We start from the raw sequence: 107,727 nt of genomic DNA, 5'->3' as shown, positions 1-107,727 counted from the left end.
AGCGAAATCGGAAGAGCCTTCTAGTGATAGCACGACTGTTAGCAAAACGGGATGGAAAGTCCGGCCATAGCAGGTGATAGCCCTGTATGCGAAAACAGACGTGTGGTACTAAGTTAGAGAAAAGTAGGGCGGGACACGAGAAATCCTGTCTGAATATGGGGGGACCATCCTCCAAGGCTAAATACTCGTAATCGACCGATAGTGAACCAGTACCGTGAGGGAAAGGCGAAAAGAACCCCGGGAGGGGAGTGAAATAGATCCTGAAACCGCATGCTTACAAAAAGTAGGAGCCCGCAAGGGTGACTGCGTACCTTTTGTATAATGGGTCAGCGACTTACATTCAGTGGCAAGGTTAACCGAATAGGGAAGCCGTAGAGAAATCGAGTCCGAATAGGGCGAATCAGTCGCTGGGTGTAGACCCGAAACCAAGTGATCTATCCATGGCCAGGATGAAGGTGCCGTAACAGGTACTGGAGGTCCGAACCCACTAGTGTTGCAAAACTAGGGGATGAGCTGTGGATAGGGGTGAAAGGCTAAACAAACTTGGAAATAGCTGGTTCTCTCCGAAAACTATTTAGGTAGTGCCTCAAGTATTACCTGCGGGGGTAGAGCACTGTTTAGGCTAGGGGGTCATGGCGACTTACCAAACCTATGCAAACTCCGAATACCGCAGAGTACAGCTTGGGAGACAGAGCACCGGGTGCTAACGTCCGGACTCAAGAGGGAAACAACCCAGACCGCCAGCTAAGGTCCCTAAAATTGGCTAAGTGGGAAACGAAGTGGGAAGGCTAAAACAGTCAGGATGTTGGCTTAGAAGCAGCCATCATTTAAAGAAAGCGTAATAGCTCACTGATCGAGTCGTCCTGCGCGGAAGATGTAACGGGGCTAAGCCAGTTACCGAAGCTGCGGATTTGCAATTTATTGCAAGTGGTAGGAGAGCGTTCTGTAGGCCTGTGAAGGTGTCTGGTAACGGATGCTGGAGGTATCAGAAGTGCGAATGCTGACATGAGTAGCGTTAAAGGGGGTGAAAAGCCCCCTCGCCGTAAGCGCAAGGTTTTCTACGCAACGTTCATCGGCGTAGAGTGAGTCGGCCCCTAAGGCGAGGCAGAGATGCGTAGCTGATGGGAAACAGGTCAATATTCCTGTACCGATCAATAGTGCGATGTGGGGACGGAGAAGGTTAGCTCAGCCAACTGTTGGATATGTTGGTTCAAGCCTGTAGTCGTGCCTGGTAGGCAAATCCGCCGGGCTTAGATGAGGGGTGATAACGAGTCTGCTTGCAGACGAAGTGAGTGATACCCTGCTTCCAGGAAAAGCCACTAAGCTTCAGCTATTGACGACCGTACCGCAAACCGACACTGGTGCGCGAGATGAGTATTCTAAGGCGCTTGAGAGAACTCAGGAGAAGGAACTCGGCAAATTGATACCGTAACTTCGGGAGAAGGTATGCCCCAAGTAGGTGAACTCGTACAGAGGGAGCCCAACGGGGTTGCAAAAAATCGGTGGCTGCGACTGTTTAATAAAAACACAGCACTCTGCAAACACGAAAGTGGACGTATAGGGTGTGACGCCTGCCCGGTGCTGGAAGATTAAATGATGGGGTGCAAGCTCTTGATTGAAGTCCCAGTAAACGGCGGCCGTAACTATAACGGTCCTAAGGTAGCGAAATTCCTTGTCGGGTAAGTTCCGACCTGCACGAATGGCGTAACGATGGCCACACTGTCTCCTCCTGAGACTCAGCGAAGTTGAAATGTTTGTGATGATGCAATCTCCCCGCGGAAAGACGGAAAGACCCCATGAACCTTTACTGTAGCTTTGTATTGGACTTTGAACAGATCTGTGTAGGATAGGTGGGAGGCTTTGAAGTGAGGACGCTAGTTCTCATGGAGCCAACGTTGAAATACCACCCTGGTGTGTTTGAGGTTCTAACCTAGGTCCATTATCTGGATCGGGGACAGTGCATGGTAGGCAGTTTGACTGGGGCGGTCTCCTCCCAAAGCGTAACGGAGGAGTTCGAAGGTACGCTAGTTACGGTCGGACATCGTGACGATAGTGCAATGGCATAAGCGTGCTTAACTGCGAGACTGACAAGTCGAGCAGATGCGAAAGCAGGACATAGTGATCCGGTGGTTCTGTATGGAAGGGCCATCGCTCAACGGATAAAAGGTACTCTGGGGATAACAGGCTGATACCGCCCAAGAGTTCATATCGACGGCGGTGTTTGGCACCTCGATGTCGGCTCATCTCATCCTGGGGCTGTAGCCGGTCCCAAGGGTATGGCTGTTCGCCATTTAAAGAGGTACGTGAGCTGGGTTTAAAACGTCGTGAGACAGTTTGGTCCCTATCTTCCGTGGGCGCTGCAGATTTGAGGAAGCCTGCTCCTAGTACGAGAGGACCGGAGTGGACACACCTCTGGTGTATCGGTTGTCACGCCAGTGGCATTGCCGAGTAGCTAAGTGTGGAAGAGATAACCGCTGAAAGCATCTAAGCGGGAAACTCGTTTCAAGATGAGATCTGCCGGGGCCTTGAGCCTCCTAAAGAGTCGTTCAAGACCAGGACGTTGATAGGTCAGGTGTGGAAGCGCAGTAATGCGTTAAGCTAACTGATACTAATTGCTCGTGCGGCTTGACCCTATAACTTTGATAGCCAACACGCTCACAGCGTGAAGCTCAAAGTCTGTTATGCCAAGTTAGACGCAGTCAAAACACAAACATCTGATTCCAGACTCTATGAATTCGCCAGGCAGTTCACAAAAACTGCCCAGCACCAAGTTATGCCTGATGACCATAGCAAGTTGGTCCCACTCCTTCCCATCCCGAACAGGACAGTGAAACGACTTTGCGCCGATGATAGTGCGGGTTCCCGTGTGAAAGTAGGTCATCGTCAGGCTCTTACAGCCCAGAAAACCCCAGTCAGTTATGACTGGGGTTTTTTGCTTTGAGAAGACATCGAAATGCGCCAGGGGCTGTAGGCTGGTCAACGTTTGTGGTACCCAGTTCGCAGGGTTTGCACCGGACTTACCGGGCCGCCAGACGCACGAAGCCCCTCATCTACGCAGTCCGCACAGCTCCAGATCTAACTGTCGGAATGGGCCCACTCGCTTCAATCGATACGGCATGAGCTGATCGGTAGAACCTCGCGAGAAGCAAAGTGCATCCATTCCGCGCGCCCCCATATCCACCGCCTCTCTCAGCGGCGCTATATCGTATGCGTCAGATAGGCAGCCGTCGGCCTTGTTCGAACACCAGCAGTTCACCTTTGCCGAACGCCGTCCACGTTTCGTTGGTCGTGAGGGGGCTGGTCACGATCACTGCCACCTGATCGTTCACGCCAGTCTCTTTCGAAAAATCCAGCTGGAGGTCTTCGTCACTCAGCTGCGCAGCGCCGAAGGGATGGCGGCGCTCTATGTAGTGCAGATGGGTGGAGGCGTGTGCCCACAACGCCTGTCCATTGGAAAGCAGGAAATTGAATGTGCCGTGGGGCGCTATGCGGGCAGCGAGTTCCTTGAGCGTTAGCGTCAGCTCTGGAACAGAAGGCACGCTGGCGTGCGATTTGGCCAACTCTTGCATGATCCAGCAAAACGCGTGCTCGCTGTCGGTATCGCCCACGGGGCGGAAATGCGAATGCAGGCGAGGGCGGAAGTCTTTCAGATCTCCGTTGTGGGCAAAGACCCAGTAGCGGCCCCACAGCTCACGCACGAACGGATGGCAGTTCTGCAGGCTCACCATGCCTTGGGTGGCCTTGCGGATGTGGGCGATAACGTTCCGGCTCTTAATGGGGTAACGGCGAATGAGTTCGGCCACCGGTGAGTCCACGGCCGCCAGATGGTCCACGAAGTGCCGAAGCCCCTTGTCCTCAAAAAACGCGATGCCCCAGCCGTCGGTATGGTGGTCGGTCTTCCCGCCGCGTTGCGCAAAGCCCGTAAAGCTGAAGGTCACATCGGTGGGCACATTGCAATTCATGCCGAGGAGTTGGCACATGGCGAAGGTTCCGTTTCTTTGATTTCTTGAAAGGCTTGGGTGCTCAATGCGCGCATCCGCCTTCAAGCATCAGGACAAGATATGCCTGCTGTCAATCTGGCCGCGCCTCGCGCAGCTGCCAGGCGGCCACCAGCGCCAGCCCGCACAGAAAAGTCAGCATCAAAAAGGTTTCACCGAATGCTGCGATGCGCGCCGGGTTGCTGGCTCCGGCCGTCAACGACGCGCCATGTGCGCCGAGTCGCCATTCGAGCACGATGCCGCACAGGCTGACCCCGGCTGCGCCGCCCAGCATGCGCAAGAAGCCAATGGCGCTGGAGCCCTGAGAAATGAGCGACTTGTCCAGCGGGCGCATGGAGCCCAGATTCAGCGAGGGCAGAATGAAGCCGAGTCCGATGCGTCCCAGGATCGCAAAAGCGACGAGCATCCACAGCGACGAGCCAAGGCCCACAAATACCATCAGCCCGAACGACAGGGCCAGCAAACCGAGCCCGGTGCTGACCAACAAATGGGTGGGCTGCCGGTCCGCCAATCGACCCACCATGGCGATGGTGGCGGCCAGGACGAACCCTGCCGGCAGCATGAGGGTGCCCACGTGCGATGCTGACAGCTCCAGCCCCAGTTGCATGAACACCGGTAACAGGTAGGTAGAGCCGAACAAGGCGGTGCCGTAGATGAATGCCACCACACTGCCCATGGCGAACTGCCGGTACTGGAAGAGGCGCAGGTCCATGAGCGGCTTGCGCCCGGTGCGCAGCAGCCTGCGTTGCCAGGCAATGAAACAGGCGACAGCCACCACCGCACCCACCAGCAAGCCCACCGCCTCGACGTGAGAGCCGCCATGCAGCGACACCAGGCCGTTCAGCAGGCACAGCGTTCCCACCGTGCCCAGCAGAAGGCCTCGCCAGTCCAGCGCCTGGCCTTGCCGATTGGCCTCAACCCCTCCAGGGGCGGTGACCGGTACAAACTTGTACGCCAGCCAGATGGAGGCCAGGCAGAGTGGCACCACCATGAAAAAAATGGAGCGCCAGCCAAACCAATCCACCAGCAAACCGCCCATGCTCGGACCGATGGCCGGCGCCAGCACGACGCCCATGCCAAAGATGCCGCTGGCGCGCCCCTGCTCGTGGGGCTGGAAGGCATACAGGATGATGACGGCCGGGATGGGCTGCACCACACCCGCTGCCAGCCCCTCGGCGACGCGTGCCGCCAGCACCAGGCCAAAGTCGCGCGCCAGGCCGCCCCCCACACCGCCAACGAGCAGCAGCAACATCGCGCCCACATAGGTCGCGCGGTAACCGTACCGCGACAACAGCCAGGGGGTGGTGAGCATGGACACGGTGGTGGCCACCATGAACCCGGAGGTGACCCACTGGGCGCGCTCCTGGCCCAGTGCAAAGTAGTGGCTCATGTCCGGTATCGCCACGTTGACGATGGTGGAGGACATGATGGAGGCCATGGTGCCGACCATCACGGACAGCAACAACAGCCACCGGTAGCGCTCGCCATAACGCTCGCGCAATACCGCCAGAGACCCCGAGGCGGTGCTCATGAAGCGATCCAGCAGAGAGGCGATGCCACGGGGTCAGTGACGGAGGGAGGCTGTACCACTCAGGATGTGCGCTCCAGCCAGAGCTTGCCGCCCGTGGCCCAGTTCTCGCGCTTCACGTCCGTAATCAAGATGTCCACCGACTCGGGCGAGCCGCCCAGGATCTCGACGGATACGCGGGTGATCTCTTCCACCAGCTTCTTCTTTTGCTCGACCGTGCGGCCTTCCATCATTTCGATGTGGTACGTGGGCATGTCTTGTTCCTTCGCGCGCTGTGAAGACAGCGAAAAGCCCAAATCATATCGGCGAAGGCGGGTGACCTGCGGCGGAGGGTTGCTGTGCGTCTGGCGCCGGCGCGCCGCAAGCCGCGCAGATACAGACCTTGCCGCGTGCCTCCTGCGGCAAAGCGGCCAAGGCCGCAGGGTCGATGGTCTGCGTCATGCACCAGCAGCTTTCTGCTGGGCGACCCGCTGCGATAGCGCACTGATTGGCCTGCCCGCACAGCGGGCAGGCAGACGGAACGGGGTGGGTAGGTGGTGCTGCAGGCATAGGAGTGAGCGCGTGGGCGTCGGTGCCAGTGTACGGCGCAGCTTGCCCCAAACGCGGTCGCCGCTTCTCACACAACTGGACAAGGTGAGTCGGAGTACTGCCTGAAACAAAAATAGCTGCTAGCGCACATATTTATTGTGCTAGCAGCTATCAAAAGTGGAGCGGGCAGCGCCGTAAATATGGCACTGCCTGCAGTCGGGAATCAGGCCGCTTGTGCTGCCTTCAGCTTCAGGCGCCAGGCGTGCAGCAGTGGCTCGGTGTAGCCGCTGGGCTGCTCCATGCCCTTGAAGACCAAGTCACACGCTGCCTTGTAGGCCATGCTGGTGGCAAAGTGTCCGGCCATGGGCTGATACAGCGGGTCACCCGCGTTCTGCTGGTCCACCACGGCGGCCATGCGCTCGAAGGTCTCGCGCACCTGGGCTTCTGTCACCACGCCATGGTGCAGCCAGTTGGCCATGTGCTGGCTGCTGATGCGCAGCGTGGCGCGGTCTTCCATCAGGCCCACGTTGTGGATGTCAGGCACCTTGGAGCAGCCCACGCCCTGGTCCACCCAGCGCACCACGTAACCCAGAATGCCCTGGGCGTTGTTGTCCAGCTCCTGCTGCTTCTCGGCGTCGCTCCAGTTCGGGGCGGCGGCCACGGGCACGGTCAGCAGGCCGGTCAGCAGGTTGTCGCGCTCGGCGTTCACATCGGTTTTTTCCAGCTCGATCTGGATGTCGCTCACCTTCACCTGGTGGTAGTGCAGCGCGTGCAGCGTGGCACCCGTGGGGCTGGGCACCCAGGCGGTGTTGGCACCGGCCTTGGGGTGGGCGATCTTCTGCTTGAGCATCTCGGCCATCAGGTCGGGCATGGCCCACATGCCCTTGCCGATCTGCGCCTTGCCGCGCAGGCCGCACGACAGGCCCACGAGCACGTTGTTCTTCTCGTACGACTGGATCCAGGCGCTGGTCTTCATGTCGCCCTTGCGCACCATAGGACCAGCGTGCATGGCGGTGTGCATTTCGTCGCCGGTGCGGTCCAGAAAGCCGGTGTTGATGAACGCCACGCGGCTCGATGCAGCGGCAATGCAGGCCTTGAGGTTGACAGACGTGCGACGCTCTTCGTCCATGATGCCCAGCTTGACGGTGCTGTCGGGCAGGCCCAGCAGCTTCTCGACGCGGCCGAACAGCTCGGCGGCAAAGCCCACTTCGGCGGGGCCGTGCATCTTGGGCTTGACGATGTAGACGCTGCCCTTGCGGGAGTTGCGGATGCCGTTGGCGCCATGGCCTTGCAGGTCGTGCAATGCGATAGCCGTTGTGACGACTGCATCCATGATGCCTTCGGGGATCTCGCGCTGCGCACCTTGCGCATCGGTCCACAGGATGGCCGGATTCGTCATCAGGTGGCCCACATTGCGCAGGAACATCAGCGAGCGGCCATGCAGGCGCACTTCTCCGCCTTGGGGGGCCGTGTAAACACGGTCAGGGTTCAGGCCGCGCGTGAAGGTCTTGCCGCCCTTGGCGACCTGCTCGGTCAGCGTGGCCTGGATGATGCCCAGCCAGTTGCTGTAGCCCAGCACCTTGTCTTCGGCGTCCACGGCGGCCACGGAGTCTTCCAGGTCCAGGATGGTGGACAGGGCCGCTTCCAGCACCAGGTCGCTCACGCCCGCGGCATCGGACTGGCCGATGGGCGTGCTGCGATCGATCTGGATGTCCAGATGCAGGCCGTTGTGCTGCAGCAGCACCGACGACGGTGCGGCGGCATTGCCCTGGTAACCCTTGAATTGCGACGCGTCCTTGAGGCCCGTGGTGCTGCCGTTGGCGAGCGACACGACCAACTGGCCGCCTTCTACACGATAGCCGGTGGAGTCCTTGTGCGAGCCCGAGGCCAGGGGCGCCGTGTCATCCAGCACCTGGCGTGCAAACGCGATCACCTTGGCGCCGCGCACGGGGTTGTAGCCCTTGCCCTTTTCGGCGCCGTCAGTCTCGGGGATGGCATCCGTGCCATACAGCGCGTCATACAGGCTCCCCCAACGCGCGTTGGCGGCGTTGAGTGCATAGCGGGCATTCAGGATGGGCACCACCAGCTGGGGGCCAGCCTGCGTGGCCAGCTCGTCGTCCACGTTGGCGGTGGTGGCCTTCACGTCGGCAGGCTGGGGCACCAGGTAGCCGATCTTTTCCAGAAAGCCGCGGTAAGCCACCATGTCCTTGATGGGGCCGGGGTTGGCCTTGTGCCAGGTGTCCAGCTCGGTCTGCAGGCGGTCGCGCTCGGCCAGCAGGGCAATGTTGCGCGGGGCCATGTCCGACACGATGGCGTCAAAGCCCTTCCAGAAGGCGGTGGCGTCCACCCCCGTGCCGGGCAGCACCTTGTCTTCGACAAAGCGGTACAGGGAGGTGGCCACTTGCAGGCCGTGGACTTGGGTGCGTTCGGTCATGGGGTGCCTCAAGAAGAGTGGTGGAAACGGGGATCAATGAAAAACGGTGCCCGCAACGGCAGGCCATGGACAGACTGTATTGCAAATGTTTGCCCACATAAATACGCTGAAAATCTCTAAACCAGTGACTTTTACGCAAAACTGGTGACAGTCCGTAGTCACCCTGAATGGTGCTTTCGCCCGTTACCCACTACGCTGCGCGCACAACAAACCCACCGTGAGACAAACCCATGCAGGCACCCCTGGACGCCAGCGCGCTCAACGCGGCCCACAAGAACAAGATCGTGAGCGCCGCCGATGCCGTGCAGCTCATCCACGACGGCGACACCGTGGCCACGGGCGGCTTCGTGGGCATCGGCTTTGCCGAGAGCATTGCGGTGGCGCTGGCCCAGCGCTGGGAAACGACCCAAACCCCGCGCGACCTCACGCTGGTCTACGCCGCAGGCCAGGGCGACGGCAAGCAGCGGGGCCTCAACCACCTGGGCCACGCCGGCCTGCTCAAGCGCGTGATCGGCGGGCACTGGAGCCTGGTGCCCAGCATCCAGAAGCTGGCGGTGGACAACCAGATCGAGGCCTGGAACCTGCCCCAGGGCGTGATCACGCATTTGTTCCGCGACATCGCTGCAGGCAAGCCCGGCACGCTCACGAGCGTGGGCCTGGACACCTTTGTGGACCCGCGCCACGGAGGCGGCAAGCTCAATGCGCGCACCACCGAAGACCTGGTGCGCATCCTGCCCATCGACGGGCAGGACTACCTGTTCTACAAGGCCTTTCCGATCCAAGTGGGCATCATCCGCGCGACCACGGCCGACGCCGACGGCAACCTCACCATGGAGCGCGAGGCGCTCACGCTCGAAGCGCTGGCGATTGCCATGGCCGCGCGCAATTCGGGCGGCGTGGTCATCGCCCAGGTCGAGCGCATCGCCGAGCGCGGCACGCTCAACCCCCGGCAGGTGAAGGTGCCCGGCGTGCTGGTGGACGCCGTGGTGCTGGCCACCGAGCCCGCGCACCACCACCAGACCTTTGCCGAGCCCTACAGCGCCGCGTTTGCGGGCGAGCTGCGCGTGCCCATGGACACGCTGGAGGCGATGCCGCTGACCGAGCGCAAGATCATCGCCCGCCGCGCAGCGCTGGAGCTGCGGCCGCACCAGGTGGTCAACCTGGGCATCGGCATGCCCGAGGGTGTGGCCAATGTGGCGGCTGAAGAGCGCATCATCGACCTCGTCACGCTCACGGCCGAGCCAGGCGTGATCGGCGGCATCCCCGCCGGCGGGCTGAACTTTGGCGCTGCCGTGAACCCGCAGGCCATCATCGACCAGCCCAACCAGTTCGACTTCTACGACGGCGGGGGCCTCGACATCGCCATCCTGGGCCTGGCGCAGGCCGACCAGCACGGCAACCTCAACGTGAGCAAGTTCGGGCCGCGCCTGGCGGGTGCGGGCGGCTTCATCAACATCAGCCAGAACGCCAAGACCGTGGTGTTTGTTGGCACCTTCACGGCAGGCGCGCTGCAGGTGGAGGCGGTGGACGGCCACCTGCACATCCTGCACGAAGGCGGCGCGCGCAAGCTGGTGCGCGAAGTCGAGCACCGCACCTTCAGCGGCGCCGAAGCCCTGCGGCGCGGCCAGCGCGTGTTGTATGTGACCGAGCGCTGCGTGTTCCGCCTAGTGCCCTCGGGCGAGGTAGATGGCGGCGGTGCGCTGGAACTCATCGAGTTGGCGCCCGGCATCGACCTGCAGCGCGATGTGCTGGCCCACATGGCATTCACGCCGCGCATCAGCCCCGGCCTGCAGACCATGGACCTGCGCCTGTTCGAGCCCGGCCCGCTGGGCCTGCGCGAGCAGCTGCTCAACCGCCCGCTGGTGCAGCGCTTTGAGCTGGACGCCGCGCGCCAGCTGCTGCACATCGACTTCTCGGGGCTGCAGATCAACACCGCCAGCACCATCGACGCCATCGAGCAGGAGGTGCGCCGCCTGCTCGCCCCGCTCGCCGCACAGGGCGAGCGCGTGGGCGTGATCGTGAACTACGACCACTTCACCATCGCCCCCGACCTGGCCGACGCCTACACCGCCATGGTGCAGGGCCTCACGCGCGATCTCTACACCGAGGTCAAGCGCTATGGCACCGTGGGGTTCCTCAAGTCGCGCCTGGTGTGAAGTGGGGGTGATGCCAGTTCACTATCATTTATGTAGCTGCTAAAGCATATTCCACTAGCGCATGCGGCCTGTTTGGCTCTAAAACCGATCACAGACCGTGCCCAAGTCCGTCACCAGGCCCTTCTCCGCTTTATCCCCATAATCAGCGCCCATGGACAAACTCAAGGCCTTCGAATCGTTTGTGTCGGTGGCAACACGCGGCAGCCTCACCGCTGCGGCCAAGGCCGAGGGCGTAGCGCCGGCCATCATGGGGCGGAGGCTCGATGCGCTGGAAGAACACCTGGGCGTGAAGTTGCTGGTGCGCACCACGCGCCGCATCAGCCTCACGCACGAGGGCAGTGCGTTTCTGGAAGACTGCCAGCGCCTGTTGTCCGACGTGGCCAACGCCGAGGCCAGCGTGTCCGAAGGGGGCGTCAAGGCCACGGGCCATTTGCGCATCACCGCACCGGCCGGCTTTGGCCGCCGCCATGTGGCACCGCTGGTGCCACGTTTTCGCACCGCCCACCCGGACGTGACCATCTCGCTCAACCTCAGCGACCGCGTGGTGGACCTGGCGGGCGAGGGCTATGACTGCGCCGTGCGCGTGGGCGACCTGCCCGACTCGTCGCTGGTGAGCGTGCGCATTGCCGACAACCGCCGCCTGTGCGTGGCCACACCCGCCTACCTGCAGCGCCACGGCACGCCGCGCCACCCCAGCGAGCTGGTGCAGCACGACTGCCTCACGCTGTCGAGCGAGGCATCGCAAACACGGGGCTGGGCGTTCCGCATGCCGGTCGAAGGCGGTGGCACCGAGGTCATCCACCTCAAGCCCGGCGGCCCGCTCGATTGCTCGGACGGGCAGGTGCTGCACGACTGGTGCCTGGCGGGCTACGGCATTGCCTGGCGCAGCACCTGGGAGGTGGAGGCCGAGATCGCCGCCGGGCGCCTAGTGGAGGTGCTGCACGATTTTGCGGCGCCGCCCAACGGCATCTATGTGGTGTTTCCGCAGCGCAAGCACATGCCGCTGCGGGTGCGGCTGTGGATCGAACACCTCAAGCACCAGTACGCACAGCCCGCGTTCTGGAAAGGCCCGCAGGCCGGCGGTTGATAGCCCCCGTGGCAGACTGCACAACACTCCATGTCCACCGCGCCCACACTCCTCGTTGCTGACGACCACCCGCTGTTCCGTGCGGCTGTGCTGCACGTGCTGCGCGAGCGGCTGCCGCAGTTCCGTACGCTGGAGGCGGCCAGCGCCGCCACGCTGGGCCAGGCGTTGCAGGACCACCCCGAGGTCGAGCTGGTGCTGCTGGACCTGAGCATGCCCGGCACGCGCGGCTTCTCGGCCCTGCTGCATGTGCGCGGCGAATACCCCGAGCTGCCCGTGGTCATCATCTCTTCCAACGACCACCCCCGCGTCATCCGCCGCGCGCAGCAGTTTGGTGCTGCGGGCTTCATCCCCAAGTCCGCGCCCGCCGACGCCATGGGCGACGCCATCCAGGCCGTGCTGGATGGCGGCAGCTGGTTCCCGCCCATGGCGGCCGAGCGCTCCGAGGCCGACGCTGAACTGGCCGCGCGGCTGGCACAGCTCACGCCCCAGCAGTTCCGCGTGCTGCTCTGCCTGGCCGATGGTTTGCTCAACAAGCAGATCGCGGCCACGCTGGGTCTGGCCGAGAACACCGTCAAGGTGCATGTCACCGCCATCCTGAAAAAGCTGGAGTGCTACAGCCGCACGCAGGCGGCTGTGCTGGTCAAAAGCCTGGAGGCGGAGGGAGTGGAGCCGGATTGAAGGGGCGGTTTTGAGAAAAATAGGCGCTTGCGCTTGTTAGATATGCGCAAGTAGCTATGAAAAGAGGAGTGAGGGAATGGATTACCCAGCGCTGCAAGCCCGGCTGCGCAGTTTTGCTGCAGCTCGGGACTGGCAGTCTCGCCACACACCTAAGAACCTGGCCATGGCGCTGACGGTGGAGTCGGCGGGGCTGCTGGAGATGTTCCAGTGGACAACGTTGAGCGAATCGCGCGGCGTGGTGCGCGACCCTGCCCACAAAGAGCGCGTGGCCCATGGGATTGCCGACGTGCTGCTGTGTCTGCTGCAAATGGCAGACCAGGCGGGGGTAGACCTTCCAGAGGCCGTGGAGCAAACGTTGCGTGCGAAGGCGCTTGAACACCCACCCAAGCACCCGGAGCTGGAACCTCGGATGCCCAACGCCGCCGTGGCTGTCATGCCGGCACCTACAGCCCCCAGGGTGCACCTGCTCGTTGATTGGGAAAACGTGCAGCCTAAGGGCGATGAACTCAAAGCATTGGTGCCAGAGGGCACAGATGTGTGGCTGTTCCATGGCCCGCATCAGGCGGTGGACGCTTCGGGGCATCAGCAGGTTTATGGAGCAGAGCAGGTGACGCAGATCCCGAGAACGGGCTCGGGCAGGAACGCGCTGGATTTCCAGCTGGCTTACTACGTCGGGTATATCTCAGCCCGTCAGCCGGAGGGCACGTTTGTGGTCGTCTCAAACGACCAGGGGTATGAACCCATGTTGGAGCATGCGAGGGAACTGGGGTTTCATGCGCAGCGGTGTGGGTTCCGCAGAATGCCGACACCGCCCGCCGCACCCCCAGCGCTGAAGTCCGCGCCCTTGCTGCAGCCAAAGCCCCCGTCGGCGGCGAGCCCTGCGGTGGAGGTGACGGTCAGGACCACCTCAAAAGCAGCAGCACAGCCTTCGCTTGCAAAAGTTGCCCCAACCCGCACCCAGGCCACGCGGGCAGACATGCAGCAACTGCTGGCCCAGCTGGATGGGCTGGCGTCACCCCAGCGCCCCGCGCAGAAGGATGCGCTGTTGGTGCTGCTCCAAAGTTGGTTGGGCGAGCCCAGCGCACGGTCGCCGCGCACATCCCACGCATTGGCACAGTTGCAAGCGCGAAAGCGGGTGGTGGTCAAGGGCGATGCTGTGTCCTATCCGCCCGTGGTGGCGGCCCAGCCCGTGGCGAAAAATTCCGCCGCTAAGACGGCTCCTTCAAAGACAGGGACTGCAAAGAAAGCCTCCGCTTCCAAAGCGCCCGCACAACTGCCGGTGCCGAAGAAATCCGCCGTCTCAGCCCCATCCAAGCCATCCGTCCCCGCCGTTGGCAAGACCGCAGCAAAGACTGCGCAACCCCCCACCGCAGCCCAGGTGGCGCGGGCAGTGCTGGCCAGTCTTCAGAAGATGACCGCGAACAAGCCTCGGCAACGAACTGGTTTGCTCAAGCACATTCAGACCCAGGCCGCGCGGTCAGAAGACCCGGCGGCCATGGCGCAGCGTGTGCTGAGCCTGCTGGAGGCGCGCAAGGACGTGGTCACTGCATCGGATGGCAAAGGAATTACCTACTTGGCAGTGAAATAGGTGCTTGGCGCTTGCCCATCAAGCGCCTCAAGCTATCAAAAATGCAGCTTTAAGGCGTGCCTTGCTGCAACCTCAGCAGCGTCTGGCTCACCAGCGCCCGCAGTGCAGGCGCGCGCACCGGCTTGGCCAGAAAGCCCCAGCCGCGTTCGGCGGCCTGGCGGCGCAGGGTGGCATCGCGCTCGGCGGTGACCAGGATCACGGCGGGTGTCTGGCCCCAGCGCTGGCACAGCTGCGCGAACACTTCGGGGCCGTGGAGGCCGGCGCCCAGGTGCACGTCCAGCAGCACCAGCTGCGGCGCCTGGCCGGGCTGGGCGGCGGCCAGGGCCTCGGGCGCGCCAGCGGCCAGTGGCACCGTGCAGCCCCAGCGCTGCAGCAGAGCCTGCGTGGCGGCGCAGGTAGGGCCGTCGTCATCAATCACCCAGGCGCTGCTGCCTTGCAGGGGGGCGTCGTCGGCGGGTTGCTGCGTGGTGGCGGGGGGCGCAGCCTGCTGCGCGGCGGCGGGGTTGCCCAGCGGCACACACACCCAGAACACGCTGCCGCGCCCCAGTTGCGAGCGCAGGCCGATCTCGTGCCCCAGCAAGCGGCCCAGGCGTTCGACGATGGCCAGGCCCAGGCCTGCGCCCCGGTCGTCAGCGCGGCCTTCGTCCAGGCGGCGGAATTCTTCAAAGATCTCGCGCTGCAATGCCTCGGGGATGCCAGGGCCCTGGTCGTGCACCTCGATGCGCAGGTGGTCGCCCACCCTGCGGCAGCCCACCACGATGCGCCCGCGCCGGCTGTAGCGGATGGCGTTGGAGACAAAGTTCTGCAGGATGCGGCGCAGCAGGTTGTCGTCGGTGCGGACCACGGCGCGCGTGGGCACGCAGCGCAGTTGCAGGCCCTGGCTTTCAGCCAGCACGCCAAAGTTGTGGCCCAGCACCTGTAGCAGGGGCCCCAGGGCCACGTCGTGGATGTGCACATCGAACTGGCCCGACTCCATGCGCGAGATGTCGAGCAGGCTGTTGAGGATGGCGTCCTGCGCGGCCAGGGCGCCGTCGATGCTGTCCACGGCGTGCCGTTCGGCGTCGCCTGGCAGATGGCTGCGCAGCAGCGAGGTGAACATGCGTGCGGCGTTCAGGGGCTGCAGCAGGTCGTGCACGGCGGCGGCCACAAAGCGGGTTTTGGAGCGGTTGGCCTGCTCGGCCTCGCGCCGCGCGGCGTCCAGGTCGCGGGTGCGGTCGGCCACGCGCTGCTCCAGTGCGTCGGCCAGCGATCGCAGCTCGCGTGCGGCGTTCTTGTAGCTGGTGATGTCGGCGTAGCTGGTCACAAAACCGCCCTCGGGCAACGGGTTGCCCCGGATCTCCAGCACCGTGCCGTCGCCCTTGGCGCTTTCGTGCAGGTGGGGCTGGCCGCTGCGCAGGTGCGCCAGGCGCCGCGCGATGGCTTCTTCCACCGGGCCCGGCCCCAGCAGCCCCCGGCGGGCGTTGTGGCGCAGCAGGTCTTCGATGGGCCGGCCCACCTGCATCAGGTCGCCGGGGTAGCGAAACAGCTGCACGTAGCGCGAGTTCCAGGCCACCAGGTGCAGCCCGGCGTCGATGATGACCACGCCCTGGGGCAGGTGCTCCAGGCTGCGCGAGAGGCCCGTGTCGGTCTGTTGCGCGGCCTGCTGCGCCGCCTGCACGATGCCGTCCTGCGCGGTGCGCAACTCCTGCGCGTGCTGTTGCAGCACGGTCTCCAGCTCCTGGCGGCTGCGTTGGCGCAGGCGGGCCAGGCGCTGGCGCTGCCGCACAAACAGCACCAGCAGCGACAGGGCCAGCCAGCCGCCGCCCCCGGCTGCGGCCGCCCAGCGGCTGTCGGCAATGCTGCTGTGGGTGGTGTGCACCAGGTGCAGTTGCCAGGGCGTGCCGGGCAGGGGCTGGGTCAGCCACAGCATGCGGCCGGGCGGGGCGGGCATGTCGGCGGACGGTTGCACACGCACCAGCCGCCCGCCGTTGTCCAGGCGGTCGTCCACGCGGACGTCGAGCGGGCGCAGCGGCTGGTCGGAGTACTGCCGGGTGGCGTTCAGCTCGCGGCGCTCTTCGTCGTCCAGCGGCTCCAGCAGGCGGTAGCGCCATGCGTCCTGGCTGGCGAGAAAGACCACACCATGCGCGTCCGACGCCAGCACGATGTCGGGTGTCTGCAGCCATTCGCGCTCCAGCTCCTGCAGCGCAATCTTGATGGCCACCAGCCCCAGGATGTGGCCGCTGTCGTCACGGATGGCCTGCGACAGGAAGTAGCCCGGCTCGCCCGTGGTCACGCCAATGCCGTAGAAGCTGCCGCGCCCCTGGGCCAGCGCCTGCTGCACGTAGGGGCGAAAGCTGTAGTCCACGCCCACGTTGCTGGTGGCCGTGCGCCAGTTGCTGGCGGCCACGGCCAGGCCGTCGCGGTCGAGCAGGGTGAGGGTGGAGGACTGGCTGGCGCCGTTGGCCTGCTCCAGCTTGCGGTTGAGCTGCGCTACCTCGTCGGTGCTCAGGGTGCGGCGCAGGGCGTCCTGCAACTGCGCGTCCAGGGCCAGCACCTCGGGCAGGGTGCGGTAGCGGTCGATGCGCTGGGCCAGCGTCTGCCCGTACAGGGCCAGCTGGCGCTGCACGCTCTCGCTTTCGTCCAGCAAGGACCGGTGCCAGGCCCACTGGCCGGCCGCGAACATGCTGGCCACCGTGCCTGCTAGCAGGATGAGCAGCGTCCAGAACGGGCGAAGGCGGGGCGTGGGCATGAAAAAACGGAGTTCTGAAACCAGTCTGGTGCAGGTGGGGAGTGTGCCGCACCGGTTCCAGGGGGCTCCAAGGTCTAGGTAGTTACCCTTATGGTGCGCCGATGTTCTCCTCTGGGGCGTTGGGCGACTAATACCAATAGGTTATCGGCTGAAACAGAGTGCAGCGGTACAAACGGCACCCTTGACGCGCGCCGGAGGCACCCCGGTGGTGCAGACCCGTGACCCCAGGAGACCCGTTCCATGCACAACCATTCCGCTCCCGCAGCTTCGACCTTGAAGCTGCCTTTCTATCGGCAACTGTACTTCCAGGTGGTGTTCGCCATCGTCCTGGGCGTTCTGCTGGGCCATTTCGAGCCGTCCTACGGCGAGGCGCTCAAGCCGCTGGGTGACGCGTTCATCAAGCTGGTCAAGATGATCATCGCTCCGGTGATCTTCCTGACCATCGTGACCGGCATCGCTGGCATGTCGCAGCTCTCCACCGTGGGCCGCGTGTTCGGCAAGGCCATGGCGTACTTCCTGTTCTTCTCCACGCTGGCCCTGGTGGTGGGCCTGGTGGTGGCCAACGTGGTGCAGCCCGGCGCGGGCATGAACATCAATGTGGCCGACCTGGACCAGACGGCTGTGAAGGGCTACGTGGCCAAGTCGCACGAGATGACGCTCACGGGCTTTGCGATGGACATCATCCCCAAGACGCTGGTGAGCCCGTTTGTGGGCGACAACATCCTGCAGGTGCTGCTGGTGGCCGTGCTGTTCGGCATTGGCCTGGCCATGGTGGGTGAGGCAGGCCGTCCGGTGCTGAACTTTCTGGACGCGCTGACGACGCCAGTGTTCAAGGTGGTGGGCATCGTGATGAAGGCCGCGCCCCTGGGTGCGTTTGGTGCCATGGCGTTCACCATTGGCAAGTTTGGCCTGGGCTCACTGGTCAATCTGGCCTGGCTGGTGGGTTCGTTCTACATCACCTCGCTGCTGTTTGTGGTGGTGATCCTGGGCTTTGTGGCGCGCCTGTGTGGCTTCTCGGTGTTCAAGCTGATCCGCTACCTCAAGGCTGAGCTGATGCTGGTGCTGGGCACGTCTTCGTCTGAATCGGCCCTGCCGTCGCTGATGGAAAAGATGGAAAAGGCCGGTTGCAGCAAGTCGGTGGTGGGCCTCGTGGTGCCCACGGGCTACTCGTTCAACCTGGACGGCACCAACATCTACATGACGCTGGCCGCGCTGTTCATCGCCCAGGCCACCAACACCGAGCTGACGCTGGGCCACCAGGTGGCGCTGTTGCTGGTGGCGATGCTGTCGTCCAAGGGCGCAGCGGGCGTGACGGGCGCGGGCTTCATCACCCTGGCCGCCACCCTGGCCGTGGTGCCCGAAGTGCCCGTGGCCGGCATGGCGCTGATTCTGGGCGTGGACCGCTTCATGAGCGAATGCCGATCGCTGACGAACTTCATCGGCAACGCCGTGGCCACGGTGGTTGTCTCCCGCTGGGAAAACGCGCTGGACCAGGAACGCCTGGACGCGGCGATGAATGGCCATCCGCTGCCGCTCGCGGTGTCTGCGGCAGCGGCGCCCGTGGTGCCGGCGGATGTGCCTGTGGCCACGGTGGCGCGCACTGTGGCTTGATGGTTGGCACTTGCTGAATCTGCGCTCCCAGCGGCGCGGGCTTTCGGGCCCGCGCCGTTTTTCTTCGAGCGCGTTGAGCCCACGCCATCGCGCACAATGGTGGCCCTGCCGGACGGCACTGTGAGCGCTTGGCGCGGCGCAGTGGCCTCGGGCGCTACAAGGAATCCTCACCATGACCCTCGAAGCCTTCCTGGCCGCTTTTCACCTTCTGGCCATCCTGACCTTTGTGGTTTTTCTGTCCAGCCAGGCGGCGCTGTGCCGTATCGAGTGGCTCAACGCCGCCGTGGTCGAGCGCCTGGCCCGGCTGGATGTGATCTACGGTGTGGCCGGTGCGGTCATGATTGGGAGCGGCATAGCCCGGTTGATCTGGGGCGTGAAGGGCGCTTCTTGGTACCTGTCGCAGCCCCTTTTTCACATCAAGATCACCCTGGTGCTGGCCATGGTCCTGCTGTCGTTTGTGCCCTCGGCCGCGTTCCGCCGCTGGCGCCAGAACCTGCGCAGCACCGGTGCGCTGCCGCCCGCCGCAGAAGTCGCGCGGGTCCGCCGCCTGGTGATGATCCAGTCGCATGTGCTGCCTGTGGTGGCTGTGATTGCGGTGTTCTGGGCGCGCGGCTGGTAAGCGCAAATACCCCCCAATAAAAAAAGCCCGCCCGGCTTGATGCCGGCGGGCTTTTCTTTGTCTGAGCCGGTGGCGCTGCACCGGGTATGAACTTACTTCACTTTTTCAGGCACTCGCTCATGAAGGCCTTGCGCTCGTCGCCCTTGAGGGTCTTGGTCTTGGCGTCGGCGTTGCAGGTTTTCATCTTGTCCTGCTGGGTGGCGGGCTTGTTGCTCAGGCAGGTCTTCATGAAGGCTTTGCGCTCGTCGCCCTTCATGTCTCCAGCGTCCTTATTGCAGGTCGCCATCTTCGATTGCTGTTTGGTAGGGGCCTTGGCGTCTTCGGCGGCGTGGGCACCAAAGCCCAGTGTCAGCGCCAGGCCGAGTGCAGTCAGGGAAAGAAGCTTTTTCATGGAATCTCCTGGTGTGAATGCGTTATGGGGGGTCCCGATGGCATTGCACCATAGAACATGGCGTGCGACAACGGGAACAAGTCATGACAACCGAGCGCGGGGCCTGGTGGCCGCGGCTGCATGAAAGGCTTTCAGTGCCGTGTGGATCTGCCGGGGGTCGTGCGCCAGGCCACCCAGGGCAAAAACCACATCCCCCCGTTGCTGCCAGCGTTTGAGTGCCTTGACGATCACACCCAGTGCGGAGTCTCTGTGGCCGGGGCGCAACTTGACCAGGATCACGCCTTCGTAGTCGTCCAGGTGCACACGTTCCATGGCCTCCCAGGTCACGGTGTGCGGGTCGTCCTGGCGCAGATCGGTGATGCCGGTGGCGTCAATGACCACCGCCGGGTCTTGCTCCCGGTAGGCCTCCAGGGCGGACCGGCCCAGGGTTCCGCCCACACAGAAGGAGACGAATGCGGCACACAGGCAGAGGGCCGTGAGCAGCCGGTCGTTCGATACAGACGCCCAATACAGCGAGAAGGCCAGGCATACCGCCATCAGCAGCACAAAAGGCACCTGAAACACCAGGGCCCAGCGGCGCCGATAGAGCAGGATGGGCTGGGGTTGCACGCGCAATCTCCGGTTGAAAGGGCATTGCGGCCTATTGTGCCTTTGGCTGCGGGATGCCTCCTGGCGGCGCGTCTGGCGCCCTGCTGCTGGCAGACCCGTAAAATCCACCGATGCTCACAGCCAAAAATGAATTGCTCGCTGCGCTCGCAGCCGAGCTGGAAAAACTGTCCCCCGGCGCTGGTGCCAAGGCGGCCTTTGAATCTCCCAAGGTGGCGGCCCATGGCGACTTCGCCTGCACCGCGGCCATGCAACTGGCCAAGCCCCTCAAGCTCAACCCGCGCGCACTGGGGGAACAGCTCAAGACCGCCCTCGAAGGCACGCCCGCCTTTCAGCGCTGGGTGTCCGCCATTGAAATCGCGGGCCCGGGCTTTCTGAACATCCGCCTCCAACCCGCCGCCAAGCAGGAAGTGGTGCGTGAGGTGCTGGCTGCAGGCGAGCGCTTTGGTTACCAAGCCAGCAACGGCCAGCAGGTGCTGGTCGAGTTCGTGTCGGCCAACCCCACGGGCCCGCTGCACGTGGGCCACGGTCGCCAGGCCGCGCTGGGCGATGCGATTTGCAACCTGTTCAGCACCCAGGGCTGGAAGGTGCACCGCGAGTTCTATTACAACGACGCAGGCGTACAGATCGACACGCTGACCAAGAGCACGCAGCTGCGCGCCAAGGGCTTCAAGCCCGGCGACGACTGCTGGCCCACCGACAGCGAGAACCCGCTGGCCAAGAACTTCTACAACGGCGACTACATCGCCGACATCGCCGAGGCCTTCAAGGCCAAGGCCACCGTGAAGGCTGACGACCGCGAGTTCACGGCCAACGGCGATGTGGAGGACTACGACAACATCCGCCAGTTTGCCGTGGCCTACCTGCGCAACGAGCAGGACAAGGACCTGCAGGCCTTCAACCTCCAGTTCGACGAGTACTACCTCGAATCCAGCCTGTACACCAGCGGCCGCGTCGAGGCCACGGTGAACAAGCTCATCGCCAACGGCAAGACCTACGAACAGGACGGCGCGCTGTGGCTCAAGAGCACCGACTACGGTGACGACAAGGACCGCGTCATGCGCAAGCAGGACGGCACCTACACCTACTTTGTGCCCGACGTGGCGTACCACATTGCCAAGTGGGAGCGCGGCTTCACCAAGGTTGTCAACATCCAGGGCACGGACCACCACGGCACCATCGCCCGCGTGCGCGCGGGCTTGCAGGCGGCCGATGTGGGCATCCCCAAGGGTTACCCCGACTATGTGCTGCACACCATGGTGCGCGTGGTCAAGGGCGGCGAAGAGGTCAAGATCAGCAAGCGCGCGGGCAGCTATGTCACGCTGCGCGATCTGATCGAGTGGACCAGCAAGGATGCGGTGCGCTTCTTCCTGCTGTCTCGCAAGCCCGACACCGAGTACACCTTCGACGTGGACCTGGCCGTGGCACAGAACAACGACAACCCCGTGTACTACGTGCAGTACGCGCATGCCCGCATCCAGTCGGTGCTGCGTACGTGGCAAGAGGCGGGCGGTGGTGATGTGGCTTCGCTCAAGGATGTGGACCTGTCCGCCCTCGAAGGCCCGCAGGCCCAGGCGCTGATGCTGCAACTGGCCAAGTACCCCGAGATGCTCACCGCCGCCGCCGACGGTGAGGCGCCACACGATGTGACCTTCTACCTGCGCGACCTGGCCGCCAGCTACCACAGCTATTACGATGCCGAGCGCATCCTCGTGGACGACGAGGCCGTGAAGAAGGCGCGCCTGGCGCTGGTCGCTGCCACCGCCCAGGTATTGCACAATGGCCTGGCCGTGCTGGGCGTGTCGGCCCCAGCCAGAATGTAAGCAGTTACTACCAATATGAAAAAGCAACAGACTGGCGGGACCATTGTCGGCTTCATCGTCGGGGTCATCGTGGGCCTGGGCGCGGCGCTGGCCGTGGCCGTGTACGTGACCAAGGTGCCGGTGCCCTTCCTGAACAAGGGCAATGGCCGCGGTGCCGACCTGGACGCAGCGGAGTCCCAGAAAAACAAGAACTGGGACCCGAACTCGCCGCTGTATGGCAAGAACCCGGCCCGCCCTGCGGCGCCAGCGGTGGCGGCAGCCGCGTCAGCCCCTGCATCGGCTCCCGCCCCTGAGGTGCGCGCCGCAGCCTCTTCGGCCAAGCCTGCCGCGAGCAAGCCAGACGCTAAAGCCGAGGCCAAGGCCGAGAGCAAGCCGGGCGCTGACCCGCTGGGCGATCTGGCCGTGGCCAAGGCCGCGGCCAAGGGCAGTGTGGACCCGTTTGACTACTTTGTGCAGGCGGGCGCCTTCCGCACGCAGGCCGACGCAGACGCCCAGCGCGCCAAGCTGGCCATGCTGGGCTGGGAGGCCCGCGTGAGCGAGCGTGAGCAAAATGGCCGGGCGGTGTTCCGGGTGCGCATCGGTCCCTTCACCAAGCGTGGCGATGCCGAAGTGCTCAAAGAGAAACTCGATGGCGCCGGGCTGGAATCGGCGCTGGTGCGTGTGCAGCGCTGATCGGCCTGTGGCTGTGAACAGGGGCCTGCGCATACAGCGCCACCACCAGGGCTGAACTTTTTGTAAAGGGATGTCTCACATCCCGCATACCTGAACCAGGAGAGTCTTTGTCATGAAACGCCGTGAGTTTTCTTTGTCCGCCGCCTCGGCGGTTGCCGCTTCTGCCCTGACGCTGCCAGTGGCCAACCCCGCGATGGCGCAAGCCCGCCAGTTCAAGGAGGGCAAGGACTTCAAGCGGCTGGACAAGCCCGTCGCCCCCGATGCGCCGGCCGGCAAGGTCGATGTGATCGAGTTCTTCTGGTACAGCTGCCCCCACTGCAACGCCTTCGAGCCCACGCTGGACGCCTGGGTCAAGGCTGCGCCCAAGGATCTCTCCATCCGCCGCGTGCCCGTGGCGTTCAACGCCAGCTTCGTGCCCCAGCAAAAGCTGTTCTATACGCTTGAAGGCATGGGCAAGCTCGAAGCCCTGCATGCCAAGGTCTTCCGCGCCATCCACGTGGAAAAGGCCAAGCTCGCCAAGGACGACGAAATCCTGGCCTGGGTGACCCAGCAGGGCGTGGACGTGGCCAAGTTCAAGGAGGTCTACGGCTCCTTCAGCGTGGCCAACCAGGTGCGTCGCGCCTCGCAGCTGCAGGATTCGTACGGTGTTGAGGGCGTGCCTTCCATGGGTGTGGCAGGCAAGTACTACACCGACGGCACAATGGCCGGCAGCATGCAGACCGTGTTGCAGGTGGTCGAATACCTGGCGGCCACGGCACGCAAAGCCTGACGATCTGCCGACCCTGTCGGCAAGTTGTCCCAAAGGCCCGCTGACGCGGGCTTTTTTTTCGGGGTGGGTACCATCGGGTGGCTACAATCATTGCAAGATTCGTGCCCTATGACCCACCGCCTACTCCCCCTCCTTGTGCTCGCAGCCCTGACCGGCCTTGCGGGCATGGCACATGCCGAAAAGGCAGACCGTGCCAAGCCCATGAACATCGAGGCCGACGCCCTGCGGCACGATGAACTCAAGCAGACCAGCGTGTTCTCGGGCCGCGTGGTGATGACCAAGGGCACCATCGTGCTGCGCGGCGCGCGGCTGGATGTGCGCCAGGACGCCGACGGCTACCAGTACGGCGTGGTCACGGCCGAGGCGGGCAAACGGGCGTTCTTCCGCCAAAAGCGCGACACCGTGGCGGGGGCGCCTGATGAGTTCATCGAAGGCGAAAGCGAAGTCATCGAATACGACGGCAAGGCCGACAACGTGCGCTTCATCACCCGCGCCGAACTCCGCCGGTACCGTGGGTCGGTATTGAACGACGAGATCACCGGCGCTGTGATCGTCTACAACAACCTCACCGACGTGTTCACCGTCGATGGCCAGAAGGCACCAGCCTCTTCGGCTGCGGCGGGCGACACACCAGCGCCCGGTGGTCGTGTGCGCGCCGTGCTGGCGCCCAAAGACCCTCCGTCCGGCGCGGCAGCCCCGGCCCCAGCGCCTGACGCGCCCGCACCGGCGCTGCGCCCCAGCAACAGCCTTGGCGGCGGCGCCAAGTGAGCGGGCCTGCTGTGAGTACCGGTCGTGACTCCCAGGCGGGTAGCCGCCTGGAGGTACAGCATCTGGCCAAATCCTATGGCAGCCGCAAGGTCGTCAAGGATGTGTCGCTGGTGGTGCAAAAAGGTGAGGTTGTCGGGTTGCTCGGCCCCAACGGCGCGGGCAAGACCACATCCTTTTACATGATCGTGGGCCTGGTGCGCAGCGATGCCGGCGATATTCGCATCGACGGCCACTCGGTCGCCCACATGCCCATCCACCGCCGCTCGCGGCTGGGTCTGTCGTACCTGCCGCAAGAAGCCTCGATCTTCCGCAAGCTCACCGTCGAAGAAAACGTGCGTGCGGTGCTGGAACTGCAGCGCGCCGATGACGGCCAGCCGCTGTCGCGCGACGCCATCGAAGAGCGCCTGACGGCACTGCTGCAAGAGCTGCGTGTGGACCACCTGCGTGCCTCGCCCGCGCTGGCGCTGTCCGGTGGCGAGCGCCGCCGCGTCGAGATCGCCCGCGCCCTGGCCACCCAGCCGCGTTTCATCCTGCTGGACGAGCCTTTTGCCGGCATCGACCCGATTGCAGTGATCGAGATCCAGCGCATCATCGGCTTCCTCAAGGCACGCGGTATCGGTGTGCTCATCACCGACCACAACGTGCGCGAGACGCTGGGCATCTGCGACCACGCCTTCATCATCAGCGACGGCCGCGTGCTGGCGCAGGGCACGCCCTCCGAGATCGTGGACAACGCAGAAGTGCGACGGGTGTACCTGGGCGAACACTTCCGCATGTGATGAAGCCTGGACTGTCGCTGCGCGTCTCGCAGCACCTTGCATTGACCCCCCAGCTCCAGCAGTCCATCCGGCTGCTGCAGTTGTCCACGCTCGAACTCTCGCAGGAAGTCGAGCAGATGCTCGACGAAAACCCGTTCCTCGAACGCAATGCCGACGAAGCACCGCGCGAGGAGTTTGGCCTGGAAGCCGCCGACACGCCCGCGCAGGCCGACGACTACAGTGCCGATGATGCTATGTTTTCAGGAGCTGTCAGCGCAAGCAGTACTAGCTCTGAGAGCCAGAACGAGGCTGAAATCCCCAGTGCAGGTGCCGACGAGCCCGACTGGAGCGGCGACGGCACCGTCGAGATGGCGCCCAACGACGCCGAGTGGGGTGGCGACGCCCCGGCGCGCACCCGCAACGATGCGGAAGGCGACGAGGCCGACGCCACCGAGCTGGCCCGTTCGCACGAATCGCTCACCGCCTTTTTGCACCGCCAGGCACTGTCGCTGCGGCTGTCTGAAGTGGACACGGCCGCGCTGCGTTTTCTCATCGAATCGCTGAACGACGACGGCTACCTGGAAGAGTCGCTTGAAGAGCTGGCCATCAGCCTGGCCGGGCCCGACGACCTGGAGCAGATCGAAGAACTGGTGCACCGCTTCACCGTGGCCCAACGTCTGCTGCAGAGCCTGGAGCCCGTGGGCGTGGGCGCGCGCAACCTGGCCGAATGCCTGACGCTGCAGCTCACCGCGCTGGCGGCCGACGAAGACAGCGACGCCGACCCCGAGACCGTGCAGACCGCGCTGCGCATCTGTCAGCAGCCGCTGGAGATGCTGGCCCGCCGCGACATCCGCCGCCTGACGCAGCTGTGCAGCGAAGGTGGCGTGGCCGGAGAAGAACGCACCCGGTCTGCCATGGCACTCATCGCCCGCCTGGAGCCTCGTCCCGGCCGCCGTTTTGCCGACGTAGAGCGCAACATCATCATCCCCGACGTCATCGTGCGCAAAGCCGGTCGCGCCAACGGGCGGGACGGCCAGCACAACTTCATCGTGCAGCTCAACCCCGACGTGATGCCGCGCCTGCGCGTGCACGACATCTACGCCGGCGCGCTACGAGGCCACAAGGGCGGCGAAGGCCACCAGGGCATGCAGCAGCGCCTGCAGGAGGCGCGCTGGTTCATCAAGAACATCCAGCAGCGCTTTGACACCATCCTGCGCGTCTCGCGCGCCATCGTCGAGCGGCAGAAGAACTTCTTCACCCACGGCGAGCTGGCCATGCGCCCCCTGGTGCTGCGCGACATCGCCGACGAACTGGGTCTGCACGAGTCCACCATCAGCCGCGTGACCACGGCCAAGTACATGGCCACGCCGATCGGTACCTACGAGCTGAAGTACTTCTTTGGCTCTGGCCTGGGCACCGAGACCGGTGGCAATGCGTCCAGCACGGCCGTGCGCGCACTGATCAAGCAGTTCGTGTCCGCCGAAAACCCGGCCAAGCCGCTGTCCGACAGCCAGATCGCCGAGATGCTCAAGGAGCAGGGCATCGAGTGCGCACGCCGCACCGTTGCCAAGTACCGCGAGGCGCTCAAGATCGCGCCAGCGAATCTGCGCAAGGCGTTGTAGTCACTCCGGCAGATGGCGCGCTGCGCGCCTGCGCTGCCGCAGCCTTTTTTGTTGTTTCCGTATTAGCCACCGCAGCCCACCATGGCCCGCATCGTCTTCGACCTCCCACCGCACTTCGGATTCACCACCGAAATGCAGATCTACATCAGCCACGTGAACCAGGGCGGGCACCTGGACAACGCGCAGTTGCTCAGCCTGGTGTCCGAAGCGCGGGTGCGCTTCTTTCAGTCACTCGGCTACCCCGAGGCCGATGTGGGCGGTCTGTCCATCGTGGTCGGCGACATCGTGGCGCAGTACAAGTCCGAAGGTTTCCACGGCGAAACCATGCGGGTGGAGATGGCGCCTGCGGACTTCAATCGCTACGGTTTTGACTTGGTTTTTTGCATGACCGAGAAGGCCACGGGCCGTGAGGTGGCGCGCGGCAAGATCGGCATCGTCTTCATCGGCAAGGCCAGCCGCAAGGTTGCTCCCATCCCAGACTCCATCCGTCAGCTGCTGCTGGCCCGCGCAGGCACGCCGGATTCCCATGCATTGTCCGAGCGCGTATCCTCCCCATCGACATGAACCAACTCCAACTTTTTCTCCCTTGCGCCGCGGGCGTCGAGGGCTTTCTGGCCGACGAGGTGCACGGCATCACCGGCCTCACGGGGCAAGACCTGCTGGTGGGCCGGGGTGGCGTGCTGCTGCGCGCCTCGTGGCGCCAGGCCATGCAGCTCAACCTGCACAGCCGCCTTGCCCAGCGAGTGCTGGTGCAATTGGCCCACCGCCCATACCGGTCTGAAAACGACCTCTACAACATGGCCAGCGACGTGGCCTGGGAGATCTGGTTCACCACGCGCCAGACCTTCAAGGTCGAGGTGACGGCCCAGCACAGCCCGCTGCAGAGCCTGAACTTCGCGGGCCTCAAGGTCAAGGACGCGGTGGCCGACCGCTTCCGCCACAAGAGCGGCGTACGCCCCGATGTGAACACCCAGTGGCCCGATGTGCGCATCCACCTGCACCTGACCACCGACGAGGCCACGATCTACATCGACACCTCGGGCGAGCCGCTGTTCAAGCGCGGCTGGCGCGAGGACAAGGGCGACGCGCCGCTCAAGGAGACCTTGGCCGCCGCCATGATTGCCGCCAGCGGCTGGGACCCGCACGGCGACAACCCCCAGCCCCTGTATGACCCCTGCTGCGGCAGCGGCACCATCGTGGTCGAGGCTGCGCAGATCGCCTGCCGCATCCCGGCGGGCATGCTGCGTCGCTTTGCGTTTGAAAAGCTGCTGCCATTCCAGGCGCACGTTTGGTCTGCTATCAAAAACGAAGCTGAAGGCGCAATATGTACTAGCGCTGTGCCCCTGTTTGGCAGTGATGTGGCCTTCCGCATGGTCGATTTTGCGCAGCGCAACGCCGAGCGCGCAGGCGTGGCCCAGGCCGTGCAGTTGCGCGGCGGCGACGCCCTGCAGCGCATGCCACCCTGCGAGCAACCCGGTGTGATGCTGCTCAACCCACCCTACGGCGAGCGCATTGCCGCCGCAGGCAGCGCGGGCCGCAACGCCAGCGAGCGCGCGGCCGACCGCGCCCAGGGCATGGCCGTGGGCCGCGAAGAGGCGCAGACCGAAGACGGCGGTGAGTTTTTCAGTCAGCTGGCCACTCACTGGAAGAAGAACTACAGCGGCTGGACGGCCTGGATGCTCACGCCCGACCTGAAACTGCCCGGCAAGATGCGCCTGAAGGAATCGCGCCGCGTGCCCATGTGGAACGGGCCCATTGAATGCCGCATGTTCCGCTTCGACATGATCAAGGGTGCTGTGCGCGACCGGGCCACCAAGCCTGCCCCCGACGGCAGCCCACGCCATGAAGGTTGAACTGCCCCTGCCCGCCAGGGCCCCGGCGGGCGAGCCGGCGCGCCCTGTGGTGGTGGATACCAACGTGGCGCTGGACCTGCTGATCTTCCGCGACCCGCGCACCGTGCCATTGCGCACGCTGCTGGTCCAAGGCCGTCTGTTGTGGATCGCTACGCAGGTCATGCGCGACGAGCTGGAGCGCGTGCTGGCCTATCCGCACATCGCAGAGCGCATGGACTACTACCGCGTGGGTGCCGCACAGGTGCTGGCAGCTTTTGATGCGCAGGCACGTCTGGTAGGCATCGCACCCAAGGTGGCCTACGTATGCAAGGACGCGGACGACCAGAAGTTCATCGACCTGGCGGCGGCGCACCGGGCAATTTTGTTGAGCAAGGACAAGGCGGTGATCTGCATGCGCAAGCGGTTGGCGAACCTGGGGGCGGATGTGGCGACGGAAGTCGTACTGGGTGTTGATGTGGTATGCGCATAAAATATGCGCATATGCTCTGCTGGAGACACCGCCATGCTTCGCTTTGACAACGCCCCCAAGAAGTCCACCAACCTGTCGCTCAACAGCAAGGTGCTGGAAGCCGCACGCGATATGGGCATGAACATTTCCCAAACCGTGGACGAACTGCTCGCTGCCGAAGTCCAGCGCCGGTACTGGGAGCGCTGGAACGCCACCAACCAAGAGGCCATTGCAGCCTACAACGCGCGCATCGAGAGCGAAGGTCTGCCGCTGGCCCAGTACAGGAGCTTCTGAGCGATGGCGCGGTTTGACGTTTATCGGCACCCCGACGCCAAACAGCGTGTCACCACGCCCTTTCTGCTGGATGTGCAAAACGAGTACATCAGCGGTTTGCAGACACGCGTGGTGCTCCCCTTGCGTCGCGCCGAGCGTGTGGCGATACCGCTTCGTGACCTCAATCCCGCGCTGGAGGTGGAAGGTGTTGCGGTCATCCTGGACGCGGCGGCCATCGGTGCCGTGCCCTTGTCCATGCTGAAGAGCCCCGTCGGTAATCTCCGCGCTCAGGCCGATCTGATCATCAGCGCTCTGGACGCACTGTTCGGCGCCTATTGACGCTCAGCCGTTCAATCACGCCAGCAAGTCATACGCCGCCCGCACCCGCTGCAAATCCCGCCCCAGTTTGCGGTTGGTGGGCAGATTCCGCATCCACCCCATCCGCCGGACACTGGTGGCCAGCACCGCCTGCATCTCCACGCTCCCCTGCGCCACCCACGCCGCCCAGCGCTTGCGCCCCTCGGCCAGCGTACCGCTGGCATGCAGGTAAATCGCGGTGGAATGCGCGTAACACAGCGCATCGCGCACATGGCACACCGCCAGCGGCAGCACGGCGGCGGGGTCGTCCTCAAAGTCGATGCAGGCCACCTCGCCATCGGGGCAGCGCACCAGGTTGCGCGCAAAGGCCTGGCTCAGGCAGGTGCCCTGGCGATGCACCTGGGTCAAGGTGTCCAGCCCTTGTTGCCACAGCGCCAGCACAGCGGCCGTGTCACCCGCCTGCACGGCGTGGTCGATCTCGTTGCCCAGCGAATGGGTTTCCTCACCCACGTTGCCCAGGTGGCGCATGGCAAAACCATTCGGCAACGCGGCCAGCACCACGGGCACGCGGATGCCACGCGCTGCCAGGTCGCGCAGGCGCTGCACTTCGGTGGCAATGGCCGTGGGGCCGCCGGGGTTGGGCACGGGGCGCAGGGCGTCCAGCCGCAGCAGGGCTGCCAGCAAGGCCATGGCGCGGTAGCGGCCTGTGCCATGGGGGGCTCCCGCGCGCTTGATCCAGATCTGTTCATCGCCCAGCACATGGGCCATCACGTTGTGCGGCTGGGTGGCGAGTTGTTGCTGCAAAAAGGCGGCGTAGTCCGGGGTGGTGGTGTGGGTGGGGGCGGATGCGTCCATCGTCAGATTCATACAGCAGCGTCCCCTGCCACCGCCGCTGCGGTGCCCACGGCTGCAGCATGCACCAGCTCGACATGGTGGGGGATGGAGGGTTCCAGTGTCGGCTCGCTGGCCTGAAAGCTGTGCGCGCTGGCCAGCGGCCAGTACAGGCGGAACACGTTGTGCTGCGCGTCGAGCGGGCCCAGCAGCGCACCGGGCAACATGCGGGTGATGAGGTTGGACAGCAGGCGCACCTCCGTGTCGCTGATGCGGCGCACGATGTGGTGGGCGGTGATGTCCTTGGGGTGGCGCAGCCCGGCAGCCTGCACCAGCTCCTGCAACGCGTGCAAGGTGCTGCGGTGGAACTGCGCTACGCGCGTGGCCTTGTCGGGCACCACCAGGGCCTGTTGGCGCAGCGGATCTTGCGTGGTCACCCCAGTGGGGCAGTGGCCGGTGTGGCAGCTTTGCGCCTGGATGCAGCCCAGCGCCATCATGAAGCCGCGCCCCGCGTTGCACCAGTCGGCGCCCAGCGCCATCATGCGCGCGATGTCGAAAGCGCTGATGACCTTGCCCGCGCAGCCAATGCGCACACGGTCGCGCAGGTTCACGCCCACCAGCGTGTTGTGCACCAGCAGCAGGCCCTCCTGCAACGGCGCGCCCACGTGGTCGCTGAACTCCACGGGCGCCGCCCCCGTGCCGCCCTCGGCGCCATCGACCACGATGAAGTCGGGCGTGATGCCCGTGACCAGCATGGCCTTGACGATGGCAAACCACTCCCAAGGGTGGCCCAGGCAGAACTTGAAGCCCGTGGGCTTGCCGCCCGAAAGCGCGCGCAGTTTGGCGATGAACTGCATCATCTCGACCGGCGTGCGGAAGGCGCTGTGGCTGGCGGGCGAAATGCAGGCCTCGCCCTCCTTCACCCCGCGTGCGGCGGCGATCTCGGCCGTCACCTTGGCGCCGGGCAGCACGCCGCCGTGGCCGGGCTTGGCGCCCTGGCTGAGTTTGAGCTCGATCATCTTGACCTGCGGGTCGGTGGCATTGGCCGCAAAACGCTCTTCGCTGAAGGTGCCATCGGGGTTGCGGCAGCCAAAGTAGCCCGAGCCGATCTCCCAGATCAGGTCACCGCCATGCACGCGATGGTGCTGGCTGATGCTGCCCTCGCCCGTGTCGTGCGCAAAGCCACCTTTTTTGGCGCCCTGGTTGAGCGCCAGGATGGCGTTGGCCGACAGCGCACCAAAGCTCATGGCCGAGATGTTGAACACGCTCGCGTGGTAGGGCTGGGTGCAGGGCGATACGGACGGCGACGGCGCATCGGGGCTGCCACCGATCCACACGCGGAAGTCGTGCGACGGCAGCTGAGTGGGCGCGAGCGAGTGGTTCACCCATTCGTAGCCCTGCGCGCCCACGTCCAGGTGGGTGCCAAAGGGGCGGTTGTCCGGGTCGCCCTTGGCGCGCTGGTACACCAGCGAGCGCTGCGCGCGCGAAAACGGCGCGGCCTCGCTGTCGCTTTCGATGAAATACTGGCGCACCTCGGGCCGCACGTATTCGAGCATGAAGCGGATATGGCCAATGACCGGATAGTTGCGCAGGATCGCGTGGCGCGACTGCTGCAAGTCGTACACGCCCAGGGCCACCAGCGCCGCAAACACCAGCACCACGGGCAGCCCCACGCCAAAGGCCACCAGCGCAAACAGGGACAGCAGCAGCCCGAACACGCACAGCGCAAAGGCCGTATAGCGCACCGGGTAGAGGGAGTTGAGCTGGTGGATCATGGGGCGTCCTGGTTGGGGTCGGTGGCGCGAGCGGAGGGCGCAGGGGCTACACTGGCCGCCTTTTTGTGGGGTTGCCGGATGGCGCTCGGCGCTTTTTTCTGCCCCGCCACCACCCCTGGCCGCCGTGGCCCGCGCCACGGCACAAGGCCTGCGCATCATAAAAGTAAAACATTGTTTTGCCGCCCCCGCTTTCTCCCTTGACGACCGGAGTCCTCCCATGACCGAACCCACATCGCCCACCCCCGCCACTGACGATCTCGACCCCACCACCGCCCCGGCCGCTGCGCTCGGCCCGGATGAGCTGGAGGAGATGGACAACATCCTCGACGACCTGCGCGCGCGCGGCGAGGAAATCCCGCAGTGGGAGTTCTGCGATGGCTTCATGACCGCGCTGATCTGCAGCCGCCGCCCCATCGGCCCGGCCGAATACCTGCCCATGCTGCTGGGCGACGGCGCCGAGCTGGATGTGGCCGAAGGCGACCCGCTGCCGCAGTTGCCCGCGTTTGCCGATGCCGCCCAGCAAGCCCGCTTTATGGACCTGTGGATGCGCCGCTGGAACGAGATCGTGGCCCAGCTCGACACCGATGTGAAGACGCTGGACGACGACCGCACCTTCCAGCCCGAAGCCATGGACATGCGCGGCGCCGTGGCCAGCCTGACCGACGAGCAGCGTGCCGAGATGGGCGACGACCAGGAGATCCCGTCCTTCGGCCAGGTCTGGGCGCTGGGCTTCATGTTTGCGGTGGAGAACTGGCCCGAAGACTGGGCCGCCCCGCGCGACAAGGAAGCTGCCAAGTGGCTGGACGATGCGCTGGAGCGCATCGTCGCCCTGACCGAAGACGACACCGGCAAGCCCGAGGTCTGCATGTACGACGAAGACGGCCCGCCCAGCACCAGCCAGGCGCGCGTGGAAGCCTTCGGCGAAGCCATCTGGGCCGTGTACGACCTGCGCCAGCTGTGGAAGAGCATGGGCCCGCGCGTGGAGACCGTGCGCAAGGCGCCCGAGCCGGGGCGCAATGACCCTTGCCACTGCGGCAGCGGCAAGAAGTACAAGAAATGCCACGGGGCTTGAGGCCTCTTTGACCTCTTTGGGTACACAAACCTGATGCAGTTCATGCAGGCCGTGATGGATCACTTTGAATGGGGTCAGTACGTATTGCTCTCAGTGGTCCTGGGCATTCTTGCTTTGACAGAGCACTTCTGGCCTCGCCGTGTGACTGGCGAAAGCCACCAAGGCCGGAGAAGGGTCAACCTGCTGCTGTATGGGCTGGGTGGTCTGTTGATGTGGTGGGTGGCCGAGCCTGTGCAGACCGCTGCGGTGCGACTTGGGGCGTCCTTGGGGTGGACCGGGTTGGCCGGGGGGGCATTGCCCGATGTTCCCAAGATCGTCATCGGCGTGTTGCTGGTGGATGCAATCCAGTATGTGCTGCATCGTGCTTCGCACGCCATTCCACTTCTGTGGCGAATGCACCAAGTGCATCACGCGGATGCCGCATTCGATGTGACGACCAGTGTGCGCCACCATCCTCTGGAAGTTGTGGCACTTGCGGCTCTGACGCTGATGCTGTGCGCGGCACTGGGCATGCCTCTTGTGTCCTTGTTGTCCTATGCGGTGCTTCAACTGGTGCACACCGCGTTTTGCCATGCCAATGTTGCGATCCCATTACGCTGGGATCGGAGGCTGCGTTGGGTGATGGTGACCCCTGATATGCACCGTGTGCACCATTCCGACCGCATGGATGAAGGCAACAGCAACTTCGGAATGGTGTTCCCCTGGTGGGACCGCCTGATGGGAACATATTGCGCGCAACCAGCGTTGGGCCATCAGGGCATGCATTTGGGGCTGGCCAACGACAACAACAATGATGCCCGGCCTGACGGGTTCTGGCGGGCCCTGATCCAACCTTTTGGCAAGCTGCCCTGAGGCCTCCCCTTCAAGACCGGGGGCACGCGGTCATTTTTTGCAAGACATTTGCAAAACCCTGAAGTACAAACGCCACTCGCTCGATTGAGCGTTCAGAAAATTGCATTTTTTAAGGGTGATATGTCGAAAGTTCGTTGGGTGGGCGCGCTGTTGGTTGGCGCAGGCGCTTTGGCGGCAACAGGTGCGCAAGCAGGCGTTGTTTTTACTTTTAGCAAGGCGTTTGGAGCGCCCAGCGTCTCGGTCGGAAGTTCCACCTCGCTGGCGTTCACCATCAATCGGCTGGGGCCAGCTGCGAACAACATCACGTTCACAGACAATTTGCCGGCGGGCCTAGTGGTGTCCGCTCCCAACGGTTTGGTGGGCGACTGCGGGGTCGGCAGCGTGGTGACCGCCGCACCGGGTTCCTCCTCGGTGGCCTTGGCCGGCGGGGTGTTGGCCGGTGGGGCCAGTTGCACGTTTTCTGTTCAGGTCACCGCAACAGCGCCGGGTGTAAAAAACAACGTTACTACGGGCCTGAATTCCAGTTCTGGCAGCGCCCCTGCCGCCAATGCCACACTCAACGTGCTCGCCGCCAGCGCAACCTCGGTTCCGACGCTGAGCGAATGGGGACTTATGGCGCTGTTACTGGCTATGGCGGCATCGGCATTCAATGCTGTACGTCGCAAGAAAATCGGAAGCTAAAGCGCAGTCGTTTGCACAAGGGGCTTATTTCGTGTCCTGCGGGCTTCTGCGCGGGTCAGAGAGACCCTACTTCCTACGCCAGGAACTTCTTCAAATTCCCCGCTGCCGTACTCCGCACCTTGCGCTTGAGCGAAGGCGACCAGCCCAGCAGCAGGCCTGGCGCGCCCAGCGCCTGCCGGGCCCAGCGCCAGAAGTTGAAGCGGTCACGGTGCGTGGCAATCAGCCCGTCGGGCGTGAAGGTGAAGGTGCCGTCGATGATGTTGTGCACTTTGCGCCCGGTGGCGCTGAAGAGGTAGTGCGCCTCCCAGTGCGCCTTACCGCCCTGCGCATCGGCGTCGATGCCGCTGAACTCCAGCTTCCAGTGCTCGGCGGCGCCGGGCTTTTTCGTCGCAGTGCACAGCATGCGCCACATGCCTGCCACCTGCTCACGGCCTTTCAGGGAAAAGGCTTCGTCGTCAAACGTGGCGTCAGGCGCATAGCAGGCGGCCATGGTGGCGTGGTCCAGTTGCGCAAACGCGGTGTAGAAGCGTTGCAGGGTCTGGGCGTTGGGGTGCATGGGTTCTCCTCCTCAAGGGCGTCCATGCTACACCGGGGTGGTGGGGCAGCAGCTGCAATCGGTGTCACATCGGCATCGCACTCCACACCACCCGCTCCGGCTGCGTGCGAGGTGACGACAATGGCTGCCGTAACCATCTGCCGTAACGCCCTTCACATATGAATCCCCAATATGTAGTTGATGTCTATCTGGAAGAGTCCGATCAGTCCTGGCTGATCTGGCGGCGGTGCGACGAGACGATGCTCCCGCTGAAGGGCGGCACCGATATGAAAACCTTGGGCCGCCATGTGCTGGAGGCTTTGAAAGTGAAGCATCCCCAGCAGCTGGGCTGGCAAGGACTGAGTGGGGATTCGGTGCCGTCTGCTTTGTGCTCTAACGATCGCGCAATTGTCTTGAGGCAGGATGGGCATGTCGTGGTGATGGCACCGTTTGGGCCCGATGGCCGCGATCCCGAGTCTGTGATTTTGGGTGATCAGCCTGGTCATGAGGATCTAGGGAATGCCGTGGCGAAGCAGGCAAAGCTCCACCGTGTCTTTTGATGGCGCTGCGCCGGTATGCCGGGCATGCCCTCGCACACTCGGTCTCAGCGCGATGCTGGATGCTCAGGGCGCATAAAACTGCGCAGCGCATCGGCCGTTTCACCAGGCAACTGCTCCGGGATGAAATGCCCTGCTGGCACCGCCTGCCCACTCACCACGCCCGCGCACTGCGCTCGCCACAGCGCCATCGGGTCAAACAGCCGGTGCACCACACCGTGTTCGCCCCAGATCACCAGGGTGTCGCAGGCAATCTTGTCACCGCGTGCGCGGCCTGCGCGGTCGTGGTCCAGGTCGATGCCCGCGCTGGCGCGGTAGTCCTCGCAGGCGGTGTGGATGGCTTCGGGTGTGCAAAAGCAGCGTTCGTAATCGGCCAGGGCCTGGGGCTCGATGTGGGCCTGGCCCGCGCTGCCCCAGCCGCCCAGCTTGGCGTGCAGGTAGGCGCGGGCGTTGCCGCCGATCATGGTCTCGGGCAGCGGTGCGGGCTGGATCAGGTGGAACCAGTGGTAATAGGCGCGCGCAAACTCCATGTCGGTGCGCGCGTACATGTCGAGCGTGGGGGCGATGTCGATCACGCACAGCTTCTTCACGCGCGCGGCGTGGTCCAGCGCCAGGCGGTGGGCCACACGGCCGCCCCGGTCGTGGCCGCACAGGTAGAACGTGTCGTGGCCCAGCGTGGTCATCACCTCGGCCATGTCCTGAGCCAGGGCGCGTTTGCTGTAGTTGCTGTGGTCGGGCAGGCCGGGCGCGTGGGATGAGTCGCCATAACCGCGCAAGTCCGGCAGCACCAGACAGTAGTCGCGTGCCAATTGCTGCGCCACGCGGCGCCACAGCGCATGGGTTTGCGGAAAGCCGTGCAACAGCAGCAGCGGGGGCGCGCCCACGGTGCCGCCGGTGCGCACAAAGATCTCCGCGCCCGAGGTGGTGATGCGCCGAGTGGCGAAGCCGTCAAACCAGGAGGGTTTCGTTGTCATGGCCATATGGTGTGGCAAGGGGCGGGTGAAGCCCTGTCTTGTGGACGACAGCGGCCGCCCATGCCGGGGCCGGGATCTTGCCAGCGAGGTCAGGCAGGCAGCAGGCTCAGCAGCCGCTTCAGGGCGTATCGCAGCGTGGCCGTGCGCACGGCGGCGCGGTCCCCTGCAAAGTGCTGCATTTCGCTGTGGGTTTCGCCGCCCACGCACCAGGCAAACCACACGGTGCCCACCGGCTTGGCCTCGGTGCCGCCTGTGGGGCCCGCGACGCCCGTCACGGCCAAGCTGACCTGCGCGCGCGAGTGGGCAAGGGCGCCGTCGGCCATGGCACGCGCTACGGGCTCGCTCACTGCACCGTGCTGCTCGATCAGGCCGGGGGGCACGCCCAGCATCTCGGCCTTGGCCTCGTTGGAATAGGTCACAAAGCCGCGCTCAAACCACTGGCTGGAGCCCGACAGGTCGGTGCAGGCGGCGGCGATCATGCCGCCAGTGCAGCTCTCGGCAGTGGCCAGTAGGCGGCGGCGGGCCAGCAAACGCAGCGATATTTGCGTCAAATTGGCCTCAAGCGCTTGTAGTTCTTGCGCTAGTAGCTCACTTTTTGATAGTGATGTGGGTGCCATCAGAACCTCCACAGTGCAATGACCAGCAAGGTACAGAAGGCTGCCACAAAGTCGTCCCACAAGATACCCCAGCCCCCGCGCCAGCCAAAGCCTTTGAACAGGCTGTCGGCCCAGCCCACCGGGCCGGGTTTGGCGGCGTCAAAAAAGCGGAACAGCCCAAACGCCACCACCTGCCCCCACAGCCCCATGGGCATGGCCAGCCACAGCACTAGCCAGAAGGCCACCACCTCGTCCCACACGATGCTGCCGGGGTCGGCCACGCGCATGTGGCGTGCCGTGGTGGTGCAGGCCCACCAGCCCACCACGGTGCTGATCGCGATCAGCAGGCCCATTTGCCGCGGGTTCAGCCACTGCTGCAGCACCAGGTATGCCAGCCAGGCCCACAGCGTGCCCACGGTGCCCGGTGCCTTGGGGGCCAGGCCCGCGCCAAAGCCCAGCGCCATGAAGTGGGCCGGGTGGGACAGCATGAAGCGCACGCTGGGGCGCAGGGGGGCAAGGCTGGGCTGGGGCTCGGAAACGGTCATGGCTCGGAAGAAAAAGGGTCAGGCGCTGGCGGCGCTGGCGGCATTGGCGGCACTGCCGTCTGCCCCGGCGGGCAGGCGCACCAGCAGCACGGGCACAGGGGCGGTGCGCGCGATCTGCTCGGCATCGCTGCCTATCAGCACGCGGGCGAGGCCACGGCGCCCGTGGGTGCCCAGCACGATCAGGTCGGCGCCCCAGGCCTGGGCGTGTTCCACCACCAGGTCAGCCACCCGGGCGTCCAGGTTTTCGATCAGCACGGTGTCCACCGGCACGCCGCTTTGCGCCACGCGCTCCTGGGCGCGGCGCAGCAAGGCCTCGCCCGCCTGGCGCAGGCGGGGCAGCACCTCCTGGCTGTACACATCGGGCCGCTCAAAACCGCTGATGTGGGCCAAAGGGTCCATCACGTTCAGCAGGCGAATGCGTCCGCCCGTGGCCTTGGCCAGGCCCGTGGCTTCGTTCACGGCGTGGTCGGCGGTGGGGCTGCCGTCAACGGCAACGAGGAGGTGTTGGTAACTCATGGTGGCGGGCTCCTGGGGGCTCGGTGGCGCCTTGGCGGGCGCTGCGACGGATTGTGACCGACCCGCTGTTGCGCGGGGCGTTCAGAGGGCCAGTCACCGTGTCTCCAAGGTCACTGGCGTTCGATCAGCTCCACGTCCTTGGGGTAACGGATGGTGTGCTCGGCACTGAACTGTGCCGTGGCCCCTGCGGCCACGGGCTGCTGCCAGGCCACAGTGCCGGGCGTGCGGTTCCAGGCCGTGTCTGCTGGTTGGGGCTGGTAGCGCGATTCGACCTCGATCTTCTCGTTGCGCGACACTGGTGCGGCATGCAGCACCTGCAGCGTGATGGCCGTCTTGTGGCGGTTCTCCACGCTGTAAGCCCGGCGCGTCTTGCGCTCCACGCGCGAGCCGGTGAAGCCGCTGCTGCCCGTCAGATCCTGCGCGGGCTCGGCCCGCACGGTGACCAGTTCATCGCGGCCAAACGACAGGCTGGTGCTGCCGGCCGGGGCACCCGCACTGGGCGTGCCAAAGTCGATGCGGCCGTTGCCCACAAAGGCGCCGTCGCGGTACAGGCCCGCTGCACCCGCAGGCCACACGCCGGGCGGCTGCGCAATCTGCGCGACCAAATAGGCTGCTTCTTCCACGGAGGGTGCCGTGCGGGTGATCAGCGTGGCGGGGGCGCTGTGGCTGCCGAGCGCCAGCGTCACGCGCTGGCCGCTGGAAGGCACGGTGATGCGCTGGGGCACGGCGAACTCGGTGGCAAACCCCTTGTCGAGGGCGCTGACGTCAAACGTGGGCATGGCCTCTTCGGCGGCATTGCGGGACCGGGACAGTGACGCAACGGTTGGTGCGGGCGCTGGTGCCATCGCCATGGCGGGTGCGGGCGAACCCTGGGGCGGGGGCGCCACGTTCAGCCACCAGGGGCGCGGCAGTTGTCCTTGTGTGGCGCGCCCGGGCTGGCCCGTCGACAAAGTCAGCTGCACGTTGCCCCAGTCTTCACCACTGTTCTGCGCCACCAAGGCCTGGCGCTCGATCAGCACCGTGGATTTGTTGGCATCGAGCGTCGCCCGGTAGCTGGGCTGCCAGCCGGGGCCGCGCACCTGGTAGGACAGGCGCAGCTCAGCCTCGCGCTCGGTAGCCAGGTTGATGGTGACTGACACCACCCGCGCACGCTGGCTGGCCACGCGGTCGCGCTCTGCCACGAGCGGCTTGAGGGCCAGCTCCAGTGCCTCCTGCTTGCGCTGGAGCTGGTGCGCGCGCGCAAAGCTGTCCTGCCCGGATTTGCGCAGGACCTCGGCGGTGGCGGTGATCTGTGCGGGCGTCGGTGTGGCAGCACGGGGGGCGGAAGTGGCAGGCGCTGCCGACTCCGGGCCCGCGCCGGTTTGCGCCACGCTGCGCAGATAGCCGTCCACCAGCTGCAGGGCCGAGGCCTCGGCCTTCACCCCCGCGATCTGGTCCTCCAGCTCGCGGATGCGGCCGTCCAGCGGACTGGCGCAGCCTGCCGCCACATCACGGTCCTCGGTGAGCACATTGAACTCGCCCACGCGCACGGCGGGGTCGGCGTTGATCTGCAGGCTTTGCACATCCAGCGACGCGGGCAGGCAGGCCAGCGTGAGGCTGCGCGCGCCAGCGGCCACCTTGGCCACGCGCTCTACCGTGGCGCTGCCGGGGTAGACGGTGACACGGGCGATGCGGGAGGTGTCTTGGGCGGCTGCAGACAGCGGGGCCAGGACGGCCAGGCCCAGTACCAGCAGTGCGGGGCGCGCTGGAAGGTGAAGGAAGGGGAATGGGGGGCTCACGGGGCGCATGGGGCTCCTTGGGCGCAATGGACAAAGGGACTGGGATGCTAGCAGCCAGGCAGCGAGTTGCCCGTGGTCTACAGCACCAAGGGCACCTCTGCCGCCAGAAAGTCATACACCGCCCGAATCTTGCGGCTGGTGCGGATCTCGCGGTGCACCGTGAGCCAGATGGGCAGATCGGGCAGGGGCAGCATGGGCAGCACGGCCACCACGTTCGGGTCGGTGCGGGCCAGATAGTTGCCCACAAAGCCAATGCCCAGCCCCGCCCGCACAGCCTCCCAGTAGGCCATGAGGTCGTCGGTGCGGAACGCGAAGTGCCCGCGCTCCACCGGGTAGCCCATCGCGGCAAAGCCTTGCTGGATGTCTTCGTGCCGGTCGTTGCCCACCAGCTCGTGCTGCAGCAGGTCGGGCGGTTGGCGGGGTGTGCCCTTGCGGCGCAGGTAGTCGCGGTGGGCGTAGGCACCCAGCGTCACCGCGCCGATGCGCTTGGCCACCAGGCTGGCCTGGTCGGGGCGCACCATGCGCAGCGCAATGTCGGCCTCGCGGCGCAGTAGGTTGGTGACCTGGTTGCTGGCCACTAGCTCCACCTGCACCTCGGGCAGCGCCTGGCGCATGCGCGCCAGCACGGGCGGCAGCAGCACGCAGGCCACGGGCTGGCTGGCGGTGATGCGCACGGTGCCGCTCACGCCTTCCTCCGCGCCCGACACGCTGCGTGCCAGCTGGTGGGCGCCCATCTCCATGGCGCGGGCCGATTCGGCCAGCCGCAGCGCCGTGGCCGTCGGCAGCAGGCCGCGCCCGGTGCGCTCAAACAGCACCACGCCCAGCTGCGATTCCAGCGCGGCAATGTGGCGGCCGATGGTGGGCTGGCTGGCGTTGAGCGCACGGGCGGCGCCCAGCAGGCTGCCCTGGTCGAGTGCGGCCAGGAAGGACTGCACGAGGCTCCAGTCAAAGGTCTGGTTCATGGCAATAGCGTGCCCGCAATGGGGCGGCAGGAGGGTGGTTGGAGGTATTCATATTTGCATTGTTGTTATGAATACTTAGCCAATTGTGTAACGGTGCCGGCGTTTTCACAATCGCTCCATCCCTTGTGAATGGAGCCCTCAGATGATCACCCACACCCGTTTTCCACACTCCACGGACAATCCCTCCACCGTGTTGATCCTGGGCGCCCGGGGGCGGCTGGGACTGGCGGCCACCCGCGCCTTTGCGCAGGCTGGCTGGCAGGTGCTGGCCCAGGTGCGCCCCAGTGCGCAGAGCGCTGCATTGCCCGCCATTCCTGGCGTGTGGTGGATGCCGGTGGCAGTGGAAGACACTGCCGCGCTGGCGGCCCAGGCACAGGGCGCGCAGGTGGTGGTGCATGCGCTCAACCCTGCCTACACCCACAAGGCCTGGCGCGAGCAGGCCCCCGCGCTGATGGAAGCAGCCATTGCCGTCACCCGGCAGCTGCGCGCCACGCTTATGCTGCCGGGCAATGTCTACAACTTTGGCGAAGCCATGCCGCCCGTCCTGCGCGAAGACACGCCCCAGGCCGCCACGGGCTTCAAGGGCCGCATGCGGGTGCAACTGGAGCAGCGCCTGCAGGCCGCCACGCAAGGGGGCGACATGCGCGCCGTGGTGCTGCGCGCCGGAGACTTCTTTGGCAGTGGCACCGGCAGCTGGCTGGACCAGGCCATTGCCAAAGACTTGCCCCAGGGCCGCATCACCTGGCCGGGCCCGCTCGACCTGGCCACGCCCTGGGCCTATCTGCCCGACCTGGCCCGCACCTTCGTGCGCGTGGCGCAAGAGCGTGGCCGGCTGGCCGCTTTCGAGTGCCTGCATTTCGCTGGGCACCACGTTACCGCGCAGCAGTGGCTGCACAGCTTCACGGCCATTGCAGCAGAGCAGGGCTGGTTGCCCGATGCGGGCGCGCTGCGGGTGGGCCAGTTACCGTGGCCGCTGCTGCGCGTGATGGGGCTGGTGGCCCCCACGTTCGCTGCGCTGGCGGACATGCGCTATCTGTGGCGCACGCCCCACCGTCTGGACAACACCCGCCTGCGCGCGCTCATCGGCGACGAGCCCCACACCCCCTTCGATCAGGCCGTGCGCCAGGCGCTGGTCGATTTGGGGCTGGTGTCCACCCGTTCAATCCGCGCCGCGCTGGCCTGACCGCATCACCTTTTGAACCACCGGAGCATTCTCATGAACCGTCGCAACTTCATCCGTTTGGCAGGGGGCGGCACCATCGCCGCCGCTACTGCGGGCACGCTGGTCGCCTGTGGTGCCGTGGGCTCGCACTATCCCGCCGAGGCGGTGGAGGCCTGGAAAGGCCCGGTGGGCGAGACCGACCTGCGCCGACGTGCCGTGGCCTATGCCATCACCGCACCCAATTCGCACAACCTGCAGCCCTGGCTGGTGGACTTGCGCGAGAGCGGTGTCATCACCCTGCGCACCGACCCTGCGCGGGTGCTGCCACAGACGGATCCGTGGGGGCGCCAGATCCTGATCGGCCATGGCGCCTTTCTGGAGCTGCTGGTGATGGCGCTGGCTCAGCAAGGCGTGGCCAGCGAGGTGTTGCTGTGGCCGCAGGGCGAGATGCCTGCGGCCCTGAAGGACTGGGACGACCGCCCCGTGGCGCGCATCACCCTCAAGCCTGGTGGCCAGCCCGACCCGCTGTTTGCGCAGGTGCTGCTGCGCCGCACGCCCAAGACGGATTTCGATACCACCCGGGCCATCGCGCCCGGGGTGCTGGCCCAGTTGCTGGGCAGCACCCCGGCTGAAGCCCCGCTGCGCGTGGGCGGCACCGTCAGCGCCGACCAGTTGCCCGCGCTGCGCACGCTGTGCTGGGAATCTGCCCGGGTAGAGCTGCTCACGCCGCGCACCATGATGGAAAGCATCCAGCTCACCCGCGTGGGGCCAGGCGAAATCCTGCAGCACCGCGACGGCATCTCGATCAACTCGCCCTTTGTGCGCGCCGTGGACGCTCTGGGCATGTTCGACCGCACCCAGCCCCCGGCCGAAGGCAGCGCCGCCTACAAAAGCGCCATGGGGCGTTTTGAGGGCCATAGCCGCACGGCCATGGGTTTTGTGTGGATCACCGGCCCCAACACCCGCAGCGACCAGATCCGTACCGGGCGCCTGTATGTGCGCCAGCAGTTGCAGGCCACGGCGCTGGGTGTGGGCATGCACCCCATGAGCCAGGCGGTGCAGGAGTTTGCCGAAATGGCCCCGCACTTCGAGCGCGTGCACCAGCTGTTGCTGGGGCGGCCCGCGCCGCGCACGCCCCAGGAGCCCACGGTGCAGATGTTCTGCCGCATGGGCTACCCGCAGGGCGAGGTGCCTGCCGCGCCGCGCAGGCCGCTCGCGCGTTTTGTGCGGACTTGATTGCGGGGATGCCGGCCCCGCGCAGCGGGCTGATGCAGATCAACCTCCGGCCACAAGCTGCAGCGCTTTGCCGCTGCTTCACACACCGTTCAGGTGACGTTCATCGCAGGTTTCTATATTTGCTGCATTGCAACAAGTGTTTGGGGCTGGTGATGTGGAAGAAGATCTTGGGGGTCTCCCTGGTGCTGGCATGTACGGCGTGGCTGCTGGCACTGTGGGTGCCCCAGCCTGCGCCGCCCGCGTGGGGCGATGTCTGGTGGTGGCGCAACCAGCTGATCCTGCTCAGCGGGGTATCGGCCTGGGCACTCATGTCGCTGATCATGGTGCTGGCCGTGCGGCCCGCGTGGCTGGAAAAGCCGCTGGACGGCCTGGACAAGAGCTACCGCCTGCACAAGTGGGCGGGCATCGGCGCGATCGTGCTGGCGTTGCTGCACTACGGGCTGCAGCTGTCGCGCAGCCTGCTGGCCGCCTGGGTGGGTCGCCCGGTGCGCGCGCCGCGCGCGGACTGGTGGCTCAACACCTTCCGCCACCTGGCCGAGGAGATGGGGGAATGGGCCGTGTGGTTCCTCGCGGCCATGCTGGTCATCACGCTGTGGCAGCGGTTCCCGTACCACGTGTGGCGCTACCTGCACAAGCTGCTGGCCGTGGTGTACCTGGTGCTGGCCTTTCATGCCGTGGTGCTCACGCCGCCCGCCTGGTGGCAACAGCCTGCAGGCGTTCTGGTGGGCCTGTGCACGCTGGTGGGGGCGCTGTGCGCCGTGCGCTCGCTGGCCGGGGCCATCGGGCGCCGCCGCCGCCATGCAGCCCGTGTGGTGGGCGTGTCGTCCCAAGGGGGTGGGGTGCTGGAAGTGACCTGCCAGGTCAGCCCCGCCAGTGGCTGGACGCATGCGGCCGGTCAGTTTGCGTTTGTCACCTTTGGCCGTGCCGAGGGGGCGCACCCTTTCACCCTGCTCAACGCCGACCAGGGCGATGGCGTGCTGCGCTTTGCGATCAAGGCGCTGGGCGACCACACGAGCCAGTTGCCCCTGCATGTCCGTCCCGGGCAGCAGGTGGGCATCGAGGGGCCGTACGGCTGCTTTGACTTTCGCAGCGACAGCGCCACCGAGCAGGTGTGGGTCGCCGCAGGCATTGGCGCCACGCCGTTCATGGCCTGGCTGGAGTCGATGCAGTCCACGCCCGCGCTGGCGCCCCGGGTGCACCTGCACTACTGTGTGCGCCATGCGGGCGAGGCAGTGTTTGCCGAGCGCATGGCTGCACTGTGTGCCCGCTTGCCCAGCGTGACGCTGGAGACTCACTACAGCAACGACACCGGGCCCGTGACACCCGCAGCGTTGCTCGCGGGCACCAGCCCGGCGGCGAGTGTGTGGTTCTGTGGGCCACAGGGTTTTGCCGAGGCGGTGCGCCGGGGCATGGAGCAGCTGGGGCGCTCGCCTGCGCGCTTTCACCAGGAGCTGTTCCAGATGCGCTGAGGCGGTTTCTCCGCGCCGCAGCGCTACGTGGTGCCGGTGCGGTCCGTGGGTGCCAGGTACTCCCGCACCAGGGCCCGCGCGCGGTGCAGGCGGCTTTTGGCCGCCTCGCGCGTCACACCCAGCCGCTGCGCCATCTCCTCGATGGTCAGCTCCTCGAAGTCGCGCATCAGCAGGGCCTCGCGGTACAGGGGTGGCAGCGAGTCGATGGCCAGGGCAAGGTCATGGCGCAGTTCGTGGTCGGGGCGGTGCGACCAGGCGAGGTTGTCTTCCACCTGTGCCAGCGGCTCGCCCTTGAGCCAGGCCAGCATGGGCTGCATGCACAGCCGCTGCACGATGCGCACCACCCACCCACCGAACGCCGCCACCTCGCGCAGCGCGCCCACGCGGCGGTACACGATGATGAGCGCCTCCTGCACCACGTCGTCCGTCGCCGTGGTGGCGGCGCAGTGGCGCAGCGCATAGCGGCGGATGTCGGGACGGGTGAGGCGCAGCAGCTGCTCCATGGCCGCCGCGTCACCGCTGCGTGCGGCGGGCAGAAGCTGGGCGAGTGTGGGTGCGGTCATGGTTTTAGTCCTCCACAGCGCATTGCGCCAACCGCAGCCTGTGAAACCGGCGCGACCCCTGCGCGGGCAGCCGCGCAAGGGCCGCCCCGCCGCGCTGGCTGCGTCCCCCTGCCCACGCGCAGCGTGAGAGCGGGGGTGAAGGCGCGAAGCGACTCAGGGGGGTGTTGTTTCATGTCACTCGACAGGCTTGCGGCCCACCATGGCACAGGCGGGGCAGTAGCCAAACGCGCCGCTCAGGATGCTGCCAACGCCCGAGGCGGCCAATGCCAGGCCCAGGGGCGATGCGGACATCCACCACAGGCCTGCAGCGATGAGGGCGACGCCCCCTGCAACGCGCAGCAGGCTTTCGGGGCGGGTGATGTTTTTGCGGTACAGCATGGTGAAAAACTCCTTGGTGGGGAAATGAAGGCGCCGGCACAGGGCACCTTCCCTACCAAGAGCGGCTGGTTGCGCAAAAGGATTCATGGGTTGCAAAAAATTTTTGCCCGCCACCGCCCGTCACCGAAAATGGTCGAACGAGGCGTAACGGTTCTCCACCGCCTGCCCCTGCGCGTCCACCAGCCTCAGGCCTGGCTCAGCCAGCACGGTGCCGATGCGGGTGACGGGTGTGCCGCTTGCCTGCGCCGAGGCGGCCACCGCGTCACGTCGCGCGCGCGGGGCGGTGAAGGCCAGCTCGTAGTCGTCACCGCCCGCCAAAGTGCATTGGTGGACCAGTTCAGGGTCCAATGGGCTGGTTGCGCTAGTCGAATATGCCTTTGCTGCTATCAAATGTATAGTTTTTGAGGTGTCGATACAGGCCCCTGCCCCCGAGGCTTGGAGGATGTGCGACAGGTCGCCCAGCAGCCCGTCGCTCACATCCATGGCGCTGGTGGCCACGCCGCGCAGGGCGAGGCCCAGGGCCACGCGCGGGGTGGGGCGCTCCAGCCGCTGGCGGGCGCGGGCCAGCTCCTCGGCGGGCAGGGCGATGTGGCCGAGCAGCGCCTCCAGCGCCAGCCGGGCGTCGCCCAGCGTGCCACTCACATAGATGTCGTCACCGGGCTGTGCGCGGCTGCGCAGCAGGGCCTGGCCGGTGGGTACCTCGCCAAACACGGTGATGCAGATGTTGAGCGGGCCCTGCGTGGTGTCGCCGCCCACCAGCTCGCAGCCGTGGGCATCGGCCAGCGCCAGCAGCCCGCGCGAGAAGCCCGCCAGCCAGGCCTCATCGACCCGGGGCAGCGACAGGGCCAGCGTGAACGCGAGCGGCTTGGCACCACACGCCGCCAGGTCTGACAGATTCACGGCCAGCGCCTTGTGGCCCAGGGCTTCGGGGTCGACGTCGGGAAAGAAGTGGCGGCCCTCCACCAGCATGTCGCTGGAGACGGCCAGTTGCATGCCGGGTGCGGGCACGAGCAACGCGCAGTCGTCGCCCACGCCCAGGGCGGCTTTGCGCACGGGGCGGGTGAAGTAGCGGGCGATCAGGTCGAACTCACCCATGGCGTCGCTCGGTGGTCCCAGAAAAAAGGGTCAAAAAGGTCAAAGGCATCAGGTGCTGCTTTCTGTCTGAGAAAACCAGGCCGCCCAGTGGTCGATGCAGGCCTGGATCTTGGGCAACCGGTGCCTGCGCGTGAGGGTGATGGCGTGGATGGTGCTGGGCTGCAGGTCCACGCAGTGGGCCAGCACGGGTGCCAGCAGGCCTTGGCGCACGAGGGGATCTGCCACCACCGTGGCCAGGCGCGCAATGCCCAGGCCCTGCAGCGCCAGGCGCGCGGTAATGGCCGTGCTGCCCGAGCGCCAGTGGCCCTCGGCCACCATCACGCGGGGTGCGCCATCGATCTGGAAAGGCCAGTGGTTCAGAAACGCCACCGCACTGTTGGTGATGAGCCGGTGCTGGCGCAGATCGTCGATGTGCTGTGGCACGCCGTGCGCCTGCAGGTAGCCGGGTGTGGCGTACAGCGCGCGGGCCAGCGTGCCCAGGGGGCGCGCCACCACGGTGTCGGTCAGCGGCGGGCCGGTGCGGATGGCAATGTCGATCCCATCGCGTGCCATGTCGGCCATGCGGTCGTCCACCACCAGTTCCACGCGCAGTTGCGGGTGCTTTTGCTGCAGGCTGTCAAAGCTGGGGATCAGCAGGTGCTCGGCCACCACCGAACTGGACGCCACGCGCACCCAGCCGCTGGGCTGGCCGCTTTGTTGGGCGAACTCACCTTCCAGCTCGTCGAGCGTACCGTTGATGCGGCGGCAGTAGTCCAGAAAGGTCTGCCCTTCTGCCGTGAGCGTGAGGCCATGGGTGGTGCGGTGCAGCAGCCGTGCGCCACAGGCTTTCTCGATGCGCGCCAGGGTGCGCGAGACCTGGCTCACCGGTGCATCGCGCTCGCGCGCCACGGCCGACAGCGAGCCCAGGTCGGCCACGCGGGCGAACAGGTGCATGTCTTCAAAGCGGATGTCGCGCATCGGCCGATGGTAACGGTGGGGCTGTGCGCTGGGTGCAAAACGGTCTTGCGCGGGATGCGCTTTCGGCCTTGCGTGGTGCTGCCTACAGTGGCCTCACCCCGAAAGGAATGCCATGGACCCCCACCTACACCCCGACGAGTACCAGCGCCTGCGCGATGCGGCCCAGCGCCATGCCATGCAGTTGCGCCGGGAGGCGATTCGCGAAGCCCATGCCTGGGTGGCGCGGGGGCTTGTGCGCAGGACCCGCCGGGTTTTCCTCTTCCTGCGGACCCGGTCCGCACCCACAACCCCATTGACCCCGAAGGCCCCAACACCATGCCAACCCTTGTTCTGAAACTGACCCCGCTGCAAAACCCTGAGCGTTACCAGGCGCTGGCCAGCGCCCTCACCGACCTCACGGTCCAGCGGTTGGGCAAACGCCGCGAGGTGACTGCTGTGGTCATCGACGACCTGCCCCCTGCCCGCTGGCGTATCGGTGGTGCACCGGTGGCGCAACCCACGGCCTTGCTGGAGATCAGCATCACCGAGGGCACGAACTCCGAGGAGGAAAAGGCCGCCTTCATCGCTGCCGCGTTTGCCGAGCTGCAGCGCCAGCTGGCGGGGGATGGCGCCCTGGCCGCTGCGAGCTACGTGGTGGTGCGGGAGCTGCCCGCCAGCGACTGGGGCTATGGCGGGCGTACGCAGCAGGCGCGCAGATTGGCGCTCGCTGCTTGAGGTGGCCAGCGCCTGGCGTGCGGGTCAGGCCGCCACGCCGCGAAAGCGCTGCGCTGCCTGGCGGCTTACCTCGGCCAGCAGCTGCTCTTCGCTCTGGCGCTGGCGCAGCCAGCGGGCATCGTTCTGCCCCGCCTCGACTTCGGTGCGCAGCATGTGCATGGCGCTTGATGCGCCCTGTACGGCCGCGTGGCCTGCGATCTTGTCCATGGTGCGCAGGATGTGCTCGCGCAGCGGCATGTGGTCGCCCGTGGCCGGGTCCACATACACCGCGTCCATGCCAAACCTGCAGGCCTGGAAGCGGTTGTAGGTGTACACGAGGTAGTCGTCCTCTTCAGGCATGAAGGGCTGGTCGGCCAGGAACCACGCGCCCAGCGACTGCACGTAGCCTGCGAGGGCCGCAGCGCGCTCGATGGTGAGCGGCGTGTCGAACACGCGGATCTCGATGGTGCCGAACTCGGGCTTGGGGCGGATGTCCCAATAGAAGTCCTTCATGCTCTTGACCACGCCCGTGCGGGTCATCTTGTTGAAGTAGGTCGTGAAGTCGTCCCAGGTCAGCGCCATCGGGGCGCGGCCCGACAAGGGGAACGCGAACACCGAGTTGAGCCGGGCCGAGTCAAAGGCCGTGTCCTGCCCTTGCACGTAGGGGCTGGACGCCGACAGCGCAATGAAGTGCGGGATGTAGCGCGACATGCGGTGCAGCATCAGCAGCGCCGCATCCGCATCCGGGCAGCCAATGTGCACGTGCTGTCCGAAGATGGTGAACTGCTTGGACAGGTAGCCGTACAGCTCGGACAGCTCGCGAAAGCGCGGCTTGTCGTAGATGCGTCGCTCGTGCCACTGCTGGAACGGGTGCGTGCCGCCACCCACCACGGCAATGTTGAGCTTGTCGGCGCTTTTGACCAGCGCATCGCGGATGGGCGTGAGCTGGCCCAGCACCTCGCTGGCCGAGTGGCAGATGCCGGTGGAGATTTCGATCATGCTGTTCGTCATCTCGGGCACTACGCTACCGGGCAGCGGGGTTTTCTTCATGAGGCGCAGCATGTCCTCGGCGTAGGGCGCCAGGTCGTAGTCGTTGGTGTTGACCAGCTGCAGCTCCAGCTCGACGCCCAGCGTCAGCGGCTCGGAATGGGTGAAGGCTTCAAGACTCACGGGGGGACTCTCCGTTGTTGTTGTTGCTGCGGGTCAGGGGTGCCCAGGGTTTGGAGCTTTCGCCCGCACGGTAAATGGCCACGGTGGCAATGACGGCACCAAATACCTCCATCAGCAAGATGGCGGGCAGCGCCACACCCGCGATCACATGGCCGGTGGAAGGCGACGCGAGCACAAACTGCGAGGCGATCAGCAGGGCGATGGAGGACATGGGGGTCATCGCGCAGCCCACCCACAGCGCCTGCTTCCAGCTGGCGCCGCTGCCCACATTGCCCAGCGCCACGCCGGTGGCCTTGGCCAGCAGGCGCACGGCAATCAGGGCCAGCACCACGCCGGCCACGGGCGCGCTCCAGTCGGCCTGCGCTGCCACGGTGGAAACCAGCACGAACATCAGCATGGTGAGCAGGGACGATGCATTGCCCAGTTGCCGCGGCCAGGCCCAGGGGCGCGGATTGAGTTGCTTGAGCAGCATGCCCCCCAGCAGCGCGGCCAGTGGTGCCGAGCCCCCCATGTGAGCGGCCACTGCCGTGCCTGCAGCCACCAGGGCCAGGAACAGCATGGAGGTGTTTTCGCTGGTGGGGCTCATGAAGCGTAACGCCATGCGCAGCACCAGGGCCAGCACGGCGGCCACCACGATCGATACGCCCAGCACCACCACCACGGGCGAAACGGCCTCCAGCACGGTGAGGCTCTGGCGGTTGATGAGTTCTGCCTTGGCGCTGCCCAGGGTCAGGGCATACAGCGTGGAGAGTGTGGTGAGCACAATGGCGCGTTCGGTCACCGGGCCGGCGGCACGGGTGTCGGCCACCACACGGGTCAGCACTGCAGGAGATGCCGCCAGCGCCACCAGGGCCAGCGGGCCAGCCGCCTGGGGCGGCAGCTGCAGCCACACCAGCACCCAGTACACCGCGAAATAGGTCAGCACCGATTCGGCAATGCTCTGCACCAGCACCATGGGGTTGTGGCGGAACCAGCGCAGCGGGATACGGCCGCCACATTCGAACAGCACAATGGCCACGCCCAGCTCCAGCAGGAACAGGCCAATGCCCTGCAGCGGCCAGACTGCACCGCTGAAGCCTGCCAGGCCGGCTGCCGTGCCCACCAGCGAATAGCCCACCACCTTGGGCAGGCCGGTGTGGCGTTGGGTGAGATAGCCTGCCATGGCGGCTACCGCCAGCAGCAGTGACCATTGCACCGTGGGCAGCCCGGCCGAGGGGCGCAGCCACTGCGCCCAAAAGCTCAGGATTTCATTCATGTCATCGGACCTCTGCGTCAGACGGGCGCTGCCCGTTGGAGTGGAGGCCCCGGCGCACAGGCCCTCCGCGGATGGGACGGGGTGCGCTGGGGCGTTGGGCCCTTGAATTTACAGGCGGAAACACTCCGCCCTTGTAGGACAGAGGCGGCGGTTTCGCCTCAGCCCTGTGCCGTTGTCGCCAGCGGCCCCCGCCGCTCGGGCACAAAAAAGCTCAACGGCGCGGTGCGCAGGCGGGCGCGGATGGCGGCATAGATGCGCGAGCGGTCCACGCCGCTCACGTTCTGTGCACGCAGCGCCAGACTGAAGGCCAGATAAAAGCTCACCGACACATTCAGTGCGCCCAGGAACGGGAGCGAGGCTACCGCCCACCAGAACGCGGGCAACTGCAGCACCTGCAGACCCAGCGTGGCGCCAGCGGCCGCCACCTGCCCGGTGGAGAGGGTGACGTGCCGTACATCCAGCCCCAAGCCGAAAAACGCAGCGAAAGCAGGCACCAGGCCCAGCATGAAACCCAGCGAGATGTTGGCTGCAAAACCCGACAGGTTCTCGCGCAGGAAGCGCGCCCAGCGCGCGGCGCGCTCGGCACCTAATAGCCCGGTGATGCGCGGGTTGTAGTGCAAGGCCGAGTCCATGCGGTGCAGCACAAACCAGTTCTCTGTCCAGCCCGCGATGATGCTGGAGGCAAACAGCAGCACCCCGGTAAAGGCGGCAAAGAACAGCGACGGCCCCAGCAGGTGCAGGGACTCGAACACATGCTCGGCCTGCTTCTCGCTGATGGCCGGGTGGCCCGTGGCCAGTGCAATCAGTGCAGCCAGCGCCAGCACGGCCGGGAACACCACCAGCACATTGCCCAGCACAGCAGCCACCTGCGAGCGCACCAGGTGCGTGATCTCGTCCACGAACGACTCGATCGCATCGCCGGTGCCCAGCTCCTTGAGCTTGGCCGCCATGGCGGGCGCGGTCATGGCAGGTTGTTTGGTGGCCACCGTGAAGTGCAGCAACTGGATCAGCACAAAGCTCACGGCATAGTTGATGCCCGCCATGAAGCCGCCCCAGAAGGCCGAGAGCGCGAGCGCATACAGGCCAAACTTGATCAGTGTGGTGAAGGCCATCAGCGCACCGCCCCCTGCCGCCTTGCGCAGCATGGAGCGGTATTCGGTACTGGTGCGGGTGATGTAGTGCTCGCCCGTTTCGGCGCTGCGCTCGGCCACCTTGGCCGCCAGCAGCGAGGAGTTGGAGGCTAGCAGCGCGCGCAGGCTGCGCCGCTCCTGTCCCACCATCACCAGCTGTGCCATGAGTTGCGCCGCAGTGACTGCGGGCTGCGCGGACAGCAGGCAGTCGAGCAGCACGCGCACGCGCAAGATGCGCTCGCGCAGCTGCCGCAGCCGGAACACCAGCCCCACCGAAATGCCGTTGTCCTCGAAATGCGTATAGACGGTGGCAGCCGCCGCGCGGCAGGCCTCCAGGCGTTCGCGCAGGCGCTGGGCGGATGCGTCCAGCCGGTCGGGGGTGCGCAGTGCGTGCAGCACCTCGACCCGCAGGCTTTCCACGTCGCGGATGAGGGCGTGGAAGGGTTGTGCCTCCCGTGCAGATTCGCTCATGCGCAGCCGCAGTTCGGGTGCAAAGCCGGTCGAGAGGATTTGCCCTGCACAGTAGGTGATGGCGTCCAGCAAGGCGCGGTGCCAGCGTGTCGCGCCGCCTGCGCGCTCATCGGCGTTGTCCTGGGCCAGCAACATCACCAGGCGGTTCAGGGTGGCTTCATCCAGCGCGGCCAGCCATTGCGCGTCGAACGCACTGGGCAAGGCCAGCATGAACAGTTCGGACGCATCGATGGTCTCTGGGCTGCCCGGCAGCAGCTTGGTGCGCAGGCGTTCGGCCATCTCGCTGACCAGGGCGGTGCGGGGTGCAAAGCCAAAGTCCGCCAGCAAGGTGGTGATGTCTACCTGGTCCACCAGCGTCGCCCACCAGGCCTGCAGCCGCTGCTGAATATCGGGCCGCGCCGCGACTGCATCGATGAAAAGCTGCACTCGGCCCACCGCGGCAGGCACCGAATCACGCTTGCCGCGCACCCAGTCCAGCAGGTGGATGAGCCAGAGGTGGCGATCGGCCAGGTCGGCGGCAGGGTCCAGCGCCGCCAGCAGGTGGGCCAGGTCTTTGGGCTCGGCGCTATTTTTCATGGGTGGCCTGCTCCCACAGGAAAAGCCGCCCATCCGATGGATAGCGGTCCCATGGAGGGGTGGGCATGGGGGCTGTGGGAATGGTTCTTCAATGCAGCACCCGGCCGCTCAGGGGCTCACCCGACGGGCCGTGGCTGATCGCCTCCAGCACGAACAAGGGCACCGGGGTGTTGAAAGGCTCGCCATCTTCGGCCACGCAATGGAAGGTGCCGTGCATGGTGCCACTGGAGGTGCGCAGTCGACAGCCGCTGGTGTACTGGAACGACTCACCCGGCTTGAGCAGCGGCTGCTGTCCCACCACGCCCAGGCCCTTGACCTCTTCGGTGTGGCCGCGCGCGTCGCTGATGATCCAGTGTCGCGAGATCAGCTGGGCGGGCGCGTCCCCTGCGTTGGTGATGGTGATGGTGTAGGCGAAGCTGAACACCCCGGTGTCCGGCGCAGACTGCTCGGGCAGGTATTCGGGCAGCACTTCCACGTCAAACTGGTACTTTGGCATGGGCCGCATGGTAACCGTGCCGCCCCGTGTGTGGGCAACTCCCACGTGCCAAAACCCCAGTGGTTCTGCGCTTTGCGACAATCGGGGGATGAGCCGCACATTCCAAATCGCCCCCTCTATCCTTTCCGCCGACTTTGCCCGCCTGGGCGAGGAAGTGCGCAATGTCATTGCCGCTGGCGCCGACTGGATTCACTTTGACGTGATGGACAACCATTACGTGCCCAACCTGACGTTTGGCCCCATGGTCTGCCAGGCCTTGAAGCCCCACGCCAAAACGCCTGCGGGCGTGGCCGTGCCGATTGACGTGCACCTGATGATCCAGCCCGTGGATGCCTTGGCCGCTGCCTTTGCCGACGCGGGTGCTGACTACATCAGCTTCCACCCCGATGCCTCGGGCCATGTGCACCGCAGCATCCAGGCCATCCGGTCCAAAGGCGTCAAGCCTGGCCTGGTGTTCAATCCTGCCGAACCTCTGGACGTGCTGGACTGGGTGATCGACGACATCGACCTCATTCTCATCATGAGCGTGAACCCCGGCTTTGGCGGCCAGAGCTTTATCGACTCCGCGCTGCGCAAGATCGAAGCTGTGCGCAAGCGCATTGATGCTTCTGGCAAGGACATTCGTCTGGAAGTCGATGGCGGCATCAAGACCGACAACATCCGCCGCGTGGCTGACGCGGGCGCTGACACCTTTGTCGCAGGCAGCGCCATCTTTGGCAAGCCGGACTACCGGGGCGTGATCGACGCGATGCGTGTGGCTTTGGGCTGATCGCCTGGGTCACTGCGAAGATTGGGTGCGGATGCCTTTGTGACAGACCGCACCTAATGGGAGGTCAGGTTACTGTTGCGCAGGCACGGTGATGGTGGTCGTGGTCGATTCGCGCAGCACGCCGCCGCCTGAGACGGAGCCACTCGCCGGGCTGCTTTGCACGCGGCGCATGCAATCCGCCTGGTCAGCAGCCGTCTGGAACGCTGCACAACGCTGGGTGGCGTTGTCGGTGGCGGCGGCTCCAGGGGTGCTGAGATCGCCCTTGCGGGAAGCGTCCAGTGCGTTGTTGGCCTCGCGCAGGCAGGTGGCCAGGCTGTCCTGGGTGTTGTTGGTCATGCACTTTTCCCGCTCCTGCTCGTAGCGTGCCCGCGCGTCCTGCGGCGGCGTTTGAGCGGATGCGCCCGCACAGGCCAGCAGCACGGCCGCAGTGAATACAGAGGTGGCAAAGCGAAGGCGTTTCATGGAGGGCTCCTGAGGCAATGGCAGACGAAAGTCTGCACCTATGCCTGCAGGGTAGGCGCCGGGGCCATTTGCCCCTGTCGGACAGAGCCGCCCTTGCCCGTGCGCGCGCTTCGCTTCTTGGGCTGGGTCAGCCCAGGCGCTGAAAGGTCAGGATGAAGGCCACGCCATCAGACGTGTTGCGCGCATTGATGGTGCCGCCCATCTTGGCCATGTAGGTTTTGGCCACAAACAGCCCCTGGCCCCGGTGTTCGCCTTCGCCCAGCGGGGTGGGGCTGTCCGGGTCTGATACGCCCAGCTCAAAAATCCGCTCCAGCAGGTCTTCGGCAATGGTCGAGCCCTGGTTTTGCAGCGTGGCGCTGGCCGTGGATTCCGACGCGGTGAGCGTCAGCCTGATGGGGCTGCCCGTAGGGCGGTAGCGGTCGGCATTGCGCAGGATGTGGGTCACCACGTCTTCGAGCGCAAACTCGTCGGCCCGCACGATGACCGGGCCAGGGTGGCCTGGGCCCAGGTCGTACACCACATCCAGAATGCCCGCAAAGTGCGCGTTGTCGGCCACGTTGCGCAAGAAGGCATCCAGGTCCAGTCGGCCCTCGGGCACATCGGCGGCCTGCAGTGCCTCGGCGGGCGATGCTGTGCCATAGAGCACATGGATGGCCTGCTGCATGCGCTGCACATAGCGGTGGCCGGGGTCTTGTGGGCCGTTCAGCGCCATCAGCGACTGCAGGGGCGACATGATCTCGTGCCCCACGGCGTGCCACATGTCGCGTTCTTGCTGGGCGCGCAGTTGCTCCCGCTGCAGGTCGTCCTTCACGCGCTGCAGCAGGTCGGCCAGGCCCCCGGCCAGAATGCCCAGCTCGTCTGAGCCGCGCAGGTCCGACACATCCAGGTCGCCCAGCCGGGGGCCGGTGTGGCCAGGCTGCACGTTGTACGACACGGCGGCGGCGCGGCGGGTCAGGGCGGTCACGCGGCGGATCAGGCCCATCTCGACCACCAGCCAGGCCAGCGCAATGGCGCCCAGCATGGCGCCCAGGTACCACGACAGGCGCGTGGCCACAGCGGCCAGGCCTTGCTCCACGCCGCGCAGGTGGCCGGTGAAGTTGACCACGTAGTTGCCGGTGGGCGTGTCCAGAATGTCCAGGGCCGTGGGGGCGGCGGGCGTGGCTGCTGCCGGGCCCACGCCTGCGGCCTCCAGTGGCAGCCAGCGGATCAGGCGCAGCAGCCAGGGGGCTGAGGGATCGGCCTGCACTTCGACGCCCTTGAGGGTGATGGCGCTGGCCTCGTCACTGCCCAGCTTGCGGATTTGCACACGCTCGCCCGGCAGCAAGCTGCGCGAGAGGTCGCCCAGCGATGCGGCCAGCTGCGCGCCGGGCGCGTCGCTGTCGAACAGGGGTTTGGTGTCCTCGCCCGGCGCCAGCATCTCCACCCGCGCCCGCATCTGTCCCAAGTCTTCCGGCGGCCAGACCAAGCGCTCGTCCTTGCGGAACAGGGCCTCGCGGAATAGCTCGACGGGCAGGCGGATGGAGTAGTGGGTGCGGCGCAGGCAGTCGGTGGTGGTGGTCTCGCCAGCGGGCGAGCTGGCCGATGGGGGCGGCAGGTCGCGGCACTGGCCGTTTTGCCACAGCCAGCCGCGAAAGTCGCGCACCGGCCGCGCGCGGGCGTCGAGCTGCGGCGTGCCGTTGTCCACAAACCCCGTCAGGCGCCCGCGCACGGCCGCGCTGCCCTGTGAGGGCATGGCCTCGTACGGCGCAATCCAGCGGTAGGTGGTGCCCCGCATGTCGAGGCTGATGCGCGCGCGGTGCGCCTCGGCGGGCACCAAGGCGCCGCGCTCGCGGGGTATCAGCTCGCCTGCATAGAAGCTGCCCACCAGGTAAATGAAGCCGCCTGCATAGGGGTTGTTGCCAATCGCCGCGCACACCGAGGCGCCATCGGGGTACTGCACCGAGCAGCCCGCCATCTCCACGGCCTGTTGCGATTTTTGGGGGTCGTCAAAGTCGATGGCGGCGTAGGGCAGCAGCAGCGGCGCCAGCGGCGTCACGCCCTGGCCGAGGTGGCTGGCGTTGAGCAGCGCCAACTGGCCCGAGGGGTGGCGCAGCCGTGCCATGACCTCGGCCTGGCTGCGCACAAAACCGTGCTGGTAGGCCTGCCAGGCGCGTTCTTTTTCGTCCTTGAGCACCACCACGCTCAGCGCCACCGTGGCCAGGGCCAGCAGCATGAACACCCCGCGCACCAGAATGCGCAGGCGGAACGCGGGCAGGCCCAGGCGGGGCATTTCTAGGCGCGATATTTCAAGTGCGGGGTGCAGTAGGCGTTTCACTCCATTCCTCTCGCGTGAAAGTACCGTGCAGGGCGGTCAAAACTGGCATGGCCCAGGCCAGGGCCGCCGCGCAAGGGCCGCCCCGCCGCGCTGGCGGCGTCCCCCTGCCCGCATTGCGCAGCAATGCGAGAGCGGGGGGAAGGCCCGCAGGGCCTCAGGGGGGTGTTCACTTTACCGTCCAGCGGAAGCCGCGCATGGGCACGTTCTCAATGCCTTCAAATCCGGGGTCCACTTCGCGCAGCGCCTCGCGGATGGTGCTCACGTGCTTGCGCACGTTGTCGCGGTTGCGGCCGCTTTTCACCACCTCGAACAGTTCGTCATACGACACTACCTCGCCACTGCGCTGGTGCAGCGTGGCCAGGATGCGCTGGGCCGTGAGTGGCAGGTTGATGCGCTCGCCGCGCCAGGTGGGGGTGCGCTGCCACAGCGGGTCCAGCACCAGCGCATCGCCCACCGGGGCGGGGGCTGCACTGGCCGGGGTCTGTGCCTGCGTGGTGCGCAGGATGTCGAGAAAGGTCTCGATGAAATCGGCCTCTTCGAACGTGGTTTTCTGCAGGTAGTCCCACGCGTCCAGCGCTTTCATGATGCTGCGGTAGATGGCCGCAGGCATGGCCGACACCACCAGCACCGGCGTGCCCTGGCGCAGCTTGTTGATGGCGTTGATGAGGGCCACGCCCGCATGGCGCTCGCGGCCTAACTCGATGTCGAGCACCACGGCGTCGTAGTGCTCGCGGGCCAGCGCAGCTTCGGCCTCGTCGCGGGTGAACCACTGATCGATGACGATGCCGCTCTTGGCGCTGCGTATCCACCCGGCCAACTGGTTGCTGGTGGGCAGGTCGTCTTCGATCACGGCAATGCGGGTCATGGGCAGGGCGGGCAGTGGAGGGGTGGGCGGATTATCCCGGCGCCCCGTTCCGGGCGGTGTGAGTTTTTCTTCCGGGGCCGGAAGGTTCGTGCGGGCGGTGTGAGCGCATTGGGGGCTGCGCTGCGTTGTTGCTTCCGGGGTGGATCCGAACAATCGGTCCTCAATGAGCCAGCCATGACGGCGACTCAGACACCGACAACAACACCGAACCAACCTGAGAGAGAAACGCCATGAAAGCCACCTGGAACCGCATCGTGCAGACCCTGAAGGGCCGTCGTTCTAGCTCCTTGCCTGAAGCGGGTACGGAACCCGTGCTGGACGCTGATCTGCCAGGCAGCACGCTCACGGAAGACGCTGCGTTGGCCGCACCCTTGAACTGGGCCTACCTGCTGCCCACTGCCCGCACCGTGCGCTGGCTGACTGCTGGCGCGGTGGTGGCCGCCGCAGGCCTGATGGTGGTCCGCAACCCCCCGGTGCAACACCTGGCGCAAGGCGACCTGGGTGTGCGCCTGAACCAGTTCACCGGTGCCGTGAGCCTGTGGCGCGATGGCAGCGTGTGGGTGGTGCCCGGCCTGCACACGGTGCGGGTGTTCTCCCTGCGCGACCAGAGCTACCGTCCCGAAGCCATGCGCCAGGCCACGGGCAGCGCGCCGCTGCAGTCGGTAGAAGGCTTGTCGCTGGGGCTGGACCTGAGCGTGCGTTACGCCCTGGACCCCAACTCGCCCGCCGTCAAGGCCGGAAACCTGCCCGACAACGTGGGTGTCGACATCGTGGAGCCCGCCGTGCAAGGCTTGGTCTACAAGGTGTTTGCCCGCTACACCGTGCGCGAAATCTTCTCGTCCAAGCGCGCCGAAATTGCACAGATCATCGAAACCGAACTGCGTGCCCGCCTGGCTGCCGATGGCGTGACGCTGCGCAGCCTCCAGATCGGCAAGGTGGACCTGCCCGCGGAGTACCGCCGCGGCATGGACAGCCTGCTGGCCGAAGAGCTGGCGTCCGAAAAAATGCGCTACACGCTGGAGCTGAAAGACAAGCGTGTGAAGGAAACCGAGCTGGACGCCAACGCCGACAAGGTGCGTCGCGAAGTGGCCGCCGAAGCCGCCGCGCGTGAGCAGGTCATCGCTGCCAAGGCCCAGGAAGAGGCCATGAAGCACGTGCTGCCCTTCAAGCAACGCCAGATCGAACAGCGCCAGCTCGAAGCTGAAGCTGAACGCGTGGCCCGCGTCAAAGCCGCAGAGGGCAGTGCCCAGGCCCGCCGCATCGAAGCCAACGGCGAGGCCGACGCCCGTCAGAAGCTGGCCGAGGCCGAAGCCTACCGCATGGACCGCGTGGGCAAGGTCAACGCCGAGCAAATGGCCCGCGAAGGCGCACTGGTGACCAAACACCCGCTGCTCATTCAGAAGACGCTGGCCGACAAGCTCTCGGACAAGATCCAGGTCATCATCGCGCCCCCGCCCACCAATGGCGACTTCATTGGTGCCGCACTGCTGGGCGGTAACCGCAACGCCCAGGCCGGGGCCGCACAGGCTGCAGCCGTGGCCGACGACGTCACCACCACCCAAGCCGTGGAGCAGTGAACATGAACGCGACCTTCGCAACTTTGTTGGCAGCCGTGGCGAGCGCCGCAGTGACCGTGGCGGCCGTGGCCGCCCCCCAGCCATCGCCCGGCGCCCAGGGCAGCGCCATCGTGGTGCAAGACCAGGCCAGCCTGCGCGCCGCACCCCGTGACGGAGCCCAGCAGCAGGCCAGCCTGTGGCAGGGCGAAGTGCTCGAAGTGCGCGGCGAACGCCTCGACTATTTGCAGGTGTGGGACCACAAGCGTGAGCGCGGTGGCTTCATCCGCGCCAGCGATGTGCGCCGCGTGGCCCTGACCGATGCAGAAGGCCCCGCGCTGCTGGCCGTGATGCGCTTTGTGCAGGACACGCCGGGCGCCGAAGCGATGGGCATTGGCCTCACCGCCGCCTACCTGCAAGCCGCGCCCGCCAAGGCCCTGGCGGGTGTGGAGGGTGCCCAGGCTTTCGATGCCCTGGGCACCTTTGCCGACCGCCTGGCGCGCCGTGCCTCAGTGGCCGTTCCGGGCAAGGCCTCGGGCGCTACCTTGTCGGCCCACCTGGATGTGGCCAATGGCTACGGCGTGCGCTTTGCCACCTACGAGGTCGAAGGCCGCATGCAGGTCTGCTACGAGGGCGAGGCCTTTCGCCGCCTGCTGGCCATGCCCGTGGCCGATGCCGAGCAGCGCGCCCGTGCCGTCCTGGCGCTGACCCGCCCCGAATGCATCAACCCCGACCTGCCCGCACACGAGCGTGCCAAGGTCACCACCTGGCAGGCTGAGGTACTGGAGCGCGTGGACGTGGCGGGCCTGCCCGGCTACCTGCGCAACCGCGTGCAGATGCGGCGCGCCAGCGTGTGGGGCGCCGCAGCTTTCCAGCAAGCCCGCAAGAACGCAGCCGACCTGGCCGTGGCCGCAGCCGCAGCACGCGCCCTGACGGAATTCACCGGCGTGAGCAAGGCCGACCTGCCCGACGAAGACCAGAGCGCCTACAACGACGCTGCCATGCGGGTGAGCGCCGTACGCTGGGCGCTGGTGCCTGCTGCGGCGCCTGTCGCGACCGCCGCCGGAGCCCGCCCCACACTGCTGACCGAACCCGGCACCCCCGGCGAAACCTGCGTGCTGCTGGTGGACGCGCAGCACAGCGCCAAGGCGCCACTGCTGCGCCGCTGCACCTACGGCGTGGTGTGGACTGCATCGGCCAGCACCAACCGCGAAGGAACAGCCCTGACCCTGGCCGTGCAGCCCATGGAAGGCTGGCGCGAGCTGTGGGTGCTGCGCAAAACGGAAGGTGGCTGGCTGGCCGATGTGCTGCCGCCCGCCGCCGCAACGCCCGAGACCGGCGTGGCCGAATGGGCGGGCTGGGTGCCCGGCGGCCAGCAGATGCTGGTGGCACGCGAAGCCCGGGGCCAGGGCCGCTACCGCAAGAGTTTTGAGGTGGTGCGGCTGGAGGGCTTGACCACCGAGCGCGTGACGGGCGATGTGGCAGCGCTGCCCCTGTTCCAGCGCTGGCAAGACCCAGCGTGGAAGCGCGAGACGCTCAGTCTGCGGTGAGCGAAGCAAGGCAGACCAGGGGAGGATTTGACGGGTTCCGTAAACTTGGTCCCGTCTTCTCTTTCCGAATGCTTGCCCAATGTCTCTCGCCGTTACCCCCCCGCTGTCCACATTGCTCACCGGCGTGGACGCCGCCATCATCGACCTGGACGGAACCATGGTGGACACCATGGGTGATTTCAACGAGGCACTGAACCGCATGCTGCGCGAACTGGAGCTGCCGTCGATAGCGGCACAGACCATCGAGCACATGGTGGGCAAGGGGTCGGAGCATTTGCTGCGTTCAGTGCTCCACCACGTGCTGGCGCAGATAAATCATGCCTCTATTGCTACTGAAATTGAAGCGTTGTATCCATCGGCCTGGGCCAGCTACCAACGCCACTATCTCGCCATCAATGGCCAGTATGCCGGGGTGTATGACGGTGTGGAGGCGGGGCTCCAGGCTTTGCGCGCCCGGGGTCTGCGTCTCGCCTGTCTGACCAACAAGCCCCGGGACTTTGCGCTGCCCTTGCTGCAGTCCAAGGGGCTTGACGGCTATTTCGAGAAGGTCTTCGGTGGCGACTCGTTCGAGCGCAAGAAGCCCGATCCGTTGCCGTTGCTCAAGACCTGCGAAGCCTTGGGCACCGACCCCGCGCGCACGCTCATGGTGGGCGACTCCAGCAACGATGCGCAGGCCGCGCGGGCTGCGGGCTGCCCGGTGGTGCTGGTCACCTATGGCTACAACCACGGCCAGCCCGTGCGGGCCGTGGATGCCGATGGTTTTGTGGATGCGCTGGCGCAGCTCGCCTGAGCTGGCCGAGCCTGCCTGTTCAGGCGGTCAGCTGGCGCGGCGCCACGCTGCGGTAGTCCAGACGTGATGACGCGGGGGGATTGCTGCGCACGGGGGCGGGCGCGGTGCTGCTGGGGCGCGTGGCGTTGTCCGAGAGGCGGAACACTGCCACGGCATCCACCAGCTGGCCGGCCTGGGTCTTGAGGCTATCGGCGGCTGCGGCGCTTTGTTCCACCAGGGCGGCGTTTTGCTGGGTGGCCTGGTCCATCTGCGTGATGGCCTCGCCGACCTGTGAGACGCCCTGGCTCTGTTCGCTGCTGGCGGCGCTGATTTCGCCCATGATGTCAGTCACGCGGCGGATGGCGCTGACCACCTCGGTCATGGTGGCGCCGGCCTTGTCCACCAGGGCCGTGCCACGCTCCACGCGTTCCACGCTGGTTCCAATCAGACCCTTGATCTCCTTGGCGGCCTCGGCGCTGCGTTGTGCCAGGCTGCGCACCTCGCCCGCCACCACCGCAAAGCCACGGCCCTGTTCGCCCGCGCGGGCGGCCTCCACGGCCGCGTTCAGCGCCAGGATGTTGGTCTGGAAGGCGATGCCGTCGATGACGCTGATGATGTCGGCGATCTTGCGGCTGCTGTCGTTGATGCCCTTCATGGTGTCCACCACCTCGGCCACCACGTCGCCGCCCTGCACGGCCACGGTGCTGGCACTCATGGCCAGCTGGTTGGCGGTGCGGGCGTTGTCGGCGTTCTGGCGCACGGTGGAGCCCAGCTCTTCCATGGAGGCTGCGGTTTCCTCCAGTGCGCTGGCCTGCTGTTCTGTGCGGGCACTCAGGTCGTTGTTGCCTGACGCAATCTCGGCACTGGCCGTGGCCACGCCCTCGGCGCTGTTGCGCACGTTGCCCACGATGGTGGCCAGGCGCGATTGCATGGTGGACAGTGCTTGGAGCAACTGGCCGGTTTCGTCATTGCCGCTGGTGGTAATGGGGTGGGTCAGGTCGCCATCTGCAATGCTTTCGGCGGCTTGTTGGCCTTGCTGCAAGGGGCGCACGATGGAGCGCGTGACGGTCAGGCCCATCAATGCGCCGAGCGCGACGGCCACCAGCGTGCCTACGCCCAACAGCACCTGGCTGGCTTTGGCCAGGGTGGAGGTGTCTGCCTGGCTTTCGGCCAGCTGGGCGGCCATGGTTTTGCGCAGGTCGTCGAGGGATTGAAGGTATTTGTCGGCCAGCGGGCGCAGGTCTTTGTCCACGAGGGCGGGCACGTTGGGTTCGCCACCGCGGTGCAGTTCCCGGATTTCGTTGAGCTTGTCGTTGTAGGCCTGCCGGGCCGTCGCAATTGCGGCCAGAAGCCCCTTGGCCTGGTCGCCTTGCACCAGTGCCTCAATGCGCTTGACCTTGGCTTCCATGCCCTTCGCCGTCGCCTGGGTATCGGCGGTGAGCTTGTCCATGTAGTCGCGGTCGATGGCCTTGAGGAAGGCCTCGGTGCGTACCCAGTTCAGCCGGATGTCTGACGCCCAGTCCTCCACAAGGGTTTGCTGCTCGATCTCCTGCGTGGCGACGCGCTCGCTGGCACTTTGCAGGCTGGCAATGCGCCACATCCCTGTGGCCGCAATGAGAGCCGTGATGAGAAGAATGGCGCCGAAGGATGCGCCCAGGCGCAAGCCGACGGAAAGGTTGCTGAGTTTCATGGTGGTGTCTGGCGCGAAGGAGGGCAGGGATCACAAGGGGCGTTACAGACGGCTCGTTGCGGGGCGCGGGTAGCGCATAAAACTCGGTTCAGGCCGTGGCCTCGGGCGCTGCGGGTGTGCGCAGTGGGAGGCCGGTTGTCGCGTCGTCGGAAGTCTCAAACAGATGGGAAATGGCTGTGGCACAAAGTAAGAGGCAGGCTACTCCCGGGTAGAGGGCGCGTCTGTCGGACGCGCGACAACTGGGGCCGGGAGAGCGTGGGTGTTTGCCCTAGGACAACTAGGACGATGACTGGGCGGTCTTGCCCAGCAACGCGTCCTTGAGCTTCCAGTCAGCTGGCGCATTGCCCAGCCAGATACCCAGCAACGCGTTGAAGAACTCGGGTTCCTTGAAGGGCTCTCCCTGCGGCTTGCCCTTGACGGTGATGATCGTGCCGGTACCCGGAATCCAGTCGATCTGGAACTGGTCTCCCGCCACCAGCTTCTTGTGGTCCGAGAAGATCTGGCTCATGCGGAGCACGCCAGGAATGAGCTTGGAGAATGCCGCGCGGTCCATGTTGTCCTCCATGCCGCGCGAGAACAGCTTGCCCAGCTCGGTGGAGTCGATGTCGCGCAGCATGGTGATGCTCATGCGCTTGGGGCCCTTCTGGGCCATGACGTCGGCGGGTGTGCCAGCTTTCTTTTCAAGATACAGCCCCGCCGTGTACACCTTGAACACTGCCTTGTAGCGCACCCCTGCGCCGTTGAGCTGCAGGGTGCTGCCGCTCAGGCTGGCGGTTTCTTCGTACTTCACGTCGGCCACGGTAATGGGCTGGGCAATGGCACTGGCTGCCAACAGGCAAGCTCCCGCCATCACAGCGCATCGCGTCAGGAATTTCATGCGCAGCTCCTTAAAAAAGAACGGTCGTTCGTTTCAAATTGTTGCAGCGCTCCTGTCGGGCCGCAACAGGGTTTTCGAGCGGTTGTGCGATCTCGCTGTGAGGGCTGTCAAATCAGCCCGCTAAAAAAGCTTTGCTACACTTTGGCCCATGTTCATTCACCACGTGTTCATCACAGGTTGCAGCGACCGGGGAGCCTGGCCCTGGCGTCAGCCTGTCGCTTTGAACGCCTGATGGCACCTGGGCAGCAGCCCCAGCGTGCACCCGTGGCCTCCACCCGGATGCGGTGAGGCCGATTGAATGGACCGCAGCGCCCCTTTTTCATTGCACAGGGACACGCGCTGCGACAGCTGGGAGCCCTCCCCGTGATCACAGAACTTGAATTCAAAAGCCTGGCCAGCGAAGGCTATAACCGCATTCCGCTCATGGCCGAGGCCTTTGCGGACCTGGAAACTCCGCTCTCGCTCTATCTGAAGCTGGCGCACACCAAAGACGGCGGCAAGCACAGCTTCCTGCTCGAATCCGTGGTGGGCGGCGAGCGCTTCGGGCGCTACAGCTTCATTGGCCTGCCCGCCCGCACCCTGCTGCGCGCCAGCGGCTTTGGCGACCAGGCCAGGACCGAGGTGGTGACCGACGGTCAGGTGGTCGAGACCGCGCAAGGCAACCCGCTCGATTTCATTGAGGCCTACCAAAAGCGTTTCAAAGTGGCTTTGCGCCCCGGCCTGCCGCGCTTCTGCGGTGGCCTGGCCGGTTACTTCGGCTACGACGCGGTGCGCTACATCGAAAAGAAGCTGGAGACCACCTGCCCACCCGATACCCTGGGCTGCCCCGACATCCTGCTGCTGCAGTGCGAGGAGCTGGCCGTCATCGACAACCTCTCGGGCAAGCTGTACCTCATTGTCTACGCCGACCCGGCCCAGCCCGAGGCCTACGCCAAGGCCAAGAAGCGCCTGCGCGAGCTGAAAGAGCAGCTCAAGTATTCGGTGAGCGCCCCCGTGGTCAAGGCCACCGAAAGCCACCCCGCCCAGCGCGACTTTGCCAAGGCTGACTACCTGGCCGCCGTGGAGCGCGCCAAGGAGCTGATCGCTGCGGGCGATTTCATGCAGGTGCAGGTGGGCCAGCGCATCCACAAGCGCTACACCGAGTCGCCTCTGTCGCTGTACCGCGCGCTGCGTTCGCTGAACCCGTCGCCGTACATGTACTTCTACGACTTTGGCGACTTCCACGTGGTGGGCGCCAGCCCCGAGATCCTGGTGCGCCAGGAGAAGACCGACGAAGGCACCAAGGTCACCATCCGCCCGCTGGCTGGCACCCGCCCGCGCGGCGCCACACCCGAGAAGGACAAGGCCACCGAGGTTGAACTCATCAACGACCCCAAGGAACGCGCCGAACACGTGATGCTGATCGACCTGGCGCGCAACGACATCGGCCGCATTGCCAAAACGGGCACCGTGAAGGTGACCGAGGCCTTTGCAGTGGAGCGCTACAGCCACGTGATGCACATCGTGAGCAACGTGGAAGGCATCCTGCACGACGGCATGACCAGCATGGATGTGCTCAAGGCCACCTTCCCCGCCGGCACACTCACCGGCGCGCCCAAGGTGCACGCCATGGAGCTCATCGACCAGCTGGAACCCACCAAGCGCGGCCTGTACGGCGGCGCCTGCGGCTACCTGAGCTACGCGGGCGACATGGACGTGGCGATTGCGATCCGTACCGGCATCATCAAGAACGGCACGCTCTACGTGCAGGCGGCAGCCGGTGTGGTGGCTGACTCGGTGCCCGAGCTGGAATGGAAAGAAACCGAACACAAGGCCCGTGCGCTGCTGCGCGCCGCCGAACTGGTCGAGGAGGGGCTGGAATGACCCTCGCTATCACCCGAGTCAAACCCTGCGCCACCATGCAGGACGTGCGCCGCGAAGTGAACGCGCTGGACGACGTCCTGGTGCCCTTGCTGGTGGAGCGCGTGGGCTACATGACCCAGGCCGCCCGCATCAAGCAAGGTGTGGAACAGGTGCGCGATGAAGCGCGCATCGAGGCCATCGTGGCCCGCGTGCGCGAGCGCGCCCAGGCCGAAGGCGGTGACGCCGACGTGATGGAAGCCATCTACCGCAGCCTCATGGAAGCCTGCATTGCCTATGAACACCGCGAGTTCGCCCGTCTGCGCGAGCCCGCCCTTGCCGGGAGCGCCGCATGACTAAACTCTTGATGGTCGATAACTACGACAGCTTTACCTACAACATCGTCCAGTACTTTGGTGAACTGGGCGCCGAGGTCGAGGTGTTCCGCAACGACGAGATCACCGTGGCCGAGATCGAGGCGCGTCTCAACGCGGGCCAGCTCGACCGCCTCGTCATCTCGCCCGGCCCTTGCTCGCCTGCGGAGGCGGGTATCTCCGTGGCCGCGATCAAGCACTTTGCCGGCAAGCTGCCCATTCTGGGCGTGTGCCTGGGCCACCAGAGCATTGGCGCGGCCTTCGGCGGCAACATCATCCGCGCGCAGGAGCTGATGCACGGCAAGACCAGCGTCATCACCACCACGCAAAAGGGCGTGTTTGCCGGGTTGCCCGAGCAGTTCACCGTCAACCGCTACCACTCGCTGGCCATCGAGCGCGCCACCTGCCCCGATGTGCTGAAGGTGACGGCCTGGACGGAGGACGGCGAGATCATGGGCGTACGCCACAAGACGCTGGCGATCGAAGGCGTGCAGTTCCATCCCGAAAGCATCCTCACCGAACACGGCCACGCCATGCTGAAGAACTTTCTGGAGCAGCGCACATGATGATTGACGCCCACCAGTTGGTGATGTTCATTGCCGCAGGCTGGCTGCTCAACCTCACGCCAGGCCCCGATGTGCTTTACATCGTGACCAACGCGCTCAAGACCGGCACCCGCGCGGGCATCGTGGCGGGGCTGGGCATCACGGCTGGGTGTTTTGTGCACATCTTTGCGGCCGCCGTGGGCGTGGGCGCGCTGCTGGCCGCATCGGCCACGGCGTTTACCGTGCTCAAGTGGATCGGTGCAGCGTACCTGATGTGGATGGGTGTGCGCATGCTGTTGTCCAAGCCCGGTGCTGATGGCGGTAACAGCGCAGCGCTGGCAGCCGCGCAGGCGGCCCCTGCGCAGCACACACCGCTGCGCAAGGTGTTCCTCGGTGGCTTCTGGACCAATGTGCTCAACCCCAAGGTCGCGATCTTCTTCCTGGCCTTTGTGCCGCAGTTCATCGCGCCGGGCGCGGACAACAAGGCGCTGGCCTTTGTGCTGTTGGGCGTGCTGTTCAACCTCAACGCCGTCCCCGTCAATGTGGGCTGGGCGCTGGCGGCATCGTGGATGGCACGGCGCGCCGGGGTGATCCAGCGCGGCATGCACTGGCTGGACCGCGTGGCCGGTGCCATGTTCATCGGCTTCGGGCTCAAGCTGGCCTTCACAGACCAGCCCTCTGCATAAATACCAGGAGACATTCCATGCCCATTACCCCCCAAGAAGCGCTGCAGCGCACCATCGAGCACCGCGAAATCTTCCACGACGAGATGCTGCACCTGATGCGGCTCATCATGAACGGCGAACTCTCGCCCGTCATGACCGCGTCCATCATCACCGGCCTGCGCGTGAAGAAGGAAACCATCGGCGAGATCACCGCTGCCGCGCAGGTGATGCGCGAGTTCAGCACCAAGGTGCACGTCAAGGACGCGACCCACATGGTGGACATCGTGGGTACGGGCGGCGACGGAGCCAACACCTTCAACATCTCCACCTGCTCGATGTTCGTGGCCGCCGCAGCGGGCGCCAAGGTCAGCAAACATGGCGGGCGCGGTGTGTCGAGCAAAAGCGGCAGCGCCGATGTGATGGAGGCCCTGGGCATCCACATCAACCTCAAGCCCGAGCAGATCGCCCAGTGCATCGCTGAAGTCGGCATCGGCTTCATGTTTGCGCCCAACCACCACCCCGCCATGAAAAACGTGGCCCCGGTGCGCAAGGAACTGGGCGTGCGCACCATCTTCAACATCCTGGGCCCGCTGACCAACCCGGCCGGTGCGCCAAACATCCTGATGGGCGTGTTCCACCCCGACCTCGTCGGTATCCAGGTGCGCGCGCTGCAGCGCCTGGGCGCCGAACACGCGCTGGTGGTGTACGGCCGCGATGGCATGGACGAAGTGAGCCTGGGCGCCGCCACGCTGGTGGGTGAGCTGAAGAACGGCCAGATCACCGAATACGAGATCCACCCTGAAGACTTCGGCCTGCCGATGGCCAGCAACCGCGCCCTCAAGGTCGAAACACCCGAGCAGTCGCGTGAGATGCTGATCGGCGTGCTGAAGGGCGAACCCGGTGCCGCGCAGGACATCGTCTGCCTGAATGCAGGCGTGGCCCTCTATGCCGCCAACGTGGCCGAGTCCATCCAGGCGGGCATTGCCAAGGCACGCGCTGCGATTGCCTCCGGCGCCGCGCTGGCCAAGCTGGAGCAGGTGGTCACCCGCACGCATGCGCTGGCCACAGCGGTCTGATACGGCGGCCTGACCCAGCCATGTGGCACGACCCGGGCACCTGGATCGCACTGGGCGTCTCTGCCCTGTTCATCGTGGCCGGGGTCGTGATGCACCGCGTGTTCACCCGCATTCTGAAACAGGGCTCCGCTGAGCCCACTGAAACCGACAAGGCAGCCAACCATGAGCAGTGACATCCTCAACAAGATCGTGGCCGTCAAGCACGAAGAAGTGGCCGCCGCCAAGAAGCGCCAGCCGTTCGACGCCATGCGCGCCGATGCGGAGAGCCGCGTGCTCACGCGCGACTTTGAAGGCGCGCTGCGGACCAAGATCGCCAAGGGCCAGGCGGCGGTGATTGCCGAGGTCAAGAAAGCCAGCCCCAGCAAGGGCGTGCTGCGCGCTGACTTCGAGCCCGCTGACATTGCGCAAAGCTATATGGAAGGCGATGGCAAGGTCAGCGCGGCCTGCCTGTCGGTGCTGACCGACCGGCAGTTCTTTCAGGGCCAGCCGGACTACCTGAAGCAGGCACGCGCGAGCACCCTGCTGCCCGTGCTGCGCAAGGACTTCATGGTGGATGCGTACCAGATCTACGAATCCCGCGCCATGGGCGCCGATGCCATCCTGCTGATCGCTGCCTGCCTGGATGACGCCCAGATGGCTGACTTCGAGGCCATTGCCCGCAGCCTGGACATGGCGGTGCTGGTGGAGGTGCATGACCGCGCCGAACTGGAGCGCGCGCTCAAGCTCAAGACCCCGCTGGTGGGCATCAACAACCGCAACCTGCGCACGTTTGAAGTCACGCTGGACACCACCCTGGGCATGCTCAAGGATGTGCCTGCGGACCGTTTGCTGGTCACCGAGTCCGGCATCCTCAAGCCTGCCGATGTGAAGACCATGCGCGACGCGGGTGTGCACGCCTTTCTGGTGGGCGAGGCCTTCATGCGCGCCGACGACCCCGGCCTGGCGCTGGCCAAGCTGTTTGCTTGACAGTGATCGATCACTATGTTTTTGATAGCTGCTGGAGCATATTTAAATAGCGCTACCAGCCCATTTCGCCATGAATCCCTCTGAAATGCCCGCCACGCAACTCCAGACGGCCCAACCCGCCGACTGGCCGGTGGCCCCTGGCTGGCAGCCCTTGGTGGACGCCTTTTTTGCAGGCGCGCGTGGGCAGGCGTTGCTCGCTCACTTGCAGGCGCGGCTGCAGGCGGGAGCAGCGATCTTTCCGCCCCAGCCGTTGCGCGCGCTGGACCTGACGCCACCCGAAGACGTGCGCGTGGTCATCCTGGGGCAGGACCCGTACCACGGCCGGGGCCAGGCCGAGGGTCTGGCATTTTCGGTGGCGCCGGGCGTGCGGCTGCCGCCCTCGCTGCAGAACATCTTCAAGGAAATGCAGCGCGACCTGGGGGTGGCGTTTCCCCCGTTCCCGAACCCCGGCGGTAGCCTGGTCAAGTGGGCAAAGAATGGCGTGCTGCTGCTCAACACCTGCCTCACGGTGGAAGAGGGCCAGGCCGCCAGCCATGCGGGCAAGGGCTGGGAAGAGCTGACCGACACCGTCATCCGCCACGTGGCCGAGGGCCCGCGTCCGGTGGTGTTCATGCTCTGGGGCTCGCACGCACAGGGAAAGCGCGCGTGGATCCCCGCAGACCGGGGGCACCTGGTGCTCACGTCCAACCACCCCTCGCCGTTGTCGGCGCTGCGCCCGCCCGTGCCCTTCATTGGCAACGGGCACTTTGGCAAGGCGCGGGATTTTCGCGCGCAGCACGGTTACTGAGCAGGGTTCGCAACACCGCGCGCGCGCCATGACCGACGCAGACGTGGAGGCGCAAATCTTTGCCTTGCTGGCGCAGCGCAAGCCGCACACGACGATCTGCCCGTCAGAGGTCGCTCGGGCGTTGGTGCCAGAGGGCGGTGACTGGCGCCACTACATGCCTCAAGTCAGGCAGGTGGCGCAGGTTTTGGCACATCAGCACCGCCTGCGCGTCACGCGCGGCGGGGTGCTGGTGGATGCCACGGCGCCCGGCGGCCCGATTCGCCTCGGCCGGCCGATGGATGACCAGCCCAGCGACTAACCCGCGCCAAGGCCTACCACGGCTGCGGTAGCCGTTCCTTGAGCAGTTCCAGAAACGCCTGCGCCGCCACCGGCAGGCTGCGCCCGGCCAGGGTCTGGATCTCGATGTCGCGCAGGTCCATGCCGGGGTCGCTGATGGGCAGGGCCACGATGGCGCCTTCGGCCACCAGGTGGCGCACGGCGATCTCGCTGGCCACGGACAGTCCGCCGCCCAGCTGCACAAAGTTGACCACCGTCTTGGCGTGGTTGCTGATGAGCACGGCTTCGAGCTGCAGGCCCTGGCGGCTGCAGACGATGTCGATCATCTGGCGCACCGTGGTTTCGGCCGGGGGCAGGGCCAGCGGGTACCCGGCCATCTGCGCCAGGGTCACGCTGCCTGTGCTGGCCAGTGGGTGGCCCGGGGGCAGCAGGGCCAGCACCGGCGCGCTCTGGCGGTAGGCCACGTCGATGTCCTTGTGCGGTGCGCGGCTGAAGCACAGGCCGATGTCGGCTGCGCCGCTGCGCACGGCGTCGGGCACCTGGGCCGTGGGCAAGGCGATGACGCTGAACTGCACCCCTGCGTACGTGCGCTGGAACTCCACGCACAGGCGCGGCACCAGCTCGTTCGCGAACGCATCCGATGTGGCCAGGCGCACCTGCCCCGCACGCAGGCCCTGCAGCGCGCCGATCTCGCCCAGCGCGCGCTCGGCGTCCAGCAACGTGCGGCGCGCGTGCACCGCCAGGATCTCGCCCGCCGCTGTCAGCACCATGCCGCGCGGGTGGCGCTCAAAGAGGGGCGTGCCCAGCTGGGCCTCCAGCCCTGCGATCTGGCGGCTCAGTGCCGAGGCGGCCACATGCAGGCGGGCCGAGGCCTCGGTGAGCGATCCACTCTGCGCCACGGCCAGAAAGTAGCGCAGGGTGGTGTCTTGCAGCAGGTGGGGACGCATGGAGGAAGGGGCGGAGAGGGAGGTGTTCAGTATGCGCCGGTTTGCCGTGGTGGCAAAGCAGCTTGCTGAAATGCTGGTGGTCAAGCAAGGCGCAGCTTCCTAAGATGGTTCCATCCTCTGTTGTGTCCGATTTCTTTGCGGGAGTGCTCTGTATGCGTCTACTTTCCTGGGGCCGTGGTGTCTGGGGCCTGGCCGGCCTGCTGGTGCTGGCATCTGCCGCGCAGGCACAAGCCAACTGGCCGGATCGCCCGGTGCGGGTGATCGTGCCCTTCCCCGCCAGCGGCGCGACCGACCTGGTGGCCCGCACCGTCACCCAGCGCGTCGCGGCCGACCTGGGACAGCAACTGGTGGTGGACAACAAGCCCGGCGCTGGCGGCACCCTGGGCACGGCCGAGGCGGCCAAGGCCGCACCCGACGGCTACACCCTGCTGCTGACCACGAGCAGCACACATGCCATCTCGCCCCACCTCATGCCCAAGCTGGCTTATGACCCGCGCAAGGACTTCACGCCGGTGGCCCATGTGGCCGACGCACCCAGCGTGCTGCTGGTCACCAACAGCCTGCCGGTCAAGACCGTGGGCGAGCTGATTGCGTATGCCAAGGCCCATCCCGGCAAGCTCAACTACGCCACCAGCGGCAACGGCACCATCGTGCACCTGAACACGGCCGCCTTCAGCGCCCAGGCGGGAGTGGAGATGACGCACATCCCCTACAAGGGCACGGCCCTGGCTATCCCTGATCTGATCGCCGGGCAGACGCATGTGCTGTTTGACTCGCTGCCCACCGGCATGCCGCACGCCAAGGCCGGCCGCCTGCGCGCCATCGCGGTGACCAGCGAAAAGCGCAGCACCCTGGCGCCCGAGCTGCCCACGCTGGCCGAATCTGGCCTGCCCGGCTATTCGTCGGTGACCTGGTTTGGCGTGTACCTGCCTGCCGGGGCATCCCCCGCGCTGGTGGAGAAGGTGCACAAGGCCTTCGCCAGAGCCGTGCAGGCGCCCGAAGTGGCCGAGAGCCTGGCCAAGCTGGGCGTGGAGCCCGCCGCACCGCGCACGCCCGCGCAGTTTGGTGCCATGGTGCAGGCCGACAGCAACCGCTGGGCGACGGTGATTCGCCAGCACAAAATAACCCTGGAGTGACATCCCCCTGAGGGTTGCCACTCGGTGCGTCCGCCAGAGGCGGCCGCTCTTCGATGCCGTCCAAGCCTACGAAAGTAGGCTTGGAGCCGCGGCTCTCAGCCCCTTCTCTTGAATGGCGTTGCCATTCGGGAAGGGGGACGACGCCCTCGGTGCGGGGCGGCCCTTCCTCGGCGTCCCTCGCTTTGCGCCGCGCCGGTTTCATGCAGCCCGCCCTGTGCGGGGCAACAGAGTCAGAACGCTATGAATACCCCATCCCTCGACTGGTCCCTTCCCTACGCCTCCAACCGCAGTGCGGTCATGGGCCGCAACGTGGTCTCCACTTCGCAGCCGCTGGCCGCGCAGGCGGGCCTGCGCATGCTGCTGGCGGGTGGCAACGCGGTGGACGCCGCCATTGCCGCTGCCATGGCGCTCACGGTGGTGGAGCCCACGGGCTGCGGCCTGGGCAGCGACGGGTTTGCCATCGTGTGGGATGGCAAGGAGCTGCACGGCCTCAATGCCTCGGGCCGCTCGCCTGCGGCATGGACGCCTGAATACTTCGAGAAGCTGGGCGGCATTCCCGAAACGGGCTGGAACGCCGTCACCGTGCCGGGCGCCGTGTCGGCCTGGGTGGCGCTGTCCAAGCGCCTGGGCAAGCTGCCGTTTGCGCAGCTGGCGCAGCCCGCCATCGACTACGCGCGCAATGGCTTTCCGGTGTCGCCCACCATCGCCCGCCTGTGGGCGCTGGGCGCGGCCAAGCTGGGCACGCAACCCGGGTTTGCCGAGTGCTTCATGCCGAATGGTCGGGTGCCTAAGGCAGGTGAAATCTTTCGCAGTGAAGCCCATGCGCGCACGCTGGAGCTGATTGCCGAAACCGAGGGCGAGGCCTTCTACCGGGGCGTGATTGCCGAACGCATTGCCGCCCATGCGCAAGCCAACGGCGGCGCGATGACGATGGCCGACCTGGCCGCACACCAGGCCGACTGGGTGGGCACCATCCAGCAGCGGTTTGGTGACTCGGTCATCCATGAGATCCCGCCCAACGGCCAGGGCATTGCCGCACTGATGGCGCTGGGCATGCTCGACGCACACGGCATTGGCGCGCACCCGGTGGACGATGTGGAGACCGTGCACGCCAGCATCGAGGCCATGAAGCTCGCGTTTGCCGACCTGCACCAGTACAACGCCGACATCGACGCCATGCCGGTGAAGCCGGATGCGCTGCTGCACCCCGACTACCTGCGCAGCCGCGCCGCGCTGATCGACACCACGCGCGCTGGCGACCCTGGCTACGGCGCGCCGCGCCCCGGCGGCACGGTGTATCTGGCGGCGGCCGACGCGTCCGGCATGATGGTCTCGTTCATCCAGTCCAACTACATGGGCTTTGGCTCGGGCGTGGTGGTGCCGGGCACGGGCATCAGCCTGCAGAACCGGGGCCATGGCTTCAACCTGGTCCCGGGCCACGCCAACCAGGTGGCGCCGCGCAAGCGCCCCTCGCACACCATCATCCCGGCCTTTGCCATGCATGTCGACGGCACGCCGCAGATGGCTTTCGGCGTGATGGGCGGCCCCATGCAAAGCCAGGGCCATACCCAGATGGCGCTGCGCGTGCTGCGCTACGGCCAGAACCCACAGGCAGCCGCCGATGCACCCCGTTGGCGCATCACCGGCGGCAAGGGTGTGGCGGTGGAGCCAGGCTTTGACCCCGCCGTGGTCGCCGCGCTGCGCGCGCGCGGGCACGAGGTGACGGTGGAAGAGGGCAACGGCGTGTTCGCCTTTGGCGGCGCCCAGCTGGTGCTACGCAACGGCAACAGCTATATCGCAGGTTCGGACCCGCGCAAGGACGGGCACGCGGTGGCGTTCTGATCCATGCCCAGGTGGCGGGTTTGGTGCTATTGAATGTGTAGCTTTTCAGGCATATTGCACTAGCGCTACCGGCTGTTTTGGCGCTTAACGTGTCTCGCGCACGGTCAGCCAGGCGCTGGCCGCGCCGCTGAGCACGATGGCCGCGATGCCCGCCATGGACCACGCATCGGGCACATGGCGGTACACCAGCCAGCCCGCCAGCATGGCAAACCCGATCTGCGAATACAAAAACGGCGCAATTGTCACCGGCGTGGTGCGTGCATAGGCGTTGAGCAGCAGCATGTGGCCCACCGCGCTCGACAGGCCCATGGTGAACATGCCCGCCCACATCCACGGGTCGCTCACCGACTGCCAGAAGAACGGCACGCCCAGCGACACCAGCGCGGTGGCGATCCAGCTGGTGTAAAGCTGTGTGGTAGCGGGGCTTTCCTGGCCCGCCATCTTGCTGCTCAGCACCTGGTAGCCCGTGCCCGCAGCCAGCATGCACAGCGGCCACAGCAGCGCCCAGGTGAAGGCCTCGCCCCCGGGCCGGATGATGGCGAGCGTGCCCGCCAGCCCGGCCACCACCAGCAGCCAGCGCACCACGCTGACGGGCTGGTGCAGCCACAGAGCCGCCACCACCGTCACGCACAGGGGCACCGTCGCCACAATGGCCGTGAACTCTGCCAGCGGCAGGGCCGTGAGGCTGATGAAGCCGAACAGGCTGGTCATGGCGAACAGCGCGCCCCGCAGGGCCTGGAAGCGGGGTTGTGTGGTGCGCAGCGCCGAGCGCCCCGCGCGCTGCAGCACAAAGGCCGTGGTCAGCAGCGACTGGAACACGTAGCGCATCCACAGCGCCATGACGATGGGCACGCCCACGCTGACCAGCTTGCTCGCGGTGTCCAGCAGCGCAAAGAACGCGCAGGCTGTGACGGCCAGCGCGATGCCTGCCAGCGCCGCACGCCGGCGGGCTGCAGGGCCGGTGGACAACGCAGGGCCGGGCGGGCTCACGGCGTGCTGCGTGCGCGCTCCAGCAGCATCGCGTCGCCATAGCTGAAGAAGCGGTACTGCTGCGCAATCGCGTGCCGGTACAGGCCCATGATGTGGGCATAGCCCGCAAACGCGCTCACCAACATCATCAGCGTGCTCTTGGGCAGGTGAAAGTTGGTGATGAGCACATCCACCACCTGAAACGCAAAGCCCGGCGTGATGAAGATGTTGGTGTCGCCCGAGGCCTGACCGGTCTTGGCCCACGACTCCAGCGTGCGCACGGTGGTGGTGCCCACGGCCACCACGCGGCCGCCGCGCTGGCGGCAGCGCTCCAGCGCGGCCAACGTGGCCAGCGGAATCTCGTACCACTCGCTGTGCATCTGGTGCTCGGCCAGGTTCTCGGTCTTGCAGGGTTGGAAGGTGCCTGCGCCCACGTGCAACGTGACGCTGGCGCGTTCGATGCCGCGTGCGGCCAGGTCGGCCAGCACGCCTTCGTCAAAATGCAGCGCGGCCGTGGGCGCGGCCACGGCGCCGGGGGTGCGGGCAAACACGGTCTGGTAGCGCTGGCTGTCCTCGGCCTCGTCGGGGTCGTGGTCGGTGTTTTGCTGGCGCTCGATGTAGGGCGGCAGCGGCAGGTGGCCGTGGCGGTCCATCAGCTCCCAGGGCGATTCGCCCGCCGGGCCGTGCAGCGCAAAGCGGAACAGCGGGCCGTCCTCGGTGGGCCAGCGGCCCAGCAGCTGGGCGTCAAAGCCACCGGCCTGGCGGCCACCGGCCATGTGCACCACGCTGCCGGGCAGGGGTTTCTTGCTGACCTTCATGTGGGCCACGACTTCGTTGCCCTGGCCACCGGCTTCGGCGGGCAGCACACGCTCAATCAGCAGCTCCAGCTTGCCGCCGCTGGTCTTCTCGCCAAAGATGCGCGCCTTGACCACGCGCGTGTCGTTGAAGACCAGCAAATCGCCTTCGCGCAGCAGGCCGGGCAGCTCGCGAAAGATGCGGTCCACCGGCTGCATGGCGCGGCCATCGAGCAGGCGCGAGGCGCTGCGCTCGGGCGCGGGGTGCTGGGCAATGAGTTCGGGGGGCAGCGAGAAGTCGAAGTCGCTGAGGGTGAACACGCGGGGCGTGGAAGGGCCGCCGGAGGCGAGGGGCGCACTGGTTGCGCCGCTGGAGAGATCAGTCATCGTGCTTGAGGGCCGAACGGGCCCGTGCCAAGGTAAAAATTGCGGAAGGCGCGATTGTCCCACGGGGCTGCAGCCCCTGCAGGCGCGGTGCTAGGGCGAGGTGGTGAATGCCACCGGTGCCGGTACGCTGTGCACCAGCCGTTGCACGTCATCGGCCTGGGCCAGGGTGGTGCCCGGATGCAGCAAGGCGGCAGCGCCTGCGGCCACGCCCCAGCGCAGCGCCTCGGCAGGCGCATCGCCCCGGTCCAGCGCCCAGACCAGTGCCGCCAAAAAGCAGTCCCCAGCGCCCGTGGTGCCGGTCGTAGCGGGCACGTTCAGCGCTGGCGCCTGCCATACCCCCTCCCGCGTGGCCAGCACGGCGCCTTGCTCGCCCACCGACAGGGCCACGGTGTCGGCGGCGCCGCTGCGCACCAGCGACTGGGCGGCAGTGCACCAGTCGGCCGCCTGTTCCAGGGGCTGTTGCAACAGGTCGCGCAGCTCGCGCAGGCTGGGTTTGACCAGCGCCACCCCAGCCTGCAATGCCGCCGCCAGCGGCGGCCCCGAGGTGTCGACGGCCACCCGCACGCCCCGGCCGGATGCGGCGCGCGCCAGCTGGGCGTAGAAGTCGTCCGGCGTGCCAGGCGGCAGGCTGCCGCTGGCAATCAGCCAGCGGGGTGGCGGTGTGTGGGTAGCCAGCGCATCCAGGCAAGCCTGCCACTCGCTGGCCTGCAGCATGGGGCCGGGCAGCACAAACCGAAACTCCTGGCCCGTGCTGGTCTCGACCACCGAAAAGTTCTCGCGCGTGTCGCCCGCAATGCGCTGCAGCCGCGTGGGCACGCCCTCGCCGGCCAGCAACTGCTGCACCTGGGCGCCCGCCGCGCCGCCCGCCAGTGCCCACGCGCTCACGTCCGCGCCCAGGCGGTGCAGCACCCGCGCCACGTTGATGCCGCCGCCCCCCGCAAACCGCCGCACCGGGCCGCAGCGCAGTTTGTGTGTGGGGGCCACGTGGTCGGTGGTGGTCGCCAGGTCCAGGGCGGGGTTGAGTGTCAGGGTGATGATCAGTGCAGGCATGTGCTACCAGACCTTGTCGGAGAAGCCGGACCACAGCTCGTCCAGGTCGGGAAAGCGCCACTTCTCGGGGTCTTCGCGTGCCACGATCTTCTCGTTGCAGTCCGGGGCAGCCAGGTTCACCACCTCGGGCGGAATGCGCAGGTCGGACTTGGTGGAGAAGAACACCTTGACGATGGGAGTGGTGAGCGCGGTGGGCGATTGTTCCGTCACGATCCCGATGCGGCCCGAGGTCAGCCGCACCAGCGAGCCCACGGGGTAGATGCCGATGCTTTTGACAAACGCCTGGAAGATGCGCGCGTCGAAGTGGTCCTTGGTCCACTCGGCCATGCGGCGCAGCGATTCGGCCGGGTCCCAGCCGCGCTTGTAGGGCCGGTCGGAGGTGATGGCGTCGTACACGTCGCAGATGGCGGTCATGCGGGCGATCACGCTGATGCCTTCGCCCGCCAGCTTGTCGGGGTAGCCCGATCCGTCCACCTTTTCGTGGTGGTGCAGGCAGGCGTCCAGCACCGCATCGGGCACGTTGCCACCCTCCTTGAGCATGTGAAAGCCCTCCACCGGGTGGCTGCGCACCACGGTGAACTCCTGGTCGGTGAGCTTGCCGGGCTTGTTGAGCACGGCCAGCGGAATGGCCGCTTTGCCCAGGTCGTGCAGCAGGCCCGCCATGCCGGCCAGCCGCTGCTGGTCTTCCTTGAGCTTGAGCTGCTTGGCCAGCGCCACCATGAGTGCACACACGGCCACCGAGTGCATATAGGTGTAGTCGTCGGCTGTCTTGAGCCGCGCCAGGCTGATGAGCGCGCCGGGGTTGCGGGTGACGGAGTCCGAAATCTCCTCCACCAGGCTTTGGGCGCCCGCAGAATCCACCGCCCGGCCCATGCGGGCCTCGTTGAACATCGACACCACGGCTTCCTTGGACTTCACGCAGATGGCGGCGGCCATCTTGAGTTCGCTGTGCATGTCAGCCGGTTTGCGGTCGCGCTTGGGGGGCGGGGGGGGCGACGGCAGCTTGACCTTGACCGGGGGCAGTTCTTCCAGGCGGCTGAAGTCGGTTTCGATCTGCGCATCCACCTCTTCGCGGGACATCGATGCGGTGCCTGCTGCCACGTCCAGGCCTTTGTCGGTATCGATCCAGATTTCCTGGATGGCGGTGGCCTGGATGCGGGCGAGGTCCTTGGGGTCCTTGAGCAGGAACTTGGCCCGCCAGAAGGGGTGATCCATCCACGAGCCACAAAACTCGTGCAGGTACATGCCCAGGGTGAGGTGTTGGATGTGGATGCGCTTGAGCATGGCAGAAACCCGGGACTCGAAAACACGTCCTGGTCAGGCGTGAGCAATAGTAACCATGGTAGCCTTTTCGGGCTGCCATCTCCGCTCGTTTTCCCTAGCAAATTGCTCTCCATGCCCGCTGCCGCCCCAGCCCCCGCCAAAGCCCCTGCACGCACCGCCGCCCCGGCAGCGCGGGGCCAGGGCGCGGCCTCGGTCGCGCAGAAGGCGTTGCAAAAGCTGGGCCTGCGCCGCGACATTGACCTGGCCCTGCACCTGCCCCTGCGCTACGAGGACGAAACCCGCATCACCCCGTTGGCCAACGCGCGGGACGGGCAGACGGTGCAGATCGAGGCCACGGTCACGGCCTGCGAGGTGCAACTGCGCCCCCGCCGCCAGCTGCTGGTGCAGGTGGAGGACGACACCGGCAGCTGCGAGCTGCGCTTCTTCAGCTTTTACCCGTCGCACCAGAAGACCTTGGCCGTGGGAAACCGGCTGCGCATCCGGGGCGAGGTCAAGGGCGGCTTCTGGGGGCGGCAGATGCTGCACCCCGCGTTTCGCCTGGCCGGGGGGGAGCTGCCCGCCTCGCTCACGCCTGTGTACCCCACCACCGCCGGGCTGCCCCAGCCTTACCTGCGCCGCGCCGTGGTCAGTGCCCTGACCCGGGTGGACTTGTCAGACACGCTGCCGCCGGGGGCTGAGCCGCCCTGGGCACGGTTTCATGGTCAAAATGGCCTCCGCCGCGCGTTCAGCTTGCGCGAGGCGCTCACATTTTTGCACCACCCCACGCCGGACGTGGCGCTGTCGACGCTGGAGGACCACAGCCACCCCGCCTGGCAGCGCCTGAAGGCGGAAGAGCTGCTGGCCCAGCAGCTGTCCCAACAGCAGTCGCGGCGCGAACGCGACATGCTGCGCGCGCCCGTGCTGCGGCCCCGGCCCAGCGCCCAGGGCGCCTTGCCCTTGCACGAACAGCTGATGGCCGTGCTGCCGTTCGACCTGACGGCCGCCCAGCGCCGGGTGGGGGAAGAGATTGCCGCCGATCTGGCCCGCCAGGTGCCCATGCACCGCCTGCTGCAGGGCGATGTGGGATCGGGCAAGACCGTGGTGTCGGCCCTGGCCGCCTGCCTGGCCATGGATGCGGGCTGGCAATGTGCGCTGATGGCACCCACCGAAATCCTGGCCGAGCAGCACTTCGCCAAGATGATCGGCTGGCTGGAGCCGCTGCTGGCGCAGCACGGCCGCAAGGTGGCCTGGCTGGTGGGCGGGCAAAAAAAGAAGGACCGCACCGCCATGCTGGCCCTGGTGGCGAGCGGCGAGGCCGCGCTGGTGGTGGGCACGCACGCCGTGATCCAGGAACAGGTGCAGTTCAAGAACCTGGCGCTGGCCATCATCGACGAGCAGCACCGCTTTGGCGTGGCGCAGCGGCTGGCGCTGCGGCAAAAGCTCGCCGCACACGGCATGGAGCCGCACATGCTGATGATGAGTGCCACACCTATTCCACGCACCTTGGCGATGAGCTACTACGCCGACCTCGATGTGTCGGTGATCGACGAGCTGCCCCCGGGCCGCACCCCCATCGTCACCAAACTGATCGCCGACAGCCGCAAGGACGAAGTGATCGAGCGCATCGGCGCGCAGGTGGAGGCCGGGCGGCAGGTGTACTGGGTGTGCCCGCTGATCGAAGAGAGCGAGGCGCTGGACCTCTCCAACGCCACCGCCACGCATGCCGACCTGAGCGAGGCCCTGCCCGGCGTGATGGTCGGCCTGCTGCACTCGCGCATGCCCACGGCCGAGAAGAAGGCCGTGATGGCGCTTTTCACCAGCGGCCAGATGGGCGTGCTGGTCAGCACCACCGTGATTGAAGTGGGGGTGGATGTGCCCAACGCATCGCTCATGGTCATCGAGCATGCCGAGCGTTTTGGCCTGAGCCAGCTGCACCAGCTGCGCGGCCGGGTGGGGCGGGGCGCGGCGGCGTCGGCCTGCGTGCTGCTGTACGCCACCAACGACAGCGGCCGCGTGGGCGAAACGGCCAAGGAGCGCCTGCGCGCCATGGCCGAGACCAACGACGGCTTCGAGATCGCCCGGCGCGACCTGGAAATCCGCGGCCCCGGAGAGTTTCTGGGCGCGCGCCAGTCGGGCGATGCGCTGCTGCGTTTTGCCGACCTGGCCACAGACACCCACCTGCTGGAATGGGCGCGCGAACTGGCGCCGCAGATGCTGGACCGGTATCCTGACCTGGCCGCCAAACACGTGGCGCGCTGGTTGGGTGGAAAATCGGACTATCTCAAGGCATGACACCATGACCCTCACCGAACTCAAGTACATCGTTGCGGTGGCCCGCGAGAAGCACTTTGGCCATGCGGCCGATGCCTGCTATGTGTCGCAACCCACGCTCTCGGTGGCCATCAAGAAGCTGGAAGAAGAGCTGGACGTGAAGCTGTTCGAGCGCAGCGCGGGCGAGGTCACGGTGACGCCGCTGGGCGAAGACATCGTGCGCCAGGCGCAAAGCGTGCTGGAGCAGGCGGCGGCCATCAAGGAAATCGCCAAGCGCGGCAAGGACCCGCTGGCCGGGCCGCTCACGCTGGGCGTGATCTACACCATCGGCCCCTATCTGCTGCCCGAACTGGTGCGCCAGTCCATCACACGCACCCCGCAGATGCCGCTGATGTTGCAGGAGAACTTCACCGTGAAGCTGCTGGAGATGCTGCGCACGGGCGAGATCGACTGCGCCATCCTGGCCGAGCCCTTCCCCGACACCGGCCTGGCGATGGCGCCTCTATATGACGAGCCCTTCATGGCGGCTGTGCCCAGCACGCACCCGCTGGCATCCAAGAAGTCGGTCACGGCGGCTGAACTCAAGAACGAAACCATGCTGCTGCTGGGCGCAGGCCATTGCTTTCGCGACCATGTGCTGGAGGTGTGCCCCGAGTTCGCGCGTTTTGCGAGCAACGCCGAGGGCATCCGCAAGTCGTTCGAGGGCTCGTCGCTGGAGACCATCAAACACATGGTGGCCGCAGGCATGGGCGTGACGCTGGTGCCCCGCCTGTCGGTGCCCCGCGATGCGCTGCTTACCGTGTCGCGCCGCCGCAAGAGCGACGAGACCTATATCCGCTATCTGCCCATCCGCGAGGAAGACGGCAGCCCGCCGCCCATGCGCCGCGTGGTGCTGGCCTGGCGTCGCAGCTTTACGCGCTATGAGGCCATTGCGGCCCTGCGCAATGCCATTTATGCGTGTGAGCTCCCGGGCGTGACGCGACTGTCCTGACATCGTCAGGACTCTGATTCGCGACGGGGGATCGGCGCTACACTCGCGCCGCCCCTGCGCAGGTCCATCCGGCCTGGGCAGGCGATGCGCCCTCCACGGCACCCTCCGCCCATCGGCGGTCGGTGCCCTTGCCCCCACAAGAGGTTCCTATGAAGACGCTTTGGCTCACCGCCACGCTGGCCGCTGCCCTGACGGCATGCTCCACCCCCGCCACTCCGCCTGCCACCCAGACGTTGAAGAAGCCCGCACTCGACCGCATTGCTGCGGCGCCTGCGGCAGCAACGGCGGCGGACTTCCGCCAGTTCCTGGCGCTGGCCGCGCAGATGCAGCCGCAGTTGCAAACCGCCGTGTCGGCGTATCTGGCCCACAAGCCCCTGGCGGGCGATGACCTGGTCAACATCAGCCGCCTGCTGGGCCTGCACAACCGGTTGCGCAACCAGGCGGCGGTGATCGACGCCACAGCGAAGATGGTGGCCATTCCCACGGTGCGCGCCGACAAGGTGCCGCCGCACGAAGACAAACACATCATTGCGTTTGGTGCCCTGGTAGAGGGCATGGCCAAGGACTTTGGCCTGCAGTACCGCAATGTGGACAACCGCATCTTTGAAGTGAAGCTGCCCGGCAGCGGCCCCGAGGAGTTCGGCATCCTCACGCACGCCGACGTGGTGCCCGTGGTGGCCGACGAATGGGTGCTGGACGACGGCACCCGGCTCGACCCCTTCAAGCTGACCCGCGTGGGCGGCAACCTGTATGGCCGGGGCTCCATCGACGACAAAGGCTCCATCGCCACCGTGCTGTTTGCGATGAAGGCGGTGAAGGACAGCGGCCTGCCGCTGGCGCGCACCATCCGCCTCATGATCGAAACCACCGAAGAAACCGGCGGCGACGCGATGAAGTACTACCGAGCCAAGACCGCGCTGCCCGAGTACAACATCGTGCTCGACAGCAAGTACCCGGCCGTGGTGGCCGAAAAGGGATCGGGCGCACTGCGCGCCTCCTTCCCGCTGTCACCGGCTGCCAACCCGGGCGCTACGGCCATCACCGCCATGGCGGGTGCTGCATCGGCCAACGCTGTGCCCCAGACGGCCACCGCCCGCCTGCAGGGCGGCAACCTGGCCGACGTGGCTGCGCGGCTGAACGCGGCGAAGGGCGCCTTTGTCGCCAAGTACCAGCCGCAAGGCGGCGCATTCAGCATCGACGTGGCGCAGGACGGCGGCGCGGTGGTGGTGAAGGTCACGGGCGCTTCGGCCCACGGATCGCGCCCCGAAGAAGGCGTGAACCCCCTGCCGCGCCTGGCGCTGTTCCTGAAGGAGTCGGGCCTTGCGCTGGCACCCAACGGCTACGCGCAGGCCGTGCGCTACCTGACCGACCTCTACGGCACCGACTACCTGGGGCGCACGATGGGCTTGGCCTACAGCGACGACTTCATGGGCCCGCTCACGATGTCGCCCAACCTCATCCGTGAAAAGGACGGCAAGGTCGATGTGCTGGTGAACGTGCGCATGCCCCGTGGCAGCACGCCTGAGGCGCTCACGCAGGCTACGTCGGCCAAGATCAAGGCCTGGGGCGCCCAGGCCGGTGTGGCGGTGGAAGTGGATCACCAGCAGGGCAACTGGATGGCGCGCGACCCCAAGGGCGCCTGGCTGGCCACGCTGCTCAACACCTTTGGCGACACCACCGGCCTCGAAGCCAAGCCCGTGCCCACGGCCGGCAGCACCACCGCCAAGCTGATGCCTAACGCCATCAACTTCGGCCCTGCCATGCCTGGCAAGAAGTACACGGCCCACAACGCCAAGGAGTTCAAGGAAGTGGTGGACCTGGATGCCGACATACAGATGTTCACCGAGATGCTGGTGCGCATCGGCAACTTGCCGAAGATGCAATAAACCAGCCGACCGGGGGGGGCGCCCGCGCTGGTTTCTTGACCCTGGTCCAAGGCATCGGCCTTGGCTGACACAGGGGCGCTGCGGCTTGCGCTACAGTGTTTGAGGACCCCGCACGGCGCGGGGTGTTTCATGTTTTCCGCACGGAAGGAACCTCCCCCATGGCCAAAGCTCCTGGCAAAGCCGCATCCGGCAAAACCTCTGCCCCCAGCATCAACATCGGCATCAGCGACAAAGACCGCGCTGCCATCGCCCAGGGCCTGTCGCGCCTGCTGGCCGACACCTACACGCTGTACTTGACGACCCACAACTTCCACTGGAACGTGACGGGCCCGATGTTCAACACGCTGCACACCATGTTCATGGCGCAGTACACCGAACTGTGGAACGCGGTGGACCCGATTGCCGAGCGCATCCGCTCGCTGGGCCACGTGGCCCCGGGCTCTTATGCCGAGTTTGGCAAGCTGGCCACCGTGCCTGACGCACCGGCCAAGCCGCCCAAGGCGATGGACATGGTGCGCGTGCTGGTCGAGGGCCACGAGGCCGTGGCCCGCACGGCGCGCAGCCTGTTCCCCCTGGCCGACAAGGCCAGCGACGAGCCCACGGCCGACCTGCTGACGCAGCGCCTCACGGTGCATGAGCAGACGGCGTGGATGCTCCGCTCGCTGCTGGAAGAATAAAAAGGCCAGTTGCACCCGCCTGCGTTGCCCGAAGTCCGGCGTAGCCAGCGCGGGCGCAGGGGGCACCAGGGTGCAAAAGGGCGCCTTGTCCTACATGGCGCAGCACTCCTGCCTGCACATGATGCGGGTTTGGGCCATGTCCTCTCTTTGCTGGGTGGCATGGCGGATCAACCCCCTCTGATGTATGCGAATCCTGTACGTTGAAGACCATCCGGAGCTGCGCGAGACCATTGGCATGCTCATGGAAGGTGAAGGCCGGTCGGTCACGCCCTGCGCCTCTGCCGAGGAGGCGATGGCCCTGGATGCTGGCGACCCCTTTGACGTGCTGGTGACCGATGTCAGCCTGCCCGGCCTCTCGGGCACGGACTTGGCCCGCCAGCTGCTGGCGGATGACCCGCAGCGCTGGGTAGTGCTGTGCTCCGGCTACGAACTGGGCAGCCATCCAACCCAATGGGGCCCGAATGTGCGCGTCTTGCTCAAGCCTTTCGAGCTGGAAGAGCTGGAACAGCTCCTGACTTCCATTCATACCGCGCTGGCTGCAGCCGCCGGTTAAGAGCGGCTCACAAAACTCTTCTGGCGTCGTTGCTGGGTCTTGTCGTACTGCTCGTACTGCCTGCAATACAGCGCTTGGCCAGAACCGCTTCGCTGAGTTTTGTTAGCCGCTCTAAGTCTGGCGGGCGGCCACCGCTCGCGTTTCCTGCCGTCCTCTTTCCTTCTTCCCCCATCGCGCCTCCCTGGACCCTGAGGGTCTGGGGCGTGCGATGGGGCTGCGCCATGTCAACTGCGGGGGCTGCGTGCGGGCGCGTGGCGTGGCAACGTCACCCGAAAGCTCGTCACATCGTTGTGTGACCGGGCCTCGATGGTTCCATGGTGGGCCCGCACGATCTGGTGCGCAATGAACAACCCCAGCCCCAGCCCCTGGTGGCGGCCCGGCTCGCGCTCACCGCCCCGGAACGGGTCAAACAGATGTGGCAGCAGCTCCGGGGGAATGGTGCCGCCGTTGGACACCGTGATGCTCACCTCCTCGGGGCGGGTGCCGTCCACCGCAATGCGCACCGGGTGGTCGGCGCTGCCGTGGTGCAGGGCGTTGCCCACCAGGTTGGTGACCACCTGGCAAAGACGCTCGGCGTCCCAGGTGCCGGCCAGATCCCCGGCGAGCGTGGAGTCGATGGGACGCTCCGGGTGGCTGGTCGCCACCTCATCCAGCGTACGTTGCACCAGCGTTTGCATGTGGGCAGGGCCCAGTTGCAGGGCCAGCCCGCCCGCCTGGCGGATGCGGGTCACGTCCAGCAGGTCTTCGATCATGTGGCCCATGCGCTGGCTCGCGCCCAGCACCCGGTCGGCCATCAGTGCGGCCTTGTCGGGGGGCGGCTGGCGCTTGAGCACCGTGGCGGCAGCGACGATGGACTGCAGGGGGGTGCGCAGGTCGTGGCTCAGCACGGCCATGAACATCTCGTTGATGCGCAACGCCTCGGTGCGCGCGCGCAGCTCGTGCGCCAGCGCCTGCTTGCGCCGGTGCAGTTCAAAGAACACGCTCGCCTTGTTGGTGAGCATGTGCGGGTCGATGGGTTTGTACAGAAAGTCCACCGCACCGCTCTCGTACCCCCGGAACTGCCAGTTCTGCTCGCGCGATCCCGCCGTCATGAAGATGAGCGGAATGTGCCGGGTGCGTTCGCTGCCCCGGATCAGCTCCGCCAGCTCAAAGCCGTTCATCTCGGGCATCTGCACGTCCAGCAAGGCCAGGGCGACATCGTCGTGGGCCAGCAGCAGTTCCAGGGCCTCGGGGCCCGACTGGGCCTTGAGGATGTCCACCCCGTCACGCTGCAGCAGCGCCTCCAGGGCGATGAGGTTTTCCTCGACATCGTCAACGAGCAGGCATTTGGTGCGGTCGGTCTGGGGCATGGGCGGTGGGGAGGGTGGGTGGGGTTCTCAAAAAGGGACGCATGCGCCCGGATCAAAGCTGCTGGCGCTGGTGCAGGTCCGCCAGCAGCCTTGCAATGCCTTCGGGGGGCAGGATGTGGTCAACCGCCAAGGCCGCGATGGCCGCCTGCGGCATGGTGGGCATGCTGGCGCTGGCGGGCTCTTGCACGATGGTGAGGCCGCCCGCCGCCTGAATGGCTTGCAGGCCGTGCACACCGTCTTCGTTGGCACCCGACAGCAGAATGCCCACCAGCCGGGGGCCGTAGTGGTCTGCCGCCGATTCAAACAGCACGTCGATGGAGGGGCGGGAAAAATGCAGGGGAGGGTCCACCGACAGCCCCACATGCGGGCCCTGGGGTCCGGCATCGACCAGCAGGTGGTAGTCCGGTGGCGCAAAACTCACCGATCCTGGCGTGATGGCGTCCTTGTCCTGCGCTTCGCGCATCGGCAGGGCGCAGCGGGGCTGAAAAATCTCCACCAGCAGGCTGCGCCGGTCCCGGGGCAGGTGCAGCACCACCAGCACCGCCGCCTGCAGTGTGGCGGGCAGCGCGGGCAGCAGCTCCAGCAGGGCGTCGATACCGCCCGCAGAGCCGCCCACCACGATGGCGGCGTAGCCCCCGGAGGGCACTGGCCTGGGTGTGCGGTGGACGCTGCTCACAGCCCGGCCTTCTTTCGGTAGATGCGGTCCTGCAGCACGAAGTCGTCGAACGCATCGGTATGCGCAGAAAACCGCAGCGACTCCTTGGAGCCCAGGCCCAGGAACCCCCGGTGGCACAGCGACTCGCGGAACAGCCCCAGGGCGCGGTCCTGCAGGTCGCGCTCGAAGTAGATGAGCACATTGCGGCAGGACACCAGATGGACTTCGGCAAACACGCTGTCGGTGGCCAGGCTGTGGTCGGAGAACACCATGTGCTCGCGCAGCCCCTTGTCGAACACCACACGGCCATAGGCGGCGGCGTAGTAGTCCGACAACGAGCTGCGGGCGCCGGAGCGCGCATGGTTCTCGGTGAAAGCGGCCACCCGCGACACGTCGAACACACCCGACTCGGCGGCGCGCAGCGCATGCGGGTTGATGTCGGTGGCGTAGATCAGCGTGCGGTCCAGCAGGCCTTCTTCCTGCAGCAGGATGGCCAGCGAATAAACCTCTTCTCCCGCGCTGCACCCGGCCACCCAGACCTTGAGCGACGGGTAGGTGCGCAGCAGTGGCACCACCTCCTGGCGCAGCGCCTGGAAGTAGCTGGGGTCGCGGAACATGTCGCTCACCTGCACGGTGAGGTATTCGAGCAGCGCAGGGAACACGGCGGGTTCGTGCAGTACGCGGTCCTGCAGCTGCGACAGCGTCTTGCAGTCAAACTGCACCAGCGCCGACGCCAGCCGCCGCTTGAGCGACGCCTGCGCGTAGCCCCGGAAGTCGTAGTGGTAGCGGTGGTAGATCGCATCGATCAGCAGGCGCTGCTCGATGTCTGCGGTGCGGGCCTTGCGGTGCGGCATGGCGGGGCCTACTTGGGCATCCACACCCGCACCAGGGACAGCAGCTTTTCCACGTCCAGCGGCTTGGCGATGTAGTCATTGGCCCCGGCGGCCAGGCATTTTTCCTGGTCGTCCTTCATGGCCTTGGCGGTCAGCGCAATGATGGGCAGGCGGCGCCACTCGGGGCGGTTGCGGATCTCTCGCATGGCGGTGTAGCCGTCCATCTCCGGCATCATGATGTCCATCAGCACCAGGTCGATGGCGGGCTGGCCGCCGCTGCCGGCGCGCTCCAGCGCCTGCAGTGCCTCCAGGCCGTTGCGCGCAATCTCCACGCGGATGCCGGTGGGCTCCAGGATGCTGGAGAGCGCGAACACGTTGCGCACATCGTCCTCCACCACCAGCACGTTGCGGCCTTCCAGGGCGGTCTCGCGGTTGCGGGCCACCTGCAGCATCTGGCGGTGCTCTGCCGACAGCTCCGACTCCACCTGGTGCAGGAACAGCGTGACTTCATCCAGCAGCCGCTCGGGGGAGCGCGCGTCCTTGATGATGATGGACTTGGAGAACCGGCGCAGTTGCTGCTCCTCGTCGCGCGACAGGGCGCGGCCTGTGTACACGATGACGGGCGGGAAGGAGACGCCGTCCTGCTCCGTCATCTGCTGCAGCAGCTCGTAGCCGCTCAGGTCGGGCAGGTTCAGGTCCATCACCATGCAGTCGAAGGTGGAGCCGCGCAGGTGCGCCAGCGCCTCGGCTGCCGTGCCGGCGCCCACGATCTCCACGTCGTCGTTGGTGAGCAGGTGGCGCACGCTCTCGCGCTGGCGTTCGTCGTCTTCCACCACCAGCACGCGCCGCAGGTTCTGGGTGAACTTGGCTTCGAGCCGCTGCAGGGCATGCACCAGTTCGTCGCGCTTGACGGGCTTGAGGGCGTAGCCCACGGCCCCCCGGCCCAGGGCCTCTTGGGAGTAGTCGGCCACCGAAACCACGTGCACCGGGATGTGGCGCGTGGCCGGGTTGCGCTTGAGCTGGTCGAGCACGCCCAGGCCCGAAAAGTCGGGCAGGTTCACGTCCAGCACGATGGCGCTGGGCAGGCTGTGTACGGCGTAGGCCAGGCCATCCGCTGCGTTGTGGGCCAGGTGGCAGTCAAAGTCCATCTCACCGGCCAGGTCGCTCAGGATCTGCGCAAAGCGCACGTCGTCCTCAATCACCAGAATGCTGCGCGCGCTCGCGCGGCGCGGGGCTACGGGTGCGGTGGGGGCCGCCACGGATGGCAACGCGGGGGCCGAAGGAGCCGGTGCGGCGACCGGTGCCGTCGCGTGGGCTGGCGCAGGCGCCGCCAGCGGCATTGCGGATTCAGCTTCAGGCGACGAAGGCACCAGCTTCTGGGGCAGGACCAGGGTGAAGACGCTGCCCTCGCCCGGCGTGCTGTGCACGTGGATGGACCCACCCAGCAGCTGCGCCAGATCGCGCGAGATCGACAGGCCCAGGCCCGTGCCGCCGTACTTGCGGTGGGTGCTGCCATCGGCCTGGCGGAAGGCTTCGAAAATCAGCTCCTGCTGGTGCGCCGGAATGCCGATACCCGTGTCCTTGACGGCAAACGACAGCGTGTCGTCCGGGTTGCGCGACACATGCAGCGCCACCGAGCCTTTCTCGGTGAACTTGAGCGCGTTGGACAGCAGGTTCTTGAGCACCTGCCCCAGGCGTTGCGGGTCGGTGTCCAGCGTGGCGGGTGCGTCGGGCGCGACAGTGGCAGTGAGTGTCAGGCCCTTTTCTTGCGCCAGCGGGCGCAGCGGGTCGATCAGGGTTTGCAGGGCCTTGGACAGCGTCACCGTTTCCACCGACACGGTGGCCTGGCCAGCCTCGATCTTGGACAGGTCGAGGATGTCGTTGATGAGTGCCAGCAGGTCGTTGCCCGCCGCGTAGATGGTCTGCGCGTACTTCACCTGCTCGGCGCTCAGGTTGCCTGGCTTGTTGTCGGACAGCAGTTTGGCGAGGATCAGGGTGGAGTTGAGCGGTGTGCGCAGCTCGTGGCTCATGTTGGCCAGGAACTCGCTCTTGTACTGGCTGGCCAGCTCCAGTTCGCGCGCCTTGTCCGTCATGGCGCTTTGGGCGCGCAGCAGTTGCTCGCGCTGGTATTCCAGCTGCTGGGTCTGCGCCTCCAGGTGGGCGTTGGTCTGCTCCAGCTCGGTCTGCTGCACCTCCATCTGGGCCTGCGACTCTTGCAGGATGCGGCTTTGCTGCTCCAGCTCCTCGTTGCTCACGCGCAGCTCTTCTTGCTGGGTCTGCAGCTCTTCGGACTGGCGCTGGGTTTCTTCCAGCAAGGCTTCCAGGCGGTTGCGGTCAATCCCAGCGCGGATCGCCACCGCCAGAATGCCCGAGGCGCGTTCCATCAGGGTGCGCTCGGGCTCCGTCAGCGGGCGATGAAAGCCCAGCTCGATCACGGCAAAGACTTCGCCGTTCTCGATGGCGGGTGCCAGCAGCAGTTCGGTCGGTGCGGACTGGCCGGTGCTGGACGACACCATCAGGTGCCCGGCGGGCACATCGCGCACATGCAGCATCTGGCGCGAGCGCGCCACCTGGCCCACCAGGCCCTCGCCGGGCAGCAGGCGCTGCTCCAGCCGCTCGCGGGGCAGGGCGTAGCCCCCAAACAGGGTGAGTGCGCCATTGCAGTCGGCCACGTAGCCCGCACCCACGGCGGCGCGCAGGTACTGCGCCAGGTATTCGAGTGTGAGCTGGCCCAGGTCTTCCAGCCGGTGGTCGCCCTGGATGCGCTGGCTCAGCCCGTTGAGGCCGGCCGCCACCCAGGACTGCTGCGCCTTGAGGCGGTACTCCCGCGCATTGGCGGCGGCCGACAGGCAGATGAGCACCAGCAGCACAAACGAGCCGCCCCAGGAGTAGTAGGTGGACATGGCCGCAGCCTCCACCCATTGTTTGCGGTCGCTCTCCAGCTGCTGGTTCAGCAGCGTGGACAGGTCCGACGCCAGGTCGCGGATGCGGTCCATCAGCACGCGGCCGGCATCATTGCGGGTCACGGCCACGGCGGCTTCCTGGCCCTTGGAGCGGCGCAGTTCAATGGTCTCGCCCAGCTCGCGCAGTTTTTCGTGGCGCAGGTCGTCGATCTGCAGCACCAGGCGCCGCTGCACGGCGCTGTCGTCCGTCAGTTCCTTCAGGCGCGTCATGTTGCGCTCCATGGCGCTCAGCGACAGGTTGTAGGGCTGCAGGTAGGTGTCGTCCCCCGTCAGCAGGTAGCCGCGCTGGCCGGTCTCGGCGTCCTTCAGCGACGACACGAACAGGTTGAGGTGGCGCATGGTCACCGTGGTCTCGTCCATGGCTTCCACCGCTTGCGCGCGCACCTGGGCGGTGCGGAAGTTCACCAGCGCGATGAGCACGGTGGCGAGGGCGGCAATCACAAATCCCACCAGCATTCCGCGGGGGACAGCAAAACGCGTGGCGGCCTGGGAGGTCGATGTATGGGGCATGCGTCGGTGCCCCAAAAGGGCGGGTGCGTTGGGGGAGGACCGGAGACTGTAACGGGTTTTACGCGCCAGTAGGGCGCTGTTACTCGGCCTGCGCGGGCCGCACCAGCAGTTGGCGGCGCTGCTGCTACATTCGGTGCGCCCGTGGGTTGCCACCCGTCGCAGCGCCTTGCTGCCGGGCCTGCTCTTTCTGCATCCGATCGTCCCGCCATGTCGCCGCAATCTGTCCCTGCCCGCAGCCGTTTTTCGCTCTATCTCGACCTGATCCGCTGGGACCGGCCTGCGGGCTGGCTGGTGTGCCTGTGGCCCACGCTGAGTGCGCTGTGGATTGCGGCTGACGGGTTTCCGGGCTGGCATTTGCTGGCGGTGTTTGTGCTGGGCACCATCCTCATGCGCAGCGCGGGCTGCTGTGTGAACGACGTGGCCGACCGCGACTTTGACAAGCACGTCAAGCGCACGGCGCAGCGCCCGGTGACCACCGGTGCGGTGTCGGTGAAGGAGGCGCTGGGCCTGGGCGCGGTGCTGGCGCTGGTGTCTTTTGGCCTGGTGCTCACCACCAACACCGCCGCCATCGCGTGGTCGGTACCCGCCGTGCTGGTGGCCATTGCCTACCCGTTCACCAAGCGCCTCATTTCCATGCCGCAAGCGGTGCTGGGCATTGCGTTCAACTTCGGCATCGTCATCGCGTTTGCCGCTGTGCAGGGCAGCGTGCCCGCGGTGGCGTGGTGGATGTGGCTGGGCAATATGTTCTGGGTGCTGGCTTACGACACCGAATACGCGATGGTGGACCGCGACGACGACCTGAAGATCGGCATCAAGACCTCGGCCATCACCCTGGGGCGGCTGGATGTGGCCGCCATCGTGGTGTTCTATCTGCTTTTCTTGGGAATTTGGGCGGTAGCGCTACAACCATATGCCCTGGGTGCTATTTTTTATGTAGCGCTTGCGGTGGCGTTGGCCCAGGCCGTGTGGCACTTCACGCTCATCCGCACCCGCACCCGCGAGGGCTGCTTCAAGGCGTTCCGCATCAACCACTGGCTGGGCGCCACGGTGTTTGCGGGCATTGCGGGCAGTTACCTCGTGCGCGCAATGCTCACCAATTAATCGCAGAAAGCGCTTGATCCACCAGCGCTACCGCCCCAAAACATCAAGATCCGAACTCGTTGCCCAATTCGTTGGCGCGTTTTTCGGCCGCGCGCATGGCGGCCTCGAACGCCTGCGATACGCCGCTGGCTTCCATCGACTGCAGGGCCGCGTAGGTGGTGCCGCCCTTGGACGTGACGCGTTCGCGCAGCACGGCGGGGGATTCGTCGGAACGGCGGGCCAGCTCGGACGCGCCCACAAACGTGCCCACGGCCAACTGGTGCGCCTGCGCTTCGGTCAGGCCCATGCCCACGCCGGCGCGTGTCATGGCTTCGAGGAAGTAGAAAACATAGGCCGGGCCCGAGCCCGACAGGGCGGTGACGGCGTCGAGCTGGGTCTCGCTCTCCACCCACAGGAATTCACCGGTGGACGCCATGATGGCTTCCACGCTCTGGCGCTCGGCGCTGGTTACGGCGGGGCGGGCGTAGATCGCGCTCATGCCCTTGCCCACCAGCGCGGGCGTGTTGGGCATGGTGCGCACGATGCGCTCGGTGCCTAGCCATTGGGCGATGCTGTCCGAGCGGATGCCTGCTGCCACGCTCAGGTGCAGGGCCTGCTGCGTGTGGGCCTTGGCCTGCGCGGCCGCGTCCTTGAAGGTCTGGGGCTTGACGGCCCAGACCACGATGCTGGCGCGCTGCAGTGCGGGGCCTGCCTCGGGTTGTGCGGTAAGGCCGAAGTTCTTGAGCAGCGCCTCACGCGTGGGGGCATAGGGCTCGACCACCTCGATCTGGCTGGCCGGGTGGCCCTGGCGGATCAGCCCGCCAATGATGGCGCTGGCCATGTTGCCGCCGCCGATGAAGGCGATGGTGGGGAGTTGGGAATTTGCTGCGGCGGAAGCGGAGGAGGTCATGCTACGGTCAGGCGAGAAAGGGAGGCGCCATGGTAGCGCCGGAGACCTGTGATTGTCCGAATGGCCTGTGCAACTGGCGCGGCCCATGCCAGTGCTCCCGCGCAAGGGCTGCCAGCATTCCCTGGTAGGGGCGCTGGGAGCGTCCCCCGCCCGCAACGCGCAGCGATGCGAGGGGAAGGCGCCGAAGGCGACTCAGGGGGGCTACTCTGCGACAGTTTGGCGCACGGCGTGTTCCCAGTTCGCCATCAGCTCCTGCGCACGCGCGCTGCCGAGCGTGGGCACAAAGCGGCGGTCGGCGCGCCACAGCCGCGAGAGTTCATCCGTGCTGCGGTACACGCCGCTCGACAGCCCTGCCAGGTAGGCCGCGCCCAAAGCGGTGGTCTCGATGACTGCAGGCCGCACCACCGGGATGCCCAGCAGGTCGGCCTGGAACTGCATCAGCAAGTCGTTGATGCAGGCGCCGCCGTCCACACGCAGCTCGCTCACCGGGGCGCCGCCGGCGGCCACGGCGTCGCGGCTCATGGCCAGCAGCAGGGCGGCGCTCTGGTAGGCAATGCTTTCGAGCGCCGCGCGCGCAATGTGGCCCAGCGTGGTGCCACGCGTGAGGCCCGTGATGGTGCCGCGTGCGTCAGGCTTCCAGTACGGGGCGCCCAGGCCGGTGAAGGCGGGCACCATCATCACGCCGCCCGAATCGGGCACGCTTTGGGCCAGTGACTCCACCTCGTTGCTGGTGGAGATGGCGCGCAGACCGTCGCGCAGCCACTGCACCACCGCGCCGCCGACAAACACACTGCCTTCCATCGCAAATTCAGGTTGCGCCGTCGCCTGTGCCGCACTGGTGGTGAGCAGGCCGTTCTGCGAGGTCTGGAACGTGCCGCCCGTGTGCATGAGCATGAAGCAGCCCGTGCCATAGGTGTTCTTGGCCATGCCGGCGGTGAAACAGGCCTGGCCGAACAGCGCGCTTTGCTGGTCGCCCGCCACGCCGCCAATGCGGATGGCGTGGCCCAGCAGGTCGGCCGCGATGTCGCCAAAGTGGGCGCTGGACGGCAGCACCTCGGGCATCAGCGCCTTGGGAATGCGCAGCAGCGCCAGCAGCTCGTCGTCCCACTGGTTGGTGTGCACATTGAACAGCATGGTGCGCGAGGCGTTGCTCACGTCCGTCACGTGCACTTTGCCGTGGGTGAGCTTCCACATCAGCCAGCTGTCCACCGTGCCAAAGGCCAGTTCGCCGCGCTCGGCCGTGTCGCGCGCGCCGGGCACGTGGTCCAGCATCCACTGCAGCTTGGTGCCCGAGAAATACGCATCCACCAGCAGGCCGGTCTTGGCCTGGATGGCGGCGGCGTGGCCTTGGCTTCGCAGCTGGGCGCAGGCGGGCTCGGCACGCCGGTCCTGCCACACGATGGCGTGGTGCACGGGCTGGCCGGTTTGGCGGTTCCACAGCACCGTGGTTTCGCGCTGGTTGGTGATGCCGACGGCACGGATGTCGCGGGCCGCAATGCCCGCTTTGGCCAGCGCATCGCGCGCGGTGGCGAGCTGGGTGCGCCAGATCTCCAGCGGGTCGTGCTCCACCCAGCCGGGCTGGGGGTAGATCTGCGGCAGCTCCAGCTGCGCCTGCGCCACGATGTGGCCGCCTTCGTCAAAAACGATGCTGCGGGAGCTGGAGGTGCCTTGGTCGAGGGCGAGCAGGTAGGTCATGGGGGCAAAGGATAGGGGAAGCTACGCGGCCACCGTGCAGATGACTTCAGCATCTTGCAGCAGGGCCGGGAAGGGTTGTGGCGGCGGTGCATCGGTGAACAGGCGGTCGATCTGTGCCAGCGTGGCCAGTTGCACCATGGCCGGGCGGTTGAACTTGCTGAAGTCGGCTGCCAGCCAGACCTCGCGCGCGTGTTCGATGATGGTTTGCGCCACCTTCACCTCGCGGTAGTCGAAGTCGCGCAGCGACCCGTCCGGCTCAATACCCGAAATGCCGATGAGCGCAATGTCCACCTTGAACTGGCGGATGAAATCCACCGCCGCTTCGCCCACGATGCCCCGGTCGCGCGCGCGCACCACGCCGCCCGCCACGATGACCTCGCACTCGGGGTTGCCGCTCAGGATGGCGGCCACATTCAGGTTGTTGGTGATCACGCGCAGGCCCCGGTGGTGCAGCAGCGCCTTGGCAATGGCCTCGGTGGTGGTGCCGATGTTCAGGATCAGCGAGCAGTCGTTGGGCACCTGTTCGGCCACGGCGCGCGCAATGCGTGCCTTGCCTTCGGCATGCAGGTTTTCGCGCTGGGTGTGTGCCAGGTTCTCCACCGTGGAGCTGGGCACGCGCACGCCGCCATGAAAGCGCGTGAGCAGTCCCGACTCCGCCAGGCGCTGCACGTCGCGGCGCACGGTCTGCAGCGTGACCCCCAGGGTGTCGGCAAGTTGTTCCACCGTGGCGGACTTGCGCGCGCGCACTTCTTCGAGGAGTTGGAGTTGGCGGGGATTGGTGTTCACGGTGGGGTGTGGTGCGCAGTGGTTTGTCACCGAATCGTAACGAATCTGAAACATCCGTTTGGGTGCCCGGTGACACGCTAAAGACTGTAAATCGAACAAAAACGAATTGATTAAGGGTAAACCTTGATTCGATTCGAACAAAAAGGAACAAAAATGAAAAAGATCGAAATTTGAGGGCTGCCGTGCGTGTGTGCAGCCCTTTCACACAGGCCGCAGGGCCGGAAGAGGATGCTTCATGCAGCTGGCGTTGGACAGCATCAGCAAAAAAGTCGGGGCGCAGACCTGGCTGTACGACATGAACCTGTCGCTGCAGCCCAATGCCGTGACGGTGTTGCTGGGAGCGACCCAGGCGGGCAAGACCAGCCTGATGCGCATCATGGCCGGGCTGGATGTGCCCACCCACGGGCGCGTGTTGGTGGATGGCAAGGACGTGACGGGCACCCCCGTGCGCGACCGCAATGTGGCCATGGTCTACCAGCAGTTCATCAACTACCCCTCGATGAAGGTGGCGGCCAACATCGCATCGCCCCTGAAGCTGCGCGGCGAAAAGAACATTGACGCCCGTGTGCGCGAAATCGCCAGCCGCCTGCACATCGACATGTTCCTGGACCGCTACCCGGCCGAGCTGTCTGGCGGGCAGCAGCAGCGCGTGGCCTTGGCCCGCGCCCTGGCCAAGGGTGCGCCGCTGATGCTGCTGGACGAACCCCTGGTGAACCTGGACTACAAGCTGCGTGAAGAACTGCGCGAGGAGCTGACCCAGCTGTTTGCTGCCGGTCAGTCCACCGTGGTCTACGCCACCACCGAGCCGGGCGAGGCCCTGCTGCTGGGCGGCTACACGGCGGTGCTGGACGAAGGCCAGCTGCTGCAGTACGGCCCCACGGCCGAGGTGTTCCATGCGCCCAATTCGCTGCGCGTGGCGCGCGCTTTCAGCGACCCGCCGATGAATCTGATTGCCGCCTCGGCAACCCCTGCCGGGGTGCGCTTGCAGGGCGGCCTGGAGCTGAGCGTGCCGCTGCCACAAGGCGTGGCGGCAGCCGCCGGCCTCACGGTGGGCGTGCGCGCCAGTGCGCTGCGGGTTGCGGCCCGCCCGGGCGACGTCAGCGTGGCGGGGGTGGTGGAGCTGGCCGAGATTTCGGGCTCCGACACCTTTGTGCACGCGGCCACGCCCTGGGGTGACCTGGTGGCGCAGCTGACCGGCGTGCATTACTTTGAACTGGGCACGTCCATCACGCTGCACCTGGACCCCGCCCAGGCCTACGTGTTTGGTGCCGACGGCCGACTGGCCTGGGCGCCCGCCCGGCCCGCTACTGCACAAGGAGGGCGCTGACATGGCCCGCATCAGCCTGGACTTGGCGCATTCGTACAAGCCCAACCCGCAGCAGGACAGCGACTACGCGCTGCTGCCGCTCAAGATGGAGTTCGAGGACGGCGGCGCCTATGCGCTGCTCGGCCCTTCGGGCTGTGGCAAGACCACCATGCTCAACATCATGTCGGGCCTGCTCGTGCCCTCGCATGGCAAGGTGCTGTTTGACGGCCGCGACGTGACACGCGCCAGCCCGCAGGAGCGCAACATTGCGCAGGTGTTCCAGTTCCCGGTGATCTACGACACCATGACGGTGGCCGAGAACCTGGCATTTCCGCTGCGCAACCGCAGGGTGCCCGAGGGCCAGATCAAGCAGCGTGTGGGCGTGATCGCCGAGATGCTGGAGATGAGCGGCCAGCTTAACCAGCGCGCGGCAGGCCTGGCGGCCGATGCCAAGCAGAAGATCTCGCTGGGCCGGGGGCTTGTTCGCGCCGATGTGGCGGCCGTGCTGTTCGACGAGCCGCTCACCGTGATCGACCCGCACCTCAAGTGGCAGCTGCGGCGCAAGCTCAAGCAGATCCACCACGAACTCAAGCTCACGCTGATCTATGTGACCCACGACCAGGTGGAGGCGCTGACCTTTGCCGATCAGGTGGTGGTGATGACGCGCGGCAAGGCCGTGCAGGTGGGCTCGGCCGACGCCTTGTTCGAGCGGCCTGCACACACCTTCGTGGGGCACTTCATTGGTTCGCCGGGCATGAACTTCCTGCCAGCGCACAGCGAGGGCGACAGCCTTACCGTGGCTGGCAACCGCCTGGCCAGCCCCGTGGGTCGCACGCTGCCCGCTGGCGCCCTGCAGGTCGGCATTCGCCCCGAATACCTGGCGCTGGCCCAGCCGCAACAGGCCGGTGCACTGCCCGGCACGGTGGTGCAGGTGCAGGACATCGGCACCTACCAGATGCTGACCGCCAAGGTGGGCGAGCACACCGTCAAGGCGCGTTTCACGCCCGAGACGCGCCTGCCATCGGCCGGTGACACGGCCTGGCTGCAGGTGCTGGGTGAGCACACCTGCTTTTACCAAAATGAGGAGTTGCTGGCATGAGCGCAACCACCAAACCCGTCAACCAGAAAGCCTGGTTCCTGATCCTGCCCGTGATCCTGTGCGTGGCCTTCTCGGCCATCCTGCCGCTGATGACGGTGGTGAACTACTCGGTGCAAGACATCATCAGCCCGGAGCGCCGCGTCTTCGTGGGCACCGAGTGGTTCGTGCAGGTGATGCGCGACGAGGAACTGCACGCCGCGTTGCTGCGCCAGCTCACCTTCTCGCTGGCCGTATTGGCGGTGGAGATTCCGCTGGGCATCCTGCTGGCGCTGTCCATGCCTGCGCAGGGCTGGAAGTCGTCGGCCGTGCTGGTGGTGGTGGCGCTGTCGTTGCTGATCCCCTGGAACGTGGTGGGCACCATCTGGCAGATCTATGGCCGTGCCGATATCGGCCTCATGGGCAGGCTGCTGCAAGAGGTGGGCATCGAATACAGCTACACCGGCAACGCCACGCAGGCGTGGCTCACGGTGCTGCTGATGGATGTGTGGCACTGGACGCCGCTGGTCGCTCTGCTGGCCTTTGCCGGGTTGCGCTCCATCCCCGACGCGTACTACCAGGCGGCCCGCATCGATGGCGCCAGCAAGTTCGCGGTGTTCCGCTACATCCAGCTGCCCAAGATGCGTGGCGTGCTGATGATTGCGGTGCTGCTGCGCTTCATGGACAGCTTCATGATCTACACCGAGCCGTTCGTGCTGACCGGCGGCGGGCCGGGCAATGCCACCACCTTCCTGAGCCAGTACTTGACGACCAAGGCCGTGGGCCAGTTCGACCTGGGCCCTGCCGCAGCGTTTTCGCTGATCTATTTCTTCATCATCCTGCTGCTGTGCTTCATCCTCTACAACTGGATGCAGCGCGTGGGTACCGCCAGCAACGAAGGAGCCGGCCATGAATGAAAAGCGCTTCCAGAAGCGGTCGATTTTTCTCGTTGCCTACCTGGTCTTCGCCGTGTTGCCCATCTACTGGATGGTCAACATGAGCTTCAAGACCAACGCGGAGATTCTCTCGACGTTCTCGTTTTTTCCCCAGCATTTCACGTGGGACAACTACAAGACCATCTTCACCGACGAGTCCTGGTATTCGGGCTACGTCAACAGCCTGATCTATGTGGGCATCAACACGGTGATCTCGCTCACCGTGGCGCTGCCCGCCGCCTATGCCTTCAGCCGCTACCAGTTCCTGGGCGACAAGCATGTGTTCTTCTGGCTGCTGACCAACCGCATGACGCCGCCCGCCGTGTTCCTGCTGCCGTTCTTTCAGCTCTACACCACCGTGGGGTTGATGGACACGCACATTGCCGTGGCACTGGCGCACCTGCTGTTCAACGTACCGCTGGCGGTGTGGATTCTGGAAGGCTTCATGAGCGGTATTCCGCGCGAGATCGATGAGACGGCCTATATCGATGGCTACAGCTTTCCACGCTTTTTCATGACCATTTTCCTGCCGCTCATCAAGGCTGGTGTGGGTGTGGCCGCGTTCTTCTGCTTCATGTTCAGCTGGGTCGAGCTGCTGCTGGCGCGCACGCTGACCAGCGTGAATGCCAAGCCCATCGTGGCCACCATGACGCGCACCGTGAGCGCCTCGGGCATGGACTGGGCGACGCTGGCCGCCGCTGGCGTGCTGACCATCGTGCCGGGTGCGATCGTGATCTGGTTTGTTCGCCACTACATCGCAAAAGGCTTTGCGATGGGGCGGGTTTGAGGAGGCAGCGACATGTTTGACTGGATGGCCTGGACGCTGCCCGTGGCGGTGTTCTTCATTTGCATCGTGCTGATGCTGATCGGTATGACGGTGTGGGAGATCAAGTCGCCCACGACGATGCGCAAGGGTTTTTTGCCGCTGGAGACAACGCGCGGTGATCGGCTGTTCATTGGGCTGTTGTCGGCGGCCTACGTGAATCTGATTTTTGTTGGTGTCAGCGGCAAGCTGGCCCAGTGGTTCAGCCTGCAGGGCGACCCGTCGATCTGGATCAGCTTTGTGTTGTCGATGGCGCTGCTGCTGCTCATCCTGCGCAAGGGGTGAGGTGTTTGCAGGCAGCCTTGGTTTCAATGGTTCCCGTCGCGCGGCTCAACCCTTCCCCGGAGCCGCGTGACCCTTGCATCCAAAGGGGAGATGACTATGAGGAGACAGGCACTATGAAGACGCGGTACACAGCGCTGGCACTGGCAGTGGCGGTCATGACGGGTCAGGCCGCCATGGCGGGCGAGGCGGAGGCCAAAAAATGGATCGACACCGAGTTCCAGCCCTCCACGCTGAGCAAGGACCAGCAGATGGCCGAAATGAAGTGGTTCATGGACGCGGCCAAGAAGCTGCAGGCCAAGGGTGTGAAGGAAATCTCGGTGGTGTCCGAGACCATCACCACCCACGAATACGAATCCAAGACGCTCGCCAAGGCGTTCGAGGAAATCACTGGCATCAAGGTCAAGCACGACCTGATCCAGGAGGGCGACGTGGTCGAGAAGCTGCAGACCTCCATGCAGTCGGGCAAGTCCATCTATGACGGCTGGATCTCGGACTCGGACCTGATCGGAACGCACTACCGCTACGGCAAGATCATGAACCTGACCGACTACATGGGCGGTGCAGGCAAGGAGTGGACCAACCCCGGCATCGACATCAAGGACTACATCGGCACCAAGTTCACGACCGGGCCAGACGGCAAGCTGTACCAGTTGCCCGACCAGCAGTTCGCCAACCTGTACTGGTTCCGCGCCGACCTGTTCGACCGCAAGGACATCAAGGACAAGTTCAAGGCCAAGTATGGCTACGACCTGGGTGTGCCGCTCAACTGGAGCGCCTATGAGGACATCGCCGAGTTCTTCACCAACGACGTGAAGAACATCGATGGCAAGCCTATCTATGGCCACATGGACTATGGCAAGAAGGACCCCTCCCTGGGCTGGCGTTTCACCGACGCATGGCTGTCCATGGCGGGCTCTGCCGACATCGGCGCGCCCAACGGCCTGCCGATCGACGAATGGGGCATCCGTGTGGCGGACGACAAGTGCACGCCAGTGGGCGCCAGCGTGGCCCGTGGCGGTGCGACCAACTCGCCCGCAGCCGTATATGCGCTGACCAAGTACGTGGACTGGATGAAGAAGTACGCGCCCAAGGAAGCCACGGGCATGACCTTCGGCGAAGCCGGCCCCGTGCCCGCGCAAGGTCAGATCGCGCAGCAGATCTTCTGGTACACCGCCTTCACGGCCGACATGACCAAGCCCGGCCTGCCCGTGGTGAACGCCGACGGCACGCCCAAGTGGCGCATGGCCCCCGGCCCCAACGGCCCCTACTGGAAGCAGGGCATGCAGAACGGCTACCAGGACGTGGGCTCCTGGACCTTCTTCAAGGACCATGACGCCAACAAGACGGCTGCCGCCTGGCTGTACGCCCAGTTCGTGACGGCCAAGACCACGTCGCTCAAGAAAACGCTGACGGGCCTGACCCCGATCCGCGAGAGCGACATCCAGTCCAAGGCCATGACGGACGCCGCGCCCAAGCTCGGTGGCCTGGTCGAGTTCTACCGCAGCCCGGCGCGCGTGGCATGGTCGCCTACCGGCACCAATGTGCCCGACTACCCCAAGCTGGCCCAGTTGTGGTGGAAGAACGTGGCGCAGGCGGTCACGGGCGAGAAGACTCCCCAGGGCGCCATGGACACCCTGGCCGACGAGATGGACCAGGTGATGGCCCGCCTGGAACGCGCAGGCATGGCCCACTGCGCGCCCAAGCTCAACCCCAAGAGCGACCCCAACAAGTGGCTGAGCGACAAGCAGGCCCCCTGGAAGAAGCTGGCCAATGAGAAGCCAAAGGGCGAAACCATTGCCTACGACAAGTTGCTGCAGGCGTGGAAGGACGGCAAGACGCGCTGATCCACAGATCAAGGTGTGGTTGTAACCACCATTGATCGGCAGCCAGGGCTCACAAGGTCTCTGGCTGCCTTTTTTGCTCGATACCGCCCTCGGCGCCTGTGCGGCTGCGGGGCGGGTTCTCACCCCGGGAGTGTCAGGGATTCAAGGGTAAACCCTTGGTTTCTACTCCGCCCATGGACAATCACCCCATGACCATTGCCACCGCACCCCTTCCTACACGGCGCGCCGACCTCCTGGCCCGCCTCGCCCAGCCGCACCAGTATGACCTCGCCGTGATCGGTGGTGGCGCGACGGGCCTGGGGGTGGCGCTGGATGCCGCGGCGCGCGGCTTTAGCGTCGTGCTGGTGGATTCACACGATTTCGCCAAAGGAACCTCGTCCCGTGCGACCAAGCTGGTGCATGGCGGGGTCCGTTACCTGGCCCAGGGCAACATCGCGTTGGTGCGCGAGGCGCTGCATGAACGCACCACGCTGCTGCACAACGCGCCCCATCTGGCGCAACCGCTGCCCTTTGTGATGCCGTCTTACCGTTTCTGGGAAACACCCTTCTATGGCATCGGGCTGATGATGTATGACGCGCTTGCAGGCAAGGCGGGCCTGGGCGCCACCCAGTTCCTGGGGCGCGAGCGCACCCTGCGGTGCCTGCCCACCGCCCGTACCGAGGGCCTGAAAGGCGGGGTCAAATACTGGGATGGCCAGTTTGACGATGCGCGCCTGGCGCTGGCGCTGGCGCGCACGGCGGCCAGCCTGGGCGCCTTGGTGGTCAATTACTGCCCAGCCAAGTCGCTGGTCCACGAGGCCGGAAAGGTCGTGGGCTTTGTCTGCGAGGACGCGGACAGCGGCCAACAGTTCACCGTGCGCGCCCGGTCGGTGGTCAACGCCACGGGCGTGTGGGTGGACACCCTGCGCCAGATGGACGGCGAAGCCATCGGGCGGCCCGTCAAGCCCATGGTGGCGCCCAGTCAGGGCGTACACATTGTGGTGGACCGGGAGTTCTTGCCGTCCGACCACGCCTTGATGGTGCCCAAAACGGCCGATGGCCGCGTGCTGTTTGCCGTGCCCTGGCTGGGCAAACTCATTCTTGGCACCACCGACAGCCCGCGCCAGGACGTGGTACGGGAGCCCGAGCCCTTCCGGGAGGAAGTGCGCTTCATCCTGGAGGAATCCGCCCGCTACCTGACCCGCGCGCCTCGCGTCGAGGACATCCGCAGCATCTGGGTGGGCTTGCGCCCGCTGGTCAAGCCGCAAGACGACGACGGCGACAACACCAAGAAGATCAGCCGGGAGCACACGGTGCTGGCCAGCCGCAGCGGCCTGATCACCGTGACGGGTGGAAAATGGACCACCTACCGGGCAATGGCCGAAGATGTGTTGCAAAAATGCTTCACCACGGGGCTGTTGCCTGAAAAACCAGCTGGGGTGACCAATCATCTTCCGTTGGTGGGAACTCCTCGGGAGCCCGTACAGCACCGCATCAGCGATGCCCAAGGACTGCACTCTTACGGCACGGAAGCGGCTGAGGTGCGGGCAATGCCCGGAGCGCAGACGGATCTCGGGGGCGGCCTGACGGAGGCAATGGTGCGCTTTGCGGCCCGCTACGAATACGCCTGTACGGTGGAAGATGTGCTGGCGCGGCGTTCGCGTCTGCTGTTCCTGGATGCCCGCAAGGCGATTGAGCTGGCGCCGGTTGTCGCAGGCCTCCTGCGCGAGGAGCTAGGCGCCGATCCGCAACTCGAGGCCTTTCTGGCCCTGGCGCAACAGTATCTGCATGTGCCCACATAACACGCGCTTGACTTCCTAAAAGTCTTTTGCAATAATCGAAGGCTTCGCGTTTCATACGTGAAGTTTCTGCCCAGCGGGAAGTGCTGCAAATGGTTTGCGGTGCGGACGACGGGCCCAAGACTGACTGGCTGATTTGCAGCCCTTGAGAAGTTCTCTGGGGCTGTTGTCTTCTGGTGCAAGTTGGGAATATTGAAATGATCCAGACAGAATCTCGGTTAGAGGTTGCCGACAATACCGGCGCCAAGTCCGTCCTTTGCATCAAGGTGCTGGGTGGCTCGAAGCGTCGCTATGCAAGCGTTGGCGACATCATCAAGGTGAGCATCAAAGAAGCCGCTCCACGTGGCCGCGTCAAAAAAGGCGAGGTTTACAGCGCAGTGGTGGTTCGCACGGCGAAGGGTATTCGTCGCGGCGACGGTTCGCTCGTCAAATTCGACGGCAACGCAGCAGTGTTGCTGAATGCAAAGTTGGAGCCCATTGGCACCCGCATCTTTGGACCCGTGACGCGTGAACTGCGTACCGAGAAGTTCATGAAGATCGTGTCCCTGGCTCCTGAAGTTCTCTAAGGACGCGCCATGAACAAGATTCGCAAGGGCGACGAAGTCATCGTGCTGACCGGCCGTGACAAGGGCAAGCGTGGCACTGTGTCGCTGCGCAAGGATGACTCTCACCTCGTCATCGACGGTATCAACTTGGTCAAGAAGCACGCCAAGCCAAACCCTATGAAGGGTACGACGGGCGGCATCATCGAAAAGGCCATGCCGATTCACCAGTCCAACGTGGCCATCTTCAATGCCGCTACTGGCAAGGCTGATCGCGTGGGCATCAAGGTGCAGGCTGACGGCACGCGCGTTCGCGTGTTCAAGTCCAGCGGCGCTGAAATCAAGGCGGCCTAAGGGGTAAACATGGCACGACTCCAAGAAATTTACCGCGACAAGATCGCTCCCGAGCTGACCAAGCAGTTCGGTTACACCTCGCCGATGCAGGTTCCTCGTCTGACCAAGATCACCCTGAACATGGGCGTGAGCGAAGCAGTCTCGGACAAGAAGGTGATGGACAACGCTGTGGCCGACCTGACCAAGATTGCTGGTCAGAAGCCTGTGGTGACCAAGGCCAAGAAGGCTATCGCTGGTTTCAAGATCCGCGAAGGTCAGGCCATTGGTTGCATGGTCACGCTGCGTGGCGTGCAGATGTATGAGTTCCTGGATCGTTTCGTGACCGTGGCGCTGCCCCGCGTTCGTGACTTCCGTGGTATCTCCGGTCGCGCCTTCGATGGCCGTGGCAACTACAACATCGGCGTCAAAGAACAGATCATCTTCCCTGAAATTGAGTACGACAAGGTTGACGCCCTGCGCGGTCTCAATATCAGCATCACCACGACGGCCAAGTCCGACGAAGAAGCCAAGGCGCTTCTCGCTGGTTTCCGTTTCCCGTTCAAGAACTGAGGCGAAGCATGGCTAAAGTAGCTTTGATCCAGCGCGAACTGAAGCGCGAAAAACTGGCAGCCAAGTACGCAACCAAGTATGCGGAACTGAAGGCAATCGCTGGCGATGCCAAGCGCAGCGACGAAGAGCGTGATGCAGCCCGTCTGGGCCTGCAAAAGCTCCCGCGCAACGCAAACCCCACACGTCAGCGTAACCGTTGCGAAATCACCGGTCGTCCACGTGGCACCTTCCGTCAATTCGGTCTGGCTCGCGCCAAGATCCGCGAACTGGCTTTCAATGGCGACATCCCAGGTGTCACCAAGGCCAGCTGGTAAGCAGGCAGGAGAGATTAAACATGAGCATGAGTGATCCCATCGCTGACTTGCTGACCCGCATCCGTAATGCACAGATGGTCTCCAAGGCCACGGTTCTGGTGCCATCTTCCAAAGTGAAGATCGCCATCGCCCAGGTGCTGAAGGACGAAGGTTATATCGACGGCTTCCAGGTCAAGACCGAAGCTGGCAAGTCCGAACTCGAAATTGCCCTGAAGTATTACGCAGGCCGTCCAGTGATTGAGCGAATCGAGCGCGTCAGCCGCCCTGGTCTGCGTGTCTACAAAGGCCGTGATTCCATTCCACAAGTCATGAACGGTCTGGGTGTGGCAATTGTCACAACGCCCAAGGGCGTGATGACCGATCGCAAGGCGCGCGCTACCGGTGTCGGTGGCGAAGTGCTCTGCTACGTGGCCTAACCCGCGGCATTGAGGAGAAACTGAAATGTCCCGAGTAGGAAAAATGCCCGTGACCATCCCCGCAGGTGTGGATGTGTCCGTGAAGAGTGACCAGATCTCCGTGAAGGGTTCTGGCGGCACCCTGTCGCTGGCGCAAAACGCGCTGGTGAAGGTGTCCAGCAATGAAGGCAAGCTCAGCTTTGAGCCTGCCAATGATTCCCGCGAAGCCAATGCCATGAGCGGCACGATTCGCCAGTTGGTCAACAACATGGTGGTCGGCGTTAGCAAGGGTTTCGAAAAGAAGCTGAGCTTGGTAGGTGTGGGTTACAAGGCTGCTGCAGCTGGTTCCAAGCTGAACCTGGCCGTCGGCTATTCGCACCCGGTCAACATCGAGATGCCCGCTGGTATCACGGTTGCCACCCCTACCCCCACTGAAGTGGTGATCAAGGGTGCTGATCGTCAACGCGTCGGTCAGATCGCCGCTGAGATCCGTGCTGTTCGTCCACCCGAGCCCTACAAGGGCAAGGGCATCCGCTACGCGGACGAAAAGATCACGATCAAAGAGACCAAGAAGAAATAAGGAGCTGCAACATGTTGACCAAGAAAGAGCAGCGTCTTCGTCGTTCGCGCCAGACCCGCATCCGCATTGCACAGCAAGGCGTGGCGCGTCTGACCGTGAACCGTACGAACCTCCATATCTACGCCAGTGTGATCTCCGGCGACGGCAGCAAGGTGCTGGCAAGCGCTTCGACGGCAGAAGCCGACGTGCGCAAGTCGCTCGGCGGTTCGGGCAAGGGTGGCAATGCCGCTGCAGCCCAGATCATCGGCAAGCGTATCGCTGAAAAGGCGAAAGCTGCAGGTGTCGAGAAGGTTGCATTTGATCGCGCAGGCTTTGCTTACCACGGTCGCGTCAAGGCTTTGGCCGACGCAGCCCGTGAAGCCGGCCTGCAGTTCTAAGCGGAGCGGAATAAAAAATGGCTAAATTTCAACCCAAAGTGCAAGACGAAGGTCGTGACGACGGT

General features: G+C 65.8%; 103 protein-coding genes and 2 rRNA genes (2 of these 105 running past the window's edge). 63 read left to right on the top strand and 42 right to left on the bottom strand.

Annotated elements, in window-relative coordinates:
- Nucleotides 1-2,633, top strand: a 23S ribosomal RNA gene (locus C8C95_RS07820); it begins 246 nt to the left of the window's first position.
- 143 nt (nt 2,634-2,776) lie between these two features.
- Nucleotides 2,777-2,889, top strand: a 5S ribosomal RNA gene (gene rrf, locus C8C95_RS07815).
- A gap of 323 nt (nt 2,890-3,212) precedes the next feature.
- Here rrf and C8C95_RS07810 read toward each other — a convergent pair.
- From C8C95_RS07810 to C8C95_RS07790, 5 genes are all read right to left on the bottom strand, one after another.
- A complete protein-coding gene (locus C8C95_RS07810; RefSeq protein WP_056065199.1) occupies nt 3,213-3,980 on the bottom strand; it encodes a class II glutamine amidotransferase in 768 nt (255 codons plus the stop codon).
- Between the two features lie 91 nt (nt 3,981-4,071).
- Nucleotides 4,072-5,529: a DHA2 family efflux MFS transporter permease subunit gene (locus C8C95_RS07805; protein ID WP_116748194.1), complete on the bottom strand. Its 1,458-nt coding sequence runs from the start codon at nt 5,527-5,529 to the stop codon at nt 4,072-4,074.
- Nucleotides 5,530-5,588: 59 nt separating this feature from the next.
- On the bottom strand, nt 5,589-5,810 hold the full coding sequence (locus tag C8C95_RS07800) for a 4-oxalocrotonate tautomerase (protein WP_255356291.1): 222 nt from the start codon (nt 5,808-5,810) through the stop codon (nt 5,589-5,591).
- 13 nt (nt 5,811-5,823) lie between these two features.
- Nucleotides 5,824-6,075 (bottom strand): cysteine-rich CWC family protein, encoded by a 252-nt coding sequence (locus C8C95_RS07795; protein ID WP_116748193.1) that lies wholly within the window; start codon nt 6,073-6,075, stop codon nt 5,824-5,826.
- A 202-nt stretch (nt 6,076-6,277) separates the two neighbouring features.
- Complete coding sequence (locus C8C95_RS07790) at nt 6,278-8,488, bottom strand: malate synthase G (protein WP_116748192.1); 2,211 nt, start codon at nt 8,486-8,488, stop codon at nt 6,278-6,280.
- Nucleotides 8,489-8,718: 230 nt separating this feature from the next.
- Here C8C95_RS07790 and C8C95_RS07785 point away from each other — a divergent pair, with 230 nt between their 5' ends.
- From C8C95_RS07785 to C8C95_RS07770, 4 genes are all read left to right on the top strand, one after another.
- A complete protein-coding gene (locus C8C95_RS07785; RefSeq protein WP_116748191.1) occupies nt 8,719-10,644 on the top strand; it encodes an acyl CoA:acetate/3-ketoacid CoA transferase in 1,926 nt (641 codons plus the stop codon).
- Between the two features lie 151 nt (nt 10,645-10,795).
- Nucleotides 10,796-11,731, top strand: a complete 936-nt coding sequence (locus tag C8C95_RS07780) for a LysR family transcriptional regulator (protein ID WP_015016104.1) — start codon at nt 10,796-10,798, stop codon at nt 11,729-11,731.
- Between the two features lie 30 nt (nt 11,732-11,761).
- Nucleotides 11,762-12,409, top strand: coding sequence for a response regulator transcription factor (locus C8C95_RS07775; RefSeq protein ID WP_116748190.1), 648 nt, complete (start codon nt 11,762-11,764; stop codon nt 12,407-12,409).
- Between the two features lie 163 nt (nt 12,410-12,572).
- Nucleotides 12,573-13,997 carry a PIN domain-containing protein gene (locus C8C95_RS07770; RefSeq protein ID WP_347707484.1) on the top strand — a complete coding sequence of 475 codons (1,425 nt, stop codon included), beginning with the start codon at nt 12,573-12,575 and terminating at the stop codon, nt 13,995-13,997.
- Between the two features lie 49 nt (nt 13,998-14,046).
- On the opposite strand, the gene C8C95_RS07765 is transcribed toward C8C95_RS07770, so the two are convergent.
- Nucleotides 14,047-16,725 (bottom strand): PAS-domain containing protein, encoded by a 2,679-nt coding sequence (locus C8C95_RS07765; protein WP_116748188.1) that lies wholly within the window; start codon nt 16,723-16,725, stop codon nt 14,047-14,049.
- Nucleotides 16,726-16,965: 240 nt separating this feature from the next.
- Here C8C95_RS07765 and C8C95_RS07760 point away from each other — a divergent pair, with 240 nt between their 5' ends.
- Together C8C95_RS07760 and C8C95_RS07755 are read left to right on the top strand one after the other, a co-directional pair.
- A complete protein-coding gene (locus C8C95_RS07760) occupies nt 16,966-18,336 on the top strand; it encodes a dicarboxylate/amino acid:cation symporter (RefSeq protein WP_056065211.1) in 1,371 nt (456 codons plus the stop codon).
- Nucleotides 18,337-18,508: 172 nt separating this feature from the next.
- On the top strand, nt 18,509-18,955 hold the full coding sequence (locus tag C8C95_RS07755; RefSeq protein ID WP_116748187.1) for a DUF2214 family protein: 447 nt from the start codon (nt 18,509-18,511) through the stop codon (nt 18,953-18,955).
- A gap of 97 nt (nt 18,956-19,052) precedes the next feature.
- Here the strand turns inward: C8C95_RS07755 and C8C95_RS07750 are convergent, their stop codons facing one another.
- Nucleotides 19,053-19,346 (bottom strand): PsiF family protein, encoded by a 294-nt coding sequence (locus tag C8C95_RS07750; RefSeq protein WP_116748186.1) that lies wholly within the window; start codon nt 19,344-19,346, stop codon nt 19,053-19,055.
- Between the two features lie 81 nt (nt 19,347-19,427).
- The gene (locus C8C95_RS07745; protein ID WP_116750187.1) at nt 19,428-19,955 is read right to left on the bottom strand and encodes a hypothetical protein; all 528 of its coding nucleotides are present in this window, start codon (nt 19,953-19,955) and stop codon (nt 19,428-19,430) included.
- Nucleotides 19,956-20,065: 110 nt separating this feature from the next.
- Between C8C95_RS07745 and argS the strand changes: the two genes are divergently transcribed.
- The 11 genes from argS to C8C95_RS07690 all read left to right on the top strand — a co-directional run bounded on the left by argS (nt 20,066) and on the right by C8C95_RS07690 (nt 29,277).
- Nucleotides 20,066-21,775 (top strand): arginine--tRNA ligase, encoded by a 1,710-nt coding sequence (gene argS, locus C8C95_RS07740; protein WP_116748185.1) that lies wholly within the window; start codon nt 20,066-20,068, stop codon nt 21,773-21,775.
- Between the two features lie 15 nt (nt 21,776-21,790).
- Nucleotides 21,791-22,447: an SPOR domain-containing protein gene (locus tag C8C95_RS07735; protein ID WP_116748184.1), complete on the top strand. Its 657-nt coding sequence runs from the start codon at nt 21,791-21,793 to the stop codon at nt 22,445-22,447.
- A gap of 112 nt (nt 22,448-22,559) precedes the next feature.
- Complete coding sequence (locus C8C95_RS07730) at nt 22,560-23,216, top strand: thiol:disulfide interchange protein DsbA/DsbL (RefSeq protein ID WP_110961734.1); 657 nt, start codon at nt 22,560-22,562, stop codon at nt 23,214-23,216.
- A 108-nt stretch (nt 23,217-23,324) separates the two neighbouring features.
- Nucleotides 23,325-23,984 carry a lipopolysaccharide transport periplasmic protein LptA gene (gene lptA, locus C8C95_RS07725; RefSeq protein ID WP_116748183.1) on the top strand — a complete coding sequence of 220 codons (660 nt, stop codon included), beginning with the start codon at nt 23,325-23,327 and terminating at the stop codon, nt 23,982-23,984.
- A gap of 11 nt (nt 23,985-23,995) precedes the next feature.
- Nucleotides 23,996-24,763, top strand: coding sequence for an LPS export ABC transporter ATP-binding protein (gene lptB / locus C8C95_RS07720; RefSeq protein WP_243415650.1), 768 nt, complete (start codon nt 23,996-23,998; stop codon nt 24,761-24,763).
- Nucleotides 24,763-26,364, top strand: coding sequence for an RNA polymerase factor sigma-54 (locus tag C8C95_RS07715; RefSeq protein ID WP_116748181.1), 1,602 nt, complete (start codon nt 24,763-24,765; stop codon nt 26,362-26,364). The genes lptB and C8C95_RS07715 overlap by 1 nt, the downstream gene beginning before the upstream one ends.
- An 81-nt stretch (nt 26,365-26,445) precedes the next feature.
- Nucleotides 26,446-26,928 carry a thioesterase family protein gene (locus C8C95_RS07710; RefSeq protein WP_116748180.1) on the top strand — a complete coding sequence of 161 codons (483 nt, stop codon included), beginning with the start codon at nt 26,446-26,448 and terminating at the stop codon, nt 26,926-26,928.
- A complete protein-coding gene (locus C8C95_RS07705; RefSeq protein ID WP_116748179.1) occupies nt 26,925-28,217 on the top strand; it encodes a THUMP domain-containing protein in 1,293 nt (430 codons plus the stop codon). Before C8C95_RS07710 ends, C8C95_RS07705 begins: the two co-directional genes overlap by 4 nt.
- Nucleotides 28,207-28,686 carry a putative toxin-antitoxin system toxin component, PIN family gene (locus C8C95_RS07700; RefSeq protein WP_116748178.1) on the top strand — a complete coding sequence of 160 codons (480 nt, stop codon included), beginning with the start codon at nt 28,207-28,209 and terminating at the stop codon, nt 28,684-28,686. Before C8C95_RS07705 ends, C8C95_RS07700 begins: the two co-directional genes overlap by 11 nt.
- A 33-nt stretch (nt 28,687-28,719) precedes the next feature.
- Nucleotides 28,720-28,959 carry a type II toxin-antitoxin system CcdA family antitoxin gene (locus C8C95_RS07695; RefSeq protein ID WP_116748177.1) on the top strand — a complete coding sequence of 80 codons (240 nt, stop codon included), beginning with the start codon at nt 28,720-28,722 and terminating at the stop codon, nt 28,957-28,959.
- Between the two features lie 3 nt (nt 28,960-28,962).
- Nucleotides 28,963-29,277 carry a CcdB family protein gene (locus C8C95_RS07690; RefSeq protein ID WP_116748176.1) on the top strand — a complete coding sequence of 105 codons (315 nt, stop codon included), beginning with the start codon at nt 28,963-28,965 and terminating at the stop codon, nt 29,275-29,277.
- A 15-nt stretch (nt 29,278-29,292) separates the two neighbouring features.
- Here the strand turns inward: C8C95_RS07690 and C8C95_RS07685 are convergent, their stop codons facing one another.
- Together C8C95_RS07685 and C8C95_RS07680 are read right to left on the bottom strand one after the other, a co-directional pair.
- Nucleotides 29,293-30,111 carry a hypothetical protein gene (locus tag C8C95_RS07685; protein WP_116748175.1) on the bottom strand — a complete coding sequence of 273 codons (819 nt, stop codon included), beginning with the start codon at nt 30,109-30,111 and terminating at the stop codon, nt 29,293-29,295.
- Nucleotides 30,112-30,119: 8 nt separating this feature from the next.
- On the bottom strand, nt 30,120-31,862 hold the full coding sequence (locus tag C8C95_RS07680; RefSeq protein WP_116748174.1) for an FMN-binding glutamate synthase family protein: 1,743 nt from the start codon (nt 31,860-31,862) through the stop codon (nt 30,120-30,122).
- A 217-nt stretch (nt 31,863-32,079) separates the two neighbouring features.
- Between C8C95_RS07680 and C8C95_RS07675 the strand changes: the two genes are divergently transcribed.
- The 3 genes from C8C95_RS07675 to C8C95_RS07665 all read left to right on the top strand — a co-directional run bounded on the left by C8C95_RS07675 (nt 32,080) and on the right by C8C95_RS07665 (nt 34,467).
- Nucleotides 32,080-32,934 carry a YecA family protein gene (locus C8C95_RS07675; protein WP_094290408.1) on the top strand — a complete coding sequence of 285 codons (855 nt, stop codon included), beginning with the start codon at nt 32,080-32,082 and terminating at the stop codon, nt 32,932-32,934.
- Nucleotides 32,935-32,967: 33 nt separating this feature from the next.
- A complete protein-coding gene (locus tag C8C95_RS07670) occupies nt 32,968-33,786 on the top strand; it encodes a sterol desaturase family protein (RefSeq protein WP_116748173.1) in 819 nt (272 codons plus the stop codon).
- 84 nt (nt 33,787-33,870) lie between these two features.
- Nucleotides 33,871-34,467, top strand: coding sequence for an IPTL-CTERM sorting domain-containing protein (locus C8C95_RS07665; RefSeq protein WP_133246213.1), 597 nt, complete (start codon nt 33,871-33,873; stop codon nt 34,465-34,467).
- A 73-nt stretch (nt 34,468-34,540) separates the two neighbouring features.
- On the opposite strand, the gene C8C95_RS07660 is transcribed toward C8C95_RS07665, so the two are convergent.
- The gene (locus C8C95_RS07660; RefSeq protein WP_116748171.1) at nt 34,541-35,023 is read right to left on the bottom strand and encodes a nuclear transport factor 2 family protein; all 483 of its coding nucleotides are present in this window, start codon (nt 35,021-35,023) and stop codon (nt 34,541-34,543) included.
- A 158-nt stretch (nt 35,024-35,181) separates the two neighbouring features.
- Here C8C95_RS07660 and C8C95_RS07655 point away from each other — a divergent pair, with 158 nt between their 5' ends.
- Nucleotides 35,182-35,562, top strand: coding sequence for a hypothetical protein (locus C8C95_RS07655; protein ID WP_116748170.1), 381 nt, complete (start codon nt 35,182-35,184; stop codon nt 35,560-35,562).
- Nucleotides 35,563-35,606: 44 nt separating this feature from the next.
- On the opposite strand, the gene C8C95_RS07650 is transcribed toward C8C95_RS07655, so the two are convergent.
- The 6 genes from C8C95_RS07650 to C8C95_RS07625 form a co-directional block, all read right to left on the bottom strand.
- Entirely contained in the window at nt 35,607-36,533 is a 927-nt protein-coding gene (locus C8C95_RS07650; RefSeq protein WP_116750186.1) for an alpha/beta hydrolase, read from the bottom strand.
- An 89-nt stretch (nt 36,534-36,622) separates the two neighbouring features.
- Nucleotides 36,623-37,150 carry a CinA family protein gene (locus C8C95_RS07645; protein ID WP_116748169.1) on the bottom strand — a complete coding sequence of 176 codons (528 nt, stop codon included), beginning with the start codon at nt 37,148-37,150 and terminating at the stop codon, nt 36,623-36,625.
- The gene (locus C8C95_RS07640; protein ID WP_060984615.1) at nt 37,150-37,674 is read right to left on the bottom strand and encodes a phosphatidylglycerophosphatase A; all 525 of its coding nucleotides are present in this window, start codon (nt 37,672-37,674) and stop codon (nt 37,150-37,152) included. Before C8C95_RS07640 ends, C8C95_RS07645 begins: the two co-directional genes overlap by 1 nt.
- Before the next feature lie 18 nt (nt 37,675-37,692).
- Entirely contained in the window at nt 37,693-38,190 is a 498-nt protein-coding gene (locus C8C95_RS07635; RefSeq protein ID WP_116748168.1) for a universal stress protein, read from the bottom strand.
- A gap of 110 nt (nt 38,191-38,300) precedes the next feature.
- Entirely contained in the window at nt 38,301-39,977 is a 1,677-nt protein-coding gene (locus C8C95_RS07630) for a DUF4139 domain-containing protein (protein WP_116748167.1), read from the bottom strand.
- A gap of 68 nt (nt 39,978-40,045) precedes the next feature.
- The gene (locus tag C8C95_RS07625) at nt 40,046-40,930 is read right to left on the bottom strand and encodes a LysR family transcriptional regulator (protein WP_116748166.1); all 885 of its coding nucleotides are present in this window, start codon (nt 40,928-40,930) and stop codon (nt 40,046-40,048) included.
- A 142-nt stretch (nt 40,931-41,072) separates the two neighbouring features.
- Here C8C95_RS07625 and C8C95_RS07620 point away from each other — a divergent pair, with 142 nt between their 5' ends.
- The 3 genes from C8C95_RS07620 (at nt 41,073) to C8C95_RS07610 (ending at nt 44,797) form a co-directional block, all read left to right on the top strand.
- The gene (locus C8C95_RS07620) at nt 41,073-42,113 is read left to right on the top strand and encodes an NAD-dependent epimerase/dehydratase family protein (RefSeq protein WP_116748165.1); all 1,041 of its coding nucleotides are present in this window, start codon (nt 41,073-41,075) and stop codon (nt 42,111-42,113) included.
- A 33-nt stretch (nt 42,114-42,146) separates the two neighbouring features.
- A complete protein-coding gene (locus C8C95_RS07615) occupies nt 42,147-43,328 on the top strand; it encodes a twin-arginine translocation pathway signal protein (RefSeq protein WP_116748164.1) in 1,182 nt (393 codons plus the stop codon).
- A 152-nt stretch (nt 43,329-43,480) separates the two neighbouring features.
- Complete coding sequence (locus tag C8C95_RS07610) at nt 43,481-44,797, top strand: ferric reductase-like transmembrane domain-containing protein (RefSeq protein WP_116750185.1); 1,317 nt, start codon at nt 43,481-43,483, stop codon at nt 44,795-44,797.
- Between the two features lie 23 nt (nt 44,798-44,820).
- Here the strand turns inward: C8C95_RS07610 and C8C95_RS07605 are convergent, their stop codons facing one another.
- From C8C95_RS07605 to C8C95_RS07590, 4 genes are all read right to left on the bottom strand, one after another.
- The gene (locus C8C95_RS07605; protein ID WP_116748163.1) at nt 44,821-45,360 is read right to left on the bottom strand and encodes an RNA polymerase sigma factor; all 540 of its coding nucleotides are present in this window, start codon (nt 45,358-45,360) and stop codon (nt 44,821-44,823) included.
- A 174-nt stretch (nt 45,361-45,534) separates the two neighbouring features.
- Nucleotides 45,535-45,738: a DUF2892 domain-containing protein gene (locus C8C95_RS07600; protein ID WP_056065267.1), complete on the bottom strand. Its 204-nt coding sequence runs from the start codon at nt 45,736-45,738 to the stop codon at nt 45,535-45,537.
- Between the two features lie 120 nt (nt 45,739-45,858).
- Nucleotides 45,859-46,833, bottom strand: a complete 975-nt coding sequence (thiL, locus tag C8C95_RS07595; protein ID WP_116748162.1) for a thiamine-phosphate kinase — start codon at nt 46,831-46,833, stop codon at nt 45,859-45,861.
- Nucleotides 46,834-46,881: 48 nt separating this feature from the next.
- On the bottom strand, nt 46,882-47,790 hold the full coding sequence (locus tag C8C95_RS07590; RefSeq protein WP_116748161.1) for a LysR family transcriptional regulator: 909 nt from the start codon (nt 47,788-47,790) through the stop codon (nt 46,882-46,884).
- 315 nt (nt 47,791-48,105) lie between these two features.
- Here C8C95_RS07590 and C8C95_RS23670 point away from each other — a divergent pair, with 315 nt between their 5' ends.
- On the top strand, nt 48,106-48,504 hold the full coding sequence (locus C8C95_RS23670; protein WP_165836522.1) for a tautomerase family protein: 399 nt from the start codon (nt 48,106-48,108) through the stop codon (nt 48,502-48,504).
- Between the two features lie 24 nt (nt 48,505-48,528).
- On the opposite strand, the gene C8C95_RS07580 is transcribed toward C8C95_RS23670, so the two are convergent.
- The 4 genes from C8C95_RS07580 to apaG form a co-directional block, all read right to left on the bottom strand.
- Complete coding sequence (locus C8C95_RS07580) at nt 48,529-49,653, bottom strand: YbdK family carboxylate-amine ligase (RefSeq protein WP_116748159.1); 1,125 nt, start codon at nt 49,651-49,653, stop codon at nt 48,529-48,531.
- A complete protein-coding gene (locus C8C95_RS07575; RefSeq protein WP_116748158.1) occupies nt 49,643-50,908 on the bottom strand; it encodes a cation:proton antiporter in 1,266 nt (421 codons plus the stop codon). The genes C8C95_RS07580 and C8C95_RS07575 overlap by 11 nt, the downstream gene beginning before the upstream one ends.
- A gap of 158 nt (nt 50,909-51,066) precedes the next feature.
- A complete protein-coding gene (locus C8C95_RS07570; protein WP_116748157.1) occupies nt 51,067-53,085 on the bottom strand; it encodes a site-specific recombinase in 2,019 nt (672 codons plus the stop codon).
- A gap of 88 nt (nt 53,086-53,173) precedes the next feature.
- Nucleotides 53,174-53,581, bottom strand: a complete 408-nt coding sequence (gene apaG, locus C8C95_RS07565; RefSeq protein WP_056748068.1) for a Co2+/Mg2+ efflux protein ApaG — start codon at nt 53,579-53,581, stop codon at nt 53,174-53,176.
- Nucleotides 53,582-53,669: 88 nt separating this feature from the next.
- On the opposite strand from apaG, the gene rpe reads away from it, so the two are divergent.
- On the top strand, nt 53,670-54,350 hold the full coding sequence (rpe, locus tag C8C95_RS07560) for a ribulose-phosphate 3-epimerase (RefSeq protein WP_099731931.1): 681 nt from the start codon (nt 53,670-53,672) through the stop codon (nt 54,348-54,350).
- A gap of 69 nt (nt 54,351-54,419) precedes the next feature.
- On the opposite strand, the gene C8C95_RS07555 is transcribed toward rpe, so the two are convergent.
- The 3 genes from C8C95_RS07555 to C8C95_RS07545 all read right to left on the bottom strand — a co-directional run bounded on the left by C8C95_RS07555 (nt 54,420) and on the right by C8C95_RS07545 (nt 57,991).
- Nucleotides 54,420-54,812 carry a hypothetical protein gene (locus C8C95_RS07555; RefSeq protein WP_116748156.1) on the bottom strand — a complete coding sequence of 131 codons (393 nt, stop codon included), beginning with the start codon at nt 54,810-54,812 and terminating at the stop codon, nt 54,420-54,422.
- Nucleotides 54,813-54,939: 127 nt separating this feature from the next.
- The gene (locus C8C95_RS07550) at nt 54,940-57,126 is read right to left on the bottom strand and encodes a HAMP domain-containing sensor histidine kinase (RefSeq protein ID WP_116748155.1); all 2,187 of its coding nucleotides are present in this window, start codon (nt 57,124-57,126) and stop codon (nt 54,940-54,942) included.
- A 166-nt stretch (nt 57,127-57,292) separates the two neighbouring features.
- Nucleotides 57,293-57,991: a response regulator gene (locus C8C95_RS07545; protein WP_116748154.1), complete on the bottom strand. Its 699-nt coding sequence runs from the start codon at nt 57,989-57,991 to the stop codon at nt 57,293-57,295.
- A 230-nt stretch (nt 57,992-58,221) separates the two neighbouring features.
- Here C8C95_RS07545 and C8C95_RS07540 point away from each other — a divergent pair, with 230 nt between their 5' ends.
- From C8C95_RS07540 to gph, 3 genes are all read left to right on the top strand, one after another.
- Nucleotides 58,222-59,568, top strand: coding sequence for an SPFH domain-containing protein (locus tag C8C95_RS07540; protein ID WP_116748153.1), 1,347 nt, complete (start codon nt 58,222-58,224; stop codon nt 59,566-59,568).
- 2 nt (nt 59,569-59,570) lie between these two features.
- Complete coding sequence (locus tag C8C95_RS07535) at nt 59,571-61,094, top strand: hypothetical protein (protein ID WP_243415649.1); 1,524 nt, start codon at nt 59,571-59,573, stop codon at nt 61,092-61,094.
- Nucleotides 61,095-61,173: 79 nt separating this feature from the next.
- Nucleotides 61,174-61,884: a phosphoglycolate phosphatase gene (gene gph / locus C8C95_RS07530; RefSeq protein ID WP_116748152.1), complete on the top strand. Its 711-nt coding sequence runs from the start codon at nt 61,174-61,176 to the stop codon at nt 61,882-61,884.
- A gap of 19 nt (nt 61,885-61,903) precedes the next feature.
- On the opposite strand, the gene C8C95_RS07525 is transcribed toward gph, so the two are convergent.
- Together C8C95_RS07525 and C8C95_RS07520 are read right to left on the bottom strand one after the other, a co-directional pair.
- A complete protein-coding gene (locus tag C8C95_RS07525) occupies nt 61,904-63,553 on the bottom strand; it encodes a methyl-accepting chemotaxis protein (protein WP_116748151.1) in 1,650 nt (549 codons plus the stop codon).
- Between the two features lie 277 nt (nt 63,554-63,830).
- The gene (locus C8C95_RS07520) at nt 63,831-64,430 is read right to left on the bottom strand and encodes a chalcone isomerase family protein (protein ID WP_015016056.1); all 600 of its coding nucleotides are present in this window, start codon (nt 64,428-64,430) and stop codon (nt 63,831-63,833) included.
- Between the two features lie 363 nt (nt 64,431-64,793).
- Here C8C95_RS07520 and trpE point away from each other — a divergent pair, with 363 nt between their 5' ends.
- From trpE to C8C95_RS07480, 9 genes are all read left to right on the top strand, one after another.
- Entirely contained in the window at nt 64,794-66,293 is a 1,500-nt protein-coding gene (gene trpE / locus C8C95_RS07515; RefSeq protein ID WP_099732322.1) for an anthranilate synthase component I, read from the top strand.
- Nucleotides 66,290-66,625, top strand: coding sequence for a chorismate mutase (locus C8C95_RS07510; protein ID WP_108499139.1), 336 nt, complete (start codon nt 66,290-66,292; stop codon nt 66,623-66,625). Before trpE ends, C8C95_RS07510 begins: the two co-directional genes overlap by 4 nt.
- Complete coding sequence (locus tag C8C95_RS07505) at nt 66,622-67,209, top strand: aminodeoxychorismate/anthranilate synthase component II (RefSeq protein WP_116748150.1); 588 nt, start codon at nt 66,622-66,624, stop codon at nt 67,207-67,209. Before C8C95_RS07510 ends, C8C95_RS07505 begins: the two co-directional genes overlap by 4 nt.
- Nucleotides 67,209-67,874, top strand: a complete 666-nt coding sequence (locus C8C95_RS07500; protein WP_116750183.1) for a LysE family translocator — start codon at nt 67,209-67,211, stop codon at nt 67,872-67,874. Before C8C95_RS07505 ends, C8C95_RS07500 begins: the two co-directional genes overlap by 1 nt.
- A gap of 17 nt (nt 67,875-67,891) precedes the next feature.
- Nucleotides 67,892-68,929, top strand: coding sequence for an anthranilate phosphoribosyltransferase (gene trpD / locus C8C95_RS07495; RefSeq protein WP_116748149.1), 1,038 nt, complete (start codon nt 67,892-67,894; stop codon nt 68,927-68,929).
- 20 nt (nt 68,930-68,949) lie between these two features.
- Entirely contained in the window at nt 68,950-69,102 is a 153-nt protein-coding gene (locus tag C8C95_RS23665; protein WP_165836521.1) for a hypothetical protein, read from the top strand.
- On the top strand, nt 69,092-69,895 hold the full coding sequence (trpC, locus tag C8C95_RS07490) for an indole-3-glycerol phosphate synthase TrpC (protein WP_116748148.1): 804 nt from the start codon (nt 69,092-69,094) through the stop codon (nt 69,893-69,895). The genes C8C95_RS23665 and trpC overlap by 11 nt, the downstream gene beginning before the upstream one ends.
- Before the next feature lie 70 nt (nt 69,896-69,965).
- Nucleotides 69,966-70,682: a uracil-DNA glycosylase gene (locus tag C8C95_RS07485; RefSeq protein WP_108497474.1), complete on the top strand. Its 717-nt coding sequence runs from the start codon at nt 69,966-69,968 to the stop codon at nt 70,680-70,682.
- 28 nt (nt 70,683-70,710) lie between these two features.
- Nucleotides 70,711-70,980: a DUF3253 domain-containing protein gene (locus tag C8C95_RS07480; protein WP_116748147.1), complete on the top strand. Its 270-nt coding sequence runs from the start codon at nt 70,711-70,713 to the stop codon at nt 70,978-70,980.
- Nucleotides 70,981-70,993: 13 nt separating this feature from the next.
- Here the strand turns inward: C8C95_RS07480 and C8C95_RS07475 are convergent, their stop codons facing one another.
- Entirely contained in the window at nt 70,994-71,905 is a 912-nt protein-coding gene (locus C8C95_RS07475) for a LysR substrate-binding domain-containing protein (protein ID WP_116748146.1), read from the bottom strand.
- A 152-nt stretch (nt 71,906-72,057) separates the two neighbouring features.
- Between C8C95_RS07475 and C8C95_RS07470 the strand changes: the two genes are divergently transcribed.
- The gene (locus C8C95_RS07470) at nt 72,058-73,041 is read left to right on the top strand and encodes a tripartite tricarboxylate transporter substrate binding protein (RefSeq protein WP_116748145.1); all 984 of its coding nucleotides are present in this window, start codon (nt 72,058-72,060) and stop codon (nt 73,039-73,041) included.
- Between the two features lie 240 nt (nt 73,042-73,281).
- Nucleotides 73,282-74,883 carry a gamma-glutamyltransferase family protein gene (locus C8C95_RS07465; protein WP_116748144.1) on the top strand — a complete coding sequence of 534 codons (1,602 nt, stop codon included), beginning with the start codon at nt 73,282-73,284 and terminating at the stop codon, nt 74,881-74,883.
- An 84-nt stretch (nt 74,884-74,967) separates the two neighbouring features.
- Here C8C95_RS07465 and C8C95_RS07460 read toward each other — a convergent pair whose 3' ends face one another.
- The 4 genes from C8C95_RS07460 to C8C95_RS07445 all read right to left on the bottom strand — a co-directional run bounded on the left by C8C95_RS07460 (nt 74,968) and on the right by C8C95_RS07445 (nt 79,367).
- Nucleotides 74,968-75,873 carry a DMT family transporter gene (locus C8C95_RS07460; protein WP_207780583.1) on the bottom strand — a complete coding sequence of 302 codons (906 nt, stop codon included), beginning with the start codon at nt 75,871-75,873 and terminating at the stop codon, nt 74,968-74,970.
- Entirely contained in the window at nt 75,870-77,033 is a 1,164-nt protein-coding gene (gene queA, locus C8C95_RS07455; protein WP_116748143.1) for a tRNA preQ1(34) S-adenosylmethionine ribosyltransferase-isomerase QueA, read from the bottom strand. The genes C8C95_RS07460 and queA overlap by 4 nt, the downstream gene beginning before the upstream one ends.
- A 90-nt stretch (nt 77,034-77,123) precedes the next feature.
- Nucleotides 77,124-78,083 carry a 1-phosphofructokinase family hexose kinase gene (locus C8C95_RS07450; protein ID WP_108497470.1) on the bottom strand — a complete coding sequence of 320 codons (960 nt, stop codon included), beginning with the start codon at nt 78,081-78,083 and terminating at the stop codon, nt 77,124-77,126.
- 3 nt (nt 78,084-78,086) lie between these two features.
- Nucleotides 78,087-79,367 (bottom strand): HD-GYP domain-containing protein, encoded by a 1,281-nt coding sequence (locus C8C95_RS07445; RefSeq protein ID WP_116748142.1) that lies wholly within the window; start codon nt 79,365-79,367, stop codon nt 78,087-78,089.
- A 111-nt stretch (nt 79,368-79,478) separates the two neighbouring features.
- Here C8C95_RS07445 and recG point away from each other — a divergent pair, with 111 nt between their 5' ends.
- The 5 genes from recG to C8C95_RS07420 all read left to right on the top strand — a co-directional run bounded on the left by recG (nt 79,479) and on the right by C8C95_RS07420 (nt 85,724).
- Complete coding sequence (gene recG, locus C8C95_RS07440) at nt 79,479-81,638, top strand: ATP-dependent DNA helicase RecG (protein WP_116748141.1); 2,160 nt, start codon at nt 79,479-79,481, stop codon at nt 81,636-81,638.
- 4 nt (nt 81,639-81,642) lie between these two features.
- Nucleotides 81,643-82,608 carry a LysR substrate-binding domain-containing protein gene (locus C8C95_RS07435; protein WP_116748140.1) on the top strand — a complete coding sequence of 322 codons (966 nt, stop codon included), beginning with the start codon at nt 81,643-81,645 and terminating at the stop codon, nt 82,606-82,608.
- Between the two features lie 149 nt (nt 82,609-82,757).
- On the top strand, nt 82,758-84,494 hold the full coding sequence (locus tag C8C95_RS07430) for a dipeptidase (RefSeq protein ID WP_116748139.1): 1,737 nt from the start codon (nt 82,758-82,760) through the stop codon (nt 84,492-84,494).
- Between the two features lie 158 nt (nt 84,495-84,652).
- Nucleotides 84,653-85,171, top strand: a complete 519-nt coding sequence (locus tag C8C95_RS07425) for a Dps family protein (protein WP_015016036.1) — start codon at nt 84,653-84,655, stop codon at nt 85,169-85,171.
- A gap of 184 nt (nt 85,172-85,355) precedes the next feature.
- Nucleotides 85,356-85,724, top strand: a complete 369-nt coding sequence (locus C8C95_RS07420) for a response regulator (protein ID WP_116748138.1) — start codon at nt 85,356-85,358, stop codon at nt 85,722-85,724.
- A gap of 224 nt (nt 85,725-85,948) precedes the next feature.
- On the opposite strand, the gene C8C95_RS07415 is transcribed toward C8C95_RS07420, so the two are convergent.
- Genes C8C95_RS07415 through C8C95_RS07400 form a run of 4 tightly spaced genes read right to left on the bottom strand, consistent with a single transcriptional unit; the run spans nt 85,949 to nt 92,034 of the window.
- Entirely contained in the window at nt 85,949-87,073 is a 1,125-nt protein-coding gene (locus C8C95_RS07415; protein ID WP_116748137.1) for a hybrid sensor histidine kinase/response regulator, read from the bottom strand.
- Nucleotides 87,074-87,125: 52 nt separating this feature from the next.
- The gene (locus C8C95_RS07410; protein WP_116748136.1) at nt 87,126-87,749 is read right to left on the bottom strand and encodes a chemotaxis protein CheB; all 624 of its coding nucleotides are present in this window, start codon (nt 87,747-87,749) and stop codon (nt 87,126-87,128) included.
- On the bottom strand, nt 87,746-88,582 hold the full coding sequence (locus tag C8C95_RS07405) for a CheR family methyltransferase (RefSeq protein WP_116750181.1): 837 nt from the start codon (nt 88,580-88,582) through the stop codon (nt 87,746-87,748). The genes C8C95_RS07410 and C8C95_RS07405 overlap by 4 nt, the downstream gene beginning before the upstream one ends.
- An 8-nt stretch (nt 88,583-88,590) precedes the next feature.
- Nucleotides 88,591-92,034 (bottom strand): response regulator, encoded by a 3,444-nt coding sequence (locus C8C95_RS07400; protein ID WP_116748135.1) that lies wholly within the window; start codon nt 92,032-92,034, stop codon nt 88,591-88,593.
- A 207-nt stretch (nt 92,035-92,241) separates the two neighbouring features.
- Here C8C95_RS07400 and ubiA point away from each other — a divergent pair, with 207 nt between their 5' ends.
- A complete protein-coding gene (gene ubiA / locus C8C95_RS07395; RefSeq protein ID WP_116748134.1) occupies nt 92,242-93,135 on the top strand; it encodes a 4-hydroxybenzoate octaprenyltransferase in 894 nt (297 codons plus the stop codon).
- Nucleotides 93,136-93,178: 43 nt separating this feature from the next.
- On the opposite strand, the gene proC is transcribed toward ubiA, so the two are convergent.
- The 3 genes from proC to C8C95_RS07380 form a co-directional block, all read right to left on the bottom strand.
- Complete coding sequence (proC, locus tag C8C95_RS07390; RefSeq protein WP_116748133.1) at nt 93,179-94,024, bottom strand: pyrroline-5-carboxylate reductase; 846 nt, start codon at nt 94,022-94,024, stop codon at nt 93,179-93,181.
- A 201-nt stretch (nt 94,025-94,225) separates the two neighbouring features.
- Nucleotides 94,226-95,719 (bottom strand): glycerol kinase GlpK, encoded by a 1,494-nt coding sequence (gene glpK, locus C8C95_RS07385; protein ID WP_116748132.1) that lies wholly within the window; start codon nt 95,717-95,719, stop codon nt 94,226-94,228.
- 21 nt (nt 95,720-95,740) lie between these two features.
- Nucleotides 95,741-96,505 carry a DeoR/GlpR family DNA-binding transcription regulator gene (locus C8C95_RS07380; RefSeq protein WP_015016027.1) on the bottom strand — a complete coding sequence of 255 codons (765 nt, stop codon included), beginning with the start codon at nt 96,503-96,505 and terminating at the stop codon, nt 95,741-95,743.
- Nucleotides 96,506-96,740: 235 nt separating this feature from the next.
- Here C8C95_RS07380 and C8C95_RS07375 point away from each other — a divergent pair, with 235 nt between their 5' ends.
- The 15 genes from C8C95_RS07375 to rpsE form a co-directional block, all read left to right on the top strand.
- Entirely contained in the window at nt 96,741-97,832 is a 1,092-nt protein-coding gene (locus tag C8C95_RS07375) for an ABC transporter ATP-binding protein (protein WP_116748131.1), read from the top strand.
- Between the two features lies 1 nt (nt 97,833).
- A complete protein-coding gene (locus tag C8C95_RS07370; RefSeq protein WP_116748130.1) occupies nt 97,834-98,910 on the top strand; it encodes an ABC transporter ATP-binding protein in 1,077 nt (358 codons plus the stop codon).
- Entirely contained in the window at nt 98,907-99,803 is an 897-nt protein-coding gene (locus tag C8C95_RS07365) for a sugar ABC transporter permease (RefSeq protein ID WP_116748129.1), read from the top strand. Before C8C95_RS07370 ends, C8C95_RS07365 begins: the two co-directional genes overlap by 4 nt.
- Nucleotides 99,796-100,608: a carbohydrate ABC transporter permease gene (locus C8C95_RS07360; protein ID WP_116748128.1), complete on the top strand. Its 813-nt coding sequence runs from the start codon at nt 99,796-99,798 to the stop codon at nt 100,606-100,608. Before C8C95_RS07365 ends, C8C95_RS07360 begins: the two co-directional genes overlap by 8 nt.
- Nucleotides 100,609-100,620: 12 nt before the next feature.
- Nucleotides 100,621-100,929, top strand: a complete 309-nt coding sequence (locus tag C8C95_RS07355; RefSeq protein WP_056065375.1) for a DUF2160 domain-containing protein — start codon at nt 100,621-100,623, stop codon at nt 100,927-100,929.
- Nucleotides 100,930-101,042: 113 nt separating this feature from the next.
- Nucleotides 101,043-102,773 (top strand): ABC transporter substrate-binding protein, encoded by a 1,731-nt coding sequence (locus C8C95_RS07350; RefSeq protein WP_056065378.1) that lies wholly within the window; start codon nt 101,043-101,045, stop codon nt 102,771-102,773.
- 188 nt (nt 102,774-102,961) lie between these two features.
- Entirely contained in the window at nt 102,962-104,554 is a 1,593-nt protein-coding gene (locus tag C8C95_RS07345) for a glycerol-3-phosphate dehydrogenase/oxidase (protein ID WP_116748127.1), read from the top strand.
- A gap of 194 nt (nt 104,555-104,748) precedes the next feature.
- Nucleotides 104,749-105,117, top strand: coding sequence for a 50S ribosomal protein L14 (gene rplN, locus C8C95_RS07340; protein ID WP_007861702.1), 369 nt, complete (start codon nt 104,749-104,751; stop codon nt 105,115-105,117).
- A gap of 9 nt (nt 105,118-105,126) precedes the next feature.
- A complete protein-coding gene (gene rplX / locus C8C95_RS07335) occupies nt 105,127-105,447 on the top strand; it encodes a 50S ribosomal protein L24 (protein WP_008906524.1) in 321 nt (106 codons plus the stop codon).
- Nucleotides 105,448-105,456: 9 nt separating this feature from the next.
- Entirely contained in the window at nt 105,457-105,996 is a 540-nt protein-coding gene (rplE, locus tag C8C95_RS07330; protein ID WP_005793632.1) for a 50S ribosomal protein L5, read from the top strand.
- An 8-nt stretch (nt 105,997-106,004) separates the two neighbouring features.
- A complete protein-coding gene (rpsN, locus tag C8C95_RS07325; RefSeq protein ID WP_015016017.1) occupies nt 106,005-106,310 on the top strand; it encodes a 30S ribosomal protein S14 in 306 nt (101 codons plus the stop codon).
- Nucleotides 106,311-106,330: 20 nt separating this feature from the next.
- Nucleotides 106,331-106,726, top strand: coding sequence for a 30S ribosomal protein S8 (gene rpsH, locus C8C95_RS07320; protein ID WP_005793636.1), 396 nt, complete (start codon nt 106,331-106,333; stop codon nt 106,724-106,726).
- Between the two features lie 25 nt (nt 106,727-106,751).
- Entirely contained in the window at nt 106,752-107,285 is a 534-nt protein-coding gene (rplF, locus tag C8C95_RS07315; RefSeq protein WP_056065384.1) for a 50S ribosomal protein L6, read from the top strand.
- Nucleotides 107,286-107,296: 11 nt separating this feature from the next.
- Nucleotides 107,297-107,662, top strand: coding sequence for a 50S ribosomal protein L18 (gene rplR / locus C8C95_RS07310; protein ID WP_005793639.1), 366 nt, complete (start codon nt 107,297-107,299; stop codon nt 107,660-107,662).
- 17 nt (nt 107,663-107,679) lie between these two features.
- Nucleotides 107,680-107,727, top strand: partial view of a 30S ribosomal protein S5 gene (gene rpsE / locus C8C95_RS07305; RefSeq protein ID WP_015016014.1) — the 5' end (the start) only. It continues 471 nt past the right edge of the window; the window shows 48 of its 519 coding nt (coding positions 1-48); it begins with the start codon at nt 107,680-107,682; its stop codon lies off the right edge, out of view.

It is taken from the genome of Acidovorax sp. 99 (assembly GCF_003096455.1).
Taxonomy (GTDB): domain Bacteria; phylum Pseudomonadota; class Gammaproteobacteria; order Burkholderiales; family Burkholderiaceae_C; genus Acidovorax; species Acidovorax delafieldii.
Note: the sequence above shows the minus strand (reverse complement) of the source record. Positions and strands in the feature narration are given on the sequence as shown.

What these genes read in the sequence shown, in the direction of transcription:
- C8C95_RS07450 (WP_108497470.1), bottom strand. Translation starts at nt 78,083, where the DNA reads ATGCCTGCACTGATCATCACCCTGACACTCAACCCCGCCCTGGACCTG.
- C8C95_RS07415 (WP_116748137.1), bottom strand. Translation starts at nt 87,073, where the DNA reads ATGCCCCAGACCGACCGCACCAAATGCCTGCTCGTTGACGATGTCGAG.
- C8C95_RS07690 (WP_116748176.1), top strand. Translation starts at nt 28,963, where the DNA reads ATGGCGCGGTTTGACGTTTATCGGCACCCCGACGCCAAACAGCGTGTC.
- C8C95_RS07730 (WP_110961734.1), top strand. Translation starts at nt 22,560, where the DNA reads ATGAAACGCCGTGAGTTTTCTTTGTCCGCCGCCTCGGCGGTTGCCGCT.
- trpD (WP_116748149.1), top strand. Translation starts at nt 67,892, where the DNA reads ATGCCCATTACCCCCCAAGAAGCGCTGCAGCGCACCATCGAGCACCGC.
- argS (WP_116748185.1), top strand. Translation starts at nt 20,066, where the DNA reads ATGCTCACAGCCAAAAATGAATTGCTCGCTGCGCTCGCAGCCGAGCTG.
- glpK (WP_116748132.1), bottom strand. Translation starts at nt 95,719, where the DNA reads ATGACCTACCTGCTCGCCCTCGACCAAGGCACCTCCAGCTCCCGCAGC.
- C8C95_RS07505 (WP_116748150.1), top strand. Translation starts at nt 66,622, where the DNA reads ATGACTAAACTCTTGATGGTCGATAACTACGACAGCTTTACCTACAAC.
- thiL (WP_116748162.1), bottom strand. Translation starts at nt 46,833, where the DNA reads ATGGGTGAGTTCGACCTGATCGCCCGCTACTTCACCCGCCCCGTGCGC.
- C8C95_RS07765 (WP_116748188.1), bottom strand. Translation starts at nt 16,725, where the DNA reads ATGCCCACGCCCCGCCTTCGCCCGTTCTGGACGCTGCTCATCCTGCTA.
- C8C95_RS07375 (WP_116748131.1), top strand. Translation starts at nt 96,741, where the DNA reads ATGCAGCTGGCGTTGGACAGCATCAGCAAAAAAGTCGGGGCGCAGACC.
- C8C95_RS07735 (WP_116748184.1), top strand. Translation starts at nt 21,791, where the DNA reads ATGAAAAAGCAACAGACTGGCGGGACCATTGTCGGCTTCATCGTCGGG.
- C8C95_RS07485 (WP_108497474.1), top strand. Translation starts at nt 69,966, where the DNA reads ATGAATCCCTCTGAAATGCCCGCCACGCAACTCCAGACGGCCCAACCC.
- C8C95_RS07590 (WP_116748161.1), bottom strand. Translation starts at nt 47,790, where the DNA reads ATGCGCGACATCCGCTTTGAAGACATGCACCTGTTCGCCCGCGTGGCC.
- C8C95_RS07685 (WP_116748175.1), bottom strand. Translation starts at nt 30,111, where the DNA reads ATGGACGCATCCGCCCCCACCCACACCACCACCCCGGACTACGCCGCC.
- C8C95_RS07680 (WP_116748174.1), bottom strand. Translation starts at nt 31,862, where the DNA reads ATGATCCACCAGCTCAACTCCCTCTACCCGGTGCGCTATACGGCCTTT.
- C8C95_RS07445 (WP_116748142.1), bottom strand. Translation starts at nt 79,367, where the DNA reads ATGCTCAAGCGCATCCACATCCAACACCTCACCCTGGGCATGTACCTG.
- C8C95_RS07345 (WP_116748127.1), top strand. Translation starts at nt 102,962, where the DNA reads ATGACCATTGCCACCGCACCCCTTCCTACACGGCGCGCCGACCTCCTG.
- ubiA (WP_116748134.1), top strand. Translation starts at nt 92,242, where the DNA reads ATGTCGCCGCAATCTGTCCCTGCCCGCAGCCGTTTTTCGCTCTATCTC.
- C8C95_RS07600 (WP_056065267.1), bottom strand. Translation starts at nt 45,738, where the DNA reads ATGCTGTACCGCAAAAACATCACCCGCCCCGAAAGCCTGCTGCGCGTT.
- C8C95_RS07705 (WP_116748179.1), top strand. Translation starts at nt 26,925, where the DNA reads ATGAACCAACTCCAACTTTTTCTCCCTTGCGCCGCGGGCGTCGAGGGC.
- C8C95_RS07605 (WP_116748163.1), bottom strand. Translation starts at nt 45,360, where the DNA reads ATGACCGCACCCACACTCGCCCAGCTTCTGCCCGCCGCACGCAGCGGT.
- lptA (WP_116748183.1), top strand. Translation starts at nt 23,325, where the DNA reads ATGACCCACCGCCTACTCCCCCTCCTTGTGCTCGCAGCCCTGACCGGC.
- rplE (WP_005793632.1), top strand. Translation starts at nt 105,457, where the DNA reads ATGGCACGACTCCAAGAAATTTACCGCGACAAGATCGCTCCCGAGCTG.
- gph (WP_116748152.1), top strand. Translation starts at nt 61,174, where the DNA reads ATGTCTCTCGCCGTTACCCCCCCGCTGTCCACATTGCTCACCGGCGTG.
- C8C95_RS23670 (WP_165836522.1), top strand. Translation starts at nt 48,106, where the DNA reads ATGCCAACCCTTGTTCTGAAACTGACCCCGCTGCAAAACCCTGAGCGT.
- rpe (WP_099731931.1), top strand. Translation starts at nt 53,670, where the DNA reads ATGAGCCGCACATTCCAAATCGCCCCCTCTATCCTTTCCGCCGACTTT.
- C8C95_RS07540 (WP_116748153.1), top strand. Translation starts at nt 58,222, where the DNA reads ATGAAAGCCACCTGGAACCGCATCGTGCAGACCCTGAAGGGCCGTCGT.
- C8C95_RS07810 (WP_056065199.1), bottom strand. Translation starts at nt 3,980, where the DNA reads ATGTGCCAACTCCTCGGCATGAATTGCAATGTGCCCACCGATGTGACC.
- apaG (WP_056748068.1), bottom strand. Translation starts at nt 53,581, where the DNA reads ATGCCAAAGTACCAGTTTGACGTGGAAGTGCTGCCCGAATACCTGCCC.
- C8C95_RS07655 (WP_116748170.1), top strand. Translation starts at nt 35,182, where the DNA reads ATGAATCCCCAATATGTAGTTGATGTCTATCTGGAAGAGTCCGATCAG.
- C8C95_RS07780 (WP_015016104.1), top strand. Translation starts at nt 10,796, where the DNA reads ATGGACAAACTCAAGGCCTTCGAATCGTTTGTGTCGGTGGCAACACGC.
- C8C95_RS07650 (WP_116750186.1), bottom strand. Translation starts at nt 36,533, where the DNA reads ATGACAACGAAACCCTCCTGGTTTGACGGCTTCGCCACTCGGCGCATC.
- C8C95_RS07575 (WP_116748158.1), bottom strand. Translation starts at nt 50,908, where the DNA reads ATGAATGAAATCCTGAGCTTTTGGGCGCAGTGGCTGCGCCCCTCGGCC.
- C8C95_RS07805 (WP_116748194.1), bottom strand. Translation starts at nt 5,529, where the DNA reads ATGAGCACCGCCTCGGGGTCTCTGGCGGTATTGCGCGAGCGTTATGGC.
- C8C95_RS07625 (WP_116748166.1), bottom strand. Translation starts at nt 40,930, where the DNA reads ATGAACCAGACCTTTGACTGGAGCCTCGTGCAGTCCTTCCTGGCCGCA.
- C8C95_RS07360 (WP_116748128.1), top strand. Translation starts at nt 99,796, where the DNA reads ATGAATGAAAAGCGCTTCCAGAAGCGGTCGATTTTTCTCGTTGCCTAC.
- C8C95_RS07570 (WP_116748157.1), bottom strand. Translation starts at nt 53,085, where the DNA reads ATGAAAAATAGCGCCGAGCCCAAAGACCTGGCCCACCTGCTGGCGGCG.
- C8C95_RS07475 (WP_116748146.1), bottom strand. Translation starts at nt 71,905, where the DNA reads ATGCGTCCCCACCTGCTGCAAGACACCACCCTGCGCTACTTTCTGGCC.
- C8C95_RS07770 (WP_347707484.1), top strand. Translation starts at nt 12,573, where the DNA reads ATGGCGCTGACGGTGGAGTCGGCGGGGCTGCTGGAGATGTTCCAGTGG.
- C8C95_RS07760 (WP_056065211.1), top strand. Translation starts at nt 16,966, where the DNA reads ATGCACAACCATTCCGCTCCCGCAGCTTCGACCTTGAAGCTGCCTTTC.
- C8C95_RS07660 (WP_116748171.1), bottom strand. Translation starts at nt 35,023, where the DNA reads ATGCACCCCAACGCCCAGACCCTGCAACGCTTCTACACCGCGTTTGCG.
- C8C95_RS07635 (WP_116748168.1), bottom strand. Translation starts at nt 38,190, where the DNA reads ATGAGTTACCAACACCTCCTCGTTGCCGTTGACGGCAGCCCCACCGCC.
- rpsH (WP_005793636.1), top strand. Translation starts at nt 106,331, where the DNA reads ATGAGCATGAGTGATCCCATCGCTGACTTGCTGACCCGCATCCGTAAT.
- C8C95_RS07675 (WP_094290408.1), top strand. Translation starts at nt 32,080, where the DNA reads ATGACCGAACCCACATCGCCCACCCCCGCCACTGACGATCTCGACCCC.
- C8C95_RS07480 (WP_116748147.1), top strand. Translation starts at nt 70,711, where the DNA reads ATGACCGACGCAGACGTGGAGGCGCAAATCTTTGCCTTGCTGGCGCAG.
- C8C95_RS07525 (WP_116748151.1), bottom strand. Translation starts at nt 63,553, where the DNA reads ATGAAACTCAGCAACCTTTCCGTCGGCTTGCGCCTGGGCGCATCCTTC.
- C8C95_RS07535 (WP_243415649.1), top strand. Translation starts at nt 59,571, where the DNA reads ATGAACGCGACCTTCGCAACTTTGTTGGCAGCCGTGGCGAGCGCCGCA.
- C8C95_RS07615 (WP_116748164.1), top strand. Translation starts at nt 42,147, where the DNA reads ATGAACCGTCGCAACTTCATCCGTTTGGCAGGGGGCGGCACCATCGCC.
- C8C95_RS07670 (WP_116748173.1), top strand. Translation starts at nt 32,968, where the DNA reads ATGCAGTTCATGCAGGCCGTGATGGATCACTTTGAATGGGGTCAGTAC.
- C8C95_RS07555 (WP_116748156.1), bottom strand. Translation starts at nt 54,812, where the DNA reads ATGAAACGCCTTCGCTTTGCCACCTCTGTATTCACTGCGGCCGTGCTG.
- C8C95_RS07640 (WP_060984615.1), bottom strand. Translation starts at nt 37,674, where the DNA reads ATGACCGTTTCCGAGCCCCAGCCCAGCCTTGCCCCCCTGCGCCCCAGC.
- C8C95_RS07520 (WP_015016056.1), bottom strand. Translation starts at nt 64,430, where the DNA reads ATGAAATTCCTGACGCGATGCGCTGTGATGGCGGGAGCTTGCCTGTTG.
- C8C95_RS07755 (WP_116748187.1), top strand. Translation starts at nt 18,509, where the DNA reads ATGACCCTCGAAGCCTTCCTGGCCGCTTTTCACCTTCTGGCCATCCTG.
- C8C95_RS07630 (WP_116748167.1), bottom strand. Translation starts at nt 39,977, where the DNA reads ATGCGCCCCGTGAGCCCCCCATTCCCCTTCCTTCACCTTCCAGCGCGC.
- C8C95_RS07430 (WP_116748139.1), top strand. Translation starts at nt 82,758, where the DNA reads ATGAAGACGCTTTGGCTCACCGCCACGCTGGCCGCTGCCCTGACGGCA.
- rplF (WP_056065384.1), top strand. Translation starts at nt 106,752, where the DNA reads ATGTCCCGAGTAGGAAAAATGCCCGTGACCATCCCCGCAGGTGTGGAT.
- trpC (WP_116748148.1), top strand. Translation starts at nt 69,092, where the DNA reads ATGAGCAGTGACATCCTCAACAAGATCGTGGCCGTCAAGCACGAAGAA.
- C8C95_RS07365 (WP_116748129.1), top strand. Translation starts at nt 98,907, where the DNA reads ATGAGCGCAACCACCAAACCCGTCAACCAGAAAGCCTGGTTCCTGATC.
- C8C95_RS07355 (WP_056065375.1), top strand. Translation starts at nt 100,621, where the DNA reads ATGTTTGACTGGATGGCCTGGACGCTGCCCGTGGCGGTGTTCTTCATT.
- C8C95_RS07610 (WP_116750185.1), top strand. Translation starts at nt 43,481, where the DNA reads ATGTGGAAGAAGATCTTGGGGGTCTCCCTGGTGCTGGCATGTACGGCG.
- C8C95_RS07545 (WP_116748154.1), bottom strand. Translation starts at nt 57,991, where the DNA reads ATGACCCGCATTGCCGTGATCGAAGACGACCTGCCCACCAGCAACCAG.
- recG (WP_116748141.1), top strand. Translation starts at nt 79,479, where the DNA reads ATGCCCGCTGCCGCCCCAGCCCCCGCCAAAGCCCCTGCACGCACCGCC.
- rplR (WP_005793639.1), top strand. Translation starts at nt 107,297, where the DNA reads ATGTTGACCAAGAAAGAGCAGCGTCTTCGTCGTTCGCGCCAGACCCGC.
- C8C95_RS23665 (WP_165836521.1), top strand. Translation starts at nt 68,950, where the DNA reads ATGTGGCACGACCCGGGCACCTGGATCGCACTGGGCGTCTCTGCCCTG.
- C8C95_RS07405 (WP_116750181.1), bottom strand. Translation starts at nt 88,582, where the DNA reads ATGCCGCACCGCAAGGCCCGCACCGCAGACATCGAGCAGCGCCTGCTG.
- rpsN (WP_015016017.1), top strand. Translation starts at nt 106,005, where the DNA reads ATGGCTAAAGTAGCTTTGATCCAGCGCGAACTGAAGCGCGAAAAACTG.
- C8C95_RS07700 (WP_116748178.1), top strand. Translation starts at nt 28,207, where the DNA reads ATGAAGGTTGAACTGCCCCTGCCCGCCAGGGCCCCGGCGGGCGAGCCG.
- C8C95_RS07775 (WP_116748190.1), top strand. Translation starts at nt 11,762, where the DNA reads ATGTCCACCGCGCCCACACTCCTCGTTGCTGACGACCACCCGCTGTTC.
- C8C95_RS07500 (WP_116750183.1), top strand. Translation starts at nt 67,209, where the DNA reads ATGATTGACGCCCACCAGTTGGTGATGTTCATTGCCGCAGGCTGGCTG.
- C8C95_RS07790 (WP_116748192.1), bottom strand. Translation starts at nt 8,488, where the DNA reads ATGACCGAACGCACCCAAGTCCACGGCCTGCAAGTGGCCACCTCCCTG.
- C8C95_RS07510 (WP_108499139.1), top strand. Translation starts at nt 66,290, where the DNA reads ATGACCCTCGCTATCACCCGAGTCAAACCCTGCGCCACCATGCAGGAC.
- rplN (WP_007861702.1), top strand. Translation starts at nt 104,749, where the DNA reads ATGATCCAGACAGAATCTCGGTTAGAGGTTGCCGACAATACCGGCGCC.
- C8C95_RS07370 (WP_116748130.1), top strand. Translation starts at nt 97,834, where the DNA reads ATGGCCCGCATCAGCCTGGACTTGGCGCATTCGTACAAGCCCAACCCG.
- C8C95_RS07795 (WP_116748193.1), bottom strand. Translation starts at nt 6,075, where the DNA reads ATGCCTGCAGCACCACCTACCCACCCCGTTCCGTCTGCCTGCCCGCTG.
- C8C95_RS07715 (WP_116748181.1), top strand. Translation starts at nt 24,763, where the DNA reads ATGAAGCCTGGACTGTCGCTGCGCGTCTCGCAGCACCTTGCATTGACC.
- C8C95_RS07750 (WP_116748186.1), bottom strand. Translation starts at nt 19,346, where the DNA reads ATGAAAAAGCTTCTTTCCCTGACTGCACTCGGCCTGGCGCTGACACTG.
- proC (WP_116748133.1), bottom strand. Translation starts at nt 94,024, where the DNA reads ATGACCTCCTCCGCTTCCGCCGCAGCAAATTCCCAACTCCCCACCATC.
- C8C95_RS07470 (WP_116748145.1), top strand. Translation starts at nt 72,058, where the DNA reads ATGCGTCTACTTTCCTGGGGCCGTGGTGTCTGGGGCCTGGCCGGCCTG.
- C8C95_RS07425 (WP_015016036.1), top strand. Translation starts at nt 84,653, where the DNA reads ATGGCCAAAGCTCCTGGCAAAGCCGCATCCGGCAAAACCTCTGCCCCC.
- C8C95_RS07695 (WP_116748177.1), top strand. Translation starts at nt 28,720, where the DNA reads ATGCTTCGCTTTGACAACGCCCCCAAGAAGTCCACCAACCTGTCGCTC.
- C8C95_RS07785 (WP_116748191.1), top strand. Translation starts at nt 8,719, where the DNA reads ATGCAGGCACCCCTGGACGCCAGCGCGCTCAACGCGGCCCACAAGAAC.
- C8C95_RS07350 (WP_056065378.1), top strand. Translation starts at nt 101,043, where the DNA reads ATGAAGACGCGGTACACAGCGCTGGCACTGGCAGTGGCGGTCATGACG.
- C8C95_RS07710 (WP_116748180.1), top strand. Translation starts at nt 26,446, where the DNA reads ATGGCCCGCATCGTCTTCGACCTCCCACCGCACTTCGGATTCACCACC.
- rplX (WP_008906524.1), top strand. Translation starts at nt 105,127, where the DNA reads ATGAACAAGATTCGCAAGGGCGACGAAGTCATCGTGCTGACCGGCCGT.
- C8C95_RS07645 (WP_116748169.1), bottom strand. Translation starts at nt 37,150, where the DNA reads ATGGCACCCACATCACTATCAAAAAGTGAGCTACTAGCGCAAGAACTA.
- C8C95_RS07465 (WP_116748144.1), top strand. Translation starts at nt 73,282, where the DNA reads ATGAATACCCCATCCCTCGACTGGTCCCTTCCCTACGCCTCCAACCGC.
- C8C95_RS07400 (WP_116748135.1), bottom strand. Translation starts at nt 92,034, where the DNA reads ATGCCCCATACATCGACCTCCCAGGCCGCCACGCGTTTTGCTGTCCCC.
- queA (WP_116748143.1), bottom strand. Translation starts at nt 77,033, where the DNA reads ATGACTGATCTCTCCAGCGGCGCAACCAGTGCGCCCCTCGCCTCCGGC.
- C8C95_RS07620 (WP_116748165.1), top strand. Translation starts at nt 41,073, where the DNA reads ATGATCACCCACACCCGTTTTCCACACTCCACGGACAATCCCTCCACC.
- C8C95_RS07420 (WP_116748138.1), top strand. Translation starts at nt 85,356, where the DNA reads ATGCGAATCCTGTACGTTGAAGACCATCCGGAGCTGCGCGAGACCATT.
- C8C95_RS07435 (WP_116748140.1), top strand. Translation starts at nt 81,643, where the DNA reads ATGACCCTCACCGAACTCAAGTACATCGTTGCGGTGGCCCGCGAGAAG.